The following is a 115343-nucleotide window of genomic DNA, read 5'->3' on the forward strand; positions in this document are numbered from 1 at the left end:
AAATGCGCTGCCGGAAGATAAACGCAAGCAGTTGCCGCAGTCCTGATTATAGCGCGCCGACCAACAACGCCAGGGCGATATCAATGAGGCGGATGACCGTAGACCGGATACGGCTGCCGAGGGCGATTTGCGCATTATTGGCGCGTAGCCTGGCGAGGTCCCGCTGTCCTTCCAGCAGAATAATCATATCGTCGTCGTCCAGCCAGCCGCGAGCATGTTCCTGAAGCGCGCGGGCGATAAACGCGGCGGACTCGCGGATAGCGTCGTCGCTGTCTTCTCTTGCCTGCTTATACGTCTGGATAAACTCGGCAATCGCCGAGGACGCTACAGGGTGTTCGGCCCGGGCGGTGGTCATCAGGTTATGTATTTCGTTAATAGACGCCATTTTCATCTCCTTGAGTGCAGTGGGCGCCCCAATGCAGACACTCACCCTGTATAGCTAATTTCCAGACCTGATTATTTTGCTGTTGGTATCTCTCTGCCTGGATGTGAGTAAGTGGTTGCTTACGTTGCATAACCCGCGCATAAAGACGCAAATAGTGATTTTTCAGCAGCGCCAGATTATCGAGTCGGTGTTTATCCCCACCTTGACGGGCGACCCGCTCAGCCTGAAAAAATGTCTGGCGGATATCGCGGTCATCCTTGAGCAGTGTCTCTTTTTGCCACGGTATTCGCGCCGCGTCCTGCAGGAAGCGGGTTGAGCGCGTTTGTAATAGCGTCAGTTGTTGAAAAGCCACGGCGCTAAAGCGGTCAGGCAGCGTACAGGCGGCTAAAAACAGGCACAGCAGTAGTGTGATTGCGTAGGGCAACTTCATGGTGTTTTCCATAACAGACCGTTTGCGCTATCACATGTCAGAGCGAGGCGGCACGCAAATCACAAATGCTCAACACGGATACAATGAGGTGGGATGAGGAAAAATAATGCCGCTTCCCGGCGAATCGGAAAGCGGCGTGAAGGTTATTTGAGCATAGGTTTAAGGAAGCGGGCGGTATGCGACGCCTCGCACTCCGCCACGGTTTCCGGCGTACCGGAGACGAGAATTTCGCCGCCGCCGCTGCCGCCTTCCGGGCCGAGGTCGACAATCCAGTCCGCTGTTTTAATGACGTCCAGGTTGTGTTCGATCACCACGATGGTGTTGCCCTGATCGCGCAACTGATGCAGAACGTCAAGCAACTGCTGAATATCGGCAAAGTGCAGGCCGGTGGTCGGCTCGTCGAGAATATACAGCGTCTGCCCGGTGCCGCGCTTCGACAGTTCGCGCGCCAGCTTCACGCGCTGGGCCTCGCCGCCGGAAAGCGTCGTCGCCGACTGACCAAGACGGATATAGGTCAGCCCCACGTCCATCAGCGTCTGCAGCTTACGCGCCAGCGCCGGAACCGCATCAAAGAACTCACGCGCTTCTTCAATGGTCATATCCAGTACTTCGTGGATGGTCTTGCCTTTGTACTTAATCTCCAGCGTTTCCCGGTTATAGCGCTTGCCTTTGCACTGGTCGCACGGCACGTAAATATCCGGCAGAAAGTGCATTTCGACTTTAATGACGCCATCGCCCTGGCACGCTTCGCAGCGACCGCCGCGCACGTTGAAGCTGAATCGCCCTGGCGTGTAGCCGCGCGAGCGAGACTCCGGCACGCCAGCAAAAAGCTCGCGAACCGGGGTAAAGACGCCCGTATAGGTCGCCGGGTTGGAACGCGGGGTGCGCCCGATTGGGCTCTGGTCGATATCGATCACTTTATCGAAATGTTCCAGCCCCTGAATATCCCGATACGGCGCCGGTTCGGCGATAGTCGCCCCGTTTAACTGACGCTGGGCGATGGGGAACAGCGTGTCGTTAATCAGCGTCGATTTACCGGAACCCGAGACGCCGGTGATACAGGTAAACAGCCCTACCGGTAGCGTAAGGGTCACATCTTTCAGGTTGTTGCCGCGCGCGCCGGTGAGTTTGAGCACTTTTTCTGGATTTGCCGGCACGCGTTGTTTCGGCACTTCAATTTTGCGTTTACCGCTCATGTACTGGCCGGTCAGCGATTCCGGTACCGCCATAATGGCTTCCAGCGGGCCTTCCGCCACCACCTCGCCGCCGTGAACGCCCGCGCCGGGGCCAATATCAATCACATGGTCGGCGGCGCGAATGGCGTCTTCATCGTGTTCCACCACAATCACGGTATTGCCAAGATTGCGCAGATGAATCAGCGTACCCAGCAGCCGTTCGTTATCGCGCTGGTGCAGACCGATGGACGGCTCATCCAGCACATACATCACGCCGACTAACCCGGCGCCTATCTGGCTCGCCAGACGAATACGCTGGGCTTCGCCGCCGGAAAGCGTCTCTGCCGAGCGGGAGAGCGTGAGATAGTTCAGGCCGACGTTCACCAGAAACTTGAGGCGATCGCCGATCTCTTTTAGCACTTTTTCGGCGATTTTCGCTCGTTGCCCGGAAAGCTTGAGATTAGTGAAAAAATCCATCGCATGGCCAATGCTCATATCGGAAATAGCAGGCAGCGGCGTATTTTCCACAAATACATGGCGCGCTTCGCGATTCAGTCGCGTTCCTTCACAGCTGGCGCAGGGGCGATTACTGATGAACTTCGCCAGCTCTTCGCGCACCGCGCTGGATTCCGTCTCTTTATAACGGCGCTCCATATTATGCAGCACGCCTTCGAACGGATGGCGGCGCACGGAAGTATCGCCGCGATCGTTCATATATTTAAATTCAATGTTCTCTTTGCCGGAACCGTACAGCACGACTTTATGTACGTTGGCGCTGAGGCTTGCCCACGGCGCATCCACGTCGAACTTATAGTGTTCCGCCAGCGACTTGAGCATTTGAAAGTAATAAAAATTGCGACGATCCCAACCACGAATCGCGCCGCCTGCCAGCGACAGGTCGGGATTCTGGATCACGCGGTCCGGATCGAAATATTGCTGAACGCCGAGCCCGTCACAGGTCGGGCAGGCGCCTGCCGGGTTGTTGAACGAGAACAGACGCGGTTCCAGTTCGCGCATACTGTAGCCGCAAATCGGACAGGCAAAATTGGCGGAGAACAGAAGCTCCTCCGCTTTCTCATCGTCCATATCGGCAACAACCGCCGTGCCGCCGGATAATTCCAGCGCCGTTTCGAACGACTCCGCCAGGCGTTGGGAAAGATCGTTGCGAACTTTGAAGCGATCGATCACCACCTCAATGGTATGTTTCTTTTGTAGCTCCAGCTTCGGCGGATCGGAGAGATCGCAGACTTCGCCGTCAATACGGGCGCGAATGTAACCCTGGCTTGCCAGATTTTCCAGCGTTTTGGTGTGTTCGCCTTTACGCTCTTTAATAATCGGCGCGAGCAGCATCAGACGTTTGCCTTCCGGCTGTGACAGCACGTTATCGACCATCTGGCTAACGGTTTGCGCCGCCAGCGGCACGTCATGATCCGGACAACGCGGCTCGCCCACGCGGGCAAACAGCAGGCGCAGGTAGTCGTGGATCTCGGTAATAGTACCCACCGTAGAGCGCGGGTTGTGCGATGTCGATTTCTGTTCAATTGAGATCGCGGGCGATAGCCCCTCAATATGGTCGACATCCGGTTTTTCCATGAGCGACAAAAACTGCCGCGCGTAAGCGGAGAGCGATTCAACGTAACGACGCTGCCCTTCGGCATACAGAGTGTCGAAAGCCAGTGAGGATTTGCCTGAACCCGAAAGCCCGGTCACGACAATCAGTTTGTCGCGGGGGATGACGAGGTTAATATTTTTGAGATTATGGGTGCGGGCGCCCCGAACTTCGATCTTATCCATTCACCTTTCCCGGTAGAGACTCGGATGCCTGGTTTGTTTGAAGGACAAACGGCAGAAACGGCTAATTATGACACAATTTAACCTGTTTGAATATACAGTATTGGAATGCATCTTCAGCTAAAGTATGCAACAATATGAGGTTCGCGCGAGTGACCTGGAACCTGCATCGCAGCTATTAAAATGCTACGTGGAAATGGTACACTCACGCGTTTACACTATTTATGAAACGTATTCAGGAGACTCAATTATGGCCAGCAGAGGCGTAAACAAGGTGATTCTCGTTGGTAATCTGGGCCAGGACCCGGAAGTACGCTATATGCCGAGTGGCGGCGCTGTCGCCAACTTAACGCTGGCTACTTCTGAATCCTGGCGCGATAAGCAGACCGGCGAAATGAAAGAGCAGACTGAATGGCACCGGGTGGTGATGTTCGGCAAACTGGCGGAAGTGGCCGGCGAATATCTGCGTAAAGGTTCTCAGGTGTATATCGAAGGTCAATTGCGTACCCGCAAGTGGACCGATCAGAGTGGCCAGGAACGCTATACGACTGAAATTAACGTTCCGCAGATCGGCGGCGTGATGCAGATGCTGGGTGGTCGCCAGGGCGGCGGCGCACCGGCAGGCGGTCAGCAGCAGGGTGGTTGGGGTCAGCCGCAACAACCTCAGCAGCCGCAGGGCGGCAACCAGTTCAGCGGCGGCGCGCAGTCGCGTCCACAGCAATCCGCGCCAGCGCCGTCTAACGAACCGCCAATGGATTTTGACGACGACATTCCGTTCTGATTTTTGGTAAAAAAGTCAAAGCGTTATTTGCATTTTCGCTATAGCTCTCGTCTGCTGAAATGCCTGGTGTAAACCAGGCATTTTCTTACCTGGTATTATTGTCTTAGGGCCTATCCCACCAGGCGTTATTGGCGCAGCCAGTTTGGACACGGACAGCGCGCAAAAACCGGAGCGTACACGTAGTACGTGAAGTTTGACTCGCTACGCTCGCCCTTCGGGCCGCCGCAAGCGGCGTTCAAAACGCTAACGCGTTTTGGCGAGCACTGCCCAGGACCAAAATGGCAAGTAAAATAGCCCTAATGGGATAGGCTCTTAGTATCCCTTTCAAAAAAGAGAAGCGCATATCTCACGGAAAAATGTCGCTTATCGCCTCTGGCCGACTCGACTCGGCACATCATTATCCAGCCGAAGTTCATAAATGTACTGCAATAACCCGGATTGTCTTAAATATGAAAGAGAAAACTCATCTGCAAAATATATAATTTATAGCCATTTTTTGACAACAAAAAGATATTATAAAATAACGGTAGAGAATGGTCGGTATTATCAATGGTTAATTAAATGTTTGCTTTAGCTTGTGATGAGCTCAAATATGATATGTGTATCTTGCTTTATTTTTAATTGCTGAAGATAAAATTGTTACTTATAGCTGGCTTTATATAAAAAATGGTTTTATTTGTGTATTTTTTTACACAATTCTGATTTTTTACTCCCCACTTATTATATTTTCAATGATTTAAGTTATATTGAAGTCCCTATGACCCTATGTTTTAATTGTGAAAATTCATTTTATCCTCTGGAGGCAAATTTATTAAATACGTATGGTTATAACGCGTATTAAAAAGAAATATGTCCTTAAAATGATTTAGAGTTTCAATGATTAGCTAACAAATCTATTTATCGGCGGGTGGTTTTAATTTGCTGATGACTATTTTTTATTTATGAGCTGAGAGCTTATGCGATACCTATTATTGGGGAGGATATAGTTAGTGCAATAATTGATGTCTACCTAATTAAAAAAATGAAGAGTGTTTTTAATTAAAGCACTCATCTTTGTTGTGGGCGCATAAAAATGGCGTCGTTGTTTTTATTTTTCTGATTACGAGATGTAAGAAAACTGAAATCTATAAAGCGTATTGGTAGCAGTAAGCCAAGGGCGGTAGCGTTCACTTTCTGAATAAGTTGAGCATCCTTTATCCTTTCTAATCCACAAAAACATTTTATTCACAATGTAATATCAGGAGACAACATGGAAGACGAAAGTAATCCGTGGCCTAGTTTTGTTGATACATTCTCTACGGTATTGTGTATTTTTATATTTCTTATGTTGGTGTTTGCACTTAATAATATGATTATTATGTATGACAACTCAATTAAAGTTTATAAAGCAAATATAGAGAATAAGACTAAATCTACTGCTCAAAATAGCGGAGCCAATGACGATTCAAATCCTAATGAAATAGTTAATAAGGAAGTGAATACTCAAGATGTGTCGGACGGAATTACTACAATGTCAGGTAAGGAGGTTGGAGTATACGATATCGCCGATGGTCAGAAAACTGATATAACGTCTACAAAAAATGAGCTTGTTATTACGTATCATGGCAGGCTGAGAAGCTTTTCAGAAGAGGATACTCATAAAATAGAGGCTTGGTTAGAAGACAAAACTAATAGTAATTTATTGATAGAAATGGTTATTCCTCAGGCAGACATCTCTTTCTCTGACTCTTTACGACTGGGATATGAACGGGGAATTATTTTAATGAAAGAGATCAAGAAAATATATCCTGATGTAGTTATTGACATGAGTGTTAACTCCGCAGCATCAAGTACAACGAGTAAAGCTATTATCACGACTATTAATAAAAAGGTGTCAGAGTGAAATATATAAATCATTACCGCTATTTGTTTGTCTGTTTTTTTCTTGCCATACTCCCTTTTTTCGCTTTATCTTTTCCCGGTATAAGAGAGTATGTTTTTGATAACTTCATGGTTTCTGCAATTTACAATGGAGTCATTATTGCCATTTATATTACAGGTTCTTTGTGTGCATTATTCACTATTCTTAAAAATATTTCAGCAAAAGACATATTAATAGCTCAGGACGCCAGTAGAAAAAATAGCATTCTTTCTAACCTCAATCAGGTTTTGTTTGCCGGGGAACCCAAACAGTGCGATTTCAATTTGCTGATGGAATTAGATGACAATGTGTCTACCGCCCGTAATCAACGATTGTCATTTATTATGAGCTGTAGCAATGTGTCGACGCTTGTTGGCCTGTTGGGGACGTTTGCGGGTCTGTCTATTACGATTGGTTCAATCGGGAACTTATTGAGCTCGCCATCAGATGTTGGCGGTGATAATGCAAGTAATACACTCAATATGATCGTGACAATGGTAGCGTCGCTTTCTGAACCATTGAAAGGGATGAATACCGCATTTGTATCTTCTATCTATGGTGTTGTTTGCGCCATACTCCTGACCTCACAAAGTGTTTTTGTTCGCAGCTCCTATTCCCTTGTTTCTACGGAAATCAAAAAATTAAAAATCATAAGCAACAGATCCAATAATAAACAACGAAGCCTGCGGGTTGAATCAGAGACGCTTGTAGAATTTAAAGAGTTGTTTAAAGCGTTTTTTGATAACTATCTGTCAGTTGAAAATTTACGGACGCAGGATGAAGAAAAGAAACGAGAGATGCTATCAGATAGCTTTGTCACTTTGCAAAACCGACTATTGGATAACTCAGCAAAACTAGAGCAACTTTCTACGCTGATTGATGGTTATCTGGTAAGCAATAACGAAAATACCAAAAAATTAGTTGACGGTGTAATAACAATTACCTCTCGTTTATCTGAAGGTAATACCCTGCTTGCTGATAATAATGCACGACTGGAGGCAATGAGTACAATACAAAATATTATAGACAAAAAGAATGATTCAATAATGGCATCAGTTGATAAATGCTATCAGGAATCTCTTTCACATGGTAAGACCATAAACGATATTGCCGCTGGCAGTGCCGATATTTCTCATACTCTCGATGGGCTGAGAAAAGAAATGGATGAGGATATGAATAATGTTCATTTAGCGCTATCCGATCTATCGGCTACTGATAAAAAGATTATTGCCAATACTAAAGAGATTAGTGCTGAAATGGTTAGCTACCGTGATACCTATATGCCATTAATGGAAAAAATAACATCTATGCATCAGGAAATAGTAAAGCAACGTTTGTTAAACAAGGAGGAAAAAAATGAAGATTAAGATGTTTTTTCTGACGACTGCTTTTATTACACAAAGCACATACGCCAGCGAGCTTCCGGTCATTCCTCTAAGAGATTTAGTTAATGCCGCATTAACGCATCAGCCCTCTGTTGCTGTTTCATATTATGAGACTGAAAAGAAAAACAGTGACTTAGATCTTTCACGGGCAGCACTTTATCCTACCCTGGATCTAACATCTGGCCTTAATAATAACAGGAAAGAGTCATCAGGTACCGAGAGGAACGTTGAAAATAAGGTGTCTTTATCATACCGAATAACGGATTTTGGAGTGAGGGGGGCTAATATCAGGAAATCTGAATATGAAAGAGATAATAGTAAAACTGACTATGAAAAAACAAAGAATATAGTGTCTCAGGAGGTTGTGACAACCTATTACAACATCAGTAAATATCGTGAAATGATTGATGGCGTAAATCTGGAGAAAGAGTTTTATAAAAAGATGCTGGAAACTTTTTCGTTGCTGGTATCTTCCGGTGTAGCGATGCAATCTGATATGCGTAAAGTACAAGTATCTATCGATGCATTAAATACCAGAAGCATTATGTATCAGTCGATGTTGGATGATGAAATGTATAAAATGCAGAATATGACTGGTCTGAATTTATCACCAGATCAGATTCAAAGCGATGAAAAATTCAACCTCTTCAAAAAATATATCTTTGTCGAAAGCCCTGAAAAACTTATGGACATGGTGATGAAATACAACGATGACTATAAGATGCTTGTCAATACCCGAAAAGCCGCGACCGAAGATATTAATGCCGCAAAATCATCCTATTTTCCGACTGTAGATCTTGTTTCCAGCTATGTACAGAATAACCCGAGCGGTAGTGCCAAAAAAAGTGATTATGAAGATGAATTTAAAACGGGTATCAATGTCAGTTTCAACATTTTTAATGGGTTCAGAAATTCAGCCCAGGAAAGAAAAATGGTGGCAAGTTACTCGCAGGCTAAGCTGCAAATTGACGATTTTTTGATTAAAACGCGTTATAACATTGATTCACAACTTTCAAGATACGCCGCTGCAAAAGAGACTTACTCAGTGGCGGAACGTTCACATACAAACGCGTTACAGCTTACTGAATTATATGAGCAGGAGTTTCAGTTAGGGCAAAAAAGTTTGCTTGATTTAATTTCAAGCCGTAATGAAGCATTTCAGGCATATGTAAGCATGATCGACAGCAAATATAGCCTGTATATTTTAAAGCTACAGCAACTCTCATTGATTTTTCATTTAATGGATTATTTAAAAGGAAATACTGAAAGTGAGTTAAATGTAATGAAATGAATAGAAGACAAAGCGATCATCTCATGATGATAATTATTTCTTTGACGATCTTAATTATTATCCTTACCTACTTTATAGAAATTAATTCAGTGGTTCATGGTCAGGGCGTTATCACTACTAAAGATAATGCTCAGTTAATATCTCTTTCTAAAGGAGGGACGATACAAGATATTTATGTAGCCGAGGGTGATACTGTAAAAAAAGGAGAACTCCTTGCAAAGGTCGTTAACCTTGATCTGCAAAAAGAATATCAAAGGTATAGAACTCAAAAAGGGTATCTGGATAAAGATGTTAACGAAATATCTTTCATTCTTGATAAAGAAAATGAGAGTGGGTTGATTACCCTGGATGGCACCCGTTCTTTAAGCAATAAAGAGGTAAAAGCGAATATTGAATTAGTGCATAGTCAGATAAGAGCTAAAGAGTTAAAAAAAACCTCTCTTGATTCTGAGATTAGCGGATTACAAGAGAAGCTGAGTTCGAAAGAAAAAGAACTCGCATTGCTTGCCGAAGAAATAAATATTCTCTCCCCACTGGTAAAAAAAGGAATTAGCCCATATACCAATTTTCTTAACAAGAAACAGGCGTATATAAAAGTTAAGTCTGAAATTAATGATATTGAAAGTAGCATCACTTTAAAAAAAGATGATATTGAGTTGGTTGTTAATGATATTGAGGCGCTTAATAATGAATTGCGACTATCTTTATCTAAAATAATATCTAAAAATCTTCAGGAACTTGAGGTTGTTAACTCTACATTAAAAGTAATAGAGAAGCAGATAAATGAGGAGGATATCTATTCACCGGTTGACGGTGTAATTTATAAAATCAATAAAAGTGCCACTACTCATGGTGGTGTGATTCAGGCGGCGGACTTACTTTTTGAAATAAAACCAAAAGTAAGGACTATGCTGGCCGATGTGAAAATATTACCCAAATACCGTGACCAAATATATGTAGATGAAGCCGTTAAACTGGATGTGCAGTCAATTATCCAACCAAAGATAAAATCGTATAATGCGACTATCGATAATATTAGCCCTGATTCCTATGAGGAAAATACCGGAGGAACAATTCAGCGTTATTATAAAGTAATTATTGCATTCGATGTTAATGAAGATGATTTACGGTGGTTAAAACCAGGTATGACTGTTGACGCCAGTGTAATTACCGGAAAACACAGCATTATGGAATACCTGTTATCTCCCTTGATGAAAGGCGTGGACAAAGCCTTTTCAGAACCAGTTAATACTAAACGATTAGATACACCTTGAGAGTGAATATAATATTATGGGAAATAAAAGCATACAAAAGTTTTTTGCCGATCAAAATTCTGTAATTGATTTATCTTCTTTGGGTAATGCCAAAGGCGCAAAAGTTTCTCTTTCCGGGCCAGACATGAACATTACCACGCCGCGTGGTTCAGTGATCATTGTCAATGGCGCTCTTTATTCAAGTATCAAAGGCAATAACCTCGCTGTTAAATTTAAAGATAAGACTATTACCGGCGCTAAAATTCTGGGCAGCGTAGATTTAAAAGATATTCAACTGGAGAGAATTGACAGCTCATTGGTTGATTCTGCTCAGGTAGAAAAGAAAGGTAATGGCAAACGACGAAATAAGAAGGAAGAAGAGGAATTAAAAAAGCAGCTTGACGATGCTGAAAACGCAAAGAAAGAAGCTGATAAGGCGAAGGAAGAAGCAGAGAAAGCTAAGGAGGCAGCAGAAAAAGCGCTCAATGAAGCGTTTGAAGTACAGAACTCGTCAAAGCAAATTGAAGAAATGCTGCAGAACTTTTTGGCTGACAATGTAGCAAAAGACAATTTGGCTCAGCAAAGCGATGCTTCCCAGCAAAATACACAGGCTAAAGCAACGCAGGCTTCTAAACAGAACGATGCTGAAAAAGTTCTTCCTCAACCTATTAATAAAAATACCAGTACTGGCAAAAGTAATAGCAGTAAAAATGAGGAAAATAAGCTCGATGCCGAGTCTGTTAAAGAGCCGCTTAAAGTCACATTAGCGCTTGCGGCCGAAAGTAACAGCGGTAGCAAAGATGATAGTATAACTAATTTTACCAAACCTCAGTTTGTAGGTAGCACTGCTCCCAATGCCACGGTCATTATTAAAATTAATGGTATTGCTGTCGGTCAGGCTGTAGCGGATAGTTTGGGTAACTTCACCTTTACAGCGCCTGAAACATTGACTGATGGAACATACAATCTGGAGGCAGAGGCCAAGACTGCTGATGGGAGCGGTAGCGCCAAACTTGTCATTACTATCGATTCCGTTACCGATAAGCCAACATTTGAACTTTCGCCTGAAAGTAGTGTGTCCGGTCATAAGGGCTTAACGCCGACCTTGACGCCTTCAATTGTTGGTACGGCGGAAGAGAATGCTAAGGTTGACATTTATGTAGATAATAAACTGGTTGCCAGCGTTGATGTCGATAAAGATGGAAACTGGAGTTATGAATTTAAGGATAATGAATTATCTGAGGGCGAAAATAGTATAAAAGTCGTTGCTGTAGATAAAGCAGGTAATAAAAACGAAACGACGGATAGTATCATAACCGACACCATTCCTCCGGAAAAGCCGACGATTGAGCTGGATGATAGTAGTGATTCCGGCATTAAAAATGACAACATTACAAATAGCACTCTGCCAACATTTATTGGTGTGGCGGAACCTGGTTCTACAGTCTCTATTTATCTTGGGCTTAAACATCTTGGTGAGGTCATTGTTGCTAAAGATGGGACATGGAGCTATACGCTTACTACGCCGCTCAAGGATGGCGAATACAATATAACAGCAACAGCTACTGATATTGCCGGGCATACCTCTGCGACGGCAAATCTGCCTTTTACTATTGATACCCGTATCAGCTATTTCAGCGCTGAGATTGAAACGACTGATGATAGCGGTATTGTCGGCGATAACGTTACTAACAATACTCGCCCAACCTTTACAGGTAAAACTGAGCCAAATGCTATTATCAGTGTCATAAATAGTGAGACTGGCGAAGAGGTTATTTTTAAAGCGAATGACAAGGGCGAATGGACATTCAATTTCACTTCCGACTCAGTGGAAGGGATTAACAATCTTACGTTCACTGTTGAAGATGTCGCTGGCAACAAAAAGGATTTTTCCTTTAGTTACGTTATCGATACTATTGCCCCTGTACCTCCGACGGTTTCTTTGGAGGACTTTGTTGTTTTACCGAATGGTATAATTTTATCAGGGAATGATTTACCGGCTTTAGTCGGTACGGCAGAGCCAAAGTCTACCATCTTATTGATGCGAGATGGTAAATTATATGACAGCATTGAGGTTGACTCAAACGGGACCTGGAATTATCAGTTTAGTAATAAATTTCTTCAGGGCGCCTATGATATTGAAATCATCTCTCAGGATGCCGCCGGTAATAAATCCTCTACTGTTAAATATTCTTTTACTATTCAAACTGAAGTTGTACCTCCAAAAGCGGAACTCGATGCCAGTGATGATTCCGGTGCAAAAGGCGACTGGATTACCAATAAACATAATGCTCTGACATTACTGGGAACAGCTGATAGGTTTGCTACCGTAAATATCCTTATCGATGGTAAAACGATAGGCGTGACGACTGCGGATGCAGACGGTAACTGGAATTTTGATATTTCCCGAAATCTGTCTGACAATGTTTATAAGATTACGGTTGAATCCATCGATCCTTTAGGAAGAACGTCATCTGTAGATTATCAGCTTACCATTGATAGCTTTACGCCGATCCCTACTGTTATGTTGCATGATAGCGCTGACTCTGGCGTTAAAGGCGATATGATTACTAAAATTAATACGCCGTTGTTTACCGGGATGGCTGAAGCTAATGCTAAGGTTTCCATCTATGTTGACGGTGTGTTAAGTGGTGAGGCTATTGCTGGCGATGATGGTGTATGGAATTTTCAATTTACCACAGCGTTATCTGATGGCTCGCATGACGTAACGGTAAAGGTAGAAGATATTGCCGGTAATACTGCCTCCTCATCAGCGTATAATTTCCAAATCGTAACGCAAACGCAAAAACCAACAATAGAGTTGGTCAACGATACGGGGGTTGATAATACAGACCATATTATTAATGAAAAGAATCCTGCACTGACAGGAACCGCTGCACCCTATTCAACGGTTAAACTCTATATTGATGGCGCACTGATCGCTGAGGTCAGAACAAATAAAGATGGCAGATGGGAGTATACCCTGAAAGCCGATCAAGGTTTGGTTGATGGCGATCATAGAATAACCGCTTCAGTTGAAGATATCGCTGGCAACATTGCTCATTCGGATCCTTTCTTAATTAGCGTCGATACTGCTATTTCAATACCGATAGTTTCATTGAGCCCGGATTCAGATTCGGGAATTGCAGATGATAATTTAACGAATATCGTTAAACCTACCTTGCACCTAAAAGATATTGATCCGGACATTATCAGTGTTCAGGTATGGGATGCCGCGTCTGATACGCAGATCGGTGTTGCCACGCAACAACCTGATGGTTCATGGGCCTATACCTTTACTTCAGATTTAACGGAAGGCTTGCATCAGGTTTATGTCAAGGTTGAGGACATTGCGGGTAATAAAGCGAACAGCGCGGTATTCGATTTTACTATCGATACCACAGTATCAACGCCGGTGATTTCCCTGCTTTCTAAGGATGATACGGGGGTTACAGGCGATAACCTGACCAATATCAATAAGCCAGGTTTTGCTATTTCCGGTGTTGATGCTGATGCGCATCGGGTCGTCGTACAGGTGATGCACAATGGCGTGAGCGAAGAGATCGAACTTTCCCACCTCAATGGTAGTTGGTTATTTATACCAGGGAATACGTGGGCGGATGGCAGCTACACGTTAACGGTGAAAGTAGAAGATAAGGCAGGAAATACCAACTACTCAGCGCCGCTGACGGTCGTTATCGATACCCAAATCGCCATTGATGGGGTGGAACTGGTCAACGATAGCGGCGTGAAAGGCGATAATATGACCAACGACGACCGTCCCCACTTTCGTGTGACGGTACCTACGGATGTCAATGAAGTCCGTCTGAGCATTGACGGTGGTAATTCGTGGGTTCAGGCAACTCCGGGCGTGGCAGGAAGCTGGGAGTATATCTGGCCGACAGACCTGGCAGATGGTCAATACACGCTAACGGTGGAAGCGACTGATAAAGCAGGCAATACAGTGACGAAGACCATCGATTTCGCGGTGGATACCACGCTGTCAGTGCCGGTCATCGTACTGGATAGCGCGGACGACACCGGCATCCAGGGCGATAACATGACGAATAGCACCCAGCCGACATTTGCCCTGCAGCATATTGATGATGATGCCGTTCGCGTTACGGTCAGCGTGGAGCATGGCGGCGTCACCACCACATTTGACGCCACGAAAGGCACAGGCGGATGGAGCTTTACGCCGACAGGGGCGTGGGCGGATGGTGATTATACCCTGAGTGTGTCAGTCGAAGATAAAGCGGGGAACACCAGCCATTCTGCATCGTTGACGGTGACGGTGGACACGCAAATCGCCATTAATAACATTGAACTGGTCAATGACAGCGGTATTCCCAACGATAATCTGACTAATAACGTGCGTCCGCACTTCCAGGTGACGGTACCGACGGATGTCAACGTGGTGCGCCTGAGCATTGACGGCGGCAAGACGTGGTTCAACGCTACCCAGAGCGCGACGCCGGGCGCTTGGGATTATATCTGGCCGGATGATGTGGCCGACGGAGGCTATACCCTGACGGTAGAGGCGACCGACAAGGCGGGAAACAAGACGACGCAGGAACTTGATTTCACCATCGATACCACTCTGTCTGTGCCGACCCTCTCGCTGGACAGCGCAGATGACAGCGGCATCGCGGGCGATAATATCACCAATGTTAAAACGCCGGGCTTTACCCTCAACAATATTGATACCGATGTCAGCCGGGTGATAGTGGAGGTAATGCACAATGGCATTAAACAGGAGGTGCCACTGGTTCAGACCGGCGGACAGTGGCGCTTTGCGCCGACCAGCGACTGGGCGGACGGCGACTATATCCTGACGGTGAAGGTAGAAGATAGGGCCGGAAATGTGAAGCAGTCCGCGCCGTTGACGGTGACAGTAGACACGCATATCGCCATTGACCGTATTGAACTGGTTAACGACAGCGGTATCCCCGGCGATAATCTGACCAATGAAGCGCGCCCGCACTTTCAGGTGACAGTACCGGCGGATGTTAACGGTGTAAGACTGAGTATTGATGGCGGCAAAACGTGGTTTGACGCCACGCAGAGCGCGACGTCGGGCGTCTGGGATTACACCTGGCTGACGAATGTGGCTAACGGCCCTCACACCCTGATGGTGGAAGCGTCCGACAAGGCGGGAAACAAAACGACGCAGAAACTGGACTTCATCATCGATACCCTGCTGTCAGAACCGACTATTACCCTGGACAGCGCGGATGATAGCGCCGCTGGCGATAACATCACCAACGTTAAGATGCCAGGCTTTACCCTCGGTAATATCGACGCCGACGTGACCAAAGTGGTGGTGACGGTGGCGCATGATGGTAAGAACCAACAGATAGAGTTGATTAAGAACGGCGGTGTGTGGCGCTTTACGCCGGGCGCAGCCTGGACCGATGGCGACTATACGTTGACGGTAAAGGTAGAAGATAAGGCGGGTAATACAAATTATTCTGCGCCGCTGACGGTGACTATCGATACGCAAACGTCTATTGATCGCATTGAGCTTCTTAATGACACGGGTATTGTCGGGGATAACCTGACCAATGAAGCACGTCCACAGTTTCATATTACGGTACCGACGGACGTGAACTCTGTGCAACTGAGTCTTGATGGCGGCATCAACTGGGTTAACGCAACGCTGACGTCTGACGGCGTTTGGGAGTATATATGGCCGACAGATCTGGTCGAAAATACGTATACCCTGACAGTGAAAGCAACCGATGTTGCAGGCAACACGGCGACGGAAACGCTCAATTTTATCATTGATACCACATTGTCGACACCGACCATCACGCTGGATAGCGCAGATGATAGCGGCACCGCCAACGATAATAAGACTAACGTTAAAACGCCGGGTTTTATTATCGGCGGTATTGATTCTGACGTGACTCAGGTCGTCGTGCAGGTGATGCGCGATGGTCACAGCGAGGAGGTGGAGCTGACGCAGACTAACGGGCAGTGGCGTTTTGTACCCGGCAGCGCGTGGACTGATGGCGACTATACGCTGACGGTAACGGTGAAAGATGAGGCGGGTAATATTCGCCACTCAGCGCCGTTGACGGTCACCATCGATACGCAAATCGCCATTGACCATATTGAACTGGTCAATGACAGCGGTATTCCCGACGATAATCTGACTAATAACGTGCGTCCGCACTTCCAGGTGACGGTACCGACTGATGTCAACGTGGTGCGCCTGAGCATTGACGGCGGCAAGACGTGGTTCAACGCGACCCAGAGCGCGACGCCGGGTGTCTGGGATTATACCTGGCTGGCTGATGTGGGAGAGGGGAAGCATACCCTGACAGTGGAGGCGACCGACAAGGCGGGAAACAAAACGACGCAGCAACTGGACTTCATCATCGATACCCTACTGTCAGAGCCGACTATCGTGCTGGACAACACGGACGACAGCGGAACAAAAGGTGATAACCTGACCAACGTAAATAAGCCGACGTTTTTACTGGGCAATATTGACGCAGACGCGCGGTATGTCACGGTTGAGGTGCAGCATGGCGGCACGAAAGAAGTGCTGACGGCCACCAAAGACGCGACCGGCAACTGGAGCGTAACACCGACCGGCACATGGGCTGATGGCGACTATACGCTGACAGTGAGGGTGGAGGATGATGCGGGGAACGAAAAACACTCAGCGTCGCTAACAGTCACTGTTGATACCCAAATCACCATTGATGCTATTGAACTGGTTAATGATAACGGTATTCCCGGCGATAATATGACTAACGACGCCCATCCGCAGTTCCGCGTGACGGTACCGGGGGACGTTAACGAAGTCAGTCTGAGCATTGATGGTGGCGTAACCTGGGTTAAGGCGACACAGAGCGCGACGCCGGGCGTCTGGAATTATACCTGGCCGGGCACCGTGCCGGATGGCGACTATACGCTGAATGTGAAAGCGACTGACAATGCGGGTAATACGGTGACGGAGACACTCCACTTCACTATTGATACCACGCTGTCGACGCCGGTCATCGTACTGGATAGCGCGGACGACACCGGCATCCAGGGCGATAACATGACCAATCGCACCCAGCCGACATTTAACCTGCAACATATTGATGATGATGCCGTTCGCGTTACGGTCAGCGTAGAGCATGGCGGCGTCACCACCACATTTGACGCGACTAAAGACGCAGGCGGATGGACCTTTACGCCGCCGACATCATGGGGAGCGGGCGATTATACCCTGAGTGTGTCAGTCGAAGATAAAGCGGGGAACACCAGCCATTCTGCATCACTGACGGTGACGGTGGACACGCAAATCGCCATTAATAACATTGAACTGGTCAATGACAGCGGTATTCCTGACGATAATCTGACTAATAACGTGCGTCCGCACTTCCAGGTGAAGGTACCGACGGATGTCAACGAGGTACGCCTGAGCATTGACGGCGGCAAGACGTGGTTCAACGCTACCCAGAGCGCGACGCCGGGCGTCTGGGATTATACCTGGCTGGCTGATGTGGGAGAGGGGAAGCATACCCTGACAGTGGAGGCGACCGACAAGGCGGGAAACCAGACGACGCAGAAACTGGACTTCATCATCGATACCCTACTGTCAGAACCGACTATCGTGCTGGACAGCACGGACGACAGCGGAACAAAAGGCGATAACCTGACCAACGCGAATAAGCCGACGTTTATACTGGGCAATATTGACGCAGACGCGCGGTATGTCACGGTTGAGGTGCAGTATGGCGGCACGAAAGAAGTGCTGACGGCCACCAAAGGCGCGACCGGCATCTGGAGCGTGACACCGACCGGCACATGGGCAGATGGCGACTATATGCTGACGGTGAGGGTGGAGGATGATGCGGGGAACGTAAAATACTCAGCGCCGCTGACGGTCACGGTTGATACCCAAATCACCATTGATGTTATTGAACTGGTTAATGATAACGGTATTCCCGGCGACAACCTGACCAATGACGTTCGTCCACACTTCCGCGTCACGGTGCCAGGGGATGTCAACGAGGTACGTCTGAGTATCGACGGCGGTAATACGTGGGTTCGTGCAACACAGGGCACGGCAGGGATCTGGGATTACACCTGGCCGAAAGATGTGACCGACGGGCTACATACCCTGACGGTAGAAGCGACCGATAAGGCGGGAAATAAGACGACGCAGACGCTCGATTTTACCATTGATACCCGGCTGTCAACGCCTACCATCACTATGGATAGCAGGGACGATACAGGTGCCATTGGCGATCATATTACGAGCGTCAAAAGGCCGGGCTTTACCATTGGCAATATTGACGCCGATGCGCAATCGGTCATTTTGCGGATCACACAGGGCGGCAATAGCCAGGAAGTGACACTAACCCAGGTTGGAGGACAGTGGCGCTTTACGCCAGATGCTGACTGGGCGGACGGTAGCTATACACTGACGGTAGAGGTAACGGATAACGCAGGAAACGTTCGTCAGTCCACGCCGCTGATAGTGACGGTAGATACGCAAACCAGCATTACTGATATTACATTGGTCAATGATCATGGCGTGCCTGATGACAATCTAACTAACAGCACCCGTCCGCAGTTTGAGATCACGGTGCCGGCGGATGTGAATTCTGTGCAACTGAGCATTGATGGGGGCGCAAACTGGGTGAGCGCGGCGCAGGGTATTGAAGGCGTCTGGGGCTATACCTGGCCAACGGATATGGGCGATGGAAAACACACCCTAACCGTCATGGTCACCGACAGAGCGGGCAATACGGCGACGCAAACGCTTGAATTTTTCATCGACACCCGGTTGTCGACGCCGACTATTGCGCTGGATAGCACGGATGATACCGGTACGCCTGGCGATGATATGACCAATCGCACCCGACCGACCTTTATTCTGCAGAATATCGATTCGGATGTTATCAACGTTACAGTCAGCGTCACGCATAATGGAACGACAACCTCGTTTACCGCGACACAGGGGGCTGGAGGCTGGAGCTTTACACCGCCAGCGCCGTGGGGCGACGGTGATTATACGCTGACGGTGACAGTGGAGGATCGGGCGGGAAATACGCGTCCGTCTACGCCGCTGACGGTGACAGTGGATACGCAAATAGCCATTGATCATATTGAATTAGTCAACGATAGCGGCGTCCCTGGCGATAATGTGACAAAACATGTGCGTCCGCAGTTCCAGATCTCGGTACCGGATGATGTGGAAAAGGTTCTTCTGAGTATTGACGGCGGCACGACCTGGGTTACCGCAATCAAGAGTTCGACGGCTGGCATTTGGGATTACACCTGGCCGACGGATATGCCAGAGGGACAGCATACCCTGACCGTGGAAGTGACTGACGGTGCGGGTAATAAGATGACGGAGACGCTCAATTTCACTATCGACATCACGTTGATGACGCCAACCATTGAGCTGGCGCCCGATCAGGATACCGGACAGAATAAGAACGATAATCTGACCAGCGTCACTCAGCCAGTATTTGTGTTGGGGAGTATCGATAAAGATGTTCGACACGTGGAATTGAGTATTGAGCATAACGGCACGTTTAAAACGGTGGTACTCACCGAATCAGCCGACGGCTGGCGCTATCGACCGGATTCTGCTTTGGCGGACGGTAGCTACACATTCACCGTGACGGTAACAGATGTGGCAGGCAACCAGCAAACATCCGCGCCTTTAAAGGTGACGATAGACGGTACGTTGACTACGCCGGTGATTGAACTGGCAGCTGGCGAAGATAGCGGTACTGTTGGCGATCGCCTCACCAATCACGATCGGCCTGTGTTCGACATACGCCAGGTTGATTCTGACGTTACGCGCGTGATGGTCAAAGTAACTTACAACGGTAAAACGCACGAGGAAGCGGCGGTATTCACCAATGGTCAATGGCGCTTTACGCCTTCTGCGAGCTGGGCTGATGGCTCATATCAGTTAGCCGTTGTGGTGGAAGATCTGGCGGGGAATGTAAAAGAGTCTGCGCCGTTTGAGGTGCGTATTGACACCACGACAACCATTAACAATATCGTATTGCTTAATGATACTGGCGTGCAGAATGATCAATTAACGAATGTTGCCAAACCGTCATTCAGAATTGACGTTCCCGGTGATGTCGTCCAGGTACGCGTAACCCTGGATGGTGGCGCTAACTGGAATGTGATACGCAAAAATGCCGACGGACAGTGGATTTTTGACAGCCCGAATACTCTGGTTGACGGCACATATACCCTTCGCGTAGAGGCCACGGATGAGGCAGGTAATATTGCGAATAAAGATTTAGTATTTAATATCGATACTAATATACAGGTTCCGACTATTGCTTTAGACGCAGGACAAGATACCGGAGCGAATACAGCCGATAATATCACTAATATTTCACGACCCACCTTTACGATTGGTAATGTTGACCCCGATGTTATCAAAGTCGTGGTGACGATTGATGGTCATGATTATAACGCGACTAAGGTTGGGGCTGGTTGGCAATTTACGCCAGGCAATGCCATTCCGGATGGTTCTTATAATATTACCGTTACGGTTGAAGATAAGGCCGGAAATACCGCGACATCGAAACCATTACCTGTTGTGATAGATACGACGGCTGAAATTGAAAGCGTCACGTTGGTTACAGATAGCGGTGATAGCGATGTAGATAACATTACCAAAGTCGACAAGCCGCAGTTTAGTATTGTTACCGCTGATGATATTACCCATGTGCGCGTTAAAATCGATAACGCCGCTAATTGGATTGAACTCACAAAAGGAGGGGATGGCCGCTGGATATTTAATGTCGGTTCGGCATTACCTGATGGGCAACACACTCTCTTGGTTGATGTGACTGATATCGCCGGCAACGTTGCGCAAGAAACGCTGCAGTTTACGATTGATACGACTCTGCGAGAGCCGACAATTGTACTCGATCCCACCCATGATACTGGTGATGATACTAATGATAATCTTACCAGGATTAACAAACCGGTGTTTATTATCGGTAATGTCGATAATGATGTATCACACATTGTGGTTCATATTGATGGTCGGGATTACACCATTGAAAACACAGGGGGGAATTTAACCTTTACGCCGGATCAACCGCTGTCTGACGGTCAGCATACGATCTCTGTTACCGTAACGGATATTGCTGGTAATACCAAAACATCGGCCGAACTGAAGATTGAAATCGACACGCAGGTTCAGATTGACAGTGTTACGTTAACAACAGATAGCGGCGTCAACGATCACGATAATGTCACCAATGCTACCCGTCCCTCTTTTGAAATTGCAACGCCTGATGATGTGACATCGGTGCTGGTTTCTTTCGATGGCGTAAACTGGACGCCCATCAGTAAAAATGCGGCCGGGCAGTGGGAATTTACTGCAGGTAGCGCATTGCCTGATGGTCATTATACTCTCCATGTCCAGGCGACGGATCGGGCAGGGAATACGGCAAATTCCACGCTGGGCTTCACCGTGGATACGCAGATTGACGGCCTGAGCGTCGTGATGCTGGACGACGCCGGAAAGGATTCTACGGATGGTATTACGAATATTACCTCTCCACGTTTTGAAATTTCAGCCAGAGAACCGCTGCAGAGCGTGACGGTAATTTTAAACGGGAAATCCAGCACACTGACTCAGGGGGCAGGTAATAAATGGCTGTTTACCCCTGATACACCGTTAGTGGATGGAACTTACAAAATAGAAATAGTGGCTGAAGATATCGCAGGTAATAAAATTAGCAAAGAGGTATCATTCACAATAGACACTATTGTTTCTGATCCCAGTATTGATTTGCTGGATGCGGATGATACTGGCGAAAGCGCTGTTGATAATATTACGAGTGTCACTAAACCACGTTTCGTTATTGGCAATGTACCCGCCGATATTGATACTGTTGTAATCAGAATTAACGGCGTTTCTTATCCGGTTACGGCAAATGGCAATAACCTCTGGGAATTCCAGGTTCCCGTTGCGTTAAACGATGGCGTATATGAAGCCGTTGTTGTCTTCAGAGATATTGCCGGAAATACTTCTGAAACTAAGCTGCCCTTTACCATTGATACCACGACAAGCGTCAGTGTCAGAATGGAGCCAGCGTCTGATACCGGAAATTCCAATAGCGATAACCTTACGAATAAGCAAAATCCCAAATTCGAAGGTACTGCAGAGCCCAATGCGAAACTGGTGATTACCATTGTTGACGATAAGTCAGGTCGGGAGGTTTTAAAACAAACGATTACGGTTGGCGCTGATGGCAACTGGAGTGTGACGCCGAATATACTGCCGGATGGCATGTATACCATCAACGTCGTCGCAACAGATGTCGCGGGAAATACTGCGCAAACGCAGGAAAGATTCACTATCGATACGGTTACGATCGATCCCACCATTCGCCTTTCGGATCCATCTATTGATGATCAGCATGAAGCAACCAGCCTGCGTCCTGAGTTCAAAGGGTTTGCCGAAGCGTTCTCGACGATTATGATTCAGTGGGATGGGAAAGTGGTCGGCTCCGCAAACGCCAATGCGAATGGCGAATGGAGTTGGACGCCGCCATCAGTATTAGCGCCAGGCTCCTATGTTGTGAGCATTGTTGCCAAAGATAAAGCGGGTAATGAATCGTCGCAGGTCGACTTTCCTGTAGTAATACCTGTTATTGATGTCACGCCTCCAACCATAAAGCTCAGCGAGGAGAGCGATAGTGGTGCCTTAGGAGACTTTACGACGAATAATAAAACGCCGACCCTGATTGGGAGCACGTTACCTAATACGATTGTGAGTATTTATGTGGATGGCGTGAAGGTCGGCGAGGCGACAGCGGATACAGCGGGTCGATATACTTTCCAGTTATCGGAAATGAAAGATGGCCATTATGTCGTCCAGGTGGGTATCGTCAACCCTCGCGATAATAGCGAACTGCGTTCTACCGCCGTTGATGTCACTATCGATACCGAGGTTGCTGAACTGGTATGGAATATATCTGGAATGCATGAGGGCGGATATATCAACACGGTGACGCCGGAGATTGGCGGCACCAGTGAGCCAAACAGCAAAATCACTATCTTTGTGAATGGCGTTGAAAAAGCGATTGCTTATACGACAGGCGCAGGACACTGGGGCGTAGTATTACCCGCTTTGGGTAATGACGGTAATTATGAATTAACGTTTAAAGTTGAAGACGTTGCCGGCAATATCAGAGAGTTTGGTCCGCAGAATGTGATACTGGATACGGTAATTTCGCCGTTAACCGTGGTATTACGCGAAGCTGATGACAGTGGCAAAGTTGGCGACTGGATCACCAATAAATCTCATGTCACCATCGATGGTACTGCCGAAGCCGGAAGTACTTTAACCATCAGGAATCCGCAGGGAGTGGTTATTGCTACCCTGGTGGTAGGCAATGATGGTCGATGGAGCGCAGAATTAGATCTGCGTGAAGGTAGTAATGCCTTTGTCGTGGTATCGGAAGATAAAGCGGGCAACAGCCAACAAAAAGAGATTCTGATAGAACATGATACGCAGATTGAAATCAGCGATATTTCATTAAGTCGGGATACTAATAGCGGTGATAAATATGATCTGATTACCAATAATAAGTCTCCGGTACTGGTTGCCATGACCGATCCCGGCGCGACGGTACAGGTTTATATTAATGGTGTGTTACAAGGCACAGTAGAGGCGAGTTCGTCAGGTAATATTAGCTATACCATGCCGGCAAATAGCGCCGACGGCGAGTATCAGGTGCAATTTGTTGCTACGGATACTGCTGGTAACCGGGTTGAGTCTGCGATTACAACCGTGACAATCGATTCTCAAATTGCTGTCTTTGACATTGATGAAGATTCATTACCGGCCCTCTCTAATAACCGGGCGTTGTCAGTCTCAGGTGTCGGGGAGGCTGGTTCTCAGGTCAGCATCTTTGTCGATGGTAAATTAGTCAACGTTGTTATGGTTGAGGCTGATGGCACATGGCGCGCGCCGATACTGCTGCAAGATGATGGTACGTTTAATATTCATTTCAGCATTACTGACGTTGCTGGCAACACTGAAGTGAGCAAGGATTATAGCGTGGATGTCGATTCATCAACCGACTTCCCAACGCTCAACCTTGAAGATGCGAGCAACTCTGGTTCACTTGACGATCTGATTACTAGTCACAACAAGCCTGTGTTAGTTGGCACCGCAGAAGCGGGAGCCACAATCCATATTTATGTGGATGAAAAGATCGTGGCAAATGTTCTTGTGCTTGAAGATGGAACCTGGTCCTATCAGTTTGATAATGCGTTAAAAGATGGTGAATATTCTATCCGAGTGGTTGCCGAAGACCCGGCAGGTAATACAGCAGAATCGCCTCGCTTACTCGTCACGATAGATACCAGTACGTTTATCGATAATCCTGTTATGATGGCAGGTTCTGATAACGGTATTTTCAGTAATGATAGTATAACGAGTCAAACCCGGCCTGCGTTTAGTATTTATGGAGAAATGAACCAGAGTGTTCAGATTTTCATTGATGGGGTGTTAGTCGATACGATCACGGTGACCGACAGAAATCAAGTTTATCGACCTGAGTCACCGTTGGGCGATGGTTCCCATAGCATTTATTATGTTATCACCGATAAAGCAGGCAACACGGCTACCTCGAAAACGCTAAACTTTACTATCGATACCTTAAATACGACGCCTGTCGCTATTGATTCTATCGGCGGACAAACGTTAGCAGAGATGACCGGTAGTGATGGCAAAATATATATAACGGACACGACACGTAACTTATTGTTTAGTGGCAGTGCCGAGCCCAATAGCAAAATAGAAATCATCATTAATGGCTTAAATGTGGGGGAAGTTTGGGTTAATGACAAAGGCCACTGGCAGATGCCGGTGAACCCGCTTTATTTCACAGAAGGCCAGCTGGATATCACTGTTAAATCTACGGACCGTGCTGGTAACGTAAATCAGGAAAAGTATTCCATTTGGGTCGATACGCATATCCAGGTATTTACCAGCGAGCTTGATGACAATAAATCATCATCGAAAACGGACTGGTGGAGTAATAGCTCCACTATTACCATGAGAGGTATGGGGGAAATTGGCGCTACGGTATCATTAATCGTGGCAGGGGTCACGCTGGCAACCGCTGTCGTTGCGGCTAATGGGCAGTGGGAGTTATCGACCGATCAGCTTCCGGAAGGGAAATACGATATCACGTTGAGTATTGAGGATAACGCAGGCAACCGTAAGGAAGAGGTACATGAAATATTTATTGATCGAACGCCGCCAAACGCTCCGGTCGTAACGTATTCAGATATTGTCAACGATCTAATTATTATGCAGGGGACGGCGGAAGCCAAATCTCAGCTAATAATAACCGATAGTAATGGGAATACTTATACGTTAACCGTTCCTGATAATGGTAAATGGAGTATGGCGATCCCGTATCCATCGGAAGGGAAGTTTACCATTACGAGTGTGGATGCGATTGGTAACCGGAGTGATGATGTCTCTCTCGATATCATGAAAGAGACTCCTGTTATTTCATTATCTCCAGACTCAGACAGTGGTACGGCGGGCGATAATATTACGCGAGATAATCAGCCTACCTTTATTATCGGGAATCTGGAAAGCGATGTTGTGGTCGTTCAGGTCGATATCAATGGGACCGTATATAATGCTGAAAAAAATGCCGATGGCGTTTGGTTCTTTACGCCAGGTACACCGTTAGCTGATGGTTCCTATACGATATCGGTAATCGCAAGCGATGCCGCGGGTAATCAGAAAAACTCGTTACCCATTACCGTTACGATCGACAGTACGCTGACCGTGCCGGAGATTGCGCTGGCAGCAGGTGAAGACAATGGCGCTTCAGACAGCGATAACGTGACGAATCACAATCACACCCAGCCTAAGTTCACGCTGCAGCATATTGATGCTGATGTGACCGGGGTGACTGTAAACGTGACGCATAATGGCGTGACAGACACCTATCAGGCGACGCAAGGCGCGGATGGCTGGACCTTCACGCCGCCAGCCGCCTGGAATGATGGTACCTACACGCTGAGCGTGACGGTGGTGGATCGCGCGGGGAACTCACTGCAATCTGCTTCGCTGGAGGTGACGGTTGACTCAACGGTGACGGTAACAGCGGATAGCCAGCATGACGATGCGAGCGATGACGCCACGCCAACAGCGGTTACTCCACCGGAGTCTGAAACAGTGAATGCCGAAAGCGCTACGCATCTTCGTACAGTGCCGTCTGCGGCGGAAGAAAGCGTGGTGAAGGAGACAGCCTATAGTATTACATTGTTAAACGCTGACTCTGGGGATGAAATAGATCGTTCAATTAGTCAGACACCTTCTTTTGAAATATCAGTACCTGAGAATATTGTTAATGTCAGTGTTATGTTTGAAGGAGAAGAGTTTACTCTGCCGATAACTAACCAGAAAGCAATATTCGAAGTTCCGCTATCTTTGGAAGATGGTGAATATACTATGGACGTGAAATTCATTGATAAGGACGATGATTTCCTGATTAAGGAAAAAACATTCTCAGTCGATCACTCCTCGGCGGATATTGTGAACGCAATGAATGCAAGAGGAAAGACCGAGGATGATATTAATGATTCCCCTTCCACGAGTTCTGTAGGGCACAACAATAACGGCGCTATTGATGTTTTCGCCGTTAATGAAGTTACGCTACCTGTAGATAATCAAGAAGAACACGCATAATAACGGAGGCCCCTCACCTTTGGGTGAGGGGGTTTACTTATGGATAAAAAACTAGAACCTTATTATTTAAGTGCGGAAACGGCATTATCTATAGTGTCTAAAAAATTCAACATAAAAATTGATATCAAAGAGGATGATATAAATTTAAGATTTAAAAAGTACGACAGAAATAACACTGATGACTCTATACAAATGAAGAATTTCTTTTTGTCGTTAGGGCTTTCTCTACAGGATATATTATTTAATAATGGTGAGGATTTACTAAATGAGCCTATGCCGATTTTACTATTAACACCAGAAATGAAGTGGATGGTGTGTGTGAGCGGCGGGCAAAAAATAAAGTTGGTAAACGCGCGCGGTGAACTCTGTTATGTTGAAATTGAAGATGAATATTTAAAAGAGTTATCTGCATTTAGTATACTACCTTTAAATAAAGTTGTTGATAGTATAAGAGTAAAAAATATCATAAAAAACTCTTTATCGATGAACAAGATTTTTTATACTAAATACTTCTTTTCATCTCTTTTTATGGCAATTTTTGCGTTAACTATCCCAGTATTTAGTAATCTGTTCTATGATAAGCTTGTTCCAAGTGCTTCGGTTTCATCTTTATTTGGCGTGGCTATAATTGTTGCTGTATTTATTGTTTTTGAGTTTATCCTTCGTACTTCGAAAGATATTTATCAGTCTATCACAGCAAGGCAGGATGACGTCGATATTGATATCGCATTTCTTGAAGCGGTACTTTATAGTAAAAAGAAAAATGGCAGATCCATGTCATCAGCATTTGTGCTATGGAATGAGTTTCAGAAAATTAAACCCGTTTTATTAAACTCGATCTTTCAACGTATAGCCGATATTCCAATATTTATTATATTTCTCATTGTTATATATGTAAATTTAGGTCTGGTCGTTATTGTACCTGTTACCATGTTTATCGTCTCTATTATTATTTCCCTCGTTAACCACCATTATACTAATGAGTTAATGAACAAACAAAAAGAAGGACAGAAGAACAGGAATATTTTTATCTCAGAAGTTTTCTTATCTATTAAAATGATCCATACCTTAAATAATCAAGGTTTACTTTTTGATTGGGTTAATACATCAAATGAACAGTCGTATCTTAACCTGAAGATAAGGAAATTAAATCTTATCTATCAATCTATATTGGGGAGTATGTCATCTATTACCCAAATAACTATTATGGTAATAGCCTTTTTTATGGTAATCAAGGGTGATGTTACTACTGGCGCAATTGTTTCATCTGTCATTGTCTCTGGTCGTATTTCCGGGATCATTTCGAATTTTTCTTCTACATTAATCTCTATTTTATCAGCAGAAAAAACCGGTAAGGATCTGCTTTCTTTTTTTGATGAAGATCAGGCAGAAAAAACACCGGCATTACAGTCAATATCAAAGTGCAATGGCGATATCTCTATCCGGGGTGTGAGTTATCAGTATGATGCTCAATCTCCGATGATTATTAACCGACTGTCTATAGACATACCTGCGGGGCAACGTGTCGCGGTGGTAGGCGAATGCGGAGCAGGAAAAAGCTCATTACTGGGAATGCTATCTGGCTACCTTTCGCCAACAGACGGTGCCATTTTATATGATGGATATAACTTAGGACATTTATCGCAGAACTTTTTTTCTCAGCATTTAAGCGTGGTGACGACACATGATGTTTTATTCACCGGAACCATTGAAAGTAATTTCGCGTTAAAACCGCAAAACGACAGGGGCCGGGTACTCAAGGCGCTTCAGCTGGCGAACTGTGGTTTTATCTTGCAACATCCTATGGGGCTGAAGTTTCCGGTGAATTTTATGGCTAAAAACCTGTCATCCGGACAGCAGCAGCAGTTATTATTAGCACGTAGTCTGAGTAGTGACGCCAGCGTCTTTTTATGGGATGAACCAACATCAAATCTGGATGAGAATACCGAGAAGCAAATTTTTGATAACTTAGATGAGTTTATTCATGGGAAAACGTTGATCATGGTGACGCATCGTCGATACCTGATAAAGTATTTTGACCGGGTCTTGGTAATGAAAGGTGGAAAAATAATCCGTGATTGTTCTCCGGATAAATTATTAATGTAAAATAAGCAGCGCTTGTCGCTGTTATCAGGTGGTACTATTTAATAAAAAAGACCCGTTGCACAAACGGGTCTTTTTTGTCATTTAACGAGTCGGCAACGTCTTCAATAAGTTTAGCTCGATTCTGTTAGGGCTATTCCACTTGCCATTTTTGGATAACCACACCTGACGGCCCTCATCAACGGCAATGCGAGGGACGTGATAGTTCGCAAGGCTACCCCTGGCGCGCGATTCCGCGTTGAGATAACCGGTGGGCGACTTCAGCGGCAGCGATAGCCTATCAGGTCAGCACCATCGGCCATTCTGGCGGGGTCTGGCTCATCGTTTCGACCATTACGGCTTCAATGTTATGCCAGATCGCAGCGAGATCCATCATGGTAATACCGAGTAAACCGGTGGCAAACCAGCAGGCGGATACTACGCCCAGACCGCTACTGATCACCGCCAGACCAATATAATCTGATTTACGGAAACGGATATTGAGCGTGCTGGCTAAAAACATGAGCACGGCGCTCAGTAGTTGCCAACGGAGAAGAACGACACCAGTGGTTATGGCAGCCATGAAACATTTCCTCTGAATAGACCTTTGTCCAGGACAGCGCGGCGTTGCTCCCGGGAAGCATGGGATATTCTGGCTATCGACGGACGTCACATCAACATCGAATGAAACATTGTTTCTATTTCATTGTTTTTGTGAACTATATCACAAAAACCAGCTTGTTCGCCAGATCGGCAATGTATTTTTTGTGCGTTTTATAACCGTATTTTTTGTGTGACTTCTACGCGTCCGTAGAGAAACTGTCGGAAAGCAAAGATGTATTATTACTACTCTTTTATTTTTTTTCGTGAAATTCAGACCTGATAAAAATATCAAGTTATTTATCAAAAGAAAGGAGTAAAGATGTATACCCCATCGTTTACTTGAGTATAAATCTGATATTATCAAAAATATTTAGTGTCCTGCCTGGTATGCGAAAGAGATTGCGCGTAGTTATTAATGGTAAATGTTGATCGGTAAAAGTCTGTTGCTAATATTGATAAATTCATGCACCGTAAACCTCCGTTTGGTTCACGTCTTATTTTGCCAACAATAGTCACAAATAATGCAGGGAAATAGGCTGAAAATGAGTCAAAGCACACGACGCAAGGTGTTGAGATTTCTCGGAACGATCATTGTGGTGTTACTTCCTGTATTGCTGGCGATCTGGTTTGCTCATATCCGGGCAGTCTCTGAAACCAGAAATCAGTTACATTCATTTGCGCAGTCGGTATTAGATAAAACGGAGCGGGTTATCCTGCAAGCAGATTTAGCCCGCGATGCCGCTGAACAATATCAGGGGCAAGCCTGTACGCCAGCCCATCAACAGCGAATGCTGAATATTATCCGCGGTCGTTTGTACATTAATGAGTTGATTTATGCTAAGGGCCAGCGTTTTCTATGCTCTACGGTTATGACGCCAACAAGTCCTTATTTTATTCCCCGCGCTGACTATAAACGAAAGCCTGACATCGCTATTTATTACTATCGTGATACGCCTTTTTTCAACGGTTATAAAATGACATATATGCAGCGGGGAAACTATGTCGCGGTTATCAATCCCTTATCTTATAGCGAGGTGATGTCAGACGATCCGGCGTTGGCCTGGGGAATGTATGATACGGTGACCAACACCTTTTTCTCCCTGAGTGAACAGGCGCAGGCTGATCAGCTATTACCTTTGGTACGACGGAGTGAACCTGTGTTCCAACAGGGTGAGCGTTTTTATACTCTGGTTAAATCAGCAAAACGACCGGTTGCCGCGATTGTGTCAACCTCAAAGCAACGCTTTTACCAGAACCTCTTTCATCAGCTTACGTTAACGCTACCGTTAGGGATCATCTGTAGCATTATCGTCTTATTTATGTGGTCACGATCCCGGCAGGCATATTACTCACCGCGTCGATTATTGCAACGGGCCATTACCAGGCACCAGCTTTGCCTTCATTATCAGCCGATCATTGATATCCGAAACGGGACATGTGTAGGTGCCGAAGCGCTATTGCGTTGGCCGGGCTATCACGGTCCGGTGATGAGCCCGTGCGAATTTATTCCGCTGGCGGAAAAAGAGGGGATGATTGAGCAGATCACCGATTATGTCGTCGAAGAGGTATTTAATGATTTAGGTGGTTTTCTGGCCGCGCACCCGCATCTTTATGTCTCTATCAATCTCTCTGCCGCTGATTTTCTCTCTTCCCGGCTAATTGTGATGATTCATGAAAAAACGCGTCAGCATTCAGTGCTTGCGCAACAGATAAAGGTTGAAGTGACTGAGCGCGGATTTATTGATGTGCCTAAAATGACGCCGATTATTCAGGCGTTTCGCCAGGCGGGATACGAGGTGGCAATTGATGACTTTGGTACCGGCTATTCGAACTTGCATAACCTGTACTCATTAAATGTCGACCTTTTAAAAATTGATAAATCTTTTGTCGATACGCTAACCACTAATAGCGCCAGCCATTTGATTGTGGAACATATTATTGAAATGGCGCAAAGTTTGCGGCTAAAAATCATTGCTGAGGGGGTTGAAACGGCTGAACAGGTTAGCTGGTTGCTAAAACGCGGCGTTCAGTATTGTCAGGGATGGCACTTTGCGAAGGCGTTACCGCCGCAGGAATTCATCGCCTGGCTACAACAAACGCCCGCGCCTCTGACGATACGCGGGCAGAGGCCCTACAGGCGGTGACGGTAATCGCTGGGAGTGCGATCGAACTCGCGGCGGAATACACGCGAGAAGGTTTGCTGCGATACATAGCCCAGATCCATCGCGATATCAAAAATCGGGCGCTCGGTCGTTCGTAGCTCAACGGCCGCCAACAGGAGACGGCGCTGGCGAATATACTCGCCTAATGTTTGATGCGTTACCGTACGAAACATCCGCTGCAAATACCACTTGGAGTAGCCCGATTTTTTTGCCACCACATCAATGTTTAGCGGTTGGTCGATATGTTCATCAATCCATTCGATAAGGGTCTGAATTATCTGCTGATGCGACATATTGTTGCCTCTTAAACAGTATTCGATTCGTCGTTTTGTCTGCGGGCGAGTATAATTCCTCAAGTTAACTTGAGGTAAAGCGATTTATGGAAAAAAAATCTCCCCGTTTAAAAGCCTTACTGACGCCGGGGGAAGTTGCGAAACGTAGCGGTGTTGCTGTGTCCGCCTTGCACTTCTATGAAAGCAAAGGGCTAATTACCAGTATCCGTAATAGCGGTAACCAACGGCGATACAAGCGTGACGTGTTGCGTTATGTCGCGATTATCAAGATCGCCCAGCGTATCGGCATCCCGCTGGCAACTATCGGCGACGCGTTTGGTATCTTGCCGGAAGGGCATACGTTAAGCGCGAAAGAGTGGAAGCAGCTCTCATCGCAGTGGCGCGAAGAGTTAGACCGACGTATTCATACGCTGGTGGCGTTGCGCGATGAGCTGGACGGTTGTATCGGCTGCGGCTGTTTATCGCGTAGCGACTGTCCGCTGCGAAATCCAGGCGACAGGCTTGGCGAACACGGGACGGGTGCCCGGCTGCTTGAAGATGATTAACATGCATTCGGCCATCGGGCTGAGTTCACCTAAAACTAAAGCGCCGCTAAGGGCGCTTTAGTTTGTTTCCGGTCTTTGTCTTTCGCTCTATCCCGCTGATTACAGGAGGGTTTCCCCCGACGTCAACACCCCTCATATCGAGCACGTGGTGGAGGTTCCGGTTTGTGTTGATACTGTAAGTGTAAGCGACGACGCCCTGTTCGCCAGCGAAATGCTGATTTTTTAGCCGAAATTTTTACGGCAACTGCCATAATTTTCTATAGTTAGTTGGCATACCTTACAGGAGACAGCCATGCTGACGGTGCACCATTTAAATCAGTCTCGTTCGCAGCGCATCCTCTGGGCGCTGGAAGAGCTGGCGTTGCCTTACCAGATTGTGCGTTACCAGCGTGAAAAGACCATGCTGGCGCCGCCGGCATTGAAAAAAGTGCATCCGCTGGGCAAGTCTCCGGTTATCGAAGATCACGGTATGGTTATTGCGGAATCGGGCGCCATCCTGGAATATTTGCAGGACACTTACGACAGTATCGGACGCTTTAAACCTGCGGATGCGCAGGGGAAACAACACTATCGATTCTGGCTACATTACGCTGAAGGTTCGCTCATGCCCTTGCTATTGATGAGACTGCTCTTTACCTCTCTGGGTAAACCGCCGGTACCATTGGGCCTGCGAACGTTGGGCGGCGTGATCGGTAAGGGCGCGCAAAAAGCGTACCTCAATCCGCAACTGGAAACCCATGCGCGCTTTATTGACGGGCATCTGGCAAATCACCCCTGGTTTGCCGGAGAGCAGTTAAGTATGGCGGATATCCAGATGAGCTTCCCGCTATTTGCGCTGCTTGCCCGAGGCGGGATCGCTCATCTCGACCATATCAACGCATGGAAAGCGCGGGTAGAAATGCGTCCAGCCTGGCAACGAGCGATTCAGCAGGGCGGTCCGTTTACCATTCCTGGCGGATAATGGCGTTTTTGTGAGCAGATTGCGCAACGTATTTGCTAACAGCGATGCGAAAAATTGTTGCTGGATTGCGCAGGGACGATAACGTTTGCGCATCGTCTGGCGATTTATTGAGCATACTAAGCAGAAAAGCATAAAAAGCGGCAAAGTTCAGTTGAAAAAGCGTTGATGATCGCTGGATAATCGTTTGCTTTTTTTTGCCACCCGTTTTGTATACGTGGAGCTAAACGTTTGCTTTTTTGCGGCGCCCCGGTTGTCGTAAATGTAGCACAAGGAGATAACGTTGCGCTGTTAGTGGATTACCTCCCACGTATACCGACGAATAATAAATTCTCAGGGGATGTTTTCTATGTCTACGCCTTCAGCGCGTACCGGCGGTTCACTCGACGCCTGGTTTAAAATTTCACAACGCGGGAGCACCGTTCGCCAGGAAGTCGTTGCTGGCTTAACCACGTTTCTCGCGATGGTTTACTCCGTCATCGTGGTGCCAGGGATGCTGGGTAAAGCCGGGTTCCCGCCTGCTGCCGTCTTTGTAGCGACCTGCCTGGTCGCAGGCGTCGGCTCTATTGTTATGGGGCTTTGGGCGAATCTGCCGCTGGCTATCGGTTGTGCTATCTCGTTGACGGCGTTTACCGCGTTTAGCCTGGTCCTGGGGCAGCATATTAGCGTCCCGGTCGCGCTTGGCGCCGTATTCCTGATGGGCGTACTGTTTACCGTTATCTCCGCCACCGGCATTCGTAGCTGGATTTTGCGTAACTTGCCACAGGGCGTGGCCCACGGAACCGGTATCGGTATTGGCCTGTTTTTGTTGCTGATTGCCGCCAACGGCGTCGGCCTGGTCATTAAAAACCCGCTGGATGGCCTGCCGGTCGCGCTGGGCGATTTCGACACCTTCCCGGTGATTATGTCGCTTGTAGGGCTGGCTGTTATTCTCGGTCTGGAAAAGCTGAAAGTCCCCGGCGGCATTCTGTTGACCATTATTGGCATTTCTATTGTGGGTTTGCTCTTCGATCCTAACGTCCATTTTTCCGGCATTTTCGCCATGCCTTCGTTGAGCGATGAAAACGGCAACTCGCTGATCGGCAGCCTGGATATTATGGGCGCGTTAAACCCTGTCGTTCTGCCAAGCGTACTGGCGCTGGTGATGACGGCGGTGTTTGATGCGACCGGCACGATTCGTGCGGTCGCAGGGCAGGCTAATCTGCTGGACAAAGACGGACAAATTATCGATGGCGGCAAAGCGCTAACCACCGACTCCCTGAGTAGCGTTTTCTCCGGCCTGGTCGGGGCGGCGCCAGCCGCGGTGTATATCGAGTCTGCGGCCGGTACGGCGGCGGGCGGTAAAACGGGCCTGACGGCGATTACCGTGGGCGTGCTGTTTTTGCTGATCCTGTTTCTTTCGCCGCTCTCTTATCTCGTTCCCGTCTACGCAACCGCCCCGGCGCTCATGTATGTCGGTCTGCTGATGCTGAGTAACGTGGCGAAAATCGATTTTGCTGATTTCGTCGATGCGATGGCGGGGCTGGTAACGGCTGTATTTATTGTACTGACCTGTAACATCGTCACCGGGATTATGATTGGCTTTGCCACGCTGGTCGTCGGGCGTCTGGTTTCCGGTGAATGGCGTAAGCTGAATATCGGAACTGTCGTCATTGCGGTCGCGCTGGTCGCTTTTTATGCCGGCGGCTGGGCTATCTAGTTCTGCCTTCATTCTGAAAAACGGGCGGCGTTGGTCGCCCGTTTTCATTTTCAGGACACATCACGTTACCTTTTGCGTTAATCTGAAGAAGGTGAAACCGAGGCATGATGCCTCTCTCCATCATAAAAAACATCGCAAACAGGGAACGCATGGAAATTTTCTTCACAATACTCATCATGACCCTTGTGGTCTCGCTGTCGGGGGTATTTACGCGTGTATTACCCTTCCAGCTTCCTTTACCCCTTATGCAGATCGCCGTTGGCGCGCTGTTGGCGTGGCCGACGTTTGGTTTGCATGTGGAATTCGACCCGGAACTCTTCCTGGTGCTGTTTATTCCGCCGCTGCTGTTTGCGGATGGCTGGAAGACGCCGACCCGTGAATTTCTTGAGCATGGACGAGAGATTTTCGGGCTGGCGCTGGCGCTGGTCCTGGTAACGGTCGTGGGAATCGGCTTCCTGATTTATTGGCTGGTGCCCGGCATTCCGCTGATCCCCGCCTTTGCGCTGGCCGCCGTGCTGTCGCCGACCGATGCGGTAGCGCTCTCCGGAATTGTGGGCGAGGGGCGTATCCCGAAAAAAATCATGGGCATTCTGCAGGGAGAGGCGTTAATGAACGACGCCTCCGGTCTGGTATCGCTGAAATTCGCCGTTGCGGTGGCGATGGGGACGATGGTCTTTACCGTCGGCGGCGCGACGCTGGAGTTTTTTAAGGTCGCTATCGGCGGTATTCTGGCGGGTTTTGTGGTCAGTTGGCTGTATGGCCGCTCGTTGCGTTTTTTGAGCCGCTGGGGCGGCGATGAACCCGCGACGCAAATCGTCCTGCTGTTTCTGCTGCCCTTCGCGTCTTACCTGATTGCCGAACATATTGGCGTCTCAGGCATCCTGGCCGCGGTTGCCGCCGGGATGACCATCACCCGTTCTGGCGTAATGCGCCGCGCGCCGCTGGCAATGCGTTTGCGCGCGAACAGTACCTGGGCGATGCTGGAGTTTGTCTTTAACGGTATGGTCTTTCTGCTGTTGGGACTGCAATTGCCGGGTATTCTGGAATCTTCGCTGGCGGCGGCGGAAGCTGACCCGAATGTCGAAACCTGGATGCTCTTTACCGATATCGTGCTGATTTATGCGGCATTGATGCTGGTTCGCTTCGGCTGGCTGTGGACCATGAAAAAGTTCAGCCTGCGCTTTTTGAAGAAGAAACCGATGGAGTTCGCCAGCTGGACGTCGCGTGAAATTCTGATTGCTTCCTTCGCTGGCGTTCGTGGGGCGATCACCCTGGCTGGTGTGCTCTCTATACCGTTACTTTTGCCGGATGGCAGCGGATTTCCGGCGCGTTATGAACTGGTATTCCTGGCGGCTGGCGTCATTCTGTTCTCGTTATTTGTCGGCGTGATCATGCTGCCGCTGCTGTTGCAACATCTGGAAGTCGCCGATCATGCGCAACAGTTGAAAGAGGAGCGTATCGCCCGTGCGGCGACGGCGGAAGTGGCGATTGTTGCCATTCAGAAAATGGAAGAGCGTTTGGCGGCGGATACCGAAGAAAACATCGATAATCAGTTGCTTACTGAAGTAAGCTCGCGTGTCATTGGTAACTTGCGTCGCCGTGCCGATGGGCGAAATGATGTCGAAAGCTCCATACAGGAAGAAAACCTGGAGCGACGTTTCCGTCTGGCGGCGCTGCGTTCCGAACGCGCCGAGTTGTATCATCTGCGCGCCACGCGAGAAATCAGCAATGAAACATTGCAAAAGCTGCTGCACGACCTGGATTTGATGGAAGCGCTACTGATAGAAAATCAGTAGTCCTTGTGGCCCGGTGGCGCCATGCTTACCGGGCCTACAAGTAGGCCGGATAAGGTGCTTGCGCCGCCATCCGGCAAGGGTTTTAACCCATGGCTTACGGTTGTTTCAGCCAAAACCCTTCGCAACAGGTTAACCATGCCCGAGCGCTGTGCGACAGATACACGCCCTCTCGCCAAATCATGCCCAACTGCCAGCGGAGATCGCTTTCCAGCGGTAGCCAGCGCAGCGTGGCCTTATCCAGACGCTGACAAATTGGCTCCGGCAAAATGGCGATGCCGACGCCCGCTTGCACCATGGCGGCGAGAAAATCCCATTGCCCGCTGCGCACGGCAATCCGTGGTTTTACGTCATGCTGGCTAAATAAGGTCATCAACTGGCGGCTCAGGGCAAAGTCTTCGTTATAGATAAGAAGAGGATGCTCCGCCAGAGCTTCAGGCGCGATGGAGTCGCCGGTTGTCCACTGACCGGAACGGGGAACCAGCACGCACAGCGGATGGCTGAACAGCGATAACGTCGTCAGCCCGCTCGCTTCTTCCACCGGGAGCGCGGTCATCGCAACATCCAGCTCGCCATTCATTACCGCCTGCTGTACCGTCAGGCCGCCAAACTCCGAAATTTTGAGTTCAACGCCAGGGTAGCGTTGTCGAAACAAACTGATTGGCCCGGCCATCAACATGCCGACCATCGGGGGAATACCCAGCCGCAGCACGCCCTTATTGAGATGGTTAATATCGCTCAACTCAGCCTCTAACTGGCGAAACTCAGCGAGGATCGCCAGACCGCGTTCAAACACCACGCGTCCGGTATCGGTCAGCAATAACTTACGTCCGTCGCGGATCAGTAGCGTACAGTTAAGCTCATCTTCAAGATTTTTCAGCATCTTGCTAATGGTGGGCTGGGTGACAAATAACTTCTCCGCTGCGCGGGTGAAACTTTGCTGGCGCACCACCTCGACAAAATAACGCAGCGTTCTGATATCCATGATTATTCCTTCCGACTATGCCTGCAATGATTTTAATTCATTTCTGCCCGTGACGGAGGTTCTCTATACTGGCGCTCCGTATTATTTTTCAGGACATTCCCTCATGGCTGTGGCGATAAGCCGCGTTACGCCTGCCGTTGTGCAACGACTCCAGGTACCGGTTCAGGTACTGCTCTATGCAGGTTTATTCATTTTTTCCCAATATCTTGTCTCCTGGCTGCACCTGCCGTTGCCCGCGAATCTGGTCGGCATGGTGCTTATGTTGGCGCTGATCGTTTGCCGGATTATTCCGCTTAGCTGGGTACGCGCAGGCGCACGCTGGCTGCTGGCGGAGATGCTGTTATTCTTTGTTCCCGCCGTCGTGGCGGTAGTGAACTATGCCCATCTGTTACTGGTGGACGGCTGGCGCATTTTCTCGGTGATAGCGATCAGTACCTTAATGGTACTCGGCGCGACGGCGTGGGTGGTGGATAAAGTGTATCGCTATGAGATGAGTAGGCTAAACCGTGAATAACGTTCAGTTAAGCGTACTGTGCCTGGTGATTACGCTGGGAATTTACTTCGCCAATAAGCGCCTGTATCGCCGTTTTCGCAAACTGCCGTTGATGCCATTAGTGTTGACGCCGGCACTGCTGGTGTTAATGCTGGTGTTCGGTCATATCTCCTGGCAAAACTACATTGGTGAATCGCACTGGCTATTGTGGCTGCTCGGCCCGGCGACCATTGCCTTTGCGGTGCCGGTGTACGATAACCTCGCGATTATCAAACGTCACTGGATGTCGCTCACCGCGGGCGTAGTGACGGCGACGGTGGTGGCGGTCACCAGTTCCGTTTGGCTGGCGCGTCTGTTCACGTTATCGGATGAGATTCAGCGTAGTCTGGCGGTACGTTCCGTTACCACGCCGTTTGCGCTGGCGGCGGCAGAACCCCTGGGCGGGCAGCCGGATCTGGTGGCGCTGTTCGTGGTCGTCACTGGCGTGTTTGGCATGGCGGTCGGCGACGCGCTATTTTTGCGTCTCTCTATCCGGGAAGGCATGGCAAAAGGGGCAGGATTCGGCGCGGCGTCACATGGGGCGGGCACGGCGCGTTCCTATGAACTTGGTCAGCAGGAGGGCGTCGTCGCCAGTCTGGTAATGATGCTGTCCGGCGTGGTGATGGTGTTGGCTGCTCCGCTGGTGGCGAGGGTGATGTTCTGATTTTCCTCCGACCCACAGGGCCGGAGGAAACGGTAAGATTAATGCGCCCGCCCTTGTTGTACGCCGAATCCCGTTTGGGAGCGAATAAACTGAGCGCGGAACTGCTCACGTTCACGGTTGCCTTCTGCCGAGTTATCGGTGGCCGAGAAGAACCAGATCCCCAGGAACGCCACGCTGATAGAGAACAGCGCCGGATACTCATACGGGAAGATTGCTTTTTCGTGGCCGAGGATCTGCACCCAAATGGTAGGGCCAAGAATCATCAGCACCACCGCTGTCAGTAAACCTAACCAGCCGCCCAGCATAGCGCCGCGCGTGGTCAGTTTTGACCAGTACATGGAAAGCAGAATGATGGGGAAGTTGCAGCTCGCGGCGATAGCAAACGCCAGGCCCACCATAAAGGCGATGTTTTGATTTTCAAACAGGACGCCGAGGATAATGGCGATCACGCCCAGCACCAGGACGGTGATTTTCGACACCTTCAGCTCTTCACGTTCGGTTGCGCCTTTGCGGAACACGTTAGCGTACAAATCATGCGACACCGCCGATGCGCCCGCCAGCGTCAGACCGGCGACCACTGCCAGAATGGTGGCAAACGCCACTGCCGAAATAAAGCCGAGGAACAGGTTACCGCCTACCGCGTTGGCCAGATGTACCGCCGCCATGTTATTGCCGCCAATCAGCGCGCCCGCGGCATCTTTATAGGCGGGATTCGCCCCCACCAGCATGATAGCGCCGAAGCCGATAATAAAGGTCAGAATGTAGAAATAGCCCATAAAACCGGTGGCGTAGAACACGCTCTTGCGCGCTTCGCGGGCATCGCTGACCGTAAAGAAACGCATCAGAATATGCGGCAAGCCGGCGGTGCCGAACATCAGTCCCAGACCCAACGACAACGCCGAAATCGGATCTTGCACCAACCCTCCTGGGCTCATAATCGCCGTGCCTTTCGGGTGTACCGCCATGGCTTCGGTAAACAGATTATTGAAGCTAAAGCCGACGTGTTTCATCACCATAAAGGCCATAAAACTGGCGCCAAACAGCAACAGGACGGCTTTGATAATTTGCACCCACGTTGTCGCCAGCATCCCGCCGAACAGCACGTACATCATCATCAGCACGCCGACCAGCACTACGGCGATGTGATAGTTGAGGCCGAACAGCAGTTCAATCAGTTTACCGGCGCCGACCATTTGGGCGATGAGATAAAGCGCCACCACTACCAGGGAGCCACAGGCCGAAAGAATACGGATTGGCCCCTGTTTCAGGCGATAAGAGGCAACGTCAGCAAAAGTATAACGTCCCAGATTACGCAGGCGCTCGGCAATCAAAAACAGGATGATTGGCCAGCCGACAAGGAAGCCCAGCGAATAGATCAGACCGTCATAACCGGAGGTAAACACCAGCGCGGAAATGCCGAGAAATGACGCGGCGGACATATAGTCGCCGGCAATCGCCAGGCCGTTCTGGAATCCGGTGATATTGCCGCCAGCGGTGTAGTAGTCGCTACGGGAACGTACGCGTTTAGAGGCCCAGTAGGTAATACCGAGCGTAAACACGACGAAAATCAAAAACATGATAATCGCCTGCCAGTTGGTGGGCTGGCGTTCAACCGCGCCGCTAATGGCATCCGCCGCATGAGCGGCGAAGGGGAGTGCGGCGGCAAGCGCCGTCAGAACTCTCTTCATAATGCTTTCACCTCATGCAGTACGGCGTTATTAAGACGATCGAATTCGCCGTTCGCCCGCCAGATATAAATTCCGGTCAACACAAAAGAAATCACAATCACCCCGACGCCAATGGGAATTCCTCGGGTGACGCTGGTTCCCGCATGTAGAGGCGTGCCCAGCCAGCCAGGCGCGAAGGCGATCAGTAAAATAAAGCTGATATAAACCGCCAGCATGATAACCGACAGAATCGTGGCAAACCGTTGCCGTTTTTCAACTAATTCCCTGAAACGCGCACTGTCTTCTATCCGCTGATAAATTTGGTCATTCATCACAGAGCTCTCCAGAGGTCCCCCTGCGTCTTTCGCGCTACAGGCGCGTTGGCCGCACTCGCGCGCCCCAGCCACATAGTGAACTATGCTGCTGAGGGTGTGCTCGCTTGCCGCCTTCCTGTAACACGAAATCCTTTGGGGGAGGGTTTTTTATATTTCCCTCTCCCGGTTTGAGAGAGGGCAGGGGTAGGGTCGTAGGCCGGATAAAACGCGTTCGCGTTGCCATCCGGCATTTATGGTTATGACGGCATCGCGATGGCCTGCTTCTCTTCGAGCAGTTTCTCCACCACGCCAGGATCGGCGAGAGTCGAGGTATCGCCCAGATTGCTGGTATCGCCCGCCGCGATTTTGCGCAAAATGCGGCGCATAATTTTGCCGGAACGGGTTTTTGGCAGTGAGTCGGTCCAGTGCAGCACGTCCGGCGTCGCCAGTGGGCCAATCTCTTTACGTACCCAGTTGCGCACCTCCGCGTACAGTTCTGGCGACGGCTCCTCGCCGTGGTTGAGCGTCACATAAGCGTAAATCGCCTGGCCTTTGATAGCGTGTGGAATACCCACCACCGCCGCTTCGGCGATCTTCGGATGCGCCACCAGCGCCGATTCGATTTCCGCCGTACCCAGACGGTGGCCGGAGACGTTTAACACGTCATCCACGCGACCGGTGATCCAGTAATAGCCGTCTTCATCGCGACGAGCGCCGTCGCCGCTGAAATACATATTCTTAAAGGTAGAGAAATAGGTCTGCTCAAAACGTTCATGATCGCCGAACAGAGTGCGCGCCTGGCCCGGCCAGGAATCGGTGATGACCAGATTGCCTTCCGTCGCGCCTTCTTGCGGATGGCCTTCGTTATCCACCAGCGCAGGCTGTACGCCAAAGAAAGGACGGGTGGCGGAACCGGCTTTCAGTTCGATAGCGCCTGGTAGCGGCGTGATCATAAAACCGCCTGTTTCAGTCTGCCACCAGGTGTCGACGACCGGACATTTTTCCTTGCCGATCTTCTTCCAGTACCATTCCCACGCTTCGGGATTGATCGGCTCGCCGACGGAACCCAGAATGCGCAGTGAAGAACGGTCGGTGCCTTCAATGGCTTTATCGCCTTCCGCCATCAGCGCGCGGATGGCCGTCGGGGCGGTATAGAGAATGTTGACCTGGTGTTTGTCGACCACCTGGCACATGCGAGCGGGCGTTGGCCAATTCGGCACGCCTTCAAACATTAAGGTGGTCGCGCCGCAGGCCAGCGGGCCATACAACAGATAGCTGTGCCCCGTCACCCAACCTACATCGGCGGTACACCAGTAAATATCGCCAGGGTGATAATCAAAGACATACTTAAAAGTGGTCGCGGCGTAGACCAGATAGCCGCCGGTGGTGTGCAGCACGCCTTTCGGCTTGCCGGTGGAGCCGGAGGTATAAAGGATAAACAGCGGATCTTCGGCATTCATCGCTTCAGGCTGGTGCTCAGGGCTGGCTTTTTCAATCAAATCGCGCCACCACAGGTCGCGGCCTTCTTGCCAGTCAATGTCGCTGCCGGTGCGCTTCAGGACGATCACATGCTCAACGCTAGTGACATTCGGGTTTTTCAGCGCGTCATCGACATTCTTTTTCAGCGGGATACTACGTCCGGCGCGTACACCTTCGTCAGCGGTGATCACCAGCCGCGAGCTGGAGTCGATAATGCGTCCGGCGACGGCTTCCGGCGAGAAGCCCCCGAAGATCACCGAATGCACCGCGCCGATGCGGGCGCAGGCCAACATTGCCACCGCCGCTTCCGGCACCATCGGCATATAAATCGCTACCACATCGCCTTTTTTAATGCCCAGATCCAGCAGCGTATTCGCGAAACGGCAGACATCGCGATGCAGTTCGCGATAAGAGATATGTTTACTCTGCGACGCGTCATCGCCTTCCCAGATAATGGCGGTGCGATCGCCATTTTCCTGCAAATGGCGGTCAAGACAGTTCGCCGCCAGATTCAGCGTGCCGTCCTCGTACCATTTAATCGACACATTGCCTGGCGCAAAGGAGGTGTTTTTCACTTTTTGGTACGGCGTGATCCAATCGAGAATTTTTCCCTGTTCGCCCCAAAACGTATCGGGGTCGTTAATAGACTGTTTATATTTAGTCTCATACTGCTCTGGATTTATCAGGCAACGATCCGCAATGTTGGCGGGAATGGCGTGTTTATGTGTTTGGCTCATGCTGTTGTTCTCCTTGTAGGATGTTAATAATATGTCGCATAAACGTTAAATGTAGGGTCTTAATAAGTTTTGTTTAGTATTTGGGCGACAGATCACGCAAAAAGGGAACTGTGCAAATAAGCAGCAATCTATTTTTTGATTGTGTCCCGCAAAATTAGATAAATTTTCGGGATAACATGACGTTATATGAAATTTTTTAAAAAAGTGATCCGTGTCCGGAAATCAGAAAAGAGAGGGAGTTTTGTCCAGGTTACTAACTCTAAAGTGGTATTTTACATACACTTACAATTGATTAAAGACAACATTTTAAGTGTGGTTATTTGTTACACATAGAGGAGATCAATGTAATAACAGTATTTGTGCGGTTGCTGTTATGGAAAACGATAAAAAATCGCCATTAAAGATAATGGCGCAATCTGGATGAGACCTCTATGGCAAGGAAAACACTACGCGCACGCCGTTTCTTCAGCCTTATATTTCCTTTTTTCTTCATTACCTCTGTTTACGCTGAGCAAACGCCTGAATCCGCAAAAACCGTTACTGTTGAAGCGAAAAATGAAACGTTCGCGCCTCAACACCCCGACCAATATCAGTCATGGAAAGCGACGTCAGAACAGTCTGCCCGTGAAGATGCGCTGGCGGAAGACCCTCGTCTGGTGATCCTGTGGGCGGGCTATCCCTTCTCCCGTGACTACAACAAACCACGCGGCCACGCGTATGCGGTAACTGACGTGCGCGAAACGCTGCGTACCGGCGCGCCAAAAACGGCGGAAGACGGCCCGTTGCCGATGGCCTGCTGGAGCTGTAAAAGCCCTGATGTCGCGCGCCTTATCCAACAAGAAGGCGAAGACGGCTACTTCCATGGCAAATGGGCGCGCGGCGGCCCGGAAATTGTCAACGATTTGGGCTGTGCCGACTGTCATAACACCGCGTCGGACGATTTCGCCCAGGGGAAGCCAGCGTTAACGTTGTCGCGCCCCTATGCTGAACGGGCGATGGAGGCTATCGGCAAACCGTTTGATAAAGCAGGACGGTTTGATCAGCAATCGATGGTTTGCGGCCAGTGCCACGTGGAGTACTACTTTGACGGTAAAAACAAAGCCGTTAAGTTCCCGTGGGATGAGGGCATGAAGGTCGAAAATATGGAGCAATACTACGACGCCATCGCCTTCTCTGACTGGACTAACTCGCTGTCGAAAACCCCAATGCTCAAAGCGCAGCACCCGGAATATGAAACCTGGAGCGCGGGCATTCACGGTAAGAACAACGTGACCTGTATCGACTGTCACATGCCGAAAGTACAGAACGCCGAAGGCAAGCTCTACACCGACCATAAAATCGGCAACCCGTTCGACAATTTCGCGCAAACCTGCGCCAACTGCCACACCCAGGACAAAGCGTCCCTGCAAAAAGTGGTCGCCGAGCGTAAACAGGCGATTCATGACCTGAAAATCAAGGTTGAAGATCAGCTGGTACATGCGCACTTCGAAGCGAAAGCCGCATGGGATGCGGGGGCGACAGACGCGGAAATGAAACCGATTCTGAACGATATTCGCCACGCGCAGTGGCGCTGGGATCTGGCGATTGCGTCACACGGTATTCATATGCATGCCCCGGAAGAAGGTCTACGGATGTTAGGCAGTGCGATGGATAAAGCCGCGGATGCCCGTACTAAACTGGCGCGACTGTTGGCGACCAAAGGCATTACCCATGAAATTCCGCTGCCGGATATTTCGACGAAAGAGAAGGCGCAGAAAGCGATTGGTTTGAATATGCAACAAATCAACGCGGAGAAGCAGGACTTCCTGAAAACGGTCGTACCGCAGTGGGAAGATCAGGCGCGTAAAAACGGTCTGTTAAGCCAATAACCTCACATGTGACAAATTTGCCGGATGACAGCGCAAGCGCTTTATCCGGCCTACAGAAGTCTTGTAGGCCTTAAAGCTGCGCGCCATCAGGCATTATGTAATGGAGTGAATATGAGCGTATTACGTTCGTTATTAACTGCTGGGGTGCTGGCGTCAGGCCTGTTCTGGAGCCTGAGTGGAATCACTGCCACGCCAACGCCGCAGGAGTCGGATCAACGCTGGACGGTCACCCAGCAGCGTAATCCGGATGCTGCCTGTCTGGACTGTCACAAGCCGGACACCGAAGGTATGCACGGTAAACATACGGGCGCTATCAACCCGAACAATAAATTGCCGATAACCTGTACCAACTGCCACGGTCAACCGTCGCTTCACCACCGTGAAGGGGTGAAAGATGTGATGCGTTTTAACGACCCGATGTATACGGTAGAGCAGCAGAACAGCGTCTGTATATCCTGCCACTTGCCTGAACAACTGCAAAAAGCGTTCTGGCCGCACGATGTTCATGTTACTAAAGTGACCTGCGCCAGTTGCCATTCCCTGCATCCGCAGCAAGACACGATGCAGACGCTAAGCGAGAAAGGGCGGATCAAAATATGCGTGGATTGCCATAGCGATCAGCGTACTAACCCGCACTTTAATCCGGCGTCCGTTCCGTTGCTTAAGGAGCAGCCATGAGTTGCACCCGACGTCAATTTATTACCCGTGTCGGCGCGCTGGCGGCGGTCAGTGGGATGGCAGGACGCGTTGTAGCGAACACGTTGAATATTAACGGCGTGCGTTATGGCATGGTACACGATGAGTCATTATGCATCGGCTGCACGGCCTGCATGGATGCCTGTCGGGAAGTCAACAACGTGCCGGAAGGCGTATCGCGCCTGACGATTATTCGCAGCGAGCCGCAGGGGACGTTTCCTGATGTGAAATATCGCTTCTTCCGCCACTCGTGCCAGCATTGCGACCATGCCCCCTGCGTTGACGTCTGCCCGACCGGCGCATCATTCCGCGATGCCGCCAGCGGTATTGTCGACGTGAACCTGGACCTTTGCGTCGGCTGCCAGTACTGCATTGCCGCGTGTCCCTACCGCGTGCGCTTTATCCATCCGGTCAGTAAGACGGCGGATAAGTGCGATTTCTGCCGGAAAACCAACCTGAAAGCGGGCAAACAGCCCGCCTGCGTTGAGTCATGTCCGACGAAGGCGCTGACATTTGGTAATCTGGACGATCCCAACAGCGATATCTCCCGTTTGTTGCGGCAGAAAACCACCTACCGCTACAAGCTGGCGCTGGGCACAAAACCGAAGGTCTACCGCGTTCCCTTTAACTATGGGGAGGTGAGCCAATGACATCCGCTTCTGCATTTCATTTTGCATCACTGGTGTGGGACTGGCCCATCGCCATCTATCTGTTCCTGATTGGCATCTCCGCCGGACTGGTTACGTTGGCGATTCTGCTGCGCCGCTTCCATCCGGAGGCGGGCGGTTCGGACAGCACGCTGCTGCGCACTACGCTGGTGTTAGGGCCGGGGGCGATTATTCTTGGTCTGCTGATTCTGGTCTTCCACCTCACGCGCCCGTGGACCTTCTGGAAGCTGATGTTTCACTACAGCTTTACCTCGGTGATGTCGATGGGGGTGATGCTGTTCCAGCTTTACATGGTGGTCCTGATACTGTGGCTGGCGAAAATCTTTGAAAAAGAGGTGATTGCCCTGCAGCAGCGTTGGCTGCCGCGGTTAGAGATCGTGCAGAAAGTGTTGGCGCTAATAACGCCGTTCCACCGTGCGCTGGAGACGTTAATGCTGGTACTGGCGGTTCTGCTCGGGGCGTACACCGGCTTTCTGCTGTCGGCGCTGAAATCCTATCCGTTCCTGAATAACCCGATCCTGCCGGTGCTGTTCCTGTTCTCCGGCATCTCCTCCGGCGCGGCGGTGGCGCTGATCGCTATGGCGTTACGCCATCGTAGCAACCCGCACAGCACCGAGGCGCGCTTTGTACATCGCATGGAAACCCCAGTGGTATGGCTGGAGATCTTCCTGCTGGCGGCCTTTTTTATCGGGCTGGCGCTGGGCGATGACGGCAAAATGCGCGCGCTGGCGGCGGCGCTGGGCGGCGGATTCTGGAGCTGGTGGTTCTGGCTTGGCGTCGTAGGGCTGGGATTGATTATCCCGCTGCTGCTGAAACCCTGGGCAAATCGTAGCGTCACGTTTCACGGCGTGCTGGCCGTTTGCGTCGCCAGTTTGACCGGCGTGCTGTTGCTGCGCTTTTTCATTCTTTATGCGGGACAGCTAACGGTTGCATAATCTGGACATCTTCCTTCCTGAAGCCGGATTTCTGGCGCTGTTGTTGAGTCTCGGGGTCAACGTGTTGACCCCGCTGGCGACGTGGTGCGGGATGGGGCTGCACTGGCGCGGCGTCATGCGCCTGACGACCTGCGGCGCGTGGACGGCGTTCACGCTGCTGCTACTGGCGTTTGCGATTCTGTTTAGCTGTTTTCTGACCAGCGATTTTTCGGTCGTTTATGTTGCGCAGCATAGCCATAGTCAGTTGTCATGGGGGCTGAAACTGGCGGCGGTATGGGGCGGTCATGAAGGCTCGCTCCTGCTGTGGGCGCTGCTTCTTTCGGGGTGGACGGCGCTATTCGCCTGGCGCTCCCGGCATGAATCTGACGCGCTTTTTCCGCTGACCCTGAGCGTCTTGTCCCTCATTATGGCTTCGCTGCTGCTATTTATTGTGCTGTGGTCCGATCCGTTCCTGCGTATTTTCCCTCCCGCCATGGAAGGGCGCGACCTTAATCCCATGCTGCAACATCTGGGGCTGATCTTACATCCGCCGCTGCTCTATCTGGGTTATGGCGGCCTGATGACCGCGGCGAGCGTAGCGCTGGCTTCGCTACTGTGCGGCGGCTTTAACGCCGCAACCGCCTGGGTTTGCTGGCGCTGGGCGTTACCGGGTTGGTGCGCTCTGACGCTGGGGATCATTCTCGGATCGTGGTGGGCGTATTGCGAACTGGGCTGGGGCGGCTGGTGGTTCTGGGACCCGGTGGAAAATGCCTCGTTGTTGCCGTGGCTTGCCGCCAGCGCCTTGCTGCACAGTCTGTATGTCAGCCGCCAGCGCGGGAGCTTCCGTCACTGGTCGTTGCTGCTGGCGATACTGACGCTGATCCTCTCGTTGCTGGGAACGCTGATTGTGCGTTCCGGCATTCTTGTTTCGGTACATGCCTTTGCGCTGGATAACGTGCGCGCCGCGCCGCTGTTTGCGCTGTTTAGCGTATTGAGCCTGGCGTCGCTCGGGTTGTACGCCTGGCGAGGCCAGCAAATTCGCCAGAATGCGCGTTTTGGCGGCTGGTCGCGTGAGATGCTTATTCTGGTCGCGCTATTACTTTTTTGCGCGGTGCTACTGATTGTGCTGATTGGCACGCTCTATCCGATGATTTACGGGTTGTTCGGCTGGGGAAGGCTTTCGGTGGGCGCGCCCTATTTTAATCGCGTCACGCTGCCGTTTGGCCTGCTGATGCTGGTGGTTATCGTGCTGGCGACAATCAGAAGCCGCAAAGTCTCTGTGCATCGTCAGCTTCCGGCGTTGCTGGCGCATACGGGCGTATTTATCTTCGCCGCCGGGATCATGGTTTCCAGCGGCAGTCGGCATGAAATCAGTCTTAACCTCAGCCCCGGGCAGCAGGTGGTACTGGCGGGCTACATTTTCCGCTTTGAGCGTCTGGATCTGGAGGCCAAAGGCAACTACACCAGTGAAAAAGCGCGGATCACGTTGTGGCGGAATGAAAAACGCATTGGCAGCCTGCAGCCTGAAAGGCGCTTCTATGCCGCGCGTCGTCAACAGATGATGGAGCCGGGGATTCACTGGAACCTGCTACATGACTGGTACGCGGTGATGGGCGAAAAAACCGGACCGGATCGTTACGCCATGCGCTTATACGTGCAGACCGGCGTGCGCTGGATCTGGGGAGGGGGATTGTTGATGGTGTTTGGCGCGCTGCTGAGCGGATGGCGGGGGAGGAAGCATCCTGAGTTATTGCCTGATGGCGCTGCGCTTATCAGGCCTACGAGTGAAAAGCATGGTAGGCCGGATAAGGCGTTTACGCCGCCATCCGGCAAGTCGATGTTACTTGTGGCTTTTCTGATTTTTCTGCCTTTTAGCACCCACGCCCAGGTGGTGGATACCTGGCGCTTTGACAATCCGCAACAGCAGGAAAAAGCGCTATCTATTGCCAGTCAACTGCGCTGTCCGCAGTGTCAGAACCAGAATTTGCTGGAATCCAATGCGCCCGTGGCGGTCAGTATGCGCCATCAGGTTTACAGCATGGTGGCCGAAGGTAAAAGCGAAGCGGAAATCACCGCCTGGATGACCGACCGTTATGGTGATTTCGTACGCTACAACCCGCCGTTGAATGAGCAAACGCTGCTGTTGTGGGCGCTGCCGTACCTGCTGTTATTGCTGGTGGGCGTGGTGGCCTGGCGGGTGAGAAAGCGTCAGCACGCAGGAGAGGGGGAACAATGAGCCAGTCTGAACACTCCACTGCGCCGTTACGTCCCATGCCCGTAAAGCGTCTGGCGGCTGCGGCGGTGTTGATGGTGGCTGCCTGTGTCGGCGGCTATCTGTTGACGCCGAAATGGCAGGCTGTGCGTAGCGAGCAACAGCGTCTGGCCGATCCGCTACGTGACTTTACGAACCCGCAAACGCCAGAGGCGCAGCTTTCCAGGCTGCAAGAAAAAATCCGCGCCAATCCGCAGGATAGCGAGCAATGGGCGCGGCTGGGCGAGTATTATCTCTATCGCAATGCGTATGACAATGCGCTGCTGGCATATCGTCAGGCGTTGCGTCTGCGAGGCGATAACGCGCAGCTTTTCGCCGCGCTGGCAACGGTGCTGTATTACCAGGCCGGGCAACATATGACGCCTGCGACGCATGAAATGATTAATAAAGCGTTAGCGCTGGATGCGACAGAAGTGACCGCGCAGATGCTGCTGGCGGCGGATGCGTTTATGCAGGCGGATTATGCGCAAGCCGTGTCGCTGTGGCAAACCTTACTGGATGCTAACTCGCCGCGAGTGAATCGCGCGCAGCTGGTAGAGGCCATTAATTTGGCTAAATTGTTACAAAATCGGCAGAAATAATTTTTTCTTTTTTGTGACTTTTGTCATGTGTGCTGTTTAAAAAAACGGCGAATGAGACACAAGTAAAAATTAATTACCTCAGTGTATTATTCGTTTTTGACGAAGTAAAAAACTTTCCATAACAAATAGTTATTCATCATTAACGCCATAAACTCGCGTTATTATGCATAAAAACAGCCAAAAGCCCTGTTATGAAAGGGTTGCGCAAGACGCTATGCAAATGATACTGATTATGCGCGTTAAAAAACTCTACAAACCAACGCAACACAAATCATACCCTTTCAGTATGTATTGCTCTCATGCTTTCGGCGGAGAGCAACGCTTCATCGAGGAAGTCTGTTGTTATGAAAAATTTGAAAGTCAGCCTGGCCTGGCAAATTTTGCTGGCTATGGTGCTGGGCATTCTGTTGGGCAGCTATCTGCATTATCACAGTGACAGTCGTGAATGGCTGATTGCCAACCTGCTGTCGCCTGCTGGCGATATCTTTATCCACCTGATTAAAATGATCGTCGTGCCGATCGTGATCTCGACTCTGATTGTCGGCATCGCCGGCGTTGGCGATGCGAAACAGCTAGGCCGTATCGGCGCCAAAACCATTCTCTATTTTGAACTGATCACCACGGTGGCGATTATCCTCGGCATTACGCTGGCGAATGTCTTTCAGCCAGGCTCAGGCATTGATATGTCGCAACTGGCGACCGTCGATATTTCGAAATACCAGAACACCACGGCGGAAGTACAAAGTCATGCGCATGGGCTGATGGGGACGATACTGTCGCTGGTGCCGACCAATATCATCGCATCGATGGCCAAAGGGGATATGCTGCCAATTATCTTTTTCTCGGTCCTGTTTGGGCTGGGGTTGTCGTCCCTGCCGGCAACGCACCGCGAACCGCTGGTGACGGTATTTCGTTCCATCTCTGAAACCATGTTTAAAGTCACCCATATGGTGATGCGCTATGCGCCAGTGGGCGTTTTTGCGCTGATCGCCGTCACGGTGGCGAATTTTGGTTTCGCGTCGCTGTGGCCGCTGGCGAAACTGGTGCTGCTGGTACACTTTGCCATTATCTTCTTTGCGCTGGTGGTGCTGGGCATCGTGGCGCGCCTGTGCGGGTTAAGTATCTGGATTCTGATTCGCATTCTGAAAGATGAATTGATTCTGGCGTACTCGACCGCCAGTTCCGAGAGCGTACTGCCGCGCATTATCGAGAAGATGGAAGCTTACGGCGCGCCAGCCTCTATCACCAGTTTCGTGGTACCGACCGGTTACTCATTTAACCTCGACGGCTCCACGTTATACCAGAGCATCGCCGCCATTTTTATCGCGCAGCTATACGGTATCGACCTGTCGCTGTGGCAGGAAATTGTACTGGTGCTGACGCTGATGGTGACGTCGAAAGGGATTGCCGGCGTGCCTGGCGTTTCCTTCGTGGTGTTACTGGCGACGCTGGGCAGCGTGGGCATTCCGCTGGAAGGGCTGGCGTTTATCGCCGGTGTCGACCGTATCCTCGACATGGCGCGTACTGCGCTAAATGTGGTGGGGAATGCGCTGGCGGTGCTGGTGATCGCCAAGTGGGAACACAAGTTTGACCGCAAAAAAGCGCTGGCCTACGAGCGCGACGTGCTGGGCAAATTTGATAAGACCGCCCAATAACGGATTGCCGAATGGCGCTTTGCTTATCCGGCCTACAGAGAAAGAGAATGTAGGCCGGATAAGGCGTTCACGCCGCCATCCGGCAACCTGCTCCGGTTTGCCTGATGGCGCTACGCTTATCAGGCCTACAACGACTACGTTCATCCGGCAATAAACATCAGCCATTCGTTAGCGTTTCGAACTCTTCGCAACCGGTATCAAACCCTTCCAGACAGCTTAGATTCAACCAATGCAACGCCTTCTGCTTGTTCTTTTCAATAAAGCCCGGTTCTCCGTTTAAAAACATCATTCCCGCCCAGTATTCTGAATAGCCGGTACGGGAAATAGCGGAACTGCGTTTGAAATACCAGGCGGCTTTTTCATCATCGGCGGCAATGCCCACGCCGTTGGCGTAAATCAGGCCAAGCAACATTTGCGCATCCACCGCGGAGTCGTTATCCAGATCTTCAGAGGCCTTTTGCAGCAGCGAGATGGCTTTTGGGTAGTCCGGACGCCCGGCCTGGGTGTTGACCAGGATCCGCGCCAGCGTAATTTCTCCCGCTTTACTGCCCGCGTTAGCCGCCTTTTCAGCCAGCTTTTTCGCGTCGGGATAATCCAGGCTTACCGGATTAGTGATTTTGATTTGCGCCAGTAGCGCGCAGGCGTCGGCGTCGCCACTGTCGGCGGCTTTTTGCGCCCAGTATTCAGCTTTGTTCAAATCGCCATAGCTCAACCAACTGTCGGCCAGAAAATATTGCGCGCGTCTGTCACCTGCCTCTGCTGCCTGCAAATACTGGCTACCCGGCTCAGGATCTGCGGCATGGGCAAAGAATGTCATAAACAACATCAATGCAAGAAGTAGTTTCATTTTGAATTTTATTTAGGGTACGGAAAAGACAGTATAAAGAGATCGTATGGATAAAAAAACAGCCTCTGGGCGGAGGCTGTTATAGGGAAAATGCCTGATGGCGATGTTAATGCATCTAATCAGGCCTACAGTAGACGCAGGCCGAATAAAGCATTCTGATGCCGCCATCCGGCAGATCAACCCATTGCGCTTTCGCGCAGGCGGGTTTTCAGCTTGTTGTACTCATCAATCACATACTGCTCGGCGGCTCGCTGATCGGCGATCGGCTCAACGCGTACGGCGCAGTATTTGTACTCCGGCGTTTTGGTAATCGGGCTGAGGTTTTCAGTCACCAGCTCGTTACAGGCGCCAATCCACCACTGGTAGGTCATGTAAATCGCCCCTTTGTTCGGGCGATCGCTGACCTGCGCGCGGGTGATGATTTTGCCTTTGCGCGAATGAACCCACACCAGCGCTTCATCTTCAATGCCCAGACGCGCGGCGTCGGCGGTATTGATTTGCGCATAGCCCGGTTCATCGGCCAGCGCGGCCAGCGCCGCACAGTTACCGGTCATTGAGCGGCAGGAGTAGTGGCCGACTTCGCGCACCGTCGACAGTACCATCGGGTACTCTTCGGTGAGTTTATCGATAGGCGCTACCCAGTCGCAGGTGAAGAACTGCGCCAGACCGTTGGGGGTATCGAACTTCTCTTTAAAGAGGTACGAGGTTCCCTGATCGGCATCCGACGTGTCGCGGCACGGCCACTGGATATAGCCCAGTTCGCCCATTTTCTCGTAAGTGGCGCCGTAGAAATCCGGGCACAGATGACGCAACTCATCCCAGATCTCCTGGGTGTTGTTGTAGTGCATCGGATAGCCCATCCGGGTGGCGATTTCACTGATAATCTGCCAGTCGGTTTTCAGGTCCCACTTCGGCTCAACGGCTTTAAAGAAGCGCTGGAAGCCACGGTCAGCCGCAGAGAAGACGCCTTCATGCTCGCCCCAGGAGGTAGAGGGTAAAATCACATCCGCCGCCGACGCGGTTTTGGTCATGAAGATATCCTGCACGATGACCAGTTCCAGATCCTCAAACGCTTTACGTACTGCAGAGAGTTCCGCATCGGTTTGCAGCGGATCTTCACCCATAATGTACGCCGCGCGCACTTCGCCATGCGCCGCACGGTGCGGCAGCTCGCTGATGCGATAGCCGGTATGCGCAGGCAGACTTTCTACGCCCCAGGCTTTAGCGAACTTCTCGCGGTTTTCCGGGAACTTAACGTACTGGTAGCCCGGATAAGTATCCGGGAGCGCGCCCATATCGCACGCGCCCTGAACGTTGTTCTGGCCGCGAACCGGGTTAACGCCCGCGCTTGGCTTGCCGAGGTTGCCGGTCAGCATCGCGAGGCTGGTCAGTGAACGCACGGTTTCCACACCCTGATAGAACTGGGTGACGCCCATACCCCACAAGATCGCTGCGCTTTTCGCGCTGGCATACATCCGCGCCGCCTGACGAATTTCCTGTGCGCTCACGCCAGTGATCTCTTCGACGGACTCCGGCGTATAGCCTTCGACAATCTTACTGTACTCTTCAAAACCTTCGGTACGGCTGGCGACAAACGCTTTGTCGTACAGGTTTTCTTCAATAATGACATGCCCCATTGCGTTGAGCAGCGCGATATTCGAGCCGTTTTTCAACGCGATATGCATGTCAGCGATGCGCGCGGTTTCAATTTTGCGCGGATCGCAGACGATAATTTTCGCCCCATTGCGTTTAGCGTTAATCACATGATTCGCCACGATAGGGTGGGAATCCGCCGGGTTATACCCGAAGACGAACACTAAATCAGTGTTATCAATTTCGTTAATCGCATTACTCATTGCGCCGTTACCGACCGATTGGTGCAGACCTGCAACCGATGGGCCGTGTCAGACGCGAGCGCAGCAGTCAACGTTATTGGTACCAATAACGGCGCGTGCGAATTTTTGCATTACATAGTTGGTTTCATTTCCGGTACCGCGAGAGGAGCCGGTTGTCTGGATTGCATCCGGACCGTACTTCGCTTTGATGGCGCTCAAACGTTCAGCGACGTAATTGAGCGCTTCATCCCAGGAAACAGATTCCAGTTTGCCGCCACGCTGGCGACGGATCATTGGGGTTTTCAGGCGCGGGGTCAGGATCTGGGTATCATTAATAAAATCCCAGCCGTAGTAGCCCTTCAGACACAGGGTACCCTGGTTGGTTTTCCCCTGCGCCGCCTCAGCCCGGACGATTTTGCCGTTATCGACCACCAGATTGATTTTGCAACCTGATGCGCAATACGGGCAAACCGTGACGACTTTTTTCATCGGTTTCGCTCCAGTTAATCAAATCGCGCATACGCGCTGTCGCCCTCAGTATGCATGTTTTATGCCACTTTTTTAGTATGGGCTTTCCCTGATATTACGGGCGAATTTTGCTCAAAACCCTGACGAAAAACAGGCTATCGTCAGTTTTGACGTGTCGAAAGAAAATGCCGCATGACATTTATTATGAGGAGAAACGCTGAGCGCAGGCCAGATAAGGCGGAGCCGCCATCCGGCAATCTGCTCTGCCTGAAGTGGAAATTACCCGGATGGATAGACTCAAGGCCAGGGAACGCTTTGAGACTAACGCCAGGATAGAACAGGCCGCGGCAGGCAGTGCCATACCGCGGCCCGGCTTCAGAGGAGGCTGAAAAGGATTATCGCGGCAAAAATAGCGGCAATAACGAGATATTTCAGCGCGTAATAGAGAGTGCGGTTTTTCTTTTTCAGCCGTTGCCCGGCATCGCGTGCTGCGTGAACGTATTTAAAGATGCGATTAATCGCACCGGTGCGATCGTTCTCGTCGTTTGGCGAACTGGCGGCGGACATCAACGATGCGCCGACCCAGTGGTTTACGCTCTGCGCCCAGCGCCATTTCATTGGGCGCTCAATATCGCAAAAGAGGATAATACGCGTCTGCTCAGTTTTATTTTCCGCCCAATGAACGTAGGTTTCGTCGAAGATGACGGCTTTGCCGTCGCGCCAGCTATGGCGCTGTCGATCAACTTCAATAAAACAGCGGTCGTCATTCGGTGTGCTTAATCCAAGATGGTAACGTACTGAACCGGCATAGGGGTCGCGATGTTTTCCCAGATAGGCCCCGGGAGGCAACTCGGCGAACATCGCCGCTTTAATAGAGGGGATGCTGTTGACCAGCTTTGTCGTTATCGGGCATAACGTTTCCGCCGACGGGTGGGCATCGGAATACCATTTAAGGTAAAACCGTTTCCAGCCGCGCTTGAAAAAGGTGTTGAATCCGGCGTCGTTATTGGCCTGCGCGGCTTTTATGTGATGCTGAAGCCGTAGCGCCTCTTCACGAATCACCTGCCAGTTTTCCGTCAGCTTCTGCAGCTCTGGAAATGCCGTGGTATCAAAGTACGGCTGCTTTGCCGGTAACGTTGAGAAGCGAGTCATGAACATATTGATCGGCGCCATAAACGTCGAGTGGTCAAAGAGCTGACGGGAAAGTTTTTGTTTTTCCACCCCGCGTGAATGCGCATAAATGACGCTGATAATAAAAATACCGATAATGATTGCTGCGAACATAACGTCACTGTCCTTCTAAGAAAACCTCATCCCGGGATTTTCAGGCAACCCTCCCGGTGATGCCAAAGAGAAAAGTGTAGTTCGTTGACAATAAATTTACATTTCTACAACTTAAAAGGGCCATTTTTGCTAAAGAAGCGAGTCAGCCCGTTTAACCTTTATCCAGGCTTGCCGACAGTAGAATTGAGATGACTCCGCTACTTCACCCGGTGACGGTTGATTACGTTATGCCTTATCTCCTGATGACGGCTGCCAGATCACAATGCTTTCGTAAACCGAAAATGACTTTGCTTGTAACCTTCGCGAAGATAAAAACGGTGTGCATCGCGGCGTTTAATATTTGTGGAAAGCTCCGTTAGCTCCGCCCCCGCCTGACGTGCTTCTTCTTCTGCCCAGGCCAGAAGCTGACTGCCAATTTTTTGCCCCCGCATCGGCGGTAATACCACCAGCTCCTGAATTTCGCCAATCCAGTTGGCATGATGGAGATGAAACTGCATATGCAGGCTGATCATGCCGACTACCTCTCCGTTGCGCAGCGCTAAACGATAATGAACGTTGGGGTCCAGTAAATTAGCGGCGAATCCATCCCTGAAAGCCTGATAATCAAGCTCATTTTTAAGTAACTCACAGATAAGCGCGTAAACAGAATCGGTATCCTCTGTTGTCGCGTGGCGTAATTCACAGACTGGCATAATGTCCTCCCGACGCTTCATCAGGATCAACCATCTTTCGACAGACTGTAGCAAACTACCGTCATTATTTATTCTATGACAGTTAAACGGCGGATAACGTACAGCCAAAGATCACTCTGATGGCAAGGGGGAGGGCGAGCCTCCCGGGGAATTAGGTGGCAGGCTGATGTTTAACCACGTTAATCATCCACGGCACACCGAAACGATCGCTGACCTTGCCGAAACCCTGCGCCCAGAAGGTCTCCTGCCAGTCCATTTCGATTTGCCCTTGTGCGGCAAGGTTATCAAACCAGCGCTTCCCTTCTGCTACATCCTGGGTATCAAGCACCAGCGTAAAGCCGGAATAATGCGCCCTTCCCGACGCGCTGGCATCACTCATCATGATATCGCTGCCGGCAATGCGCATGTTGGCGTGGGCGATAGCAGTATCGGGAAAGCGCATTCCTGACGGGCAGCCCTCTTCGTTATCCGCCGCCGAGGGGGGCATTTCACCGAAGCTGAGTTTATAAAGCAGTTCTGCGCCTAACGTTTGTTGATAATACGCGATGGCGTCGGCACAGTTGCCGGCAAAAGAGAGATAGGGACTTAACGGCATGATGGTTACCTCAGGTAAGAGATGCTCGTTAAGTGTAGTTCGAAATTGGCACAATATTGTCGGTGGCAGGGCCGCTCAGGCCCGGTAAGCGAGGCGCTACCGGGCAATGACGCGGTAAATCAGTTCTTTTTCACGAACTCGGATTTCAGTTTCATCGGGCCAAAACCATCGATTTTGCAGTCGATGTTATGGTCGCCTTCAACCAGACGAATGTTCTTCACTTTGGTGCCGATTTTCAGCATGGAAGAGCTACCTTTTACTTTCAGATCTTTCACGATGGTGACGCTATCGCCGTCCGCCAGCAGGTTGCCGTTGGCGTCTTTGACAATCAGCTCATCGCTCTCCTGAGCGGGTTCCGCATCGTTCCATTCGTGAGCGCATTCCGGGCAGATGAACATGCCGTTATCTTCATAGGTATATTCGGAGTTACATTGCGGGCAGTGGGGTAATGACATGTTGGTATCCTCAAAAAGTCAGCGGGGGCAAACGCGCCCAAAAATGGCAGATCGCCGAAAAAGGCCGCAATTATACACAAAATCCTTAGCGTTGTCGGGACTATTGCCGCTTTTATAAAAGGGGCTGCGCTACGCCAGTCAGCAATGGTTTACACTCGAATAACCGCTTTTTTACTGTCACCACAGCGCATTAGGGCGTCCTTATTTACACCTTTTGACCGAATTGACATATATGTGTGAAGTTGATCACATATTTAAACCCTGTTAGGGTAAAAAGGTCATTAACTGCCCATTCAGGCGTCAACAGGTTCGGTTGTACAGTCCGTAACCGGACAGTGTAAGTAAACCTGCTACGCTTGTATGAGGGATAGCGTTCGCGCCCCTCCCTCCGCTCGACGGCGACGCTGGCGCGGTATGCCAGTGCCCGCCGTATATAGCGCTACAGGGCTTAGCCTATGAGGACAGCTATGCTGAAAAGGAAAAAAATAAAACCGATTACACTGGGCGATGTGACCATCATTGATGATGGTAAACTTCGCAAAGCGATTACCGCCGCCTCGCTGGGCAACGCGATGGAGTGGTTTGATTTTGGTGTTTATGGATTTGTTGCCTACGCGTTGGGTAAAGTCTTTTTCCCCGGCGCCGATCCCAGCGTTCAAATGATTGCCGCGCTGGCCACGTTTTCCGTTCCCTTCCTGATTCGTCCGCTCGGCGGGTTATTCTTTGGTATGCTCGGCGATAAATACGGGCGCCAGAAGATCCTGGCGATCACGATTGTGATTATGTCGATCAGTACCTTCTGTATCGGGTTAATCCCCTCTTACGCGACGATCGGTATCTGGGCGCCAATACTGTTGTTGCTGTGTAAAATGGCGCAGGGCTTCTCGGTTGGCGGGGAATATACCGGCGCGTCGATCTTTGTCGCGGAATATTCGCCGGATCGTAAACGCGGATTTATGGGAAGCTGGCTGGATTTTGGTTCTATCGCCGGATTCGTGCTGGGCGCGGGCGTGGTGGTCTTAATCTCGACGATTGTCGGCGAGGAGAATTTCCTGGAGTGGGGCTGGCGTATTCCGTTCTTTATCGCCCTGCCATTGGGAATTATTGGTCTCTACTTACGCCATGCGCTGGAAGAGACGCCAGCGTTTCAGCAGCACGTGGATAAACTGGAGCAGGGCGACCGCGAAGGGTTGCAGGATGGGCCGAAAGTCTCCTTTAAAGAGATTGCCACCAAACACTGGCGTAGCCTGTTGTCATGTATCGGTCTGGTGATTGCCACCAACGTGACCTACTACATGCTACTCACCTACATGCCGAGCTACCTGTCGCATAACCTGCACTATTCTGAAGATCACGGCGTGTTGATTATCATCGCCATTATGATCGGGATGCTGTTTGTGCAGCCGGTGATGGGGCTGCTGAGCGACCGTTTCGGTCGACGTCCATTTGTGATTATGGGCAGCATTGCGCTGTTTGCGCTGGCGATCCCGGCCTTCATCCTGATTAACAGTAACGTTATTGGCCTGATTTTTGCCGGTTTGTTGATGCTGGCGGTGATTCTGAACTGCTTTACCGGGGTGATGGCCTCGACATTGCCGGCGATGTTTCCGACGCATATTCGTTACAGCGCGTTGGCGGCGGCTTTTAATATCTCTGTATTGATTGCCGGTCTGACGCCAACGCTGGCGGCCTGGCTGGTGGAAAGCTCGCAGGATCTGATGATGCCGGCGTATTATTTGATGGTCATCGCGGTGATAGGCTTGATTACCGGTATTTCCATGAAAGAAACGGCCAATCGTCCGTTAAAAGGCGCAACGCCAGCGGCGTCGGACATTCAGGAAGCGAAGGAAATTCTGGGCGAGCATTACGATAATATTGAGCAGAAAATCGACGACATCGATCAGGAAATTGCGGAGCTGCAGGTCAAACGTTCGCGTCTGGTACAGCAACATCCGCGTATCGATGAATAAATTTCGCGCTTAAGGTTCGCTTAATCTCTCGCGGGCATACTCTCCTCCATACCTTTGGAGGAGAGCGTCATGAAAAGCTATATTTATAAAAGTTTGACGACCCTGTGTAGTGTGCTGATTGTCAGCAGTTTTATCTATGTGTGGGTCACGACGTATTAAACGCCTGTTATGCCTTTTTCAACAGCACCCAGGCACGGGTGCCTGTTCTTTCCGTACGGTTTTGCAGGAAAAACTGTCCCTGATGTAGCTGGGTGATGCGGCTGACGATACTCAGCCCCAGGCCAATTCCGCCATAACGGCTGTCCATCCGCACGAACGCTTCGCTTAGCTTCCCGCATTTGCTTTCATCAATACCCGGCCCCTCGTCTTCGACCGCCATAATAGCGTCGGGGTCGGCGCTAATGTGGATAGTGATATGGGTTCCTTCAGGGCTATAGCGATGCGCGTTTTCCACCAGATTTCGCAACAGCATACGCAGTAACGTCGCATCACCGCGCACCACCACGTCCGCCGCGCTTTCCGGCAGCAACAGAGTTTGCTGGCGCGTTTCCAGCATGGTGTTCAGCTCATCGTAGGAGGGGAGGATCACATCTTCCAGCAGTTTTACTTCCTGATAATTCCCGGAAGAGAATGACTGGCCCACGCGCGCCAGTTGCAGAAGCTGGGAGACGCTATCCATCATCTGGTCAAGACGGGCGATAAGCGGCGCGACATCAACATTGTGGGTTTTTGACAATAATTCCAGGTGCAAACGCACCCCCGACAGCGGCGTGCGTAGCTCATGGGCCACATCGGCGGTAAAAAGGCGTTCATTGTCGAGCGTGGTGGTCAAACGCGTAACCAGTTGATTGATCGCCGAGACGACGGACTCAATCTCAAGCGTGGAGCTGTGAATGGCGATCGGCGCCAGATTATCCGCCGTCCGCGCTTCCAGCTCTTTTTGCAGTTCGGCGAGCGGACGGGTAATACGCCGTACCGCCTGGTAACAAATTAGCAGCGTCAGGCTAACCATAAATACGCCGGGGACGATCAGGCTGGCGACCGCCTCGCGAATTTCGTGCATGATATGGCGATCGTTGTTGCGATTATCCCGCAGCGCCTGCTCGAACAATTGGATTTGCTCAGTGCTTTCATGCCATAACCAGAAGGTACTGATTAACTGGAACACCAGCAGAATAAGACCAATTGTCAGCATTAAACGCTGGCGAAGGGTCATCGCTCTTCGCTGAAAACGCATCAGGCTCACTTAGCTTTCCTCAGTGGCAACCAGCATGTAGCCAAACCCGCGAACCGTGCGAATGCGCGACTTGCCGACTTTGTCGCGCAAATTATGTATATGCACTTCCAGCGTGTTGGTCGAGGGTTCGTTATCCCAGTTGTAGATATCGTTATAAAGAATTTCCCGGTGCACCGGACTGCCTGCCTTGAGCATCAACCGTGAGAGCAACGCGTACTCCTTAGGCGTCAGGGTCAGTTCCTGTCCATCCCTCCATGCCTGATGGCGGCCTATATTGAGCGTCAGATTGCCAACCGTCAGTTCACTTTCACCCTGGTTATTATGGCGGCGCAGCAGTGCGCGGATGCGGGCGTGCAACTCCTCCAGGGCGAAGGGTTTAACCAGATAATCATCTGCGCCGACATCCAGCCCGGTAATGCGGTCATTGAGCGTATCGCGGGCGGTCAGAATGAGTACTGGCAGGGTATATTTTTTCTGTCGGATTCGCGTCAGGAAATGCAGGCCATCCTCATCGGGCAGCCCTAAATCCAGCACCATCAGACTGTAATGACCAGACTCCAGACTATGCTCGGCGGCACGCGCTGTCGAAACGCCATCACACGCATAGCCTTCGGTTTGCGCGGCGAGTATTAACCCCTGTAATAATAGCGTGTCGTCTTCAACAATCAGTATCTTCATTCGCTTAGTCTCCTGCACGGTTGCAGAATATCATCTGCGGCCTGGTAATACGTCGTTTGTACGCCGGTTAATCCCAGCATGGTTGAGAAAAGATTGTCCTGTGAATAATCCAGCGTGCTCGCCCGTTTTTGCAGGCAGGCCTGATCCACCTGATAACGCTGTTGATAATCTTTAGAAAGCCAAATGAGCATCGGGACATGTTTTTGCGTATCCGGCGCAATGGAATACGGCAAACCGTGTAAATAAACGCCATTTTCACCCAATGATTCGCCGTGATCGGAAAGATAGACCAGGCTGGTGGTGAATTTATCCTGATGAGATTTCAGCAGGTTAATGGCTTTATCTACAATATAGTCCACGTACAGCACGGTATTATCATAGGTGTTGATCAACTGCTCTTGGGAACAGTTCTGAATTTCGTTAGTGTCACAGGTTGGGGTAAATTTTTTAAACTGCGGTGGATAACGGTTGTAATAGGTTGGGCCGTGGCTGCCGATGGTATGTAATACAATAACGCCATCGCCTTTCAAATGGTCGATATAGTCTTCCAGACCGTGAAATAACACTTCATCGTAGCACTCGCCGTCGATACATTGTCCGGGCAGGTTTAGCTCGGTGACATTTTGATGCGGAACGCGATCGCATGCGCCTTTACAGCCGCCGTCATTATCATTCCACAGTACGTTAATCCCCGCGCGCTGGATAATATCCAGCAGCCCTTCCTGGTGATGCGCCAGCTCTTCGTCATAATGTTTGCGCGGCATATCAGAAAACATGCAGGGAACGGAGATCGCGGTCGCCGTACCGCAAGAGGTGGTATGCGGGAAGTAGATCACATCGTCTTTCGCCAGCCGCGGATTGGTGTCGCGCGGATAGCCGCCAAGAGAGAAATCATCGCCGCGCGAGGTTTCGCCAACGATGAGAATCGTCAGGTTTTTGCGATCGCCTTTCAGCATTAATGGATTGCGATGGGCATCCTCGCCAATGCGTACCAGCGGCAAATTCGCCAGCCGTTGATGCGAATACCATGACCAACTGGCGACAATACTGTTCGATGGGCTTAACGCTTTGATCAACTGTTTATTATTTCGAAATAGCGAGGCGTAATCTTTATAGAAAAAGGCGGCGACCAGAATAACTAATAAAATAGAGATCAGGACGCTGGCCAGGCGGTAAAGCCCGCTCCGTAAGCGCGGCGTCGCCGGACGGATTTTGACCCAGAAGGCAATCACGGCTGCCAGAACGCCGCTTAATCCCAGAGTCAGCACCATTTGCGGCGTCATCAGCGCAAAGGTTTCCGCGGGCGTGGTATCCATCATATTGGCGATCATGGAGCGATCGATGATGATGCCGTAAGTCAAAATAAAATACTGCGCGGCAGCGCCGACCAGAATAAAAACGCAGGCCAGCGGTCGGTTTAGCCAAATAAATGAGGCCAGCGTCAGCACACTATTGACCACGCTAAACGCGACGACCGGCATGGAAATAAACACCAGCACATTGCGCAGCGAGTTTAACGGTAGGTCTTGTAGTACCTGCTTGTAGAACGCAATGTTCAGGCAGACGGCAATATAAAAGGAAAAAAGCAGAAGCCAGGCGATTTGCCCAAGAACAGGTCTTTTAAGAAAGCGCTTTAACATGTTGATGCGTCCATCGATTCGGTGACGCTAATCGTGACAAAGTAAAATTAAGTGAACCTTAAGAACTTAATGTTGGTGGCGGCCGGATAACCTGCGCTATCCGGCCTGTTGCGATAACATTAACTACACGTGGTCAATCCTGTTTAACCGGCGCATCCAGCGGATACGGGTTTTTGTGAATGCGGTTGTAGTTCAACGCATACAGCGCGGTGATCACCATCAACGTGACGAACGACCACATCACTTCTTTGGCGCCGGAACCGATGACCGCCCAGATGCAATACACAAACGCGACGAAGGTAATCAGCAGATACAGCGGGCGCGCTTTACCAAAGTGACCGTGGCCCAATAGCAACAGCGCGGCACAGGTGTAAAGATAAGGCACCAGGGTGAAGATAACCGACACGGAGGAGACCAGACCAAACTCTTTCGCGGCGTTCGGCGACATACTGCTGAACTGGAAGATAGTCATCAGCACGCCGACGATAAGCAACCCAGCCACTGGCGTACCGGCTTTATTAACCCGTGCGAAGATTGGCGGGAAGAGACCATCGTCCGCCGCCGCTTTTGCGGTTTGACCGGCAAGCAGCGTCCAGCCGCCGAGAGAGCCCAGGCAACCTGCTGCCGCACAGAAGGAAACAATAGCCCCTGCGGTATCGCCCAGCGCCATACGCGCCGCGTCACCGAAAGGCGATGCCGACACGCGCAGCGCCGCGTTGGGGATCATCCCCATAATCGCCGTTGTGGAGAGCACATAGCAGACGGCGGCGATCAGTACCCCGCCGATGGTGGCGATAGGCACATTGCGTTTCGGGTTTTTGACCACCCCGGCCGCAACGGAGGCGCTTTCTACCCCGATGAATGACCACAGCGTAACGTTCAACGTGCTTTGAATCGCCCCGAAGGTATTCATGCCGCTCACGTTCCAGGCCGCCATATAGGTTTCGCCTTTAAACCAGAACCAGCCGAAGACCGCAATCCCTACGATAGGCACCAGCGCCAGTACGGTGGCGACGGCCTGTACGCGGGTAATCATTTTCGGCCCGACGATGTTCAGCAGAACAAAAATCCACAGCACCGCGACGCAGGTAAGCGTTAATACCAGCGGATCTTTCAGAATCGGGAAGAAATAGCTCAGATAGCCGACGCCGATAACGACCATCGCGATATTACCGATCCAGCATGCCAGCCAGTACAGCACGTTCGTTTGATAGCCCAAAAACGGCCCGAAGCAGCGGCGTGCGTAGGCATAAGAACCGCCGGGACTGGGATCTAAGGACGACATTTTGGCATAAACCATCGACAGCGCCAGGGCGCCGATGATAGTGACCAGCCATCCGTAGATTGCAATCCCGCCAGTGGCCGCCAGGTTGGCAGGGAGTAAGAATACCCCTGAACCCATAATATTCCCCGATACCATTAAGGTGACGGGGATTAGGCCCACTTTGTGAGCATCAGCATCCGAAGACATAATTTGGACTCCTGAAAAGGTGACTTCGTTACGATAAATTACGTCGTATCATACCCCCTCAGAATGCCGCTGAATTATGTCGGAGACGGGTTATCGCCAATGCTGCTATTATCGTGTCTTATCGTTGAGTGTAGAAAAATTAGGCAGCCGATCGTTCCCGATGTTGGCTAACATAATGCAGGGGGGTCATACCATAAAACTCTTTAAACACGGAAATAAAGTACGACGTGCTGTTATACCCACACAGCTGTGAGACTTGCGAGATATTCTTTCCGTCCATTAATAATTGGTTTACGGCATAACGCATTCGGCAGGTCGTGATTATTTGGCTATAACTGGTATTCTCGTTTTTGAGCTTTTTCTTTAACAAGCTTGGACTCAGGCACAGGCAGCTGGCAACGGCGCTCAGATTCCAGTCTTTATGAATATCGCTCTGAATGATGTGGTAAACGCTGTCACTGATGCGGCTGCGCAGCATGTGCATTAACAAAGAAATAAATTTTTTGTGGTCAAGAAAGCGGGATAAAACGGTGAAAAGGAGCGCACGGGTACGTTCACTAACAATTTCATCCGGTGCTTCCATCGCGCTGTAGCGGGCGGCGACCCTGAAGATATCCGGCGTCAGACAGTTGGCGGTCAATAAGGGATCGGCGTTGCGTTGCCAGACGGGAAGGTGTGAGAGATCTTTATTCAGGAATTGTAAATAGTCTTTAATATTATTGCGACTCACTTGTATTACTAGCACGCTATTTAATGATGAAATGTCAATAACGTTATTTTCACAAGCCAGAATGGCCATATGATTCGCTTTTAAGCTGATTGGCTCCTTACCATTTACTCGTAACCATGTATCTTTTTCGGTTAATAACACTATGCAAGGTTCGTTGCTGCAAATCCTCATACCCGAACTCCTGGAATATGAACATAAAATACCGGATCTCGCCAAACGGGAGAGATAACGGGGACTGAGTCAATTGTGTGATGAATTGAAACTGCACTAAAATAACTTTCCTGAATAATATTACAATATTTGTACGATGAATTAGGGTGTACAAAAAGTTGTACGCGAGTGGCAACTTGTCATTTTTGTATAAAAAAAGCGCGGGATGGGGCCCGCGCAAAAAGGTATGACAGTATTATTGTTTTGCAGCAATACTCAGGGAATACATGCCATCCTCAAAAAAAAGACTCTTTGTGATTAGGCTTTCACGCACATAACGTGATATACGCCATCAATAATTTCCGTGCCTTCGGTTTCATGCTCAAAGCCAGGGAAGTGATGATCCCAGGATTGCAGTGAGCGTAAGTAACCCACCTGCGGACTGTTTTCATCGCCAAAGTTTTCGCCGGAGAGCAGCATCGGGATTCCTGGCGGGTAAGGAATAACGGAGTTCGCCGCAATGCGACCCGGTAGATTTTCAATCGCCACCATTTCAATATTGTTGTTCACAATCGCGTTGTAAGCGTCGCGCGGGGTAATCTCCGCAATCGGCAGGGTGGAATAGGCGGCGTTGAGACGGGCGCCCGGGTTATTTTCACGTAGCCAGGCAAACATTTTATCGCCCAGGTCATGAATACCCATGTTCGCGTAAGTGTCAGGATAATCCTGCACCAGTTCCGGCATCACCTGCGCCAGCGGCGTATTCGCGTCGTAATGATGTTTGAAGGAGCACAGCGTGTTGATCAGCGTTCCCCATTTCCCGCGAGTTACCCCCATAGAGAACAGGAACATAATCTGAAAGTCGGTGGTGCGGGTCGGCACGATACCGTGGCGGCCAAGCCATGCTGTGACCAGCGCAGCAGGTACGCCGGATGCTTCCAGTTCGCCATCGTCGCCCATACCCGGCGCCAGGATACTGACTTTAATCGGGTCCAGCATACTCCAGTTATCCGGCAGGTCTTTAAAGCCGTGCCAGGTTTCTCCGGGGCGCATGACCCAGCAGTTCTGGTCGGTGGCCAGCAGTTTTGCCGGCGCGTCGGCGAAGTCATATGTTTTACCGGTTTGTGGATCGGTGACGACGTCTTTATTCCACGGTTTAAAGAACCAGTCGCCTTCATCGGTAAACTCTTTATAAAGACGCGCCATCGCCTGACGGAAATCAACCGCTTCGTCAATCACCTCTTGAGTCAGGGACAGGCCGCTGTTACCGTCCATCATCGATACCGCCACATCGTTGGATGCGCAGATGGCATATAACGGAGAGGTGGTGGCATGCATCATATAGGCCTGGTTGAAGCGGGAGAAATTCACCGCGCCACGGCCTTCACGGACGTGAATGTAGGAAGCTTGTGAAAGCGCATTCAGTAGTTTGTGCGTGGAGTGGGTGGCAAACACGGTCGGACCGTTATGGTCGCCTGGCTCGCCGCGCATCGCGTAGTGATCGCAATAAATCGGGTTGAAGCGCGCATAGCCGTACCATGCTTCGTCGAAGTGAATGCGATCGCTGGTTTTTGCCAGCAGATCCTGCGCCTCTTTGGCGTTATAGCATACGCCGTCATAGGTACAGTTGGTCACTACGCTGTAAGACGGTTTCTGTCCGGCTTTAGTTTTGGTCAGCGGGCTGGCGCTGATTTTTTTCTGCAAGGTTTCAGGCTGCATTTCCTGCGGGTAGATTGGCCCAATAATGCCGTAACGGTTACGGCTTGGCACCATATATACCGGTTTGGCCCCAGTGAGGATCAGCCCCTGCTCGATGGATTTATGGCAGTTACGATCCAGTACAACGACATCATTATCCGTCATACAGGCCTGCATAATAGTACGGTTAGAACCGGAGGTCCCGACAACCACGGACCAGGAGCGGTCAGCACCGAATACGCGGGCGGCGTTTTTCTCGCTTTCGCCAAACGCGCCGGTATGGTCGAGGAGTGAACCGAGCGTGGTACGCTCAATCCCCATATCGCTGCGGAACAGGTTTTCGCCATAATAATCGTGATAAAAGCGACCGGCAGGCGTTTTAGTGAAACCGACGCCGCCCTGGTGTCCCGGCGCCGCCCATGAATATTCATGAATGTCGCTGTATTTCATCAACGCGTTAAACAGCGGCGGTAACAGTTGCTGGCGATACCGGGTCATGGCGGCAACGGCGCGTCCGGCGATAAAGTCAGCGGTGTCTTCCAGAATCCAGGCGAATTCATCGACAAGCTCCAGCAGGTCGCGGTCCAGCGATGCCGTCGCTTTTTCCCTGTCGCCTAACAGGAAAACGGGCACGTTTTGCTGACGCTCGTGAAGCTTACCGATCAATTGCCTGACGCTCAGGTGCTCATCCGGTTGTTCCATTTGGTAGCTAAACATCAGACAGTCAATGGCTTCGTTCGCGGACAAGATGGCATAGCCGTCATCGAAGGATGTCGATTTAATGACGGTAACATTTTGTTGGCTCAAGGCATCCGCCAGACGCTCAACCGCGTTGCCAACCCAGGTGTCCTGATGCAGAAACTCACTTTCAACAATTAATACTTTCATCATCTTTTACCCGGTTGTGGAGGCCGTGCAATTTACGCCTTGCCGACCCGCCGTATGAATGTGACGTGGGCAAGTATTACCCCGTCAAATAGGGGGTGTAAAGTGATGGAATAATGGTCATTTATTAGTGTTATTGTTTAATAAACAAAGGGTTAATTATTGATAGCTAGCGATTTCACCTGCCGTTTATCGACAGGTGAATTATTTTTTTGGCTGATAGTGGTATCCGGCTTTAGCCGGGCATCGTCTGGCGTCGTTGCTGGCTTAGCTTGCGGTATTGTTGCGGCGACATACCGACAAATTTGCTAAAAGTACTGTAAAAACGGCTGCTGGATCGGAACCCGGCAGTCAGAGCGACATCGAGGATCGTTTTGTCAGTATCGCTCAATAAGGCACGTACGTGATTGATGCGCATCGCCGTGATGTACTGCTTCATCGTCAATTGCATAACCCGCTGGAATATTCCCATCGCGTAATTAGCATTGAGTTTGACATGCTCCGCGACGTCGTTAATGGTGAGCGCCTGATCGTAGTTATCGGCAATAAATCCCAGCATCTGGCTTACGTAAAACTGCGCATGGCGTGAGACGCTATTCTTGTGGGTGCGTGATGTTTTATTGAGCAAAATGGGTTGCCAGCCGGAAAGGCTAAAGCGTTTAAGCATCAGGCCGATTTCATCGATCGCCAACTGGCGAATTTGCTCATTCGGGCTGCTTGTTTCCTGCTGCCAGCGCAACACTTCAAAGGTGCTAAGCTGCTGGGTCGCCAGTGATTTAACCACCATCCCGTGCGTGACATGGTTGATAAGATCGCGATCCAGCGGCCAGGAGAGAAACAGGTGCATCGGCAAACTGAAAATCGCCATCTGGCGGCAGTTGCCGGGGCGGGTAAGCTGGTGTGGCGTACAGGCCCAAAACAGGGTGATATGCCCCTGCTTTATCTGCACGACTTCATTGTTGATTAAATACTCCACATCGCCGTCAAACGGAACATTCACTTCTACTTGTCCATGCCAGTGACTGCTGGCCATTCTGTGCGGCGGCCTCAGTTCAACGTCCAGTCGTTGATATTCGGAATAGAGCGACAGCGGGCTACGGGTTTGCTTTTCATCGCCGTTGCACATGTGCGGGTCGGGCGGGAGGAGGGATATTGCTTGCGTACTCATCGTCACTCCATTTCCTGAATTATCAGAATTATGCCCCTTTAGCCGGGAGGAAACCGGGAATCCGGACACAGAATCCGTCGATATTGTAGAGCGTAGCCTGACTATCAGGCCGAATACTCTGCTTTTTACGCCATTTTGTCCCAAAAACTCAGATCTCCCGCGCGCCAGCATACGATCTGAGTTTTCGGGAATGCTCATCGGGGAAGACGGAGGTTTTCACCGGGAACGCGTGCCACCATGAAGGTGTTCACTACTGTTCTGGAGAGTCATGATGACGGCACCCAAAATTACCTTTATCGGCGCAGGTTCTACGATTTTCGTCAAAAATATCCTCGGCGATGTGTTTCACCGCGAGGCGCTAAAGTCAGCGCATGTCGCCCTGATGGATATTGACGAAACCCGGCTGGAAGAGTCGCACATTGTGGTACGGAAACTGATGGACTCAGCGGGCGCTTCTGGCCGGATTACCTGCCATACCCACCAGAAAGCGGCGCTACAGGATGCGGATTTCGTGGTGGTCGCCTTTCAGATTGGCGGCTATGAACCCTGCACCGTGACCGATTTTGAGGTTTGTAAGCGTCATGGCCTGGAACAGACGATCGCCGATACGCTGGGGCCGGGCGGCATTATGCGCGCGCTGCGGACCATCCCGCATCTGTGGCGGATTTGCGAAGACATGACGGAAGTTTGTCCGAAAGCCACCATGCTCAATTACGTCAACCCGATGGCGATGAATACCTGGGCGATGTATGCCCGTTATCCGCATATCAAACAGGTCGGCCTGTGCCATTCGGTACAGGGAACGGCGGAAGAACTGGCGCGCGACCTGAATATCGATCCCGCCTCGCTGCGCTACCGCTGCGCCGGCATTAACCACATGGCGTTTTACCTCGAACTGGAGCGCAAAACGGCTGACGGGACTTATGTCGATCTCTATCCTGAATTGCTGGCGGCCTATGACGCCGGACAGGCGCCGAAGCCCAATATTCACGGCAATGAACGCTGCCAGAACATTGTGCGCTATGAGATGTTCAAAAAGTTGGGCTACTTCGTCACCGAGTCATCAGAGCATTTTGCCGAGTACACGCCGTGGTTTATTAAACCGGGACGCGAGGATCTGATTGCACGTTACAAGGTGCCGCTGGATGAATATCCGAAACGCTGCGTAGAACAACTGGCGAACTGGCATAAAGAGCTGGAGGAGTATAAAACCGCCGAGCGTATCGACATCAAACCGTCCCGCGAGTACGCCAGCACCATTATGAACGCTCTGTGGACCGGCGAGCCGAGCGTGATTTACGGCAATGTGCGTAATGAGGGGCTGATTGATAACCTGCCGCAGGGAAGCTGCGTGGAAGTGGCTTGTCTGGTGGATGCCAACGGCATTCAACCGACGAAGGTGGGGACGATCCCTTCCCATCTGGCGGCGATGATGCAGACCAACATCAACGTGCAAACGCTGTTGACCGAAGCCATCCTCACGGAAAACCGCGATCGCGTGTATCACGCGGCGATGATGGACCCTCATACCGCAGCGGTGCTGGGTATCGAAGAAATCTATGCGTTGGTTGACGATCTGATCGCCGCGCATGGCGACTGGCTTCCGGCCTGGTTACGCCGTTAATCTCCAGCCGCGCTGGACGGCAGATCCGGCGTTTAACCTCTACTAACAGAAGGCGGGCGCTGGTAACAGCGACCCGGTACCCTATGAGCATCTCTCTGACAACAAAGCTGAGTTACGGGTTCGGTGCGTTTGGTAAGGATTTCGCCATCGGCATTGTGTATATGTACCTGATGTATTACTACACCGATGTGGTGGGACTCTCGGTCGGCCTCGTCGGCACCCTCTTTCTGGTCGCGCGAATCTGGGATGCGATAAACGATCCCATCATGGGCTGGATTGTCAACGCCACGCGTTCGCGGTGGGGGAAATTTAAGCCGTGGATATTGATCGGCACCTTAACCAATTCGCTGGTGCTTTTCCTGCTGTTCAGCGCTCATCTTTTTGAGGGAACCGCGCAGGTTGTGTTTGTCTGCGTAACCTACATCCTGTGGGGCATGACGTATACCATTATGGATATCCCATTTTGGTCGCTGGTGCCGACCATTACGCTTGATAAGCGAGAACGCGAACAACTGGTGCCGTTCCCGCGTTTCTTCGCCAGTCTGGCTGGCTTCGCCACTGCCGGTATAACGCTGCCGTTTGTGAACTACGTTGGCGGAGCGGATCGTGGGTTCGGCTTTCAGATGTTTACGCTGGTGCTGATTGCGTTCTTTATCGCCTCGACTATCGTGACATTACGCAACGTCCATGAGGTGTACTCCTCCGACAACGGTGTAACGGCGGGCCGCCCACATCTGACGTTAAAAACGATCGTTGGATTGATATACAAAAACGATCAGCTCTCTTGCCTGTTGGGAATGGCGCTGGCGTATAACATTGCCTCCAATATTATCAATGGCTTTGCGATCTACTACTTCACCTATGTGATTGGCGATGCCGATCTTTTTCCCTATTACCTTTCTTATGCCGGCGCGGCGAATCTGCTGACGCTGATTGTCTTCCCCCGGCTGGTGAAAATGTTATCGCGGCGGATATTGTGGGCGGGCGCCTCCGTGATGCCCGTTCTGAGTTGCGCAGGGCTCTTCGCGATGGCGTTGGCGGATGTCCATAATGCCGCTTTAATCGTGGCGGCGGGTATTTTCCTGAATATCGGGACCGCGCTCTTTTGGGTGCTTCAGGTAATCATGGTGGCGGATACGGTCGATTATGGGGAATTTAAGCTCAATATTCGCTGCGAGAGTATCGCTTATTCCGTACAGACGATGGTCGTGAAGGGCGGCTCGGCGTTTGCGGCGTTCTTTATCGCTCTGGTGCTGGGGCTGATTGGCTACACGCCGAACGTGGCGCAGTCTGCGCAAACCCTGCAGGGGATGCAGTTTATTATGATTGTCCTGCCGGTACTGTTTTTCATGATGACGTTGGTTCTCTACTTCCGCTACTACCGTTTGAACGGCGATATGCTGCGCAAAATTCAGATCCACCTGCTGGATAAATACCGGAAAACGCCGCCATTCGTCGAACAGCCGGATAGCCCGGCGATTTCTGTGGTAGCGACCAGCGATGTAAAAGCGTGAGCATGGTCTCTCGTGCAGGCCGGATAAGCCGGATAAGCGTAGCGCCATCCGGCAATTAACCGATAACGCGGCCCGGGAGAACGCCGGGCCTGCCAGGTTATTTCGCGCAGTTAGCGCACTGTTTGCTGACAATCTGCTGGAAGAAATCGTTGCCTTTGTCATCCACCAGGATAAAGGCCGGGAAATCTTCTACTTCAATTTTCCAGATAGCTTCCATGCCGAGTTCCGGATACTCGACGCACTCCAGATGCTTAATGCTCTGCTGTGCCAGTACCGCCGCCGGGCCGCCGATACTGCCCAAATAAAAGCCGCCATGTTTTTTACAGGCATCCGTGACCTGCTGACTACGGTTGCCTTTCGCCAGCATGATCATACTGCCGCCGTGGGATTGCAGTAGATCGACATAAGAGTCCATTCGGCCTGCGGTGGTGGGGCCTAATGAGCCAGATGGATAACCTGCCGGGGTTTTTGCCGGACCTGCGTAATAGATGGGATGGTCTTTAATATACTGCGGCAGGTCTTCGCCGGATTCAATACGCTCTTTTAGCTTCGCGTGGGCGATATCGCGACCTACGATAATGGTGCCCGTCAGCGACAGGCGAGTCGAGACCGGGTACTGCGATAGCTGGGCGAGGATCTCTTTCATCGGACGGTTGAGATCGACTTTTACCGCGTCGCCTTCGCCCGCCTGACGCAGTGCTGGCGGAATATACTGGCCCGGATTGTGTTCCAGTTTTTCGATCCAGATGCCTTCGCGGTTGATTTTCGCTTTGATGTTACGGTCTGCCGAGCAGGAGACGCCCATCCCCACCGGACAGGAAGCGCCGTGACGCGGCAGGCGAATTACGCGAATATCGTGGGCGAAATATTTCCCGCCGAACTGGGCGCCGAGGCCAAGTTTTTGCGCTTCTTCCAGCAGTTCCTGTTCCAGGTGGAGATCGCGGAATGCCTGGCCGTGCTCGTTACCTTCCGTCGGCAGCGCGTCGTAATAGTGGGTGCTGGCGAGCTTAACGGTTTTCAGCGTGCTTTCCGCCGAGGTGCCGCCAATGACAAAGGCGATATGGTATGGCGGACAGGCCGCGGTGCCCAGCGTGCGCATTTTCTCAACGAGGAAGTTTTTCAGCTTGCCAGGGGTGAGCAGCGCTTTGGTCTCCTGATAGAGATACGTTTTGTTTGCTGAACCGCCGCCTTTCGCCACGCAAAGGAACTTGTACTCGTCGCCGTCGACAGCATAGAGATCGATTTGCGCTGGCAGGTTGCTGCCAGTATTGACCTCTTTGTACATATCCAGCGGCGCATTCTGCGAGTAGCGCAGGTTATCTTCGATATAGGTATTAAACACGCCTTTGGAGAGCGCGGCTTCATCGCCGCCGCCCGTCCAGACGCGTTGGCCTTTTTTACCCATGATAATCGCCGTGCCGGTATCCTGGCAGGTCGGCAGAATGCCTTTGGCGGCGATCTCGGAGTTTCTCAGGAATTGCAACGCCACATATTTGTCGTTTTCGCTGGCTTCGGGGTCATGGAGAATGGCGGCGACTTGCTGCTGGTGTTCAGGACGGAGCATAAAAGACGCATCATGGAAGGCCTGCTGAGCCAGCAACGTTAACGCCTGCGGCTCAACGTTGAGGATAGATTCTCCGTTGAATTCACTGACGCTGACATAATCGGAGGTGAGCAGATAATACTCTGTTTTGTCCTCTCCCATCGGGAAAGGCGCCTGATAGATAAACTCTTTTTTCGACATGTGCTTCCAGCCTAATAGTAAGAAAATGTATTAAGAGCCTCATGGGCCAGGCTCTAAGTCGCGCGCCGCGCATAACTTGGCGGCGCGCGCGGCCATTACAGGAATCCGTACATTGCGGCAAAGATCCAGCCAAAGACGCAGGAGACGCTCACGCCAATCAAACCCGGCAGAATGAAGCTGTGGTTAATGACGAAGCGGCCAATACGGGTTGTGCCGGAACGGTCAAACTGAATCGCCGCCAGATCGCTTGGGTAGGTCGGCAGAATATAGTAGCCATAACATGCCGGCGCAGAGGCCACGATATACGCCGGATCGACACCGATAGCCAGCGCGACGGGAACAATCGCCGCCAGCGCCGCTGCCTGGGAGTTAACAAACTTGGAGACCAGCAGCAGAACGATGGCGTAGGCCCACGGATACTCTTTGACCATTTCGCCCAGCACGCCCTGAATTTCCGACATATGCGCGCCGAACATGGTTTCCGCCATCCAGGCGATCCCGTATACCGCGACAATCGCAATCATACCGGAACGAAAAACTTCGTTTTTTGAGATAGACGCAGGATTGGTTTTGGTCAGGATGATAATGAGCGCCCCGGTCAGCAGCATAAACATCTGAATGACCAGCACCATCGACAACGGTTTGCCGCCGAAGGTTGGACGTAAGTCGGAGTCCGCGCCCAGGAGAGCGACCACGGCAATCGCCGCCAGGAAGATCCACATCGCCAGCCAGTTGCTTTTCGGCAGTTTTTTATCCAGCAGCGTCGCGGTATCGCCGTACACGTACTGACGGTTTTCCGGTACGGAAATAAATTTCTGAAACGCTTCGTCTTTATCCAGATCTTTACCGCGGAACCAACTAAAAATACCGATTGCCAGGATACCGAGCAGGGTAGACGGGATGGTGATCGACAGCAGATCGAGGAACTCCAGATGTTTTCCGTCAAATGTCACGTTGCCCAGCATCGCTACCAGAGAAACCACGGCGACGGAAACCGGACTGGCGATGATGCCCATTTGTGCGCCGATAGAACTGGCCGCCATTGGACGTTCCGGACGGATATTATTCTTGATCGCCACGTCATAGATAATCGGCAAAATGGTGTAGACCACGTGGCCTGTCCCACACAGAATCGTCAGGGTACAGGTGACGAACGGCGCCACAATAGAGACGTATTTGGGGTTGCGGCGCAGCAGCTTTTCGGCAATCTGCAACATCACATCCAGTCCGCCTGACGCCTGCAACGTTGCCGACGCGGCGACTACCGCGATAATGACCAGCATTACGTCAACGGGCGGTTTACCTGGCTGGAGATGGAAAACAAACACCAGAATGACCAGACCGATACCGCCCAACAACCCGAGCGCGATCCCGCCCTTTCGGGCACCATAAAACAGACATATTAATATTATGAGAAGCTGTATACTAAATAACATTTTTATTTATCCTCGCGATAAACCCAGTCAATTTTGATAAATGGATCACAGCCATCTTCTGATTTTTGTGAATGAGCATCAGGAAATGGCGAATATTCAATGCGCCAGTGGCGACGATTAACGATTAAGCTTTTTACAGAGTTGCTTTAAGTAATTATTTTCTTGCGATGGTGATGTTCAGAGGGAAGCACCCTCTGGCGATGGGCAGGTGGAGTCAGCGAGAACAGTAAATTATGATTTGTCTGTTTTAAAAACAGGCGTTTATTATTTGATTTTTGTGTCTCGCCATCAGGTAAATCACGAGATAAATCGAACAGCATGTGACTTATGTGATCATTGTCACGCCATTTTTTTAAATTATTAGTATGGCGTGTGGAGACGCGTATCTGCTCACCAATATACGTATTGTCCATAGGCGTAGCACAAGCTCCATTGCTACAAACATAATTTTATTTAAGTGTCAGGAAAATTCCGGACAAATCCCTTTTTTAATAAAAATACACACTCTCGGCATGGGATAATACTTAATTAACTTTTGTTATCGTTTTGAAATTAAAAACAGCGCAGAGCGCTGTAATAATAGAAAATAACGTTAACAGGCCTGGGTTGAGTATATTTGATCTGACACAATTTCCCAGGTTTGTTATTAATGTGATAGCATTTTTATTGGCATTGTTATAATAAATGTTACCAGGATATAACGCTTTGCGTCGGCTTTATGCGGTATCCTTACTGACAATATTGTTTCAGTAAAGAGTAATGTTCCGGCTGAACGCGGTAGCGGTAAACCGGCCTGCCGGTCACGCCGTAATGAATACTGGTAAACAAGATATGGCAATTTACCAGCCAGATAAGATATTTACGGCAGGAGACGCGCGAGATATTCACTTCGTTGGCCAACTCGTCGGTAGAAAATTCCTGCTCCTGATGCGCATCAATCCACTGGCATAAGGTGCGTAGCGTTTGCTGGGTCAGCCCTTTTGGCAGCCGACGAGGCTCCTGCTCGCTGGATGAATTACCGTGAATGAGCAGGTCAAGCTCAGACTGTTCGTAATACTGGCGTTTTTCCATCGCCGTTTTCTTACGTAGCCAGCCGGTCAACGCTTCTTCAAAGCGCGTGGCCTGAAAAGGCTTGATCAGATAATCCACCACGCCGTAGTGAAGCGAATCTTTAATGGTGGCGGCGTCAGCGGCAGAAGAAATGACAATAACGTCGCTTTTGCAGCCTGCGCTGTGCAGGACAGGCAGCAGATCCAATCCGTTTTCCTGCTGCATATAGATATCCAGCAGGATTAGGTCAATGTGATTTTCACTGTTGAAGATAAACTCTTTCGCTTTTTCCAGCGTCGAAGCGGTTCCACAACAATGAAAACCGGAGATTTGCGCGACATAGCGGCGATTTAACTCCGCGACCATCGCATCGTCATCGACAATTAATACATTGATCATAGGCTGGTCCTTTTTCCATCCCAGGGTAACTGTACAAAAAATTGTGTGAAGATCCCAGGCTCGGACTCCACGGAAATTACGCCGCCAAGCGCTTCAACCTGCTGTTTAACCAGCGCTAAACCGACGCCGCGTTCGGCGCCTTTCGACGAGACGCCTTTTTCAAAAATCGCCTCGATGCGCTCAGGTTCGATACCCGGACCGTCATCGCTCACTTCGCAATGCAGCCAGCCATGACGGTAGTGTAACGAGACGCTGATTTCGCCGCCGGATTCCTGGCTCAACGCTTCCAGCGCGTTTTCAATCAAATTACCCAGCGCCGTAATCAGCACCGTAACCTGATCTTCATTGTTATTATCCGGTAACTGGCTGTCGCTGCTTATCACCAGGCTGTGCCCGAAATCAGAGGCGCGAGTAATCTTACTGAGCAAAAAGCCAGCGATAATTGGCGACTTTATTTTACCCAGCAGCAAACCGATCTCTTCCTGATAGTTATTGGCCGTCTTGATAATATACGCTTCAAGCTGCTTATAACTCTTCAGGTGCAATAATCCCAGAATCACATGTAATTTGTTCATGAATTCGTGGGATCGTTCACGGAGCGCATCCGCGTAGTTCACCATCCCGTCCAACCGCTGCATCAGTTGGCGAACTTCTGTTTTATCCCTGAAGGTGGATATCGCGCCGATAATTTCGCCGTTGCTGCGCACCGGAACGGTATTCACCAGCAGCAGGCGGCCTTTGACGATGATCTCTTCATCGCGGCGCGGCGTACCGTCACGCAACACTTCGCTAATGTCCACTACCTGCGACCAGGCATGGCTCAGGGTGGATAATCTGGCGTCATCCTGCGTTTTTCGATAAGCGAGCAGCGCCTGCGCCGCATGGTTAATCAACGTGACTTCGCCGCTACCATCCACGGCGATAACGCCCTCTTTGATTGACTGCAGCATCGCCTGGCGTTGTTCAAACAGGGTTGAGATCTCATAGGGTTCGAGGCCAAACAGGATACGTTTTAGCACCTTGACCAGCGCATACGTGCCTAATAATCCCACCAGAGCGCCGAACAGAATGGACCAGATAATACTGCCGCGGCTATTGTTGATCTGCTGCGTAACGTGACTGAGTTCCAGGCCAATCGCTACCACGCCGATCTGCCGGTGGCGTTCATCATAAACCGGTGTGAAAACGCGTAGAGCTTTGGCGAGAAAGCCGCGATTAATGGCAACGTTTTCCTTTCCCTGCAACGCGAGCAGAATATCATCGCCTTTGAACGGTTGGCCGATTCGCTGCGTTTCTGGGTGTGAATAACGGATGCCCTGCATATTGGTCACTACAATAAACAAAAAGCCATTATGCTGGCTCACCGCTTCGGCGAGCGGCTGAATGCCGCTTTCCGCAGGCGGTTTTTTCAGCCCCTCGCGAATTGCCGGAGAGTCCGCCAGCGAGCGAGCCACCGCCAGCGCTTTATCTGCCAGCGCGTCGCGCGTCATGCTGCTGATTTGCGAAAAATAGATCAGATGGACCACAACGAGCACCGAAAACAAAACGGCGCTGACCATCAGAATGACGGTAGTGCCGAGTTTCATGGGGCGTTTGCGTAACGCCCGGCATGGCAGGGAGTGTTTCATAGTGGACCTGAGCGGACGAATCGTAAGGTTATTATCCCTGATGAGGCGTCTAATTCAAAGGCATAGGCGATGTTGCTCCAGTGTTGAAAGGCCCGTCTTGCCTTGCAGGGGGCGCTACCTGCTCATGTCGACTGGCAAACGTCATGTCGTTAATTAATATCGCCGGATACCGTGATGGGTAATTTATTTTCATCAGAATTACATAAAATAATTTTTCATTAATTTTTATAATAACGTATGCGGTATCACATTTTATTTTTACTGACGTTCAGAATGCGTTTGATCACAATCAATCAGCACAAATATTTAATCTATTATGATTAGTTTTCATTACATATTATTAATAATTATGGAAGCAATGTGAGAAATAAAAAATGGAAATAAAAAAATGGCTGAACACAACCATAACCCGACGTGATGCTATTGTCGCTACTGCAAAAGTAGGGGCGGCGGTGACGCTAAGTCAGGCGATTACGCTGCCTTTTGCTACCACTGCCCAGGCGCAGGATACCCCGATACCGAAGGATGCCAACGGCGAAACCGTCAGGCACAGCGCCTGTCTGGTCAACTGTGGCAGCCGATGCCCGCTTAAGGTTATCGTGAAAAATGATCGCATTGTGCGTATTGAGCCGGAAGATGCGAAAGATGACGCGGTATTCGGCGAGCATCAGATTCGTCCCTGCCTGCGTGGGCGTTCCAGTCGCTGGCGCGTCTATAGCCCGGATCGCATTAAGTATCCGATGAAAAGAGTGGGAAAACGCGGCGAAGGAAAATTTAAACGTATTTCATGGGATGAGGCTACGGCCTTTATTGCGGCGGAATTAACGCGCGTTAGCGAAAAATATGGCCGGGAAGCTATTTATTATAATTATCAATCCGGGGCATATTATCATACGCAGGGATCGCCCGCATGGAAGCGATTGTTAAATCTCACCGGCGGCTATTTAAATTACCATAATACCTACTCGACCGCGCAAATCGCGACGGCAACGCCCTATATGCATGGTACCTATGTCGGTAGCCATTTTACGCAGATCGCGCATTCCGATCTGGTGGTGCTATTTGGCCTGAATCTCTCAGAAACGCGGATGTCCGGCGGCGGTCAGGTTGAAGAGCTGCGCCGGGCGCTGGAGACCTCGAAAGCCCGAGTCATTATTATCGATCCGCGCTATACCGATTCGGTGATTACCGAACACGCCGAATGGCTACCGATTCGCCCAACCACGGACGCTGCGTTAGTCGCCGGCATAGCGCATACGCTGATTACCGAACAGCTTCTCGACGAGGCGCTGGTAAACCGCTATTGCGTCGGCTATGACCGTAGCACATTGCCGGACACGGCTGCGCCTAACGCCAGCTATAAAGATTATGTTCTTGGCACAGGCGATGACGGTATCGCGAAAACCCCGGAATGGGCGGCGGATATCACCGGAATTCCTGCAACGCGTATTCGCCAACTGGCGCGCGAAATCGCCTCGGCGCGCGCCTGCTATATTTGCCAGGGCTGGGGGCCGCAGCGTCATGCCAACGGCGAGCAAACCGTGCGTGCTATTCAGACGCTGCCAGCGTTAACAGGCCACTTCGGGCGGCCCGGCACCAATAATGGCAACTGGCCTTACGGTACGCCGTATGGCGTGCCATTGTTGCCCGTCGGTAAGAATCCGATCACAACCTCTATTCCTTGCTATCTGTGGACGGACGCCATTCAGCATCCGGAGAAAATGACCGCGACGACAATGGGCGTAAAAGGCGCGGACAGGCTAAAAACCGGGATTAAGCTGTTTTTCAACCAGGCCGGTAATACTTTGCTTAATCAGCACGGCGAAACAAACCGCACCCGTCAAATTCTCGCGGATGAATCGCTGTGTGAAACCATTATCGTGATTGAAAACCATATGACGCCCAGCGCGATGTATGCGGATCTGCTGTTGCCGGAGACCAGCTATCTTGAGGCGGAAGACCTGGTGGACAGCTCCTATGCGGCGGGATCGCATAACTATATGATTGCGATTCAGAAAACCGTTAAACCGATGTGGGAAGTGCGCAGCACGTATGACATCTGCGCGGATATCGCCGGGCATCTTGGACTGCGCGAGCAATATACCGAGGGCCGAACGCAGGCGCAGTGGGCGGAGATGCACTATCAGCAGATCCGTGAAAAACGCCCATACCTGCCGGAGTGGAGCGTGGCGAAAGAGATGGGCGTGATTGACCAGCGTATCGCTACCGAGCAGCAGAGCCTTGCGTTTGCCGATTTCCGCGCCGACGCCGAGGCTAATCCACTCTCCACGCCGTCGGGCAAAATTGAAATTTACTCCCAGGCGCTGGCGGATCTGGCGCAAACGTGGACGTTGCCAGAAGGCGAGCGAATTCCCGCATTGCCGGAATTTTGTCCGGCGAAAGAGTCGCACCTTAACAAAGCGCTGACGGCGAAGTATCCGTTGCAGTTAAGCGGCTTCCATACCAAAGGGCATACCCACTCGACCTACAGCAATGTGCTGATGCTGCATGAGGCGGTGCCGGATGAAGTCTGGATTAACCCGATTGACGCCAGCGCCCGCCAACTGAAGTCCGGCGATCGGGTGCATGTATTCAATGACCGCGGCGTGGTGGAGCTTCCCTGTAAAGTGACCCAGCGCATTTTACCCGGCGTGGCGGCGATGCCGCAGGGCGCGTGGACGCAGCTTGACGGCAACGGCGTTGATGTCGGCGGCTGTATCAATACGCTGACCAGCCACCATCCTTCGCCGCTGGCGAAAGGCAATCCGCAGCATACCAATCTGGTTGAAATTAAACGCGCTTAAGGAGTGATGTACGATGAAACAGTATGGCTTTTATGTTGACTCCTCGCGCTGTTCAGGCTGTAAAACCTGCCAGGTAAGCTGCAAGGATAATAAAGATCTGGATGTCGGTCCGAAACTGCGCCGCGTCTATGAATATGGCGGCGGAAGCTGGGTGAAAGAGGGGGAAAGCTGGCATCACGACACCTTTACCTACTACCTCTCTATTGCTTGTAACCATTGCGATGAGCCGGTATGTGTCTCCGGCTGTCCGACCGGGGCGATGCATAAACGCAAAGAAGATGGTCTGGTCGTGGTGGATGACAGCGTATGCGTCGGCTGTCGCTATTGTGAAATGCGCTGCCCCTACGGCGCGCCGCAGTTTGATACGCAGGCGAACGTGATGCGTAAATGCGACGGTTGTCTTGACCGACTGGAGAACAATCTGCGCCCTATCTGTGTGGATTCTTGCCCGCAGCGAGCGCTGGATTTCGGCCCTGTCGATGAATTACGGGCAAAATATGGCACGGAGAATCAAATCGCGCCGCTGCCTTCGGCGTCGTTCACCCATCCTAACCTCATTATTAAACCGCATCCGAAAGCGAGACCCACGGGCGATACGGAAGGCGCAATCATGAACATTCGGGAGGTGCGCCATGCATGAGTTACCGCTGGTCTTTTTTACGGTCTTTACCCAGAGCGCGGTCGGCGCGTTTATTCTGCTGCTGATTGGCGGCGCAATGGGGCTGGTCGCGCCGCGGCGTAAGGCTATCGGTCTGTTCTCGGTGATGTGCCTGTTTGGGATTGGCGTCGTTGTCGGCACCTTCCACGTCGGGCAACCGTTGCGTGCGCTGAATATGCTGCTGCGCGTCGGACATTCGCCGATGAGTAACGAGATTGTCCTGTCGGCGGCTTTTGCGGCGCTCGGCGGGCTGGGGGCGCTCGGTTTATTGCTGAACCGTGCGACGCCGCTGTGTAACGCGTTGGTCTGGTTGGCGGCGATAGTCGGGGTGGTCTTCTTATACGCCGTTCCGCAGATTTACCAACTGCCGACGGTGGTGACCTGGCGTTCATCTTACACCACGGCAATGATGATATTGACGCCGTTGATTGGCGGCGGCGCGTTGGCGGCATTGTTTGGCGTGCGCCGTCTGGGGCTACTGGTCAGCGTATTGGCGATTTTGGTGAGCTTTTGTCTGCGCCCGGGCTATATGGCGACGCTGATGAGCGCCGATAGCGCTCTGACCGCTGCGCAGCATAGCTGGTTTACCGCCCAGGCGATATTGCTGGCGGCGGGCGTGGTCGGGGTGGTGGTCTGCGCGCGCCTGAAATCGAGCGCTGCGGTGCTGGCCATGACGGCAGGGGTAGTTATCGCGGCGGAGTTGGCGGGTAGGATTGCGTTTTACAATCTGTGGACGCTGCCAATGTAGTTTTTTGCCCGGTTTATGCCATGTAAGCCTGATCAGCGTAGCGTCATCAGGCGAAATATTTCAGGAGCTATTGCTATGCTTTCCCGTGCTGTTTTGCCGCGTATCCTCGGCGCACTGTTTTACTACTCCCCTGAGAGGCCGGAGGTGAAAGCGTTGTTCGATTGTTTGCCAACGTTGCCTGAGCTTTACCCCTGGCGCGATCGCGGACATATTGAATCACTGTGTGCGTCATGGTCGCTACCGGATAATGATGCGCTTACATGGCAATTTTCTGTGTTGTTTGAAGGCCAGGGAAAGATGCCCGTCCCGCCCTGGGGATCGGTCTATCTGGAAAAAGATAATTTGCTGATGGGGGAAACCACCGCCGATTATCGAGCTTTTTTACAGTCGCAGGGCATGGTATTCACTGACCGTGAACGCGAGCCGGAAGATCAGTTTGGCCTGATGCTATTGGCCTGTAGCGATCTGCTGGCACGAGGCGACAACGTGGCGGCCAACCGGTTACTGGAGGCGCATCTGCTGCCCTGGGGATTCCGCTATCTGGAATTGCTGCAACGCAATACCGTTAGCGCCTTCTATGCCCGGCTTGCCGTCGTAGCGACCTGTTATCTGCAGGATGTTCAGCAGCAACAGGGACTACAGCCAGAGAATAAACGGTTGTTTTTCTGAGGTATTGGTCGGGTTTTGATGGCGTGCCGTAATACTTGTGCCGCCATCGTGCCCGCTGTTGCGTCAGCGGGCACAGTTTACTATTACAGCTCCGGCGTCTTTTTGAAACCGATCAGCATCAGCACCAGGCTCTGTTTTGAGTCCGCTGGCATGAAGTCGTAGTGATTTCCCTTACGGTCGCCGCCGATATACCAGGATATTTCCGTTTTCCCTTCCGCCAGCGCTTTGCGCACCGCTTTATCGACATCAACCATGCGATACTCATGTGAATGGTTTAGATATAATACGGCATCGGAACGGTAATTGATCGCCGGTTTATTGTTCCAGGACACGGTACTGACGTGCCAGTCACTGCTGGTCGGGTAAAAGAAAATTTGATCGGCGCCGTTCGTTTCCGTTTTGCCGCCAAAAAGGCGAATACGGTATTTGAATAGCGAAGCGTCCATATTGCCAGGCAGGGGCGGGATCTTAAATTTCACCAGCGTGAGCGTTTCCGGGTGCTGCGTGCGTCCGCCATTTGTCCAGTCATCCTGTACGTACAAGGTATCGACGCTGGCATGAGGCTTGTCGTCTTCGCTGCTTACCCAGGTATTTTCTTCCGCTTTACTGTAGGCGTAAGGAACCGTAGTGCCGCAATCCAGTCCCTGATTCATACACAGATCCGTCATAAACTGCGCGCCATCTTCCGTCCAGCCATTCATAAAATCGGCATGGGCGGTATAAAGACTTCCCCAGCGCTCTTCCCGGGTTTCGCCATGCATTACCGGGTCCATCGACAATTCCACTTTAGACGTATCCAGCGAGGAGATCTGCGGGAGTACCCAGGCGATGTTCATATTCACCGTTGGGATTTTTACCGGATAGTCTGCGGAACATTTCCCGTGGTCGGCATAGATAGCGTTATTGTGGCTATGGGTCGGTTTCAGGTTGACGCCATCCCAACAGTTGGGGAAAGCGATCCCGATATTAAACTGGACGGCATCGCCCGCTTTACGCAGGCCGCATATTTCGCCTACCTTGTTGGTGTAACCTTTGCCGTTGGCACATAAAAAGGTGATTGCGGAACTGGGGCCAGTACCGTGATGATCGCCTGCCAGTAACTCCAGCCCGGCCGGGAATGGATGGAGCGGATATTGCGCTACATTTGTGGATTGATAATAGGTCTTTTGGTAGGCCGGATTTACGATTTCACCATCAGGTAATTTCATGGACGGCGCCCAGTAAGCGGAGCTGTCGGCTTTATTATCACAGGTGGTATCGGGTTGCGCGCGCAACGTCTGGTAGGTAGAGACCGCATCGGTGTGGGGGTTGCCAAAAAAGTCATGCCACATCGCCTGATTCGCTTTACCAAACATCATAATCGCGTCATCGCCCAGCGTGTGGTGATAGCCGCACACGACATGCGCCTGAGGACCGGCATGGGCCGGGAATGCGCCAGCGGCAACGAGCGTAGCCAGGCTGACGGTAATAAGGTTGAGTTTCATTTTTTTTGCTGCCCGGTTGAATAGAAGTGGGAGCAGCAATAGCAGATCAAATTGCGGTGTTACATCTCATTAATTATCACTTTTTGTCATTTGCCCTGCATACAGGGGCGAATTTGCAGACGTACTATTTAAATAATTAGCCGAAACTACCCTCCTCTTGATTATGTCAATTTACAAAAAGGGTACGTTAGTGATTAAAATCGGGCTTTTTGTGATAACCCTCACTATTTCATTTTGCCTATGCTAATGGCGCTCGCCATAACCGAATAACGATTCTATCGGACATCGGCTTTATTTTTAAGAAATGCGTTACGACATCAGTCGTGACGCGATCTGCTATGGATTTTTTATGAGATTACTAAAACGCGTTATTGTGGTTGTACTCTTGGGCGTGATTTTATTTATGGTCAGGGACGATATACGCTATGTTTATCAACTGATCCTCAAATATGGTGATAAACCCTCGGCGCTAGCACTGAGTAGCTATAAAGCGGTTATTCAGCAAAAACCAGTCGCAGGAGTTAAGAGTAACCTTTCAGGTTTGACCTACTCCGCCGAAGACAGGATGCTTTTCGCCGTTATTAATAATCCCCCTGAACTGGTCTGGTTAACGACAGAAGGGCAGCTGGTAGGGCGGATGCCGCTCCAGGGCATCCACGACCCGGAGTCTATTGCATGGAGTGGGGGCAACCAGTTCCAGATAGGCAGTGAGAAAGATGGCGCGGTTTATAAAACACAGGTGGATATTCAGCGCGGCACCATGCAGATAATCTCCATGGTGAAGCTTGAGGGTTATGACAAAGCAAAAAATAAAGGGCTGGAAGGTACGGCATGGGATGCGAAAAATGAGAGATTATATGTCGCAAAAGAAAGAAAACCCATTATGATCAAAGAAGTAGAGATGAGCAAAAATGGTATCACCAGAGCGTTGCCTTCTGCCATCACTGCAAGTGTGAGCGATGTCTCCGGACTTGAATACCATGCCCCAACGGATTCGCTGCTGGTGTTGTCGGACGAGTCAAAAATGATTCTGGAGGTCAGTTCCGAGTGGCGGGTGCGCGATCGATTGTTCCTGACGGCGGAGTGGTCAGGGCTCAGAGATGATATCCCCCAACCAGAAGGGATTGCCATGGATAATGAAAATAATTTGTATATTGTGAGTGAACCAAATCTGTTTTATAAATTTTCGTGTGATATACAGAATGACTAAAATCTATTTTTACTGTCACAGTATGCTAAAACAGAACAAGGTTATTAATACCATGATTTGACGATTGCTTGATTCGTTGATTCATTGTTGGGGATATTTATGTTTTACTTACCTCAGTAGCGGATTACTTTGTGGTGTAGCGTAACGGTAATTGTCCTCCTCATATTTGCGGCAGCGTAGTCTGCCGCTTTTTTTTATAAATTAACTCTCTCTGTAATAATTAACAGACAATAAATATTATTCTGTTTTTTTCAGCAGGCCTCCGAAGAGGCCTCGCATAGTGATGTTTAGTTATCAGGCATAATATTCTTCATCAACACTTACCGAATGCCATGTCGCCTCGCTAAGCGAAATCATTTCATCTACGCCGGAACTCTTGTTAACCGGGTTTTCCGTCGGCGATGTGCCTGTAAATGTTCCACTGGCGATGGCGCTATTCCCGGCGGGATCGGTGGCCGTAATGATGTACTGATTCTCCCCCCCCCCCCCGACAGAATAGCGGATTGCGGAACAGAAACATGCCAGTTACCGGTATCGTTATCAACACTGGCGGAGTAGAGTCGATCGTCAGCCAGCCGATAGACAGCGAAGAATTACCCCATAGCGTTTGCGGAACGAACACTGATTGAACAGCTTTCATTCACTGCTGTTCCCGGAGATTTTATGGGTATTATCGGTACATCAGGTTCAGGTAAATCTTCTTTAATCAAAGCACTATCAAATTCCAGTCATTGTTATACGGGAACAGTTAAATTAAACAACGTAGATATCACACCGATCTCTGAAGATGATATCCAGAATTGCCTTGCCTATCACTTTGGCAACATTTTAGAAAAAATTACGTAATATCGACTGATATGTAAAACTCATTCAGCATCAAATGGATTAATTCAACATCAGTAGTAATATCCATTTTTTTATAGGCTGATCTCTTTTGTGTTGAAATCGTTTTTATATTTCGATCTAATAAATTTGAGCAACTTTTAACAGATAATCCTGCTGCCACGTAATAAATGACTTTTTTCTCGCTCAATGTTAGGTCGAATTTTTTAGCGAGCAACAGAATCCCATCTCTTATATTAATATGTTTTGCTTTGTTCTTATACTGCATTGTCAGATATCTCAATTAACATATTGATGACGAGAGGAAGATAAGAACGCTAAAAATTCCGATGGTGTAGTTTTGAAGTGTTTTTTAAAAACGCATGTAAAATAAGAAGCACTATCATAACCACACATATAAGCCACTCGGGTAATATTATATTCACTATTGCGTAGAAGTTTTGTCGCTTTATTCATTCGCGCATTAAGGTAAACTTCGCTGAATGAGGTGTTCTCTTGTTTCAATTTCCTTTTTAATGTGGAACAACTCATATAGAGTGAGTCAGAAATATCCTTGAGCGCCCATTTTCGACTTATGTCGCTTATAATAATATTATAGATATTTTCGGCTAATGTATTTTGCGATAGTTCTCTAAAGAGGGCAAATGCTTCAGGTTCATAGATGAACTCTGAAAGTAGAAATCTTATTAAATATTCCTTTTTATCTTGGGATAATTTCTGGCTTTTATTTGAAGAGTGTAAAAGGTTGAATACTCTTGCTACGCCTGTTTCTATTGGCGCTAACAGATGTTTTGTCGTCGGTTTTGTTAATGGGGCCGAAAAGTCTGCATGTTCATACAGAAAAAAATTATAAGCATTTTTTATTGACGCAGAATCTAATTCAATTAAATTATAATTTAACTGTTCATGAGTCTCTTCCATAGTGATATGAATAGTTTGATCTTTAGCTAAAAATATTAACATTGGCCCTGATGCCGTAATATACTCCCCGGACGATGTCGTAATTGAAATTTTACCCGTGGTGAGCTTGATGAGTACGGACTGCAGTAAATTTAATCCCTGAAGTGATAAGGATTTCCTCTGCCAGTTTTGCGCTGATTGTAAACATTCAATGCTCCCCACCTGGACAGGTGAGGGATTAAATACTTTTAGCATGATAATTTCCTTTTATTAAATGTGCGTGTAAATCAAAAATTATTCTGAAAAATATTTCAAAAGAAAACTAATATATAGCTATATAATTATTTGCGAACTTAAGGTATCAGGTGGCGATCTTTTCATTTTCTATGGGAAATGCTATTTTATATTGCATTTCTACATATTATAGTATCGTTAAAAAACTATGTCGCGTATAAAAAAAAGATGGAAATTTACAAGAATTGGCTCATGTTATTATCAATTTATCTCTTTAAAATTTGAATTAAGTAATAATTGCCTTTAATCTTTTAGAGAATAGCTCTTTAATTTCATGGAGGTAGTTAGCATGAGGTATAAGATCTGATGTTAATTTGTGATAAGGTTTATCCTGGATGTAAATATTAACGCTCTCGGCCAGGAAAGGCATACAACGCGGTAAATATATACTGCGGCGGGTAGACGGTGTAGCGATATCCGGAAGTTTGAGGGGAGGGGAAACATTCAATCGTATGGTTGGCTTTATGAAAAACGGTGTAACACGTTATTGAGGTTCTTTGATCTTACCCAGCAATAGTGGTCACGTGACTAAGTGAGTAAACTCTCAAGCAAGAGGTGACTCATATGAAAAAACCAGCATCAACCACCAAAAAGCCACGCAAGCAGCACACGCCTGAATTTCGCAGGAAGCCCTGAAACTGGCTGAACGCATTGGGGGGGCCGCTGCCGCCCGCGAGCTTAGCCTGTATGAATCACTGCTCTACAACTGACGAAGCAAACAGCAAAATCAGCTCTCTTCTTCTGACCGCGAACAGGCGATGCCCGCAGAGATCGCCCATCTAAAACGTCCACTGGCAGAAGGGGATGAGGAACTGGCCATTCTCCAGAAGGCCGCGGCATACTTCGCGAAGCGCCTGAAATGAAGTATGTCTTCATCGAAAAACATCAGGCTGAATTCAGTATCAAAGCCATGTGCCGTGTACTTCAGGTTGCCCGTAGTGGCTGGTACGTCTGGCATCAGCGTCGTCATCAGATAAACCAGCGTCAGCAGTTCCGCCTTGTCTGTGATAACGTCGCCCGGGAGGCATTCAGTGACGCAAACAGCGCTATGGTGCGCCACGCCTGACGGATGTATAACATAAAAACCGTGGCGGCCAGCCTGCGATGCGTTACAGATGGTGCAATGGCGGCGTAAACGACTGGGAAAGTCAGCGTGCATACAGACAGAGGTGGTCAGTACTATTCAACGGATTAGCAGCGCTTACTGAAACGACATAATCTGCGGGGGAGTATGAGCACCAGAGGCTGTTGTTATGACAATGCCTGTGCAGAAAGCTTCTTTCACACGCTGAAGGTGGAATGTATCCACGGAGAGGGCTTTGCCAGCTGGGAAATAATGCGGACAGCAGTGTTTAATGATATTGAGTGTGATTACAATCAATGGCGTCGTCACAGTGCCTGTGGCAGTCTCAGTCCGGAACAATTTGAAAACCAGAACCTTGCTTAGGGTTGTGTCCATATTACGCGGGTAGGATCAGTCCATTTCTGTAGTCTGCCTGTTGTTCTTCATCGTCAGTTGAAGTAACAGCTTTACCTCCGGCTACAGTAAGGATGATTGAAAAAATCATTTTAATGGCTTCAGCCAGCCCATTAAAAAATTGCTTTCCAACTATCTGATTTATTAGAGGTATTGTCTTTCATTAAGATAGCGAGTCCTGGTGGTTTAAAAATAAAGACACAGTATTATAATAAAAATAACACATCATTAAATATTGAATTTGCTAACTCGTTGTGTGATGCTGAAATGATTTTATTGCATATTATTAATTTCTGGGATGAATGTTATGAATGGAAAATTTTTGTGTGGTTTATTGGTTTCGCTATTAATTAGCGGATGCGGTGACGATAACACCCCTACAGAGAAAGTCTTGAAAGAACAATTTAGTAATCAATTTCATGGGCGTCTTATCCTTGATTCAATTGATATCAAGGAAACATCGGTTGATGGAAATAAGAGAACATATGCTGCTGATGGCTTACTTTCTACTGGCTACGATCTGTATACGCCAGTTGCCTCGTTAACTGATTATATTGTTGTTCAAAAATCGTGGGATAAAGGCAAAGATATTAAATTCTCAGCAACTTTGAACAGTCTTGGTAATAAAGATACTGGATGGAAAACAATATTTTCTTCATTACAAATGTCAGAAACACCAAAAGGCAATCCAATTCCTAATGTTGAAACTGACGGTAAATATATCATCATGGATGGAGCAGGTTTTGATGATAAAATAAATGCAATTAAAGATGAATATGCCAGGAAGAAATCAAAACTAAACGAATTAAATAATGATATCGCAAAAGTTAAAACTAATATATTAGTTATTAATAAAGAAATCGATGAGTATTGGGGGAAAGGGGAAGATGGAAAAACACAAAGCCGTTATTTTGTTCAGCGTGATTTGAATAAAGAGCTGGAACTCTTTAATAAAGAAAATGCTCCTTATTATTTTGAGAAGAAGTACAATGCTGAAGTTTTCGACCCAGCAATGAAGGCTCGCCGGGAAAAATTAAAGAATTACAGGTTGAGTGATTTTGATGACATAAGGGCGGAGAAACGTGCTGTATTAGAAAAACATAAAGAAGAATACTCCGTAAAATATAATGAAATTAATGAGAAGATAAAAGCGAAAATGAAGGCGCTCGATGATGGTTTACAAGAGTTGATAGCAAAGAAACGTGGTCTCATACAGCAGCAATCAACCATCTCAGACGAGATTCGCAATCTTGATTATCAATATAAAAATTGGGTAAATTTTATGGAAGAGCTAAATAAAAGAAAATAACTGACTATTATTATGAGTGATAAAAAAGAGACTGAAATCTGGTCTCTTTTTTTGAGCCTGTCAGTAATTCTATGTAACTGCTAATATATTAAAGGTGATTGCTCAGGCGGTCACCGAACTCGATAATAAAGCGACTCATCGCCAGCCGCCAGTTCTGGATCGGCATACTACATCTTTTTGATGCATCCTTGATTGCCAGATAAATAACCTTTCGTACCGAGTCATCCGCCGGGAACACTTTGCGTTTCTTAATCGCGGCACGGATCACGCTGTTCAGGGATTCGACTGCGTTTGTAGTGTAGATGGTAGATGGTCTTGCGGATATCCGGCGGATAACTGAAGAGCGTATTGAGGTTTTCCCAGTGCGCACGCCAGCTTTTGCTGATTTGCGGATATTTCGGGAAGACGCTGTTTATCGCATCCGGGAAGCCCTTCAGACCGTCCACACAGGCAATCAGGATGTCCTGAAGGCCCCGCTTTTTCAGCTCCGTCAGCACGCTTAGCCAGAACTTTGTGCCTTCATTTCCGGACAGCCACATGCCGGCAACGCTTTCTGACCTTCGGTATTGATCCCCAGCGCAGGGAAAACTGCTTTGTTTATCACACTGCCATTCTGATGAACTTTGACAACATACAGTCCATATAAACAAAGGGATACAGCGTATCCATTTGTCGGTTTTGCCACTCAGTGACCTGCTCTTTTACGGCGTCGGTGACTTTAGATATCAGCGTTGGCGACACATCGGAGTCGTACATTTCTTTGAAGGTGGCAACGATTTCGCGGGTAGTCATGCCTTTGGCGCAGAGGGATAAAATCTGTCTGTCCATCTGCGTAATGCGCGTCTGGTGCTTCTTAATCAGCTGTGGTTCGAAGGTATTTTCACGGTCACGCGGCGTGTTCAGTTCGATCTCGCTGTTATTGCATAACACCGTTTTTGACGAGTAGCCATTGCGGGTGTTTGAGCCTGTTTTGGGCGCATTTTTCTCATACCCGGGGTGGTCAGCCAGCTCCGCATTGAGCGCTTTTTCGACGGTAAGCTTCGTCAACATGCGGGAAAAAGCATGGAGATCGGCTTCGGTTTTAAGGCCTTCAGCCACTTCAGCCGCAAGGGCTTTAAGTTTCTTTTCGTCCATAATTGCCTGTCTCTGTTGTTGGAGTGAACATATCAAAAACAGGCACTTACACAATTTTAATTACAGTCTCACGCCCGGTCGCCCCTACGCAGTTGCACTTCCTTTCATTTGCTGTGTCCAGTTTGCGGGAAGACTTTCACCTTCAGTAATTAAGTTTGGGGTGATCTTCTTTACTCAATAAATTATTTTTGTCGTTCAGCTCCTCACGGACTTTTGCCAGTGACTTCTGAAAAGCCGGGATTGTTTGCAGCCTTGCAAACTCTACTGCTCCCACATAACGGCCAGCATCAACATCACTTTGCCAGTGAGCACCACATATCACTCTGCTTTGCCCGAACTCCCATCCTCGTCTGGCGAGCTCCTGCGCGCGTTCCGGTCTGGCCTGGGATAATACTAATGCCAGAAGTGTACCATAAGCAGTATGCCCGGAAGGGTAAGAGCCATCTTTTCGCAAAGTATTCTCATCTTCAGGACGGCAGGTGGAATGATTAAATAAGACAAAGGGGCGAGTACGCATATAATATTTTTTTGCCGAAGCAGTAGCGTAGTAGCCGCCCATTTTCAGAAGATTCTGTAACATATTCCAGGTTTCAGGCGTATCTTTGGGATTAATTTTAGCACCCACTACTGGCGAGAATATTCTGGCTATATTTTCCACGCTTACATCTGCATCCTCAGCAGCTTGTTTCCATCGTGGGGAACCCTTTATCGCATAGCCCTTGAAATAAGCCTCCTTATCATAGCGGAAAGCCGGATCATCATTACCTGGCGGTGGTGGTAAGTAGAACTGACTGTTCACTGATTCTTCAGGAGAATGAAAGGGTTGCACTGTTTCTGCTGATGTATATTTAGCTACGATCAGTGGTAGAAAAAATACTAAATAACGACTTTTCATAAAGACTCACTCCGGATCAGGCAATAATAAACAGATGTAATCCTATAATGATTTATTGCAATGGTTATTCAACATACAGGTAAAAAAGCAGGACGCTGTACTGGCATTATCGTCTGTCCATACCGGACTGACTGCAGCGGACAACAGAACAATACCGGTACTTCCGGCTAACAGCATTTTGTTTAAATTTTCTCCCCGGTTGTTTTTTATCTGCGTGCCTGACTGACACGCATTAGGTTAAAATCTTTCCGTAATAACAAACTATGAATAAGTATTTTAAACTATGTGCTCTGTTACCCCGGTAACTACCATCAGTCATGATGTGCTGAGTATTAATTTATGATTATGAACAAGAGTCGGAAACAGTATTTAAGAATAAAGAAGCCGACAAAGAAAAAATGCCAAAACTGGCGAAGGGATTATTGTTTTCAGTGATGAAAAAGTTCATGGCGGAGATATTGGACTCACTTGTCGGGGTTAGCGAACCGTCAGATGAAGTGATAGGCGTTATTACTGGTAATAATCTCCCTGTAGCTAAGTAAGCTTTTGACCTTGGCCCAAAGGTGAGCGGCTGATCGACGAAGCGCTGGGCGTTGCGCCAGAGAAAATCTGGCCTTCTCGTTATAGCTAGTCAGGCCAGAGATGGGGGCTACGGATTTCCATTCCCAGAAAAGCAAAAACCCAGCCATAGGCTGGGTTTTCTGAATAAGTGGTGCCCGGACTCGGAATCGAACCAAGGACACGGGGATTTTCAATCCCCTGCTCTACCGACTGAGCTATCCGGGCAACGGGGCGCATTAAACCGTAAAGGGGCGCGGTCGTCAACGGCTTTACACGAAAAAAGTGATAAAAGCGCGCTGACTGCCTGCTTTTCAGGCAAAATGCATAAAATCAGTACCCGTCAGGTGAGCGCTCCACCCTGACGGCACTGTGCAAAACGCAGAATATCTTCCGCCAACCGCTGAGCGGTATCTACATCAGCCTGACTGCGGTTGACCAGCATTCGGCTGAGACAACCTTCCAGCACCAGCTCCATCTGCCTTGCAACCATCGCCGGATCGTCAATTTCCAGCGTGGTCAGTAGTTCATGGGTAAAATCATGTGCCGCGCGTTTTTGTTGATTAGCCAGTTGGTGAATAGGATGGGTTGGATCGGGATAAAACGTACAGGCGGCAATGAACAAGCAACCAGGATAACGGTTATTACTGACACATTCCGAGAGCGCGCTGTAGCGTGCCAGCAGCTTTTGTTCAGCAGAAAGCTGCTCATCAAGAAGAAGCTGGCGTCGCCAGATATCTACCTGCTGACTCAGATAACGTAGCGCGTCATATAAAATGGCTTCTTTATCTGGCCAGAAACGCTGTAATGTGTCGAGTGGGCGATTTACGCGCTCCGCCACCATTTCCAGCGTAGTATCGGCTATCCCTTGCGTCTCCAGTAATTTTAGGGCTTCTCCCAGAATATCTTCACGTTGCACGGTATTCTCCTCCGTCTTTGCTTTTGCAAGTGTCGCTCACGGTTGGCGATCGTGCAAATGCGCGCTAAAGGTGGCGGCGTCCATAAAGCCGGTGACTCGCGATTGCGGCTGTTCCTGGCCTTGGGCATTAAAGAACAGAATGGTGGGCAGCCCGAGGACTTGCAGATGCTTTAACAGCGCGACGTCCTGCGCATTGTTAGCGGTGACGTTAGCCTGTAAGAGCACCGTGTCGCCGAGCGCCTGCTGGACCCGCGGATCGCTGAAGGTATACTTTTCAAACTCTTTACAGGCCACGCACCAGTCGGCGTAGAAATCCAGCATAACGGGTTTGCCTTTGGCCTGTGCCAGCGCCTGATTGAGTTCGTCCACGGTAGAAATAGCCGTGAAATTGAGGTGCGCTGGAGCTTGCGCGGATGGCGATCCGAACGCCCAATCCTGTAGAGGCCGCACGCTAATGAGCGCTGCCGCCAGCAGGATAATCTGTACGATACGCATCCACGCTCGTCTGGCCTGAAGGCTGGTGATAAAGGCCCAACCAAAGAAAGCGACGCCCAGCAGCGACCACAGACGTAAACCCCAAGCCTCGCCAATAATCCGCTCCAGTAAAAAGACCGGTAACGCGAGGATCACGAAACCAAAAGCGGTTTTAACATGCGCCATCCACGGGCCGCTTTTCGGTAGCAGGCGGTTGCCAAACACGGTGACCAGCATTAGCGGCAGACCCATACCTAATGCATACAAATACAGCGTACCGCCGCCCAGCCACATGTTGCCGCTCTGAGCGATATAAAGCAGGATCGCGCTTAACGGCGCTGTAGTACAGGGCGAGCAAATTAATCCGGCAATCGCCCCCATAACAAAAACACCGCCGGGCGAACCGCCTTGCTGACGATTACTCATTAATGTCAGCCGGGTTTGCAGTGAGGAGGGGAGCTGTAGTGTAAACAGGCCAAACATCGACAACGCAAGCAGGGTGAACACGATGGCAAGGCCGATTAACACATAAGGGTGCTGCAGCGCCGCCTGAAACTGTAATCCCGCCGCGGCGACGACCAGACCCAGTGCGGTATAGGTCAGCGCCATCCCTTGTACATAGATAAAGGCCAGCAGCAGTGCGCGCCCCGTCGACAAACGTTGTCTTCCCCCCAGGACAATACCGGAAATCAGCGGATACATGGGTAAAACGCAGGGCGTAAAGGCAATGCCGATGCCGATCAGCAGCGCCCAGAGCGCGGAAAAAGGTAGCTGGGCGGCGGGTTTTGATGTCTCACCCGTCTGGGTGACAGCAGGCGTCGGCGTGGCGTCTATTGCCGCGGTGACTTCACTTAGCGGCACCGTTTTCGTTTCCGGCGGATAACAGAATCCCGCATCGGCGCACCCCTGGTACGTTATCGTTAATGTCGCGCCAGCCGCCGCCTGGTTAACCGTTACTGGAACGTTTAGCCGCTTACGGTAGATTTCGCTTTTTCCGTAGAACTCATCTTCATGCCAGACGCCTGCCGGAAGTTGGACTGCGGCGATATCCGCTTTCGTCGGCGTGATACTGATTTGTTTACGGTAAAGGTAGTAACCCTCTTTTACCTGCCAGGAGAGGGTAAGATCGTGTTGATTTTGCTGAAAATCAAAAACAAACGCCCGGTCGGCAGGGACGAACTGCGAGCGACCCGGCGCGTCGAATAATCCGGCGAAGGCGGATGTGCTGCACAGCAGCAGGATCAGCGTAAAGATGCGTTGAGCCATGAGAGGTAATCAGTATCTCCGTGAGTAACAGGTAAAACCAGAAGTTCAGGCGTTTGATACGGGTGATGAGACTTCAGGCAGTCGATAAGCGCTTGCTGATGTGAAACGGTGGTTTTTAAGATCATTTGAACTTCATACTCCTGCTCCAGTTTACCTTCCCAGTAGTACAGCGATGTCGCGCCGGGGAGGAGGGTGGCGCAGGCGGCCAGTTTTTCCGCCAGCACTTTGGCGGCCAGATCCTGGGCGGTAGCTTCATCCGGGGCGGTACAAAGCACCACAACGGCCTCGGGGATGGAAATATCCTGACTCTTAACATCAAGCATAAACACCTCGAAAGAACAAAAAGACCCGCAAGTGAACGGTCACTATACAACGGACGAGGGCAGGATGTTAGTCAAAGGGCGGGAGAATGCGGGGCGTGATACGCCCCGCGGGTGAAACACTTACAGCATAAAGCTGCCCAGCAGGAAGCCGAAGCAGACAGCCAGAACGACGCCCAGGGTGCCTGGGATGAAGAACGGGTGGTTAAAGACGAATTTACCGATACGGGTTGTACCGGTGTCATCCATCTGTACCGCCGCAACCAGAGTCGGGTAGGTCGGCAAAATGAACAGGCCGGAAACGGCGGCGAAGGAAGCGACTGCCGTCAGCGGAGAGACGTTCAGCGCCAGCGCCATCGGCATCAGCGCTTTCGCCGTTGCCGCCTGAGAGTAGAGCAGCGCGGAAGCAAAGAAGAAGATGACGGCCAGCAGCCACGGATGGCCCTGGATGACGCTACCCGCAGTGTCTTTGATCCAGTCGATGTTAGCGGATACGAAAGTATCGCCCAGCCACGCCACGCCCAGAATACAGATACAGGCGCTCATCCCTGCTTTAAAGGTACTGGAGTTGAGGATGGCGTCAGTTTCCACTTTACACAGGATGGTGGTCAGCGTTGCGACGCTCAACATGATGATCAAAATAGCGTTGGTGGTGTTCATCAGCGGTTTCTCAACCAGGCCGAGGCTCGGACTGTTGACAATCGCATAAACAACCACGCAGATAACGCCCAGCAGGAACAGCCAGACGGAATTTTTTGCCATCGGTTTGATTTCAATCTGCTTTTCACCACGCAGTTCAATCAGCCCTTCTTCCAGACGCTTGCGGTAAATCGGGTCGTCCGACAGTTTGGAGTTGAACAGCATCGTGACCAGGAAGGACATCACCAGCACCGCCAGCAGCGTAGAGGGGATAACCACGGACAGCAGGTGAATGTAGCTAATGCCATGACCTTCCATAACAGAAGACATATACACCACGGCCGCAGAAATCGGCGAGGCGGTAATCGCAATCTGCGCGGATACCACGGCGGTCGAGAGCGGACGGCAAGGTTTGATTCCCTGCTCCTTCGCGACTTCAGCAATAACCGGCAGCGTTGCCAGGGAAATGTTCCCGGTACCAGCAAAAATAGTCAGGAAATAGGTCACAATCGGTGCGAGGATAGTGATGTATTTCGGGTTCTTACGCAGCAGTTTTTCCGTCTGGTTTACCAAATAATCCAGACCGCCCGCGACCTGCATAGCAGAGATCGCGGCGATAACCGCCATGATGATGGAAATGACATCGAATGGAATTGTCCCTGGCTTCACGCCGATGGCGGCAAGTACCAGAACACCCAGCCCACCTGCGAATCCAATACCGATGCCCCCAAGTCTGGCGCCCAAAAAGATTGCCAGCAAAACAATGATAAGTTCGACAACTATCATATTAGCCTTCCTTGTTGTTTAACAAGTTGATATTAAATTGTTGTTATTTGGTAACTTCTTGTAAGAAAAAAGGCACGTCATCGTGACGTGCCTCTTTGGTACTACCCTGTACGATTACTGTTCGCTTTCATCAGTATAACGTTTAGCTTTATAAGCCGGGTGCATCAAGTTCTGTACGGAGAAAATATCGTCCAGCTCGGCTTCCGTTAACAGGCCGCGCTCCAGCACAACTTCACGTACGCTCTTACCGGTTTCAGCACAGATTTTACCGACGATGTCGCCGTTGTGGTGGCCGATGAACGGGTTGAGGTAAGTGACGATACCGATGGAGTTATAAACGTACCCTTCGCACACTTCTTTATTCGCGGTAATGCCGTTAACGCATTTTTCCAGCAGGTTGTAGCACGCGTTGCTCAGAATGTGGATGGATTCGAACATCGCCTGACCGATAACCGGCTCCATAACGTTCAACTGCAACTGACCGGCTTCCGCCGCCATCGTAACGGTGGTGTCGTTACCGATGACTTTAAAGCATACCTGGTTTACGACTTCCGGTACTACCGGGTTCACTTTGGCTGGCATGATGGAAGAGCCCGCCTGCAGTTCCGGCAGGTTGATCTCGTTCAGGCCGGCACGAGGACCAGAAGAGAGCAAGCGCAGGTCGTTACAGATTTTGGACATCTTCACTGCCAGACGTTTCAGCGCGCTGTGAACCATAACATATGCGCCACAGTCAGATGTCGCCTCAATCAGATCTTCAGCCGGAACACAGGCGAAACCAGTGACTTCAGCCAGTTTTTTCACCGCCAGCGGAGAGTATTCTTTCGGCGTGTTCAGACCAGTACCGATTGCCGTTGCGCCAAGGTTGACTTCCAGCAGCAGCTCAGCAGTACGCTCGATGCTTTTTACTTCTTCTTTCAGCAGGATGCTGAACGCACGGAATTCTTGACCAAGCGTCATCGGTACGGCGTCCTGCAACTGGGTACGACCCATTTTCAGGATGTCCTGGAATTCAACCGCTTTACGTTCGAAACCTTCACGCAACTGGTTGATGGCATCGATCAGTTTGACGATAGAGGCGTAAACCGCTACACGGAAGCCTGTCGGATAGGCATCGTTAGTGGATTGACATTTATTCACGTGGTCGTTCGGGTTCAGGTACTGATATTCACCTTTCTGATGACCCATCAGTTCCAGCCCGATGTTGGCCAGCACTTCGTTGGTATTCATGTTGACGGAAGTGCCCGCGCCGCCCTGGTAGACATCTACCGGGAACTGGTCCATGCACTTACCGTTGTTAAGGACTTCATCACATGCGGCAATGATGGCGTTCGCCACACTCTTAGGAATGGTTTGCAGCTCTTTGTTGGCCAGCGCCGCCGCTTTTTTTACCATAACCATGCCACGCACAAATTCAGGGATGTCGCTGATTTTGTTATTGCTAATGTAGAAGTTTTCAATCGCTCTCAGAGTGTGAACACCATAGTAGGCTTCAGCTGGAACTTCCCTGGTACCCAACAGATCTTCTTCGATACGAATGTTGTTTGACATGTGAACCTTCTTTTTCAAGCTGCCAATGATTTTTACTTTAAAACACACAGGATATATGTGATTTCGAATGTTTTCTGACCGACGATTATCCCCTCCATCGGCCTGATAAACGAGATCATATGCTGGTTCAGAATTCCTACCGTAATCTGGATCACTTAAAGTGTGGGAATTTACCCCTTATTTATTATTTTGTGAAATAGGTCACCGCTTTAGTATTACTACCTAAAATAGGTGTACAAACCACTTGAAATTTTGCTACGCACCACCATATCGAATCGATGCGAATCGCAACCCCATTCAAATGGTCGTCGCAGACGGCCATGACTTACAGGAGAGTCCTTTGCGCTGGATACCCTTTTTAGCTGTCTTTCTCTATGTTTACATTGAGATTTCTATCTTTATCCAGGTCGCCCATGTGCTTGGCGTCCTGATGACGTTAATCCTGGTGATTTTTACGTCTGTTATCGGTATGTCGCTGGTACGTAACCAGGGTTTTAAAAACTTTTTGCTGATGCAACAAAAAATGGCGGCCGGTGAGAGCCCGGCGGCAGAAATGATTAAGAGTGTATCGCTGATCATCGCTGGCTTACTGCTCCTGTTGCCGGGATTTTTCACCGATTTTCTCGGCCTTCTCCTTTTGTTACCGCCAGTGCAAAAACATTTGACGCTGAAGTTGCTGCCGCATTTACGTTTTTCCCGGATGCCGGGCGGCGGGTTTAGCGCGGGTACTGGCGGTGGCGAAACATTTGACGGCGAGTATCAGCGTAAAGATGACGATCGCGATCGTATTGAACATAAAGACGATCGTCGGGATTAAAGGTAGAGATGCTGGCCGGATAAGTCGCGTGAGGCGTTATCCGGCCAACAGATACGTCTTACGCCATGCGTTTTCGCTTCGGTAAAAACAGCCATAATGCTGCCAGCATGATAATGGCATATAAGCTTTTCCACCCCAGCATTACCAGCAATAACAGGCACAGTAGACAACCCGTCACCGCCAGTGCATAGCAGCGCCCTTTCAATAGTCGACAGCCCGCCAGCATACAAAGCAGATAGAGCATAATAAAAATACCGTTAGCATAGACGATCAGCGCATTGAGGTTAATCTTCAGGGCGTAGACGACCAGGGAACTCACGCAACAACAGGCCAGAATAACGTTTAACGCGTGCAAGGGAAGGCGCCCGGGAGAGAGTTGAGCCAGATAGTGATCGGGCTGATATTGCATTTGCGTCCATATCAGACGCGCAAAACTCTGAGCATACACATTCAGGCTGGCAAAGCAGGTGAGATAACCAATAATGCAGGCTATCCACAACGCCTGGATACCGAAGAGATGAACAATAATAAGCGGTAGCGAGGCTGTTGCCGCTATCTTGTCGCTATAGACGCCAAAATGCAGCACCACGGCGGTACAGGTCCAATAAATGGCGCCGGCCAGCATCAGGCCAATGATCAATGCGCGCGGAAAATCACGTTCAGGATTTTTAAATTCAGACGACAAATGCGTAAAAGCCTCAATTCCCACAAATCCCCAGAACATGATCGCCAGGGCGGTACACAGCCGGGAAAAGGTGATTTCGTTTGCGGCTGGGAAGGTGATATCCGCAGGTTTAATCGCGCCTTTCCACAGAATGGCGGCAATAAGCGCGATAATTAATCCAGCGATAATGGCTTGCAGGTTGGCGCTGGAGCTGGCGCCGCGCGATCCCATAAACCATAGCAAACCTAGAGTACCCAGCTCCCCAAATAAGAGCTGTTCGCTTTGCCAGCCAAACAGCGCCTGGCCGAAACCCACCGCAATATGCAAGGCTGCGGGAAAACTAACAGGAATGACTGATAAAAACAGCCAACTGATCACTCGTTGCAGACGCGGGCCAAATGCCATCCCGACAAAATGCGCTACGCCGCCAGCGTGTGGAAAGTGACGCCCCAGCACAGCAAAGACAATCGCAATAGGGAAAATCAAAATAATGAGCAGCGGCCATGCCCAAAGGCTGATGTCGCCTGCCGCCAGCGCAGCCAGCTCCGGAAGCGCAAAAACGCCAGTCCCTAATAATGATGTGGTTAACAAGATAACGCCCTGAACCAACCCAAGCTCTTTTTTTAGTTCATTCATCAGCTCATTATCCGGCGGCATTGTAACGTCAGGTGACGACAGACATTTTTAAGCGTATCACACACGCCTTTTCTTATAGCAGGATGTTCTAAACCTTGGGTAAACGTGAGATAAGTAGCGTTTTTACCGCTTTTTTCGCTCAGAAGAATTTTTTTTCATCTCCCCCCTTGAAGGGGCAAAACCCCATCCCCATCTCTCTGGTCACCAGCCGGGAAACCGTTTACGGGCCGGCGTCACCCATAACTGATAATGACTTTCTCAAAGGAGAGCTATCAATGAGTATTCGTCCGTTACATGATCGTGTGATCGTCAAACGTAAAGAAGTTGAGTCTAAATCTGCTGGCGGCATCGTACTGACCGGTTCCGCAGCGGGTAAATCAACTCGTGGCGAAATCATCGCTGTCGGTAAGGGTCGCATCCTGGACAACGGTACTGTACAGCCGCTGGACGTGAAAGTTGGCGACATCGTTATTTTTAACGATGGCTACGGTGTGAAATCTGAAAAGATCGACAATGAAGAAGTGTTGATCATGTCTGAAAGCGACATTCTGGCAATTGTTGAAGCGTAATCCGCGAACGACACTGAACATACGAATTTAAGGGAAAGAGAAAATGGCAGCTAAAGACGTAAAATTCGGTAACGACGCTCGTGTGAAAATGCTGCGCGGCGTAAACGTACTGGCAGATGCAGTGAAAGTAACCCTCGGTCCGAAAGGCCGTAACGTGGTTCTGGATAAATCTTTCGGTGCGCCGACTATCACTAAAGATGGTGTTTCCGTAGCGCGTGAAATCGAACTGGAAGACAAGTTTGAAAACATGGGCGCGCAGATGGTGAAAGAAGTTGCCTCTAAAGCGAACGACGCTGCAGGCGACGGCACCACCACCGCGACCGTACTGGCGCAGTCCATCATTACCGAAGGCCTGAAAGCCGTTGCTGCGGGCATGAACCCGATGGACCTGAAACGTGGTATCGACAAAGCGGTTGCTGCGGCGGTTGAAGAGCTGAAAGCCCTGTCCGTACCGTGCTCCGACTCTAAAGCGATTGCTCAGGTAGGTACTATCTCCGCTAACTCCGACGAAACCGTAGGTAAACTGATCGCGGAAGCGATGGATAAAGTCGGTAAAGAAGGCGTCATCACCGTTGAAGACGGTACCGGTCTGCAGGACGAACTGGACGTGGTTGAAGGTATGCAGTTTGACCGCGGCTACCTGTCTCCTTACTTCATCAACAAGCCGGAAACTGGCGCAGTAGAGCTGGAAAGCCCGTTCATCCTGCTGGCTGATAAGAAAATCTCCAACATCCGCGAAATGTTGCCGGTTCTGGAAGCCGTTGCAAAAGCAGGCAAACCGCTGCTGATCATCGCTGAAGATGTTGAAGGCGAAGCGCTGGCTACCCTGGTTGTTAACACCATGCGTGGCATCGTGAAAGTGGCTGCTGTTAAGGCACCGGGCTTCGGCGATCGTCGTAAGGCGATGCTGCAGGATATCGCTACCCTGACCGGCGGTACCGTAATCTCTGAAGAGATCGGTATGGAGCTGGAAAAAGCAACCCTGGAAGACCTGGGGCAGGCGAAACGCGTTGTGATCAACAAAGACACCACCACCATCATCGATGGCGTGGGTGAAGAAGCTGCCATCCAGGGCCGTGTTGCTCAGATCCGTCAGCAGATTGAAGAAGCGACCTCCGACTACGATCGTGAAAAACTGCAGGAGCGCGTAGCGAAACTGGCAGGCGGCGTTGCGGTAATCAAAGTTGGCGCTGCGACCGAAGTTGAAATGAAAGAGAAGAAAGCCCGCGTTGAAGATGCCCTGCACGCGACCCGTGCTGCGGTAGAAGAAGGCGTGGTTGCTGGTGGTGGCGTTGCGCTGATCCGCGTTGCTTCTAAAATTGCTGACCTGAAAGGCCAGAACGAAGACCAGAACGTGGGTATCAAAGTTGCGCTGCGCGCAATGGAAGCTCCGCTGCGTCAGATCGTGCTGAACTGCGGCGAAGAGCCGTCTGTTGTCGCTAACACCGTTAAAGGCGGCGACGGTAACTACGGTTACAACGCAGCAACTGAAGAATACGGCAACATGATCGATATGGGTATCCTGGACCCAACCAAAGTTACCCGTTCTGCGCTGCAGTACGCGGCTTCTGTGGCTGGTCTGATGATCACTACCGAGTGCATGGTGACCGACCTGCCGAAAAGCGATGCTCCTGATTTAGGCGCTGCTGGTGGCATGGGTGGTATGGGTGGTATGGGCGGCATGATGTAATTGCCCACACCCTGCATCCTTCAGGCTGCAGATGCGTTGGCTAACCCCAGTCACTTACTTGAGTAAGTGACTGGGGATTAACAAACTGGCCGCCTTCCTGCAACCAGAATGATTTGGATGTTTATCTCCCAGAATTGAGAAACCCCCGGGCAGAAATGACCGGGGGTTTTTCTTTTAGTCATCTTTTTAGTATAAGATTCAGATACGGACAAAACGTCCAGCTCATTGATTATGGGGAATAACATGCACGTGAAATATTTAGCAGGGATCGTTGGCGCCGCGCTGCTGATGGCGGGTTGTAGCTCCAGCAACGAACTCACCGCTGCCGGCCAAAATGTACGCTTTGTCGAAGATAAGCCGGGCGCGGAATGCCAGCTTATTGGTACGGCAACTGGTAAACAGAGTAACTGGTTTTCAGGCCAGCACGGCGAAGAGGGTGGCTCAATGCGTGGCGCAGCGAACGATCTGCGTAATCAGGCAGCCGCGATGGGTGGAAACGTGCTGTATGGCGTAAGTAGTCCGTCACAGGGCATGTTGTCCAGTTTTGTCCCGACGGCCAGCGAGATGAACGGCCAGGTTTATAAATGTCCGAATTGATATGTCTGAATCGTAACGCCCTCTGAAAGATTCAGAGGGCGATATGGTTAGCGTTTTTCCTGCGATGACGCCATGCGTAGATTATGCAACGCGCGCATGCATTGATCTTGCGTCAGACGCGCTGCTTTACCGGTTCCAAGCGTTCTGACAAAAACCTTACACGGTTTTCCTTCCAGCTTTTTAAGACGCGGGCTGAAATTCAGCAAGCGGCGTGATATTGCTTCAGCTTCTTTAGAGCCTGACTGATTACGGGTCTTAATGATGGTGCCGCAATCATGCGATTGTCCTGCCTCATCCGTATAACGATAAACGAGCGCTAAATAATGGTTATACAGATTATGTTTCCAGTCAGGCTGGTTATAGGTATCGAATTCGATATTACCGTTTTCCAGGCAGTCAGCATCGTATAATGGTAAAAAGTCCAGCATTGAAGAAATACGCAATGCGAGCTCACGCATTTCGGCATTATTAATGGCGTGAATAATAGCCATCACCAGAACTTCAACCTGCCACTCACCGACCTGTAAATCAAGATGGCTACCATTGTGCAGCTTTAACGTAAAGGTTAATACTTTTTCTGTATTATCGCTCAACGCTAAAGATTCAACACGCTGATTAACATCGGCATTTTCCAGCTCCTCACGGAGTATTGTCGGAATATTCTCATGCATTTTAAGCACATGACTGCTTTTGGCTTTCTGGCGTTTTTCCTGCTCTTGTTCCGGAAGCGAGTGTTGTAAATAAAGCCGGTGTTCAAGGCCGATCAACAAGTCTCGCAGCGCGAGCACAGGAAAGAAAAGCAGTGTTTCTTTATTTCTCAGTGACTTCACCTTAAGCGCCAGCGCGATAAACTTATCATTGTGACGAATAACGCCGGTATTTAGTCCCTTAATCGTTAAGGCCATGTCAATTCTCCACAAATATAAAATAATTAAATGTTTTACTGCAATGTATTTGATATATAAATTGTTTATGCCGTCCTATAAAAAGGAGAACCAGTATAATTCGAAAATGCAGTACACGCTAAGCGAGTCCTAAAACGGACTTTATTGAAAAGAGAGTATCGGAAAGGTGTATTTAACGAAGGTTAGTTTATCCTCGCCAGAGGGTGAGGAGAATCGCGGGGGAATCTCCTCGTGATATTGCGCGGTAATATTTTTCGTCGTCCCTGACGCGCCCGCGAGGATTAGCACTGCCGAAGCTGTAAATCCAGCGGTGTTTTGCTCGGTTCGCCGCCGATTTCACGCGCCAGTCTTGGCACCATATAGCCGGATACCAGCGTGAGCAGTTCGCGCATGATTTGCCGGGCTTCGTCATCGGTGACCATAAAATGCGCGGCGCCCTGCACTTTATCCAGCACATGCAGGTAATAGGGCATCACGCCGGCGTCAAATAGCGCGTTGCTCAGATTCGCCAGCGTTTGCGCGTTATCATTCACGCCACGCAGCAGGACGCTCTGGTTGAGAAGCGTGACGCCCACGTGGCGCAGTTTCTTCATCGCCAGGCAGAACGCCTCGTCCACTTCATTAGCGTGGTTGATATGGTTCACCAACAAAATTTGCAGACGTGACTGGTCAAAGCGGGCGACCAGTTCGTCAGTAATGCGTGCCGGGATGACGATAGGCAACCGACTGTGGATGCGTAGCCGCTTGACGTGCTTTATGGCTTCCAGTTGCGTGAGCAGCCAGTCCAGCTCATGATCTTTCGCCATCAGCGGATCGCCGCCGGAAAAGATGATCTCATCCAGTTCCGGGTGTGCGGCGATATACTCCAGCGCGACTGTCCAGTTGCGCTTATTGCCTTGATTCTCCGCATACGGGAAGTGACGACGGAAACAGTAGCGGCAATTTACCGCACATCCGCCTTTTACCAGCAATAGCGCCCGGTTTTGGTATTTATGCAATAATCCTGGCACCACGCTGTGTTGCTCTTCCAGCGGGTCGGTGGAGAAACCGGGGGCGACAATAAATTCATCCCGGGACGTCAGCACTTGACGTAAAAGAGGATCGTCAGGGTTGCCCTTCTCCATGCGCGCAATAAAAGCGCGCGGCACGCGGAGGGCAAACAAGCGCCTGGCGTCCTGTCCTGCCCGGAGATTTTCATCAGCTTCAATCTGTAAAAGATGCAGCAGTTCGTCGGGATTGGTCACAACATCGGCAAGTTGCGCTAACCAATCTTCTCGCAATGGGGTATTTAGGGTTACAATATGCGCCATTTTGTGGCTTAGCTACCAGTTAACAATTTCAGAGGGCCTTATGGCGACTTACTATAGCAACGATTTTCGTTCCGGTCTTAAAATCATGTTGGATGGCGAACCTTATGCGGTTGAATCCAGTGAATTCGTGAAACCGGGTAAAGGCCAGGCGTTTGCCCGCGTTAAGCTGCGCCGTCTGCTGACCGGCACGCGCGTTGAGAAAACCTTCAAATCGACCGATTCCGCTGAAGGCGCGGATGTAGTCGATATGAACCTGACTTACCTGTACAACGACGGTGAGTTCTGGCATTTCATGAACAACGAAACCTTCGAGCAGCTGTCTGCAGATGCCAAGGCTATCGGCGACAACGCAAAATGGCTGTTGGATCAGGCGGAATGCATCGTAACCCTGTGGAACGGTCAGCCTATCTCTGTCACTCCGCCGAACTTTGTTGAACTGGAAATTGTTGATACCGACCCAGGTCTGAAGGGCGATACCGCAGGTACTGGCGGCAAACCAGCCACGCTGTCTACTGGCGCAGTGGTTAAAGTTCCGCTGTTCGTGCAGATTGGCGAAGTGATCAAAGTCGATACCCGTTCCGGCGAATACGTATCCCGCGTAAAATAATTTACGTTATCGGGAAAAATGGTGCAGCGTATGCTGCGCCATCCTTTTTTTCGCGCCTCAATGATGAAACGCTTTATCTGCCTTGTCGCACTGGTTCTTCTTACCGGCACATTATTAACGGCATGTAATACCGCCCGCGGCTTCGGCGAAGATATTCAGCATCTTGGCCACGCCATCTCCCGCGCAGCCAGCTAATCGCTTCTCGTCTTCCTAAAATTAGTCGATCGCCCGTCATTTTCTGGGATGTTGTCTATTATTAAGTTGCTATACACAAACAACATTGGCTAGAAAAGGAAGACATTATGGTTAAAAAGACAATTGCAGCGATCTTTTCTGTTTTGGTACTTTCCACTGTATTAACTGCTTGTAATACCACGCGCGGCGTGGGCGAGGACATCTCGGACGGTGGTAGTGCGATCTCTGGCGCTGCAACCAGAGCTCAGCAGTAATCATCAACGGTACGGCATGGCGTCGTACCGTTAATCGATTTTCTCCGGAAGCATAAGAAAGGGAGAATACCGATTATCCATATGAAGTTTCATACGGATATTACGCTTATAGGTGTAAACCGTTTTCCCGTGAATGCCAAGCGCATACGCAATCTCTTTATTGCTGGTGCCTTCCGTCCACATCGCGAGCACTTTTTCCTCCTGCGGAGAGAGCAATGGCGTGGCGCTTTCCGGCGCTTCCTGCAGTGGATGAGTATGTAGCGCTCCTTTAATTCGTTGTGCAAGCTCATGTAAAGGCGTGTGTTTAGATAACACCGCATGACTGGCATATTGCGGTCTGTACGGCATATTCCCTGACTGTAATAATACCAACGGCGTCATCCTGCAGGCGGCAAAAAATGCATTGATAGGCTGTTCGGGTAAGGCATCGTTGAGAAAACCATATAAATCAGCGATAACCAGGTGGGGCTTCCATTGCAGAATATGTTCTTTCGCCAGTATAAGGTTATTCATCCCGGATACCAGCAGTGAAGAACTGAGCACATCAGTGTGATTAAGCCAGGCCTCCATGCCCGTACGGGTAAAGTGGCATCGGTCTATCACTAAAATTTTCAACATAGTTTTTTGCACCCGGAAGTAGTAAAGCACTTTCTTTCCCAGAAGGCGTTCCATCATAGAGAACTCCTGTGGGCGCTAAATGCGAAAACTACGCGGCTTAAAAGGGCCAATTCCCGCCTTTAGACGGAAAAAAATAAAAAGGTTGAAATTCATTTTCTCTCAGGCAAGAATGGCTTTTCATCCGTATACGTTACAGGACGACCTGTAAACGCTATTCTCACCGGGGACGGCCCCATTAATTATCTGGAGCCTGCTATGTCCTGGATCATTCTATTAATCGCTGGTTTACTTGAAGTGGTATGGGCTGTCGGCCTGAAGTATACCCACGGTTTTTCTCGTCTGACCCCCAGTATCATCACCATTACGGCCATGGTTATCAGTATGGCGTTACTTTCCTGGGCAATGAAAACGCTGCCCGTTGGAACGGCGTACGCCATCTGGACCGGCATCGGCGCCGTCGGGGCGGCAATCACCGGTATCCTTCTGTTGGGCGAGTCTGCCTCACCGGCGCGTTTGCTCAGTCTTGGCTTGATCGTCGCGGGTATCATTGGGCTAAAACTCAGTGCGCATTAATTCGTCGCTGACATTGCTACGAACCTGATTGTTTTACCCAAATTAATTTATTGACGTCAAACCCCTCCCGGGTCGCGACGGCCAGCATTTGCTGTTTTATTTCCTCAGAAAGCGTTGGCGTGCGAGAGAGTATCCACAGATAGTCGCGATCCGGGCCGCACACCAGCGCATGACGGTATTCCCGGTCAAGCGCAATCACGTTATAGCCGCCGTAGAACGGGCCGAAAAAAGAGACCTTGAGCGCGGCGCGGTTTGGACTACCGGTAAAATACGCTTTGCCTTCTGTTTTTTGCCACATTCCCCGATCCGGGTTATAGCCTTTATTGATGACATTAATCCCGCCATCGTCACGCAGACTATAGGTGGCCGTGACTTGTTCCAGTCCACGTTCAAATCGATGATCGAGGCGTGCGATCTCATACCAGGTGCCGAGGTAACGTTTGGCATCAAAGTTATTTACCACGGTAACGCCTTTAGGCGGAGTAGGCGAACTACAGGCGACAACCAGAAATGCAGCCGTAACTGCAGCAACGACGGGCAGAATGCGCATAAAATTTTCCTTCCAGTGTTTTTTTCTAAGTGTAGAACCTGGCGGGAAAATGAGAGGCAGGAAAAGAAAAAACGCCCTCTTATCGGGTAGATAAGAGGGCGTCGTGGCAACTTAGAGAGTGATAACGCCAATCGCCGTCACAACGGTCAGGATTGCCGCCAGACCGTAAAAGACCCATTTGCCCGCAGGCACGTGGATTTTCAGGTCATGCATCGCGTGGTGCATACGGTGTAGGCCACACCATAGCGGCAGCACGATCATCAGGAACAGAAAAACGCGACCAATAAAGCTTTGGGCGAACGTCAGTACGCGCTCAAAACTCAGGGCATCGCCCGGAAATAGCCCCAGCGGCAGCATGATGCCAACCAGTAGCACGATCACCGGCGCGATGATCGCGCCCCACATACCGCCTGCGCCAAACAGTCCCCAGAATACGGGTTCATCAGAACGTTTTGGGTTTGGATTAATCATCCGGGACTCCTTACCAGAACAGGGCAACATACAGAATGACTACGGTGACTACCGCAGTGACCACCCAAAGCCCTTTGATGATTGGCTCTGGCCCCATTTTTTCGTCTTTTACAATGATATTGGCCGCCTTCGGCGCCAGTTCAAACCAGGTTTTGGTGTGCAGCAGCGCGGCCGCCAGGGTGATCAGGTTTAAGATCACTACCACCGGGTTTTGTAAAAAGCCGACGAATCCCATCCAGGATTCCGCGCCGTGTTTGAGCGCAAACAGACCGAAAATCAGTTCAATACTGAACCAGACTGCCGGCACCGCTGTGCCTTCGCGCAGCATATAAAAGCGATAAAACGGCAGTTTTTTCCACCAGGTGGACGTCATCGGCCGCACATAGGGTTTGCGTTTAGTCGTCATGTTGCACTCCTTAGCGTGGTTTCAGGGTGGCGATAAGAAAGTCTTTCGAGCTTTCCACTTTACCCTGCTGAATGGCCGCAGCCGGATCGACATGTTTTGGACAGACTTCGGAGCAGTAGCCCACGAAAGTACAGGTCCATACGCCGTTCGGACTGTTCAACTGCGCCATACGCTCCTTCTTACCGTGATCGCGGCTATCTTCGTTATAGCGATGCGCCAGCGTAATCGCAGCCGGTCCGATAAATTCAGGATTCAGACCGAACTGCGGGCACGCGGCGTAGCACAGACCACAGTTGATGCAACCGGAGAACTGGTGATACTTCGCCATTTGCGCCGGGGTCTGGACATTCGGCCCCTGATCTGGCGTGCGAGAGTTGCCAATAATGTACGGTTTGATCGCTTCCAGGCTTTCGATAAAGTGCGTCATATCGACAACCAGATCGCGCTCAATCGGGAAGTTCGCCAGCGCTTCCACCTTCATACCGTTGGTGTAATCGCGCAGGAAGGTTTTACACGCCAGTTTAGGGACGTTGTTGACCATCATGCCGCAGGAGCCGCAGATCGCCATACGGCAGGACCAGCGGTAGCTCAGGTCTGGCGACAGGTTATCTTTGATGTAGCCCAACGCGTCCAGTAGCGATGTTGTTTCATCATAAGGAACTTCATAGAAAGCACTGTGCGGCGCGGTATCGGTTTCCGGGTTATAGCGCACCACCTCAACTTTCAGGTTTTTCATCTCAGCCATTCGCCTTCTCCTTCTTATCGGCTGCTTCCGCTTCACCGCCGTAAACACGTTTGGCTGGCGGCAGGGTGGTGATTTTCACGTCGCTGTATTCCAGACGGGTCGTGCCATCAGCATCGCGGAAGGCGAGGGTGTGCTTGAGGAAGTTCACATCGTCGCGCTCGGTACAGCCTTCATCCAGACGCTGATGCGCGCCGCGGGACTCTTTACGCGCCAGCGCAGAGTGCGCCATACATTCCGCCACGTTCAGACCATGACCCAGTTCGATGGTATACAGCAGGTCAGTGTTGAACACGCTGGAAGTATCGGAGATACGTACGCGCTTGAAACGTTCCTGAAGCTCGGCCAGTTTATCAACGGTTTTCTGCATCAGTTCCGGGGTACGGTAAATACCGCAACCTTCTTCCATAGACAGACCCATCTCATCGCGGATCTTCGACCAGTTTTCGTTGCCTTCCTGGTTCACCAGATTTTTCAGACGCTGTTCAATATCGGCAACCTGGGCGTCGAGCGCGGCGCTATTTGCGGCGCCTGCCGTAGCAGCGCGTTCCATTGCTTGTTCGCCAGCCAGACGACCAAACACCACCAGTTCCGCCAGTGAGTTGGAACCGAGGCGGTTCGCGCCATGCAGGCCAACAGAGGAGCATTCGCCAACGGCAAACAGCCCTTTGACACGGCTTTCACAGTTCTGGTCGGTTTCAATGCCACCCATGGTGTAGTGCGCGGTCGGACGTACTGGAATCGGTTCTTTAACCGGATCGACGCCGACATAGGCTTTCGCCAGTTCGCAAATGAACGGCAGACGTTCATGCAGTTTCTTCTCGCCGAGATGACGCAGGTCGAGGTGAACCACATCGCCGCGCGGCGTGGAGATGGTGTTGCCTTTACGCCATTCGTGCCAGAAAGCCTGGGATACTTTGTCGCGCGGCCCCAGTTCCATATATTTGTTTTTCGGCTCGCCCAGCGGCGTTTCGGGGCCCATGCCGTAGTCTTGCAGATAACGGTAGCCATTTTTATTGACCAGAATACCGCCTTCGCCGCGGCAACCTTCAGTCATCAGGATACCGGAACCTGGCAGGCCGGTCGGGTGATACTGAACGAATTCCATATCACGCAGCGGAACGCCGTGGCTCAGCGCCATGCCCATCCCGTCGCCGGTGACGATGCCGCCGTTGGTGTTATAGCGGTATACGCGGCCTGCGCCGCCTGTCGCCATGACCACGGCGTTGGCGCGGATTTGCACCAGCGTGCCTTCCATCATGTTCATTGCCACCAGGCCGCGCGCATGGTTGTCATCAACCAGAATATCCAGCACAAAATGTTCGTCAAAGCGCTGGATTTGTGGGAACTGCAGGGAAGTCTGGAACAGAGTATGCAGCATATGGAAGCCGGTTTTATCCGCGGCGAACCAGGTACGCTCGATTTTCATACCACCGAAGCGACGCACGTTAACGCTACCGTCCGGACGGCGGCTCCACGGGCAGCCCCATTGCTCCAGCTGCGTCATCTCAGTGGGACAATGGTGGACAAAGTAATCCACGACATCCTGCTCACACAGCCAGTCTCCGCCTGCTACCGTATCGTGAAAATGGTAGTCAAAGCTGTCATGATCCTGGGCGACAGCGGCTGAACCCCCTTCGGCAGCGACGGTATGGCTGCGCATCGGGTACACTTTTGAGATCAGTGCGATTTTAGCATTGGGATTCGCCTGTGCGGCAGCAATTGCAGCACGTAATCCCGCGCCACCGGCGCCTATAATGGCAAGATCGGCTTGAAAGGTTTGCACGACATTCCTCCAGATTATTGTAATTTCACCCTCGCGCAGCCAGATAAAGCCTCTGGGTTCTGCGAAGTATGAATGCGTTTCCACTGCTCCTTTATGGGTACAACAGTATAGTCTCAGGGATGTGAGGGAAATTTGACGTGTTCGATTTTTTTAGCGTATCAGAGGGATGAATTATCATTGATTTTGATTAATTTAATTACTAAACCATCTGAAATCACTTTTTTTACCCTCCAGAAGGCGCCCGATACGCCTGCGCAAAATTTGTTTCGCCCGCGCGTTGCGAGTAGACTTCGTGACCTTGTCTTAAACTGGAGAAAGAATCATGAGCGAAACGGCAACCTGGCAGCCGAGCGCGTCCATCCCCAATTTATTAAAACGTGCGGCGATTATGGCGGAAATCCGTCGTTTCTTTGCCGATCGTGGAGTGCTTGAGGTTGAGACGCCCTGCATGAGTCAGGCGACGGTCACAGACATTCATCTGTTCCCGTTCGAAACGCGTTTCGTCGGACCTGGCCATTCCCAGGGGATGAACCTCTATTTAATGACCAGTCCGGAATACCATATGAAACGCCTGCTGGCGGCAGGGTGCGGTCCGGTTTTCCAGCTATGCCGCAGTTTCCGTAATGAAGAGATGGGACGACATCATAATCCGGAATTCACCATGCTGGAGTGGTATCGCCCGCATTACGATATGTACCGCCTGATGAATGAAGTGGATGATTTGCTTCAGCAAGTGCTGGATTGTCAACCTGCGGAAAGTCTCTCCTATCAACAGGCGTTTCAGCGCCATCTGGAGATTGACCCGTTATCAGCAGATAAAACGCAACTGCGTGAGGCGGCGGCAAAGCTTGATTTAAGCAATATCGCCGATACGGAAGAAGACCGTGATACGTTGCTGCAACTGTTGTTCACGATGGGGGTTGAGCCGCATATAGGTAAAGAAAAGCCGACCTTTATTTATCACTTTCCGGCAAGTCAGGCATCGCTGGCACAAATCAGTACCGAGGATCATCGCGTCGCCGAGCGCTTTGAGGTGTACTACAAAGGTATTGAGCTGGCGAATGGTTTCCACGAACTGACGGACGCACGTGAGCAACAACAGCGCTTTGAACAGGACAATCGTAAGCGCGCCGCGCGCGGTCTGCCGCAGCAGCCGATTGACCAAAATCTGCTGGATGCGCTGGCCGCCGGTCTACCGGATTGTTCCGGCGTGGCGCTGGGTGTTGATCGTCTGGTGATGCTGGCGCTGGGAGCAGAAAGCCTGGCGGACGTGATTGCTTTTACGGTCGATCGGGCGTAAATCTGAAATTCACTCTTTCGCGAGATAAAATGGCGCAATAAGCGCCATTTTGTAGCATATTTTTTCAATTATCCTCTGTTTGCCACAACATAAGGCTGGAACTTTGATGCCATTTAGGTATCAATCCTGTGTTGATTTTTTTATCGCTGACCTTCGTAAAAAAGAAGGCGGCGTCAATCGGTGAGCGGCGTCTGGCAAACGCGCTCGAGCGTAAGGGATGGTTGAATGACCCACAC

90 protein-coding genes, 1 tRNA gene and 5 pseudogenes (2 of these 96 cut by a window edge) are annotated in these 115343 nt (G+C 50.2%); 45 read left to right on the plus strand and 51 right to left on the minus strand.

Annotation, left to right across the window (positions count from 1 at the left end):
- A protein-coding gene (locus J4613_RS06355) for an MmcQ/YjbR family DNA-binding protein (RefSeq protein ID WP_000155663.1) crosses the window boundary here: on the plus strand, positions 1 to 46 show its 3' portion. The gene continues 311 nt to the left of window position 1, outside the view; the window shows 46 of its 357 coding nt (coding positions 312–357); the start codon falls outside the window, past its left edge; the stop codon is at positions 44 to 46.
- Here J4613_RS06355 and J4613_RS06360 read toward each other — a convergent pair whose 3' ends face one another.
- From J4613_RS06360 to uvrA, 3 genes are all read right to left on the minus strand, one after another.
- The gene (locus J4613_RS06360; RefSeq protein ID WP_000146587.1) at positions 47 to 385 is read right to left on the minus strand and encodes a hypothetical protein; all 339 of its coding nucleotides are present in this window, start codon (positions 383 to 385) and stop codon (positions 47 to 49) included. It abuts the gene before it with no gap.
- The gene (locus tag J4613_RS06365) at positions 372 to 827 is read right to left on the minus strand and encodes a hypothetical protein (protein ID WP_000432197.1); all 456 of its coding nucleotides are present in this window, start codon (positions 825 to 827) and stop codon (positions 372 to 374) included. Before J4613_RS06365 ends, J4613_RS06360 begins: the two co-directional genes overlap by 14 nt.
- Positions 828 to 958: 131 nt before the next feature.
- Positions 959 to 3784, minus strand: a complete 2826-nt coding sequence (uvrA, locus tag J4613_RS06370) for an excinuclease ABC subunit UvrA (RefSeq protein ID WP_000357725.1) — start codon at positions 3782 to 3784, stop codon at positions 959 to 961.
- A 247-nt stretch (positions 3785 to 4031) separates the two neighbouring features.
- Here uvrA and ssb1 point away from each other — a divergent pair, with 247 nt between their 5' ends.
- The 7 genes from ssb1 to siiF all read left to right on the plus strand — a co-directional run bounded on the left by ssb1 (position 4032) and on the right by siiF (position 29220).
- Positions 4032 to 4562, plus strand: coding sequence for a single-stranded DNA-binding protein SSB1 (gene ssb1 / locus J4613_RS06375; protein ID WP_000168322.1), 531 nt, complete (start codon positions 4032 to 4034; stop codon positions 4560 to 4562).
- Between the two features lie 1249 nt (positions 4563 to 5811).
- Complete coding sequence (gene siiA, locus J4613_RS06380) at positions 5812 to 6444, plus strand: SPI-4 type I secretion system auxiliary protein SiiA (RefSeq protein ID WP_000389231.1); 633 nt, start codon at positions 5812 to 5814, stop codon at positions 6442 to 6444.
- Positions 6441 to 7829 (plus strand): MotA/TolQ/ExbB proton channel family protein, encoded by a 1389-nt coding sequence (locus J4613_RS06385; protein ID WP_000875179.1) that lies wholly within the window; start codon positions 6441 to 6443, stop codon positions 7827 to 7829. The genes siiA and J4613_RS06385 overlap by 4 nt, the downstream gene beginning before the upstream one ends.
- On the plus strand, positions 7819 to 9138 hold the full coding sequence (gene siiC / locus J4613_RS06390) for an SPI-4 type I secretion system protein SiiC (RefSeq protein WP_001670706.1): 1320 nt from the start codon (positions 7819 to 7821) through the stop codon (positions 9136 to 9138). Before J4613_RS06385 ends, siiC begins: the two co-directional genes overlap by 11 nt.
- Positions 9135 to 10412 (plus strand): SPI-4 type I secretion system protein SiiD, encoded by a 1278-nt coding sequence (gene siiD, locus J4613_RS06395; protein ID WP_001081935.1) that lies wholly within the window; start codon positions 9135 to 9137, stop codon positions 10410 to 10412. Before siiC ends, siiD begins: the two co-directional genes overlap by 4 nt.
- A gap of 16 nt (positions 10413 to 10428) precedes the next feature.
- Positions 10429 to 27114 (plus strand): non-fimbrial adhesin SiiE, encoded by a 16686-nt coding sequence (siiE, locus tag J4613_RS06400; protein ID WP_111742514.1) that lies wholly within the window; start codon positions 10429 to 10431, stop codon positions 27112 to 27114.
- A 39-nt stretch (positions 27115 to 27153) separates the two neighbouring features.
- Complete coding sequence (gene siiF, locus J4613_RS06405) at positions 27154 to 29220, plus strand: SPI-4 type I secretion system protein SiiF (protein WP_000358578.1); 2067 nt, start codon at positions 27154 to 27156, stop codon at positions 29218 to 29220.
- A gap of 277 nt (positions 29221 to 29497) precedes the next feature.
- On the opposite strand, the gene J4613_RS06410 is transcribed toward siiF, so the two are convergent.
- The gene (locus tag J4613_RS06410) at positions 29498 to 29779 is read right to left on the minus strand and encodes a YjcB family protein (protein WP_000719058.1); all 282 of its coding nucleotides are present in this window, start codon (positions 29777 to 29779) and stop codon (positions 29498 to 29500) included.
- Positions 29780 to 30341: 562 nt separating this feature from the next.
- On the opposite strand from J4613_RS06410, the gene J4613_RS06415 reads away from it, so the two are divergent.
- Positions 30342 to 31943, plus strand: a complete 1602-nt coding sequence (locus J4613_RS06415; RefSeq protein WP_111742513.1) for an EAL domain-containing protein — start codon at positions 30342 to 30344, stop codon at positions 31941 to 31943.
- On the opposite strand, the gene soxS is transcribed toward J4613_RS06415, so the two are convergent.
- Positions 31931 to 32254, minus strand: a complete 324-nt coding sequence (gene soxS, locus J4613_RS06420) for a superoxide response transcriptional regulator SoxS (protein WP_000019483.1) — start codon at positions 32252 to 32254, stop codon at positions 31931 to 31933. The genes J4613_RS06415 and soxS overlap by 13 nt on opposite strands.
- Before the next feature lie 86 nt (positions 32255 to 32340).
- Between soxS and soxR the strand changes: the two genes are divergently transcribed.
- The 4 genes from soxR to J4613_RS06440 all read left to right on the plus strand — a co-directional run bounded on the left by soxR (position 32341) and on the right by J4613_RS06440 (position 37252).
- Entirely contained in the window at positions 32341 to 32799 is a 459-nt protein-coding gene (gene soxR, locus J4613_RS06425; protein ID WP_000412686.1) for a redox-sensitive transcriptional activator SoxR, read from the plus strand.
- 292 nt (positions 32800 to 33091) lie between these two features.
- The gene (locus tag J4613_RS06430) at positions 33092 to 33760 is read left to right on the plus strand and encodes a glutathione S-transferase (protein WP_000958575.1); all 669 of its coding nucleotides are present in this window, start codon (positions 33092 to 33094) and stop codon (positions 33758 to 33760) included.
- Between the two features lie 346 nt (positions 33761 to 34106).
- Positions 34107 to 35456: a guanine/hypoxanthine transporter GhxP gene (ghxP, locus tag J4613_RS06435; protein WP_000106907.1), complete on the plus strand. Its 1350-nt coding sequence runs from the start codon at positions 34107 to 34109 to the stop codon at positions 35454 to 35456.
- 149 nt (positions 35457 to 35605) lie between these two features.
- Positions 35606 to 37252 carry a Na+/H+ antiporter gene (locus tag J4613_RS06440; RefSeq protein WP_001536604.1) on the plus strand — a complete coding sequence of 549 codons (1647 nt, stop codon included), beginning with the start codon at positions 35606 to 35608 and terminating at the stop codon, positions 37250 to 37252.
- Positions 37253 to 37346: 94 nt separating this feature from the next.
- Here the strand turns inward: J4613_RS06440 and J4613_RS06445 are convergent, their stop codons facing one another.
- A complete protein-coding gene (locus J4613_RS06445) occupies positions 37347 to 38234 on the minus strand; it encodes a LysR family transcriptional regulator (protein WP_000354963.1) in 888 nt (295 codons plus the stop codon).
- Between the two features lie 103 nt (positions 38235 to 38337).
- Between J4613_RS06445 and J4613_RS06450 the strand changes: the two genes are divergently transcribed.
- On the plus strand, positions 38338 to 38748 hold the full coding sequence (locus J4613_RS06450) for a CidA/LrgA family protein (protein WP_000257347.1): 411 nt from the start codon (positions 38338 to 38340) through the stop codon (positions 38746 to 38748).
- Complete coding sequence (locus J4613_RS06455) at positions 38741 to 39430, plus strand: LrgB family protein (RefSeq protein WP_001067096.1); 690 nt, start codon at positions 38741 to 38743, stop codon at positions 39428 to 39430. The genes J4613_RS06450 and J4613_RS06455 overlap by 8 nt, the downstream gene beginning before the upstream one ends.
- Positions 39431 to 39468: 38 nt before the next feature.
- Here the strand turns inward: J4613_RS06455 and actP are convergent, their stop codons facing one another.
- The 3 genes from actP to acs all read right to left on the minus strand — a co-directional run bounded on the left by actP (position 39469) and on the right by acs (position 43627).
- Positions 39469 to 41118 carry a cation/acetate symporter ActP gene (actP, locus tag J4613_RS06460; RefSeq protein WP_000832536.1) on the minus strand — a complete coding sequence of 550 codons (1650 nt, stop codon included), beginning with the start codon at positions 41116 to 41118 and terminating at the stop codon, positions 39469 to 39471.
- Positions 41115 to 41429 (minus strand): DUF485 domain-containing protein, encoded by a 315-nt coding sequence (locus J4613_RS06465; RefSeq protein WP_000999620.1) that lies wholly within the window; start codon positions 41427 to 41429, stop codon positions 41115 to 41117. Before J4613_RS06465 ends, actP begins: the two co-directional genes overlap by 4 nt.
- Positions 41430 to 41668: 239 nt before the next feature.
- Positions 41669 to 43627 (minus strand): acetate--CoA ligase, encoded by a 1959-nt coding sequence (gene acs / locus J4613_RS06470; protein ID WP_000083877.1) that lies wholly within the window; start codon positions 43625 to 43627, stop codon positions 41669 to 41671.
- 431 nt (positions 43628 to 44058) lie between these two features.
- Here acs and nrfA point away from each other — a divergent pair, with 431 nt between their 5' ends.
- The 7 genes from nrfA to gltP all read left to right on the plus strand — a co-directional run bounded on the left by nrfA (position 44059) and on the right by gltP (position 52281).
- The gene (gene nrfA, locus J4613_RS06475; RefSeq protein ID WP_000101775.1) at positions 44059 to 45495 is read left to right on the plus strand and encodes an ammonia-forming nitrite reductase cytochrome c552 subunit; all 1437 of its coding nucleotides are present in this window, start codon (positions 44059 to 44061) and stop codon (positions 45493 to 45495) included.
- Positions 45496 to 45606: 111 nt separating this feature from the next.
- Positions 45607 to 46173: a cytochrome c nitrite reductase pentaheme subunit gene (gene nrfB / locus J4613_RS06480; RefSeq protein ID WP_001584172.1), complete on the plus strand. Its 567-nt coding sequence runs from the start codon at positions 45607 to 45609 to the stop codon at positions 46171 to 46173.
- A complete protein-coding gene (gene nrfC / locus J4613_RS06485) occupies positions 46170 to 46841 on the plus strand; it encodes a cytochrome c nitrite reductase Fe-S protein (protein ID WP_001584173.1) in 672 nt (223 codons plus the stop codon). The genes nrfB and nrfC overlap by 4 nt, the downstream gene beginning before the upstream one ends.
- Positions 46838 to 47794, plus strand: a complete 957-nt coding sequence (gene nrfD / locus J4613_RS06490) for a cytochrome c nitrite reductase subunit NrfD (protein WP_001584174.1) — start codon at positions 46838 to 46840, stop codon at positions 47792 to 47794. The genes nrfC and nrfD overlap by 4 nt, the downstream gene beginning before the upstream one ends.
- Complete coding sequence (gene nrfEF / locus J4613_RS06495) at positions 47787 to 50009, plus strand: heme lyase NrfEFG subunit NrfEF (RefSeq protein WP_111742512.1); 2223 nt, start codon at positions 47787 to 47789, stop codon at positions 50007 to 50009. The genes nrfD and nrfEF overlap by 8 nt, the downstream gene beginning before the upstream one ends.
- Positions 50006 to 50626, plus strand: a complete 621-nt coding sequence (nrfG, locus tag J4613_RS06500) for a heme lyase NrfEFG subunit NrfG (protein ID WP_111742511.1) — start codon at positions 50006 to 50008, stop codon at positions 50624 to 50626. The genes nrfEF and nrfG overlap by 4 nt, the downstream gene beginning before the upstream one ends.
- A 344-nt stretch (positions 50627 to 50970) precedes the next feature.
- Positions 50971 to 52281 (plus strand): glutamate/aspartate:proton symporter GltP, encoded by a 1311-nt coding sequence (gene gltP, locus J4613_RS06505; protein WP_000793278.1) that lies wholly within the window; start codon positions 50971 to 50973, stop codon positions 52279 to 52281.
- Positions 52282 to 52438: 157 nt separating this feature from the next.
- On the opposite strand, the gene yjcO is transcribed toward gltP, so the two are convergent.
- The 6 genes from yjcO to J4613_RS06535 form a co-directional block, all read right to left on the minus strand.
- Entirely contained in the window at positions 52439 to 53128 is a 690-nt protein-coding gene (gene yjcO / locus J4613_RS06510; protein ID WP_000771454.1) for a Sel1 family TPR-like repeat protein YjcO, read from the minus strand.
- A 176-nt stretch (positions 53129 to 53304) separates the two neighbouring features.
- Entirely contained in the window at positions 53305 to 55452 is a 2148-nt protein-coding gene (locus J4613_RS06515; protein ID WP_011233236.1) for a formate dehydrogenase H subunit alpha, selenocysteine-containing, read from the minus strand.
- Positions 55453 to 55806: 354 nt separating this feature from the next.
- Complete coding sequence (gene lpxO, locus J4613_RS06520) at positions 55807 to 56715, minus strand: lipid A hydroxylase LpxO (protein ID WP_000457031.1); 909 nt, start codon at positions 56713 to 56715, stop codon at positions 55807 to 55809.
- 257 nt (positions 56716 to 56972) lie between these two features.
- The gene (gene phnO / locus J4613_RS06525; protein WP_001526214.1) at positions 56973 to 57407 is read right to left on the minus strand and encodes an aminoalkylphosphonate N-acetyltransferase; all 435 of its coding nucleotides are present in this window, start codon (positions 57405 to 57407) and stop codon (positions 56973 to 56975) included.
- Between the two features lie 151 nt (positions 57408 to 57558).
- Entirely contained in the window at positions 57559 to 58002 is a 444-nt protein-coding gene (yjdN, locus tag J4613_RS06530; RefSeq protein ID WP_001131299.1) for a VOC family metalloprotein YjdN, read from the minus strand.
- Between the two features lie 119 nt (positions 58003 to 58121).
- Positions 58122 to 58457, minus strand: a complete 336-nt coding sequence (locus J4613_RS06535; RefSeq protein WP_000056482.1) for a zinc ribbon domain-containing protein YjdM — start codon at positions 58455 to 58457, stop codon at positions 58122 to 58124.
- A 467-nt stretch (positions 58458 to 58924) separates the two neighbouring features.
- Between J4613_RS06535 and proP the strand changes: the two genes are divergently transcribed.
- Positions 58925 to 60427 carry a glycine betaine/L-proline transporter ProP gene (proP, locus tag J4613_RS06540; protein ID WP_000919710.1) on the plus strand — a complete coding sequence of 501 codons (1503 nt, stop codon included), beginning with the start codon at positions 58925 to 58927 and terminating at the stop codon, positions 60425 to 60427.
- 69 nt (positions 60428 to 60496) lie between these two features.
- Positions 60497 to 60586, plus strand: coding sequence for an LpxT activity modulator PmrR (gene pmrR / locus J4613_RS06545; RefSeq protein ID WP_000844399.1), 90 nt, complete (start codon positions 60497 to 60499; stop codon positions 60584 to 60586).
- A 7-nt stretch (positions 60587 to 60593) separates the two neighbouring features.
- On the opposite strand, the gene pmrB is transcribed toward pmrR, so the two are convergent.
- From pmrB to melR, 7 genes are all read right to left on the minus strand, one after another.
- Positions 60594 to 61664, minus strand: coding sequence for a two-component system sensor histidine kinase PmrB (gene pmrB / locus J4613_RS06550; protein WP_001212189.1), 1071 nt, complete (start codon positions 61662 to 61664; stop codon positions 60594 to 60596).
- A gap of 9 nt (positions 61665 to 61673) precedes the next feature.
- Positions 61674 to 62342 carry a two-component system response regulator PmrA gene (gene pmrA / locus J4613_RS06555; RefSeq protein WP_000697899.1) on the minus strand — a complete coding sequence of 223 codons (669 nt, stop codon included), beginning with the start codon at positions 62340 to 62342 and terminating at the stop codon, positions 61674 to 61676.
- Positions 62339 to 63982, minus strand: coding sequence for a phosphoethanolamine transferase EptA (eptA, locus tag J4613_RS06560; protein ID WP_111742510.1), 1644 nt, complete (start codon positions 63980 to 63982; stop codon positions 62339 to 62341). The genes pmrA and eptA overlap by 4 nt, the downstream gene beginning before the upstream one ends.
- 133 nt (positions 63983 to 64115) lie before the next feature.
- Entirely contained in the window at positions 64116 to 65453 is a 1338-nt protein-coding gene (adiC, locus tag J4613_RS06565) for an arginine/agmatine antiporter (RefSeq protein WP_000093130.1), read from the minus strand.
- 139 nt (positions 65454 to 65592) lie between these two features.
- A complete protein-coding gene (locus J4613_RS06570) occupies positions 65593 to 66354 on the minus strand; it encodes an AraC family transcriptional regulator (RefSeq protein WP_001217074.1) in 762 nt (253 codons plus the stop codon).
- A 297-nt stretch (positions 66355 to 66651) separates the two neighbouring features.
- On the minus strand, positions 66652 to 68919 hold the full coding sequence (adiA, locus tag J4613_RS06575; protein WP_111742554.1) for an arginine decarboxylase: 2268 nt from the start codon (positions 68917 to 68919) through the stop codon (positions 66652 to 66654).
- A 232-nt stretch (positions 68920 to 69151) separates the two neighbouring features.
- A complete protein-coding gene (melR, locus tag J4613_RS06580) occupies positions 69152 to 70084 on the minus strand; it encodes a transcriptional regulator MelR (protein WP_000106992.1) in 933 nt (310 codons plus the stop codon).
- Positions 70085 to 70352: 268 nt separating this feature from the next.
- Between melR and melA the strand changes: the two genes are divergently transcribed.
- Complete coding sequence (melA, locus tag J4613_RS06585; protein ID WP_001728428.1) at positions 70353 to 71708, plus strand: alpha-galactosidase; 1356 nt, start codon at positions 70353 to 70355, stop codon at positions 71706 to 71708.
- Between the two features lie 83 nt (positions 71709 to 71791).
- Entirely contained in the window at positions 71792 to 73222 is a 1431-nt protein-coding gene (melB, locus tag J4613_RS06590; protein WP_208293651.1) for a melibiose:sodium transporter MelB, read from the plus strand.
- Between the two features lie 97 nt (positions 73223 to 73319).
- On the opposite strand, the gene fumA is transcribed toward melB, so the two are convergent.
- From fumA to J4613_RS06615, 5 genes are all read right to left on the minus strand, one after another.
- Positions 73320 to 74966, minus strand: coding sequence for a class I fumarate hydratase FumA (fumA, locus tag J4613_RS06595; RefSeq protein ID WP_000037190.1), 1647 nt, complete (start codon positions 74964 to 74966; stop codon positions 73320 to 73322).
- Between the two features lie 95 nt (positions 74967 to 75061).
- A complete protein-coding gene (gene dcuB, locus J4613_RS06600; protein ID WP_000899149.1) occupies positions 75062 to 76402 on the minus strand; it encodes an anaerobic C4-dicarboxylate transporter DcuB in 1341 nt (446 codons plus the stop codon).
- A gap of 146 nt (positions 76403 to 76548) precedes the next feature.
- The gene (locus J4613_RS06605) at positions 76549 to 76815 is read right to left on the minus strand and encodes a hypothetical protein (protein ID WP_080169923.1); all 267 of its coding nucleotides are present in this window, start codon (positions 76813 to 76815) and stop codon (positions 76549 to 76551) included.
- Positions 76816 to 77131: 316 nt separating this feature from the next.
- Entirely contained in the window at positions 77132 to 77851 is a 720-nt protein-coding gene (gene dcuR, locus J4613_RS06610; protein WP_000611307.1) for a two-component system response regulator DcuR, read from the minus strand.
- Positions 77848 to 79479 (minus strand): sensor histidine kinase, encoded by a 1632-nt coding sequence (locus J4613_RS06615; protein ID WP_000682897.1) that lies wholly within the window; start codon positions 79477 to 79479, stop codon positions 77848 to 77850. The genes dcuR and J4613_RS06615 overlap by 4 nt, the downstream gene beginning before the upstream one ends.
- Positions 79480 to 79853: 374 nt before the next feature.
- Between J4613_RS06615 and J4613_RS06620 the strand changes: the two genes are divergently transcribed.
- The 4 genes from J4613_RS06620 (at position 79854) to J4613_RS06635 (ending at position 84358) form a co-directional block, all read left to right on the plus strand.
- The gene (locus tag J4613_RS06620; protein ID WP_145980417.1) at positions 79854 to 82283 is read left to right on the plus strand and encodes a DMSO/selenate family reductase complex A subunit; all 2430 of its coding nucleotides are present in this window, start codon (positions 79854 to 79856) and stop codon (positions 82281 to 82283) included.
- 13 nt (positions 82284 to 82296) lie between these two features.
- Positions 82297 to 82923, plus strand: coding sequence for a DMSO/selenate family reductase complex B subunit (locus J4613_RS06625; RefSeq protein WP_000816143.1), 627 nt, complete (start codon positions 82297 to 82299; stop codon positions 82921 to 82923).
- Positions 82916 to 83689, plus strand: a complete 774-nt coding sequence (locus J4613_RS06630; RefSeq protein ID WP_000544916.1) for a DmsC/YnfH family molybdoenzyme membrane anchor subunit — start codon at positions 82916 to 82918, stop codon at positions 83687 to 83689. Before J4613_RS06625 ends, J4613_RS06630 begins: the two co-directional genes overlap by 8 nt.
- Before the next feature lie 75 nt (positions 83690 to 83764).
- Entirely contained in the window at positions 83765 to 84358 is a 594-nt protein-coding gene (locus J4613_RS06635) for a molecular chaperone (RefSeq protein WP_001682478.1), read from the plus strand.
- An 83-nt stretch (positions 84359 to 84441) separates the two neighbouring features.
- On the opposite strand, the gene J4613_RS06640 is transcribed toward J4613_RS06635, so the two are convergent.
- Entirely contained in the window at positions 84442 to 85842 is a 1401-nt protein-coding gene (locus J4613_RS06640) for a DUF1996 domain-containing protein (RefSeq protein ID WP_021293938.1), read from the minus strand.
- Between the two features lie 304 nt (positions 85843 to 86146).
- On the opposite strand from J4613_RS06640, the gene J4613_RS06645 reads away from it, so the two are divergent.
- On the plus strand, positions 86147 to 87052 hold the full coding sequence (locus tag J4613_RS06645; RefSeq protein ID WP_001268202.1) for a YjiK family protein: 906 nt from the start codon (positions 86147 to 86149) through the stop codon (positions 87050 to 87052).
- Between the two features lie 294 nt (positions 87053 to 87346).
- Here the strand turns inward: J4613_RS06645 and J4613_RS22600 are convergent.
- Positions 87347 to 87478, minus strand: a pseudogene (locus tag J4613_RS22600) (hypothetical protein); the annotation flags it as partial.
- A gap of 118 nt (positions 87479 to 87596) precedes the next feature.
- Positions 87597 to 87696: pseudogene (locus tag J4613_RS22605) on the minus strand (hypothetical protein); the annotation flags it as partial.
- A gap of 19 nt (positions 87697 to 87715) precedes the next feature.
- Here J4613_RS22605 and J4613_RS22610 point away from each other — a divergent pair.
- Entirely contained in the window at positions 87716 to 87898 is a 183-nt protein-coding gene (locus J4613_RS22610) for an ATP-binding cassette domain-containing protein (protein ID WP_001527266.1), read from the plus strand.
- Here the strand turns inward: J4613_RS22610 and rtsB are convergent.
- The 3 genes from rtsB to J4613_RS06665 form a co-directional block, all read right to left on the minus strand.
- Complete coding sequence (gene rtsB / locus J4613_RS06655; protein WP_001269916.1) at positions 87891 to 88178, minus strand: transcriptional regulator RtsB; 288 nt, start codon at positions 88176 to 88178, stop codon at positions 87891 to 87893. The genes J4613_RS22610 and rtsB overlap by 8 nt on opposite strands.
- On the minus strand, positions 88175 to 89050 hold the full coding sequence (locus J4613_RS06660; RefSeq protein ID WP_000921676.1) for an AraC family transcriptional regulator: 876 nt from the start codon (positions 89048 to 89050) through the stop codon (positions 88175 to 88177). Before J4613_RS06660 ends, rtsB begins: the two co-directional genes overlap by 4 nt.
- Before the next feature lie 265 nt (positions 89051 to 89315).
- Positions 89316 to 89537 carry a hypothetical protein gene (locus tag J4613_RS06665; protein WP_021001044.1) on the minus strand — a complete coding sequence of 74 codons (222 nt, stop codon included), beginning with the start codon at positions 89535 to 89537 and terminating at the stop codon, positions 89316 to 89318.
- Between the two features lie 116 nt (positions 89538 to 89653).
- Here J4613_RS06665 and J4613_RS06670 point away from each other — a divergent pair.
- A pseudogene (locus J4613_RS06670) lies at positions 89654 to 90536 on the plus strand (IS3 family transposase).
- A gap of 337 nt (positions 90537 to 90873) precedes the next feature.
- The gene (locus J4613_RS06675; RefSeq protein ID WP_022544691.1) at positions 90874 to 91875 is read left to right on the plus strand and encodes a DUF1202 family protein; all 1002 of its coding nucleotides are present in this window, start codon (positions 90874 to 90876) and stop codon (positions 91873 to 91875) included.
- A gap of 88 nt (positions 91876 to 91963) precedes the next feature.
- Here the strand turns inward: J4613_RS06675 and J4613_RS06680 are convergent.
- The 3 genes and pseudogenes from J4613_RS06680 to J4613_RS22620 all read right to left on the minus strand — a co-directional run.
- Positions 91964 to 93009, minus strand: a pseudogene (locus J4613_RS06680) (IS256 family transposase).
- Between the two features lie 142 nt (positions 93010 to 93151).
- Complete coding sequence (locus J4613_RS06685) at positions 93152 to 93904, minus strand: non-specific acid phosphatase (RefSeq protein ID WP_045900437.1); 753 nt, start codon at positions 93902 to 93904, stop codon at positions 93152 to 93154.
- Between the two features lie 90 nt (positions 93905 to 93994).
- Positions 93995 to 94081: pseudogene (locus J4613_RS22620) on the minus strand (porin family protein); the annotation flags it as partial.
- A gap of 397 nt (positions 94082 to 94478) precedes the next feature.
- Between J4613_RS22620 and J4613_RS06690 the strand changes: the two are divergent.
- Entirely contained in the window at positions 94479 to 94535 is a 57-nt protein-coding gene (locus J4613_RS06690) for a hypothetical protein (protein ID WP_286097283.1), read from the plus strand.
- Positions 94536 to 94614: 79 nt separating this feature from the next.
- On the opposite strand, the gene J4613_RS06695 is transcribed toward J4613_RS06690, so the two are convergent.
- From J4613_RS06695 to aspA, 6 genes are all read right to left on the minus strand, one after another.
- Positions 94615 to 94690 (minus strand) — tRNA-Phe (locus J4613_RS06695).
- Positions 94691 to 94805: 115 nt separating this feature from the next.
- On the minus strand, positions 94806 to 95381 hold the full coding sequence (locus J4613_RS06700) for a transcriptional regulator (protein WP_020839678.1): 576 nt from the start codon (positions 95379 to 95381) through the stop codon (positions 94806 to 94808).
- 36 nt (positions 95382 to 95417) lie between these two features.
- Positions 95418 to 97121, minus strand: a complete 1704-nt coding sequence (locus J4613_RS06705; RefSeq protein WP_080231482.1) for a protein-disulfide reductase DsbD — start codon at positions 97119 to 97121, stop codon at positions 95418 to 95420.
- Entirely contained in the window at positions 97097 to 97444 is a 348-nt protein-coding gene (gene cutA / locus J4613_RS06710; protein ID WP_000887832.1) for a divalent cation tolerance protein CutA, read from the minus strand. Before cutA ends, J4613_RS06705 begins: the two co-directional genes overlap by 25 nt.
- Positions 97445 to 97564: 120 nt before the next feature.
- A complete protein-coding gene (dcuA, locus tag J4613_RS06715) occupies positions 97565 to 98866 on the minus strand; it encodes an anaerobic C4-dicarboxylate transporter DcuA (protein ID WP_000637595.1) in 1302 nt (433 codons plus the stop codon).
- 114 nt (positions 98867 to 98980) lie between these two features.
- A complete protein-coding gene (gene aspA / locus J4613_RS06720) occupies positions 98981 to 100417 on the minus strand; it encodes an aspartate ammonia-lyase (protein WP_000069440.1) in 1437 nt (478 codons plus the stop codon).
- A 340-nt stretch (positions 100418 to 100757) separates the two neighbouring features.
- Here aspA and J4613_RS06725 point away from each other — a divergent pair, with 340 nt between their 5' ends.
- The gene (locus tag J4613_RS06725) at positions 100758 to 101234 is read left to right on the plus strand and encodes an FxsA family protein (RefSeq protein ID WP_001267291.1); all 477 of its coding nucleotides are present in this window, start codon (positions 100758 to 100760) and stop codon (positions 101232 to 101234) included.
- A gap of 58 nt (positions 101235 to 101292) precedes the next feature.
- On the opposite strand, the gene yjeH is transcribed toward J4613_RS06725, so the two are convergent.
- Positions 101293 to 102534, minus strand: coding sequence for an L-methionine/branched-chain amino acid transporter (yjeH, locus tag J4613_RS06730; RefSeq protein ID WP_079984143.1), 1242 nt, complete (start codon positions 102532 to 102534; stop codon positions 101293 to 101295).
- A gap of 275 nt (positions 102535 to 102809) precedes the next feature.
- On the opposite strand from yjeH, the gene J4613_RS06735 reads away from it, so the two are divergent.
- The 3 genes from J4613_RS06735 (at position 102810) to J4613_RS06745 (ending at position 105390) form a co-directional block, all read left to right on the plus strand.
- Entirely contained in the window at positions 102810 to 103103 is a 294-nt protein-coding gene (locus J4613_RS06735) for a co-chaperone GroES (protein ID WP_000027827.1), read from the plus strand.
- 43 nt (positions 103104 to 103146) lie between these two features.
- On the plus strand, positions 103147 to 104793 hold the full coding sequence (gene groL / locus J4613_RS06740; RefSeq protein WP_000729126.1) for a chaperonin GroEL: 1647 nt from the start codon (positions 103147 to 103149) through the stop codon (positions 104791 to 104793).
- Positions 104794 to 105036: 243 nt separating this feature from the next.
- The gene (locus J4613_RS06745; protein ID WP_000558210.1) at positions 105037 to 105390 is read left to right on the plus strand and encodes a DUF4156 domain-containing protein; all 354 of its coding nucleotides are present in this window, start codon (positions 105037 to 105039) and stop codon (positions 105388 to 105390) included.
- A gap of 47 nt (positions 105391 to 105437) precedes the next feature.
- Here the strand turns inward: J4613_RS06745 and J4613_RS06750 are convergent, their stop codons facing one another.
- Positions 105438 to 106295, minus strand: a complete 858-nt coding sequence (locus J4613_RS06750) for a YjeJ family protein (RefSeq protein ID WP_111742509.1) — start codon at positions 106293 to 106295, stop codon at positions 105438 to 105440.
- A 281-nt stretch (positions 106296 to 106576) separates the two neighbouring features.
- Positions 106577 to 107605 (minus strand): EF-P beta-lysylation protein EpmB, encoded by a 1029-nt coding sequence (gene epmB / locus J4613_RS06755; protein ID WP_017441214.1) that lies wholly within the window; start codon positions 107603 to 107605, stop codon positions 106577 to 106579.
- A 40-nt stretch (positions 107606 to 107645) separates the two neighbouring features.
- Here epmB and efp point away from each other — a divergent pair, with 40 nt between their 5' ends.
- The 3 genes from efp to ecnB all read left to right on the plus strand — a co-directional run bounded on the left by efp (position 107646) and on the right by ecnB (position 108661).
- The gene (gene efp, locus J4613_RS06760) at positions 107646 to 108212 is read left to right on the plus strand and encodes an elongation factor P (RefSeq protein WP_000257282.1); all 567 of its coding nucleotides are present in this window, start codon (positions 107646 to 107648) and stop codon (positions 108210 to 108212) included.
- A 60-nt stretch (positions 108213 to 108272) separates the two neighbouring features.
- The gene (locus J4613_RS06765) at positions 108273 to 108407 is read left to right on the plus strand and encodes an entericidin A/B family lipoprotein (protein ID WP_001670700.1); all 135 of its coding nucleotides are present in this window, start codon (positions 108273 to 108275) and stop codon (positions 108405 to 108407) included.
- A 107-nt stretch (positions 108408 to 108514) separates the two neighbouring features.
- Positions 108515 to 108661 (plus strand): lipoprotein toxin entericidin B, encoded by a 147-nt coding sequence (gene ecnB / locus J4613_RS06770; protein WP_000239598.1) that lies wholly within the window; start codon positions 108515 to 108517, stop codon positions 108659 to 108661.
- A gap of 30 nt (positions 108662 to 108691) precedes the next feature.
- On the opposite strand, the gene J4613_RS06775 is transcribed toward ecnB, so the two are convergent.
- The gene (locus J4613_RS06775) at positions 108692 to 109279 is read right to left on the minus strand and encodes a LuxR C-terminal-related transcriptional regulator (RefSeq protein WP_000912957.1); all 588 of its coding nucleotides are present in this window, start codon (positions 109277 to 109279) and stop codon (positions 108692 to 108694) included.
- Positions 109280 to 109534: 255 nt separating this feature from the next.
- Here J4613_RS06775 and sugE point away from each other — a divergent pair, with 255 nt between their 5' ends.
- Positions 109535 to 109852: a quaternary ammonium compound efflux SMR transporter SugE gene (sugE, locus tag J4613_RS06780; RefSeq protein WP_000118469.1), complete on the plus strand. Its 318-nt coding sequence runs from the start codon at positions 109535 to 109537 to the stop codon at positions 109850 to 109852.
- A 16-nt stretch (positions 109853 to 109868) separates the two neighbouring features.
- Here sugE and J4613_RS06785 read toward each other — a convergent pair whose 3' ends face one another.
- From J4613_RS06785 to frdA, 5 genes are all read right to left on the minus strand, one after another.
- Positions 109869 to 110402: a lipocalin family protein gene (locus J4613_RS06785; protein WP_001221670.1), complete on the minus strand. Its 534-nt coding sequence runs from the start codon at positions 110400 to 110402 to the stop codon at positions 109869 to 109871.
- 111 nt (positions 110403 to 110513) lie between these two features.
- A complete protein-coding gene (gene frdD / locus J4613_RS06790) occupies positions 110514 to 110873 on the minus strand; it encodes a fumarate reductase subunit FrdD (protein ID WP_000609650.1) in 360 nt (119 codons plus the stop codon).
- Positions 110874 to 110883: 10 nt separating this feature from the next.
- Positions 110884 to 111279: a fumarate reductase subunit FrdC gene (gene frdC, locus J4613_RS06795; protein ID WP_000208749.1), complete on the minus strand. Its 396-nt coding sequence runs from the start codon at positions 111277 to 111279 to the stop codon at positions 110884 to 110886.
- 10 nt (positions 111280 to 111289) lie between these two features.
- On the minus strand, positions 111290 to 112024 hold the full coding sequence (frdB, locus tag J4613_RS06800) for a fumarate reductase iron-sulfur protein (protein ID WP_000829509.1): 735 nt from the start codon (positions 112022 to 112024) through the stop codon (positions 111290 to 111292).
- Positions 112017 to 113807 carry a fumarate reductase (quinol) flavoprotein subunit gene (gene frdA / locus J4613_RS06805; RefSeq protein WP_001192954.1) on the minus strand — a complete coding sequence of 597 codons (1791 nt, stop codon included), beginning with the start codon at positions 113805 to 113807 and terminating at the stop codon, positions 112017 to 112019. The genes frdB and frdA overlap by 8 nt, the downstream gene beginning before the upstream one ends.
- Positions 113808 to 114129: 322 nt before the next feature.
- On the opposite strand from frdA, the gene epmA reads away from it, so the two are divergent.
- Positions 114130 to 115107, plus strand: a complete 978-nt coding sequence (epmA, locus tag J4613_RS06810; RefSeq protein WP_000004797.1) for an elongation factor P--(R)-beta-lysine ligase — start codon at positions 114130 to 114132, stop codon at positions 115105 to 115107.
- Positions 115108 to 115332: 225 nt separating this feature from the next.
- Positions 115333 to 115343 carry the beginning of a glutamate/gamma-aminobutyrate family transporter YjeM gene (yjeM, locus tag J4613_RS06815; protein WP_000149876.1) on the plus strand. The gene runs 1492 nt beyond the window's last position, so only the first 11 of its 1503 coding nucleotides appear in the window; the start codon lies at positions 115333 to 115335; its stop codon lies off the right edge, out of view.

Source organism: Salmonella sp. 32020114201800008SM, from assembly GCF_017572025.1.
GTDB classification, from domain to species: Bacteria; Pseudomonadota; Gammaproteobacteria; order Enterobacterales; family Enterobacteriaceae; genus Salmonella; species Salmonella enterica.

Excerpts from the sequence above, each read along its gene's own strand:
- yjdN (WP_001131299.1), bottom strand. The coding sequence starts at position 58,002 with ATGCCGTTAAGTCCCTATCTCTCTTTTGCCGGCAACTGTGCCGACGCC.
- adiC (WP_000093130.1), bottom strand. The coding sequence starts at position 65,453 with ATGTCTTCGGATGCTGATGCTCACAAAGTGGGCCTAATCCCCGTCACC.
- J4613_RS06640 (WP_021293938.1), bottom strand. The coding sequence starts at position 85,842 with ATGAAACTCAACCTTATTACCGTCAGCCTGGCTACGCTCGTTGCCGCT.
- nrfC (WP_001584173.1), top strand. The coding sequence starts at position 46,170 with ATGAGTTGCACCCGACGTCAATTTATTACCCGTGTCGGCGCGCTGGCG.
- nrfG (WP_111742511.1), top strand. The coding sequence starts at position 50,006 with ATGAGCCAGTCTGAACACTCCACTGCGCCGTTACGTCCCATGCCCGTA.
- J4613_RS06535 (WP_000056482.1), bottom strand. The coding sequence starts at position 58,457 with ATGTCATTACCCCACTGCCCGCAATGTAACTCCGAATATACCTATGAA.
- J4613_RS06430 (WP_000958575.1), top strand. The coding sequence starts at position 33,092 with ATGCTGACGGTGCACCATTTAAATCAGTCTCGTTCGCAGCGCATCCTC.
- J4613_RS06410 (WP_000719058.1), bottom strand. The coding sequence starts at position 29,779 with ATGGCTGCCATAACCACTGGTGTCGTTCTTCTCCGTTGGCAACTACTG.
- J4613_RS06750 (WP_111742509.1), bottom strand. The coding sequence starts at position 106,295 with ATGGCCTTAACGATTAAGGGACTAAATACCGGCGTTATTCGTCACAAT.
- melA (WP_001728428.1), top strand. The coding sequence starts at position 70,353 with ATGATGACGGCACCCAAAATTACCTTTATCGGCGCAGGTTCTACGATT.
- actP (WP_000832536.1), bottom strand. The coding sequence starts at position 41,118 with ATGAAGAGAGTTCTGACGGCGCTTGCCGCCGCACTCCCCTTCGCCGCT.
- J4613_RS06605 (WP_080169923.1), bottom strand. The coding sequence starts at position 76,815 with ATGGACAATACGTATATTGGTGAGCAGATACGCGTCTCCACACGCCAT.
- J4613_RS06635 (WP_001682478.1), top strand. The coding sequence starts at position 83,765 with ATGCTTTCCCGTGCTGTTTTGCCGCGTATCCTCGGCGCACTGTTTTAC.
- J4613_RS06620 (WP_145980417.1), top strand. The coding sequence starts at position 79,854 with ATGGAAATAAAAAAATGGCTGAACACAACCATAACCCGACGTGATGCT.
- J4613_RS06785 (WP_001221670.1), bottom strand. The coding sequence starts at position 110,402 with ATGCGCATTCTGCCCGTCGTTGCTGCAGTTACGGCTGCATTTCTGGTT.
- uvrA (WP_000357725.1), bottom strand. The coding sequence starts at position 3,784 with ATGGATAAGATCGAAGTTCGGGGCGCCCGCACCCATAATCTCAAAAAT.
- siiC (WP_001670706.1), top strand. The coding sequence starts at position 7,819 with ATGAAGATTAAGATGTTTTTTCTGACGACTGCTTTTATTACACAAAGC.
- cutA (WP_000887832.1), bottom strand. The coding sequence starts at position 97,444 with ATGCTTGATGTTAAGAGTCAGGATATTTCCATCCCCGAGGCCGTTGTG.
- efp (WP_000257282.1), top strand. The coding sequence starts at position 107,646 with ATGGCGACTTACTATAGCAACGATTTTCGTTCCGGTCTTAAAATCATG.
- J4613_RS06675 (WP_022544691.1), top strand. The coding sequence starts at position 90,874 with ATGAATGGAAAATTTTTGTGTGGTTTATTGGTTTCGCTATTAATTAGC.
- siiE (WP_111742514.1), top strand. The coding sequence starts at position 10,429 with ATGGGAAATAAAAGCATACAAAAGTTTTTTGCCGATCAAAATTCTGTA.
- ghxP (WP_000106907.1), top strand. The coding sequence starts at position 34,107 with ATGTCTACGCCTTCAGCGCGTACCGGCGGTTCACTCGACGCCTGGTTT.
- J4613_RS06615 (WP_000682897.1), bottom strand. The coding sequence starts at position 79,479 with ATGAAACACTCCCTGCCATGCCGGGCGTTACGCAAACGCCCCATGAAA.
- yjcO (WP_000771454.1), bottom strand. The coding sequence starts at position 53,128 with ATGAAACTACTTCTTGCATTGATGTTGTTTATGACATTCTTTGCCCAT.
- adiA (WP_111742554.1), bottom strand. The coding sequence starts at position 68,919 with ATGAAAGTATTAATTGTTGAAAGTGAGTTTCTGCATCAGGACACCTGG.
- soxS (WP_000019483.1), bottom strand. The coding sequence starts at position 32,254 with ATGTCGCATCAGCAGATAATTCAGACCCTTATCGAATGGATTGATGAA.
- J4613_RS06465 (WP_000999620.1), bottom strand. The coding sequence starts at position 41,429 with ATGAATGACCAAATTTATCAGCGGATAGAAGACAGTGCGCGTTTCAGG.
- J4613_RS06775 (WP_000912957.1), bottom strand. The coding sequence starts at position 109,279 with ATGTTGAAAATTTTAGTGATAGACCGATGCCACTTTACCCGTACGGGC.
- melB (WP_208293651.1), top strand. The coding sequence starts at position 71,792 with ATGAGCATCTCTCTGACAACAAAGCTGAGTTACGGGTTCGGTGCGTTT.
- phnO (WP_001526214.1), bottom strand. The coding sequence starts at position 57,407 with ATGCCAGTCTGTGAATTACGCCACGCGACAACAGAGGATACCGATTCT.
- acs (WP_000083877.1), bottom strand. The coding sequence starts at position 43,627 with ATGAGCCAAACACATAAACACGCCATTCCCGCCAACATTGCGGATCGT.
- nrfA (WP_000101775.1), top strand. The coding sequence starts at position 44,059 with ATGGCAAGGAAAACACTACGCGCACGCCGTTTCTTCAGCCTTATATTT.
- nrfD (WP_001584174.1), top strand. The coding sequence starts at position 46,838 with ATGACATCCGCTTCTGCATTTCATTTTGCATCACTGGTGTGGGACTGG.
- J4613_RS06625 (WP_000816143.1), top strand. The coding sequence starts at position 82,297 with ATGAAACAGTATGGCTTTTATGTTGACTCCTCGCGCTGTTCAGGCTGT.
- J4613_RS06660 (WP_000921676.1), bottom strand. The coding sequence starts at position 89,050 with ATGCTAAAAGTATTTAATCCCTCACCTGTCCAGGTGGGGAGCATTGAA.
- frdC (WP_000208749.1), bottom strand. The coding sequence starts at position 111,279 with ATGACGACTAAACGCAAACCCTATGTGCGGCCGATGACGTCCACCTGG.
- frdD (WP_000609650.1), bottom strand. The coding sequence starts at position 110,873 with ATGATTAATCCAAACCCAAAACGTTCTGATGAACCCGTATTCTGGGGA.
- lpxO (WP_000457031.1), bottom strand. The coding sequence starts at position 56,715 with ATGTTCGCAGCAATCATTATCGGTATTTTTATTATCAGCGTCATTTAT.
- siiF (WP_000358578.1), top strand. The coding sequence starts at position 27,154 with ATGGATAAAAAACTAGAACCTTATTATTTAAGTGCGGAAACGGCATTA.
- pmrR (WP_000844399.1), top strand. The coding sequence starts at position 60,497 with ATGAAAAGCTATATTTATAAAAGTTTGACGACCCTGTGTAGTGTGCTG.
- J4613_RS06365 (WP_000432197.1), bottom strand. The coding sequence starts at position 827 with ATGGAAAACACCATGAAGTTGCCCTACGCAATCACACTACTGCTGTGC.
- pmrA (WP_000697899.1), bottom strand. The coding sequence starts at position 62,342 with ATGAAGATACTGATTGTTGAAGACGACACGCTATTATTACAGGGGTTA.
- dcuA (WP_000637595.1), bottom strand. The coding sequence starts at position 98,866 with ATGATAGTTGTCGAACTTATCATTGTTTTGCTGGCAATCTTTTTGGGC.
- pmrB (WP_001212189.1), bottom strand. The coding sequence starts at position 61,664 with ATGCGTTTTCAGCGAAGAGCGATGACCCTTCGCCAGCGTTTAATGCTG.
- J4613_RS06440 (WP_001536604.1), top strand. The coding sequence starts at position 35,606 with ATGGAAATTTTCTTCACAATACTCATCATGACCCTTGTGGTCTCGCTG.
- fumA (WP_000037190.1), bottom strand. The coding sequence starts at position 74,966 with ATGTCGAAAAAAGAGTTTATCTATCAGGCGCCTTTCCCGATGGGAGAG.
- epmB (WP_017441214.1), bottom strand. The coding sequence starts at position 107,605 with ATGGCGCATATTGTAACCCTAAATACCCCATTGCGAGAAGATTGGTTA.
- yjeH (WP_079984143.1), bottom strand. The coding sequence starts at position 102,534 with ATGAATGAACTAAAAAAAGAGCTTGGGTTGGTTCAGGGCGTTATCTTG.
- melR (WP_000106992.1), bottom strand. The coding sequence starts at position 70,084 with ATGAGTACGCAAGCAATATCCCTCCTCCCGCCCGACCCGCACATGTGC.
- J4613_RS06630 (WP_000544916.1), top strand. The coding sequence starts at position 82,916 with ATGCATGAGTTACCGCTGGTCTTTTTTACGGTCTTTACCCAGAGCGCG.
- proP (WP_000919710.1), top strand. The coding sequence starts at position 58,925 with ATGCTGAAAAGGAAAAAAATAAAACCGATTACACTGGGCGATGTGACC.
- groL (WP_000729126.1), top strand. The coding sequence starts at position 103,147 with ATGGCAGCTAAAGACGTAAAATTCGGTAACGACGCTCGTGTGAAAATG.
- sugE (WP_000118469.1), top strand. The coding sequence starts at position 109,535 with ATGTCCTGGATCATTCTATTAATCGCTGGTTTACTTGAAGTGGTATGG.
- eptA (WP_111742510.1), bottom strand. The coding sequence starts at position 63,982 with ATGTTAAAGCGCTTTCTTAAAAGACCTGTTCTTGGGCAAATCGCCTGG.
- J4613_RS06445 (WP_000354963.1), bottom strand. The coding sequence starts at position 38,234 with ATGGATATCAGAACGCTGCGTTATTTTGTCGAGGTGGTGCGCCAGCAA.
- nrfB (WP_001584172.1), top strand. The coding sequence starts at position 45,607 with ATGAGCGTATTACGTTCGTTATTAACTGCTGGGGTGCTGGCGTCAGGC.
- dcuR (WP_000611307.1), bottom strand. The coding sequence starts at position 77,851 with ATGATCAATGTATTAATTGTCGATGACGATGCGATGGTCGCGGAGTTA.
- J4613_RS06360 (WP_000146587.1), bottom strand. The coding sequence starts at position 385 with ATGGCGTCTATTAACGAAATACATAACCTGATGACCACCGCCCGGGCC.
- siiD (WP_001081935.1), top strand. The coding sequence starts at position 9,135 with ATGAATAGAAGACAAAGCGATCATCTCATGATGATAATTATTTCTTTG.
- ecnB (WP_000239598.1), top strand. The coding sequence starts at position 108,515 with ATGGTTAAAAAGACAATTGCAGCGATCTTTTCTGTTTTGGTACTTTCC.
- J4613_RS06685 (WP_045900437.1), bottom strand. The coding sequence starts at position 93,904 with ATGAAAAGTCGTTATTTAGTATTTTTTCTACCACTGATCGTAGCTAAA.
- epmA (WP_000004797.1), top strand. The coding sequence starts at position 114,130 with ATGAGCGAAACGGCAACCTGGCAGCCGAGCGCGTCCATCCCCAATTTA.
- J4613_RS06645 (WP_001268202.1), top strand. The coding sequence starts at position 86,147 with ATGCGTTACGACATCAGTCGTGACGCGATCTGCTATGGATTTTTTATG.
- siiA (WP_000389231.1), top strand. The coding sequence starts at position 5,812 with ATGGAAGACGAAAGTAATCCGTGGCCTAGTTTTGTTGATACATTCTCT.
- J4613_RS06765 (WP_001670700.1), top strand. The coding sequence starts at position 108,273 with ATGATGAAACGCTTTATCTGCCTTGTCGCACTGGTTCTTCTTACCGGC.
- J4613_RS06735 (WP_000027827.1), top strand. The coding sequence starts at position 102,810 with ATGAGTATTCGTCCGTTACATGATCGTGTGATCGTCAAACGTAAAGAA.
- soxR (WP_000412686.1), top strand. The coding sequence starts at position 32,341 with ATGGAAAAAAAATCTCCCCGTTTAAAAGCCTTACTGACGCCGGGGGAA.
- ssb1 (WP_000168322.1), top strand. The coding sequence starts at position 4,032 with ATGGCCAGCAGAGGCGTAAACAAGGTGATTCTCGTTGGTAATCTGGGC.
- J4613_RS22610 (WP_001527266.1), top strand. The coding sequence starts at position 87,716 with ATGGGTATTATCGGTACATCAGGTTCAGGTAAATCTTCTTTAATCAAA.
- J4613_RS06745 (WP_000558210.1), top strand. The coding sequence starts at position 105,037 with ATGCACGTGAAATATTTAGCAGGGATCGTTGGCGCCGCGCTGCTGATG.
- dcuB (WP_000899149.1), bottom strand. The coding sequence starts at position 76,402 with ATGTTATTTAGTATACAGCTTCTCATAATATTAATATGTCTGTTTTAT.
- gltP (WP_000793278.1), top strand. The coding sequence starts at position 50,971 with ATGAAAAATTTGAAAGTCAGCCTGGCCTGGCAAATTTTGCTGGCTATG.
- J4613_RS06705 (WP_080231482.1), bottom strand. The coding sequence starts at position 97,121 with ATGGCTCAACGCATCTTTACGCTGATCCTGCTGCTGTGCAGCACATCC.
- J4613_RS06415 (WP_111742513.1), top strand. The coding sequence starts at position 30,342 with ATGAGTCAAAGCACACGACGCAAGGTGTTGAGATTTCTCGGAACGATC.
- J4613_RS06450 (WP_000257347.1), top strand. The coding sequence starts at position 38,338 with ATGGCTGTGGCGATAAGCCGCGTTACGCCTGCCGTTGTGCAACGACTC.
- frdB (WP_000829509.1), bottom strand. The coding sequence starts at position 112,024 with ATGGCTGAGATGAAAAACCTGAAAGTTGAGGTGGTGCGCTATAACCCG.
- aspA (WP_000069440.1), bottom strand. The coding sequence starts at position 100,417 with ATGTCAAACAACATTCGTATCGAAGAAGATCTGTTGGGTACCAGGGAA.
- J4613_RS06570 (WP_001217074.1), bottom strand. The coding sequence starts at position 66,354 with ATGAGGATTTGCAGCAACGAACCTTGCATAGTGTTATTAACCGAAAAA.